Origin of the sequence: Microbacterium lacus, assembly GCF_044794305.1 — a bacterium.
Lineage (GTDB): Bacteria > Actinomycetota > Actinomycetes > Actinomycetales > Microbacteriaceae > Microbacterium > Microbacterium lacus_B.
This window is the reverse complement of record NZ_CP084996.1, coordinates 2,869,346-2,984,688: the sequence shown is the minus strand read 5'-3', so window position 1 is coordinate 2,984,688 and position 115,343 is coordinate 2,869,346. Positions and strand designations below refer to the sequence as shown.

Here is a 115,343-nt window from a genome sequence, read left to right as displayed (position 1 = left end):
CCCGCGTCTGCGCCGCGATCGCCCAGGGCGACAGCACGGGCATGGGCGCCCTGCTGGTCGCACAGCTCCGCAACGCCTGACCCGCCCGCACCCCACCCGTACCGCGAGAACCCAGTCCCTCGACGAAACCCCGGTCGTAGGCCGTGCTCTCGTCGGCGGACTGAGCTCTCGCGGAAAAGGAGACCCCGGGCGAGCTACTCCGAATCCGATTCGGTGTCGCGGTCCCGCCGGGCGCGGGTCTGCTCGGCGCGCTGCGCGAGCAGCTCATCGGACGGATACCCCACCTCGGTCAGCGTCAACCCGCGCGCGGCGAGCACCTTCACCTCGGGCACGCGTTCGAGCTCATCGCGGATCTCGACGACATGATCGGCCCTGAGCCGCCCCTCGCCGACCGCGACACACGCCCCGACGAGCGCCCGCACCATGCTGTGGCAGAAGGCATCCGCCCGCACGTGCGCGATCAGCACTCCACGCTCATCGCGGCGCCATTCGTATTCGAGCAGCGTGCGAATCGTGGATGCCTCCGCCCGAGGCTTGCAGTAGGCGGCAAAGTCGTGGAGTCCGATGAGAGAGCGGGCCGCAGCATCCATCGCCTTCTCATCCAGCGCGCCGCGCACGCTCGTCGTACGCAACCGCTCGAGGGGGTCGTAGCCGGTCGTCTGGTCGGCGAGGCGATACTCATACCGACGCCACACGGCCGAGAAGCGGGCGTCGAAGCCGTCGGGGGCGACCCCGGTGCGAAGCACAGCGACGTCGGAATACGCGCCACTCACCCCGGTCACCCGCGCCGCGAGCGCCGCCACCCTCTCTTCGACGCTCGATGCGGCGCCGCGCCGAACCATGAGCCGCGCAACCTGGTCGTCGTCGATGTCGAGGTGAGCGACCTGCCCGGACGCGTGCACGCCGGCGTCGGTGCGCCCGGCGACGACGAGCCGGGGATCTCCGCCGAGGATGCGGGTCAGGGCATCCTCGAGCGTGCCCTGCACGGTGCGGAGCCCTGGTTGCCGGGCCCACCCGCGAAAGTTCGTGCCGTCGTAGGCGAGGTCGAGGCGGATCCGCACGGGCTTCAGCCTAGCCGCGCGGCGGCCGAGGCATCCGTCGAAAGAAACTCACCCGAACGAGGTCCGGCTCGGGCTCAACGTCTCGCCGACTGTGGCGAGCGCCGTCCGGGCAAGGCGAATGCGGTTCTCTTGCTCGCGCACGATTTCGCGCGCCAGCACCGGATGCGCCCGCACGATGTCGTCGAGCACCAGCACAGGTACGGCCACGACTTCGACCTCGCTCATCGCCACCGCCCGCGAGATCGTCGGGGTGCGGGTCAACGCCGTCAGCCCGACCGCGTCGTCGCGCGACAACTCGCTCACCTGGATGAATCCGGCCTCGGTGGGGATCCCGAGCATCACCCGCCCCGACAGGATGAAGCGGGTCACGTTCGGGATGATCCCCGGACGCAGCAGCAACTCCCCCACGGCGTACCGCTCCAGCCGCGCCTCCGCGGCGAGCGCCTCGGCATCGACCGGGCGCAGACTCAGCATCGGCGCGATCTGGTGCAGGGCGTCCTGCATGCGGCCAGGGGTGTTCCAGTCATCGGTGAGGTCGCCGTCCAGGTGCAGGTCGGCGCGGCGCGCGGCGTACCAGACGCGTGTGGCGAAGGCATCCTTCACCGCCGACTCGTCACCGGCGTTCTGCAACGGAATCACGACCTGAAAGTTGGACCCGCCGAGCGACACCGTCGACGGCTCACGGTCGGGCGAGATGAGCGGAATGTCACGCGCGACATCGACCAGCAGCGACCGCACCTTCAGCGGGGCATCGTCGGTCGCGAACTTCACGTCGATCACGGCGGCATACGCCTCGGGCGCACGCGAGAAGTTGGTGAACGACCCCTCGGCCAGGTTCGAGGTCGGCATGATCACGATGCCGTTGCCGGTGTCGATGTGCACCGCCCGCCAGTTCACCTCGACGATCTGCCCGCGGGTATCACCGGTATCGATCCAGTCGCCGAGCTCGAACGGCGACTCGAAGATCAAGAACAGTCCCGACACGATCGACCCGACCGCGTTCTGCAGCGCCAGGCCGACGACGATCGAGGTCACGCCGAGGGCGGCGAAGATGCCGGCGACATCGGCGTTCCAGAGCCAGCCGAACAGCACTGCGATACCGACGACGATCAGGACGAACCGGATCAGGTCGCTGAAGATCGACGGAAAGCGATCGCGCCACGACCCCTTCTCGGCCCGGTGAAACACGAGGTGGTTCAGGGCGTTGATCGTCACGACGATGATCAACAGCCCGAAGATTGTCCAGATCACGCGCGGCCAGGTCGCCGCGCCCTCCCACGCGCCGGGCTGACTGATCAGCACCAGAACTCCCGCCACCGGCACGAGGTAGTTGCGGATCATCGCGATGATCGGAGCTGCCCGCGAGCCCCGCCGCGCGAGCGCGTTGTGCAGCTCGGTCAGACCGATGAGCGTGAGCGGAAGCCCGACCGACACGATGACGGCGGGCCAGAACCACGGCTGCGAGACGATGTCGGCCACGGATGCCTCAGCCTTCGACCACGCTGACCGGAGCCTCGACCCGCCACACGCGCTGCGTGCCGCTCTGGGTCTCGACGTCTCCGGCGGGGGTGATCGTCACGGTGTCGGGAATCCGGTCGGCCACGCGCTGCGTGATGTAGATGCCCGGCTCGGACGAGTCGCCCTGCACGCGGAATGCCAGGTTCACGGCATCCCCCCACATGTCATACACAACCCGCGCCCGCCCGATCAGGCCGCTCGTCACCTTGCCCGAGTCGAGCCCCGCACGCACTCCGAGTTGCACGCCCTGCTGCGCGGAGTAGCGCTCGAGGATCGCCTGCAGCTCCATCGCGAACTCGACCGCGCGGCGCGCGTTGTCGACCCGGGGCGTGCCGAGCCCGCAGCTGGCGAGGTAGCTCTGGCGGGTCGTGCGCACGCGCTCGACCCCGTGCCGCTCGGCGGCCTCATCGAACGTGCGGATCAGGTCGTTCAGCTTCGTGATCGACTCGGCCGAGGTCAGGGTGAGCGCGTACGACTCGAACCCGACGATGTCGGCGAAGATCACCGTCACGTCGTCGTTGTCTTGGGTGATCGCCTCGTCGCCGTGCTTGTAGCGATCGGCCATGCCCTCGGGCATGAACGAGAGGATCAACCGCTCGTTCGCCTTCTCGTGCTCGTCGATGAGGTTCGATTTCACCTGCAGGCTGCGGCTCATGTCGTTGAAGGCGGATGCGACGTCCGCCAACTCGTCCGAAGACCCGGCGTCGACCTGCACGCCCTCGTCGCCTGCGGCGATGCGCCGCGCGGCGGTCTTGAGGCGCCGCAGCGGCCGCACGAACACCTGCGCGAGCACGAGCGACAGCAGGCACACGAAGATGATCATCGCGGCCGTCGACAGAATCAGGTTGCGGGTGAAGTCCTCCACCGGCACGAGCGCCTCGGCCGAGGTCTCTTGCGCGATGATCGCCCAGTCGAGCCCGTCGATGCTCAGCGGCGCATACGCGACCATGCTGTCGCGCCCGAGGTAGTCGCGCTCGAGCAGCGTGCCCGCCTCGCCCGCGAATGCACGGGTGACCGCGTCGCCCGAGATGGTCTGCTGCAGCAGGGTGTTGCCGTTCTGCAGGCTGAGCGCCGCGGCCGCCGGAGAGAGCCCCGCCGATACGGCCTGCGCTTCGTACGCTTCAGGGTCGTCCTGCAGGGTGCGCGAGATCGACCGCATCGTGCGGTCGGAGCCCACCAAGAACGTCTCGCCCGTCGCGCCGAGACCGTTGAGCGCCCACTCGCCGCCCACGGTCATGACCTCGTTGATGCGCTCGATCGGCAGCTCGATCGCCAGTGCGCCGATCACGGTGCCGTCGGTGGCGATCGGGGTCACCGCCCACCCGGCGGGGTTGCCGAGGCTCGGGCTGTAGGCGGCGAAATCAGCGAGCACGACCTCGCCCACGATGTTGCGGCTCATCGCCTCGCGGTAGGCCACGGCAAGGTTCGACAGCCGGTACGGACCCTCGAGCAGGTTCGCGCCCAGGTCGACGCCCTTGAACGCGGTGTAGACGACATCGCCGTTCGTGTCGATCATCAGGACGTCTTCGAAGTCGTTCAGCTCCGTCATCGCGCGGAAGTACTGGTGGTACTTCGCGTGCGACGCCGACCACGCACTGCCGTCGCCGGCGTCGTCGTTCTGGATCGCTTCTTCCCACGACTCGTACGGAACCACGTAGTTCGCCTGCAGGTACTGCGCCGCGGGGTCCTGCGGAGCGAAGATCGCGCCGTCGACGTCCTCACCGGTGGCGGCGCTCAGGTCGGCAGCGAACGTGTCGGAATAGTAAGCGTCGACAGCGGCGGATGCCTCGGCATCCGCCCCCGCAGCGCGCAGCTCTGCAAAACCGGCCGTGAACTCGGCCGCCGCCTGGCGGCTCGTCTCGTTCATCGCGCCGAGCCGCACCGAGTTCTCGATCGTGGTGAAGAGCTGCGCGACCTCGCGTGAGCGGTTCTCGCGGATCTCGACGAGCTTCTCGTACGCGATCGCCCGGAGGGCCTCGGTGCCGTTGGCGTAGCCGATGATGCCGACGACGATGCTCGAGAGCACACTGACCGACAGGAGCATGATCAACAGGATCGAGTAGATCGACAGGCCGGCGCGCTTGCGTGCGCGTGGGGTTCCCACCCACTCTGTGGGCGGGACCGTCGATGTGCTCGACGGTGCCGCTGCAGCCGACTCTGACACGAGCGCTCCCATTGCGCAGTGAAACCCCATGAGGTCAGCGTTTTTCACCCAACGACCCCGCCCTCGGGCAGGCCGAGGGTGGCCCCACACTATCGGTCAGGCTCGCTCCGGGGCCAGAGGCATCCCGAACCCGCAAACTCGCGCACCAACCCACGCACTGCGCCGCACGAACGTGTGGGCCCCTGCGCCAACGTGTGGGCTCGTCCGCTGGGGACTCGCGGCGCGCCGACGTAGACTGGCTGGCATCCCCTCCCCTGAGAAAAAATGACGTTCATCGTGCCCGAAACCTCGCCCGCAACACCGACGCGGCCCGCGCGCTACGCCGGGCTCGACGGCATGCGTGCGCTCGCGGTGGCACTCGTCGTGGTCTACCACCTCTTTCCAACCGGACCGCTGCGCGGAGGGTTCATCGGGGTCGATGTCTTCTTCGTGATCAGCGGATTCCTCATCACGTCGCTGCTCCTGCGCGAGCACGCGGCGACCGGCCGCATCGGTATCACCGAGTTCTGGCGTCGCCGCGCCCGGCGCCTGCTGCCCGCGCTCGCCCTGGTCGTCTCGGTCTGCGCGACCGCCGCCTGGATCATCGGCGGAGACGTGCTCGTGCGCCTGGGCGCGCAGGTGTTCGGGGCCTTCACCTTCAGCTACAACTGGGTGTCGATCTCGGGTGACACCTCGTACTTCAGCGGCGCGACCCCGGAGCTCTTCCGCAACTTCTGGTCGCTCGCCGTCGAAGAGCAGTTCTACGTGCTGTGGCCGCTGCTTCTCCCGGTTCTGTTGTTGTTGCCGCGCGTCTGGGGACGAGTGGCCGCCGTCGTCGGGCTCGCTGCCGCCTCGGCGGTGTGGATGGCGGTGGTTGCGGCATCCGGAGACATCACCCGCGCGTACTTCGGGACCGACACCCACGCCTTCGGCATCCTGCTGGGCGTCGGCCTGGCCTTCGCGCTCGCGCGGGTTCTCGACCGCGCGCAGGTACCGACGGCGGCTGCTCTGCCCGTGCTCGCGGGCGGGTGGAAGGTCGTCGTTCCGCGGACCGGCTCGTTCTCGGCGCCGGTCGCTCTGCCGTCGTCGCGGGTCGCACGCGCGACCGCCATCGCGGGCTCGGCGGCCCTGCTCGGACTGCTCGTGATCGCGCTGATTGCGCCCACCGAGACGGCGGCGACCTTTCCGGGTGCGATCCTCGCGGCGAGCGTCCTCAGCGCCGTCGCGATCACCGCGGGAGTGTGGCCGGGTTCGGCCTTCGGCCGCGTGCTCGACCGCCAGCCGCTGCGGTGGATCGGCGATCGCTCGTACGGCATCTACCTGTGGCACTGGCCACTGCTCGTGCTCGCTGTCGCGGCCGTGCAGGGAACCGGACCCGAGGTCGGCTTCTCGCCCTGGCTCGGGGTGTTCGTCCTCGCCCTCACGCTCGTGGTCTCGGAGCTCTCGTACCGGCTGATCGAGATGCCAGTGCGACGCTTCGGGTTTCGCGGCGTGGCCTCGCGCGTCGGCGCGCGCCTGCGCGGCACACCCCAGGCCCGCCTGGGCGCACTGACCGGGGTGGCCGCGGTGCTGCTCGTCATCAGCGGGACCGGAGCCGCCATCGCCGCAGCCCCCGACGTGTCGAGCGCCCAGTCGGTCGTCGACGCGGGCGCTGAGGCGCTGGCTTCCTCGTCGCACGAGTCTGTGGTTCCGGATGCTTCGCCCACCACTTCTTCGCCGGCTTCGGTCGAGCCTTCTGCAGTTGCTTCACCCGACGAGCCGGAGCCGATCCCGTCCCCCACGCCGACCCCGATCACCGGCGACCAGATCTCGGCGATCGGCGATTCGGTCATGCTCGCCTCGGCGCCCGGCCTGCTCGAGCGCCTGCCCGGAATCGAGATCGACGCTGCCGTGTCACGTTCGAGCTGGGCTGGCCCCGGCATCGTGCAGGGTCTCGCCGATCGGTCGGCCCTGCGCCCCTACGTCGTGGTCGCCCTCGGAACGAACGGTGCCGTCAGTCTCGACGCCCTCACGCGCATGGTCGAGATCGCCGGTCCCGACCGCCGCGTCGTCCTGGTCAACGCATACGGCCCGCGCGACTGGATCCCCGGTGTCAACGCCGACCTCGAAGCCTTCGCCGACGCGCACCCCCGGGTCGTCGTGGCCGACTGGTCAGGCGCGATCGGCGACCGCACCGATCTGCTCGCCGGCGACCGCATCCACCCGAGCGGCAGTGGAGGTCGCGTCTTCGCCGACGTCGTCGCCAGCACCGTCGACCAGGTCGAGGCCGACCGCGTGCAGCGGCAGTACGAGGCCGACCTCCGCCGCTACGAGCACCAGCAACGCCTGTCGCAGTTCCGCGACGGCATGCCCGTCCCGCAGTAGCCCACCGTCCCGACCCCGGTTGAGTGTCCAAAACACGCGGGAGGCGACGGCCTTCTCTCGGCGTGTCTTGGACACTCAACAGCCTGCGACGATGCGGCGGCCGCAGCATCCGCCCGCGCTACAGGTGTGCGACCAGCGCCACCGTACGCTCGGTCGGCGTGAAGCCGAGGCCGCCGTAGAGCGTGTTCGCGCCCGTCGGGCTGTCGGTGTCGACGTCGAGCACGGCCTTGTCGAGCCCGGCGTCGCGGCCCGCGCGCAGGAGTGCGGTGATCACGGCCGGAGCCAGCCGCCGACCGCGGCGGTCGCGCGTCACGCCGATGAGGTCGACGTAGACGCTCGAGTATCCCTGGTGCTCCCAGTCCTCTTCGTTGACCGACCCGAGCGCGAGCGCCACGACCCGGTCACCCTCGACCGCGACCCACGACAGGTCAGGACGCAAGAACGGCCCCTCGACGAACTTGTCCCACCGCTCGGGCGGAGTCTCGAGGCTCCCCCAGTGATCGCGAAACGCGTCGTTGCGCGCCAGTCGCGTGGCCTCTTTGCGGCTCGCGTCGTACGCGACGATGTCGATGGCGGATGCCTCGTCCCCTGTCGGTACCACCTCGGGAATGTCGACCGACAGGTCGCGCACCATGCTGGTGAACCAACGCTCTTCGGCAAGACCCCGGCGCTCGGCCAGGTGGCGCGCGGCGGTGTTGGGCTCGTCGGCGTAGAAGAAGATCGCCGCCGGAAGTGGCGAGTCGAGTTCAGCCAGCGCCTGCAGCGCCCGCTCGTGCTGCCACCGGATCAGCTCGCGGCCGATTCCTCGCCCGCGCAACCCGGGGAGCACCCGGCCGTCGAGGTAGGCGTGCAGGTGGACGTCGCGCGATGGGTGCACGACCACCGTGCCGAGGGCCACGACTCGCCCGTCGGCGTCGAGCCCGATGATCGAGTCACGGGTCGGGTCGGTCCACGACGACTCGAACGTCTCGTCGATCTCTTCGCGCGGAGTCACCCACGCCGGGTGGTCAACGTTGTCGGCGGCTTGCACGAGCGGCATGATGGCGTCGACGTCATCCGCAGTCGCCGGGCGCCAAGATGCCACATCCGGATGCTGCGGCACCGTGATCTCGGGCACAGCGATTCGTTCGGCAGTGGTCTTTTCGCTCACCGGACTAGCCTACGGCTGCCCGCGCGCCCGGGTGAAGCATCCGCCCCCATACAAACAGCGAGACCCGCGTCCCAGGGGGACGCGGGTCTCGCGAATGCAACAGGTCAGGATGCCCCGACCAGAAGCGGGTTACTTCTCGACAGCGTCTTCCGCAGCAGCCTCGGCGGCGGCACCCTCTTCGGGTGACTCCGCACCGGCGTCGGCAGCGTCGTCCGAAGCAGCCTCGTCCGAAGCAGCCTCGTCCGAAGCGACCTCGGCCTCTTCGACGGGAGCCTCTTCAGCAGGAGCAGCCTTGGCGGCAGCCTTCTTCGCAGACGGCTTCTTCACGACGGGCTCGAGCACGAGCTCGATGCGTGCCATGGGCGCGTTGTCGCCCTTGCGGTTGCCGATCTTCGTGATGCGGGTGTAGCCGCCATCACGCTCAGCGACCAGCGGCGCGATCTCGGTGAAGAGCTCGTGCACGACGGCCTTGTCGCCGATGACCGACAGCACACGGCGACGCGCGTGCAGGTCGCCACGCTTGCCGAAGGTGACCAGACGCTCCGCGAAGGGACGCAGGCGCTTGGCCTTCGTCTCTGTCGTGGTGATGGCCTTGTGGGTGAACAGCGCAGCTGCGAGGTTCGCAAGCATGAGGCGCTCGTGGGCCGGACCGCCTCCGAGGCGGGGACCCTTCGTGGGCTTAGGCATTCTCAGTTACTCCAGTGTGTCTAAAGATTCGTAAAGCCGGAGGCTCAGACGGTCTCGTCGTCGTAGCCGCCGTAGAAGTGCGCACCGTCGAACCCGGGAACCGAGTCCTTCAGCGACAGACCGAGCGAGATGAGCTTGTCGCGCACCTCGTCGACCGACTTCTGACCGAAGTTGCGGATGTTCATAAGCTGCGTCTCAGAGAGAGCGACGAGCTCAGAAACCGTGTTGATGCCTTCACGCTTGAGGCAGTTGTACGAACGCACCGACAGGTCGAGGTCTTCGATCGGCATCGACAGCTCGTTGCTCAGGACGGTCTCGACCGGCGCGGGGCCGATCTCGATGCCCTCGGCCTCGACGTTCAGCTCGCGAGCGAGACCGAACAGCTCGGTGAGCGTACGACCGGCCGAAGCGACAGCGTCGCGGGGGCTGATGGACGACTTCGACTCGACGTCGAGGATCAGCTTGTCGAAGTCGGTACGCTCCCCGGCACGGGTGGCGTCGACGCGATAGCTGACCTTCAGCACGGGCGAGTAGATCGAGTCGATCGGAATCTGACCGGCCTCGGCGTACTCGTTGCGGTTCTGGGTCGCCGAGACGTAGCCACGGCCACGCTCGATCGTGAGCTCGAGCTCGAACTTCGCGGTGTCGTTCAGGGTCGCGATGACCAGCTCGGGGTTGTGCACCTCGACACCGGCCGGAGCCGAGATGTCAGCGGCGGTGACCTCGCCAGAACCCGTCTTACGCAGGTAGGCGGTGATCGGCTCATCGCGCTCGCTCGAGACAACGAGCTGCTTGATGTTCAGGATGATCTCGGTGACGTCTTCTTTCACACCGGGGATGGTGCTGAACTCGTGGAGGACGCCATCGATGCGAATCGAGGTGACGGCCGCACCGGGGATCGACGACAGCAGGCTGCGACGCAGCGCGTTGCCGATCGTGTAGCCGAAGCCGGGCTCCAGCGGCTCGATGATGAATCGGCTGCGGAACTCCCCGACCTTTTCCTCGGTCAGGGTGGGACGCTGTGCAATGAGCACTATGTGTTCCTTTCAATCACGTATCCGCTATATGACACGTGCAGTGGGTGAGGTGTTGAGTTTTACTCGAGGGATGCCTCGGCACGAGGCATCCGTTAGTTGGATGTCGACGCCCTCAGGAGTCGGGTGAATTCACCCGACTCCTGAGTCGTCAAAGTGTCAGACGCGGCGACGCTTCGGCGGGCGGCAACCGTTGTGCGCCTGCGGGGTGACGTCGGAGATCGAACCGACCTCGAGGCCGGCTGCGGTCAGCGAGCGGATCGCCGTCTCGCGACCCGAACCCGGACCCTTCACGAAGACGTCGACCTTCTTGACGCCGTGCTCCTGCGCCTGGCGGGCGGCCGACTCGGCTGCCATACCTGCGGCGTAGGGGGTCGACTTGCGCGAGCCCTTCATGCCGATGACACCCGAAGATGCCCAGCTGATGACAGCGCCGGTCGGGTCGGTGATCGACACGATCGTGTTGTTGAAGGTCGACTTGATGTGGGCGTGAGCCAGTGCGACGTTCTTCTTCTCTTTGCGGCGCGGCTTGCGCGCGGCGGACTTGGCCTGTGCCATGTGAGTGTTCTCCTAAACCCTGGGGCCGCGCCTTAGCGCGCCTTCTTCTTGCCGGCGACGGTGCGCTTGGGACCCTTGCGGGTACGCGCGTTGGTCTTGGTGCGCTGTCCGTGCACCGGGAGGCCGCGACGGTGGCGGATTCCCTGGTAGGAGCCGATCTCGACCTTGCGGCGGATGTCGGCTGCGACCTCACGGCGGAGGTCACCCTCCACCTTGAGGTTGGCTTCGATGTAGTCGCGGAGGGAGATGAGCTGTTCGTCGCTCAGGTCCTTCACGCGGATGCTCTGGTCGATCCCCGTTGCGGTGAGGATCTCGACGGAGCGCGTGCTGCCCACCCCGTAGATGTAGGTAAGGGCGATCACCACGCGCTTGTCGCGCGGGATGTCAACGCCGGCAAGACGTGCCATGCGGTTTCTCCTAGGAGTTGGTGGAGGTGTGGAGCAGGATCGGTGCCCGGGCCTCCAGCCCGAGGTGTCGCCTTCTTGCGAAGGTTCTTGTCCTGCCTTTGTGTGTATTCAGTTGTAAGAGCGGGGAGTCTCAGCCCTGGCGCTGCTTGTGGCGCGGGTTGGACTTGCAGATGACCATCACGACGCCGTGGCGACGAATCACCTTGCAGTGATCGCAGATGGGCTTGACGGAGGGGTTGACCTTCATGATTTTCCTGTTCGCTGTCTTCGTGCCCGTGGATCCGCGCGGCGCGGGGCCGCGGCATCCGGAATCGGGCCGTTACTTCTCGACCGGTCTAGCGGTAGCGGTAAACGATGCGACCGCGCGTCAGGTCGTAGGGCGAAAGCTCTACGACTACACGGTCTTCTGGAATGATGCGGATGTAGTTCTGCCGCATCTTGCCCGAGATCGTTGCGAGAACCTTGTGTCCGTTGCTCAGCTCAACACGAAACATCGCGTTGGGGAGAGCCTCAGAGATCACGCCCTCGATCTCGATGACACCGTCTTTCTTCGCCATACACTCGCTCACGCTTGTGCAGACCGGTCGGTCTGCGGTTTGTTTGGGGATCGGTGCCTGTGTATCCTGCCTGCGTATCGAGGACGACACGCCAAGGAAGGCGCAAGGCACCAAAGATCAAGCATACGTGATATCGGATGCCTCGGCAAACCAGGCTCAGGCGCTCCGACGACGGCTCGCCGTGTTCAGGGACGAGTAAGTCGCGCGGCTCCGCCGATGACCATGGCCGCGCCGGCGCCGACAAGTCCTACGCCCAGGACGATCGCCCACCACGGGACCGTCGTGCCCGTCGCCGGGAGATCGCCTCCACCGTCGTCGGTGTCGTCGGTGGTCAGGACATTCGTGACGGTCACCATCACCGGGGTATCGGCATCCGTCACGGTGAACGTCTCGGGAGTGACCTCCGGCGTCCCCCACGAGCCGCCGGCCGGATCGACGGGAGTCGTCTCGGTGACGGTGCACTCAGCGCCGATCGCGATGTCACTGACGGCAAAGGGCACCTCAGTGGTCGCCGTCCACGCCGCCCCGGCGATCTCGGATCCCTCTGCCGTGCACGACCAGGAGCCGCTGAATGAATCCGGGAACTCCACGCCGTCGGGGTTGGTCACCACCTTGACGATGTGGAACCCGCCTAGCTGCGAGTCGGGGATGAAGGTGTTCTCGACGACGAAGGCCAGGGGTGTTTGCGCCGAGTCGACGGTGATGATGACCGAGGACGGTTCGATGACCGCGAGGTCCCAGATCCCACCCTCGGGTTCTGCCGGCGTGAGCTCGACCACGCTGCAGGACATTCCGACGATGGCCGGGATCGGCTCGGTCGTCTCCCCCGCTGCCAGCGTCACGAGGCCCCCGCTGATCCCGTCGCCCAATGCGCACTGCCATTGCACCGTGAACTGCACGGCGGGAGCGGCATCGCCGTTCACGATCTTCTGGATGGTGAAGGCGCCGCGCGCGAGGGCGTTCGTGACGGTGAAGGTGAACTGGACCGGGTCAGCAGCGTCCGGGACGATGAACTCCGGCGGCGCGGGGTCCCACACCGGTGCATGCCAAGCAAGCTGGCTGGGAAGGAACACACCGCCACTGGGCGGCGCTGAGAAGGCGCGCGCTGCAGGGCCGATCGCCTCCTCGATCACGCACGACGCCCCCACCGGGAGGTCGTCCACGAGCACTGACTCACCTGGCGCGACGTACCACTCGGCCACGGTCTGGCCGATTTCGCCCGGCCCCTCGCATAGCACGACGCCGTGGAAGAGGACGTTCTCGGGCAGATACGCCTGGTCGATCGGCGAGATCTCCTTCGCGATGGTGACCGAGCCCGTGGCCACAGGCTCAACGGGTCCGGGGATGCACTCGAACGGTTCGGAGATCCACGGGTAGTTGTGGTGCTCGTTGCCGGTGCCGTCCATGACGATCGTGCCGTTGGTCAGCAGCCGACCATTGGTACTGGCGGTGACCCGCAAAGAGGGCTGGGCCGCATCGACCCCCGGAACGAGGAAGGTGCCGAGCACCTGCGAGGTGCCGGCAAGGTGCACTGCAGTGGCGTCCACGATGTTCCACAGTGTCCGCGACGACACATCGCCGAAGCGAGGCGAGGACGGGTCGTCGACCCGTCCACTCTCGTCGGCGATGAAGTTCGGCGCCCAGGTCAGTGTCGCACCACCTGTGACGTTGATGATGACCGGGACGTCATAGGCGACGTTGAGGAAAGTGATCGCGGGGTTGGCGGCGAGGACGCCGCCATCGACGGTGAACACCTGCGGGTTCGCTCCGGTGAGCCCCGTGAACTCCAAAGTTGTTGCACCTGGAGCGACAGTTCCGGTGGGAGCGAGCGCTGCGAATGCCGTCGACTGGTCGACCAGCAATGCCTCCCACGACGCCCAGGGCGCGGTGGCGTCTGCACCGAGACCCTGTCGGAGGACCCCATTGTTGAGGCGGTATCTTGTGCCGTCGGTCTCGTAGTCGGGGGTCGTAAGGCCTCCGACGTCGACGTTGCCGCCGAGGAGCACGCTCGACGCATCCCGCGCGTTCGCCCCGACATCCAACACCGTGTTCGGGGCAACAGTCACGTCGCCGCCCACAGCCAACATCACCGACCCGGGAGTGGGCACCACCCACGAGCCGACACCGATCCATCCGACGTTGAATGTGCCTGCGGGAGTGCGGGTGAAGGACGCATTGCCTTCGACCACCATCAAGCCCTCGGCTTCGGCCGCGCCTCCTTCGGCGCGAAAATCGCCTCCGGCGTATACCGAGACGTTGTCATCGGTCCAGATCGGATTAGACGGCCCCGGACCGGGAAGCGAGCCCTCCGGACACTGCCCGAGCACGGCAGCCGCGGGATCAGAGATCACTATTGTCGTCCACGCGGTGATACCGAGACCGGCGACCAAGCCGTACACGGTCAAGAGTGCGAGCCGGTTTCGCCAACGCCCTGCAGAAAGCACCGTGCTGCACCGCCCTTCCGGATACGGGCAGGGTACCGCGCTCAGCCCGCGTCAGGCCACCCTCTGACGCGCGCCGAGAGCAGGAACTAGTTCAGAGCACCGACGATGTCGAGCACGGGGTCGCCCGTGAGCTGCACGAACTCGTCGTTCAGCAGGACCGTGGGGGTGCCGATGCCGGCGGCGCCGGGCTGAACCGGCGTGGATTCGGTGATCGAGGTGACGTACCTGGAGTACTGGCCGTCGTTCACGCACGCGTCGATGCCGGTCACTCCGGCGGCAGCGGCGATCGCGAGGATCTCGTCATCGCTCAGACCGGACGTGCCTTCACCGGGTTGGTTCGCGAACATCGCCTTCATGAACGGCAGTGAGGCGTCAGCATCCGCCACCGCCACGCAGTACATGGCGTTCGCCGCGCGCGTCGAGAACTTCGTGCCCTGCGACGCGCGGTCGAGGATCGAGATCGGGTGGATGTTCAGGGTGATCGAGCCGTCGTCGACAAGGCCCTCGATGGTCGGGCCATAGGTCTCTTCGAATGTTCCGCAGATGGGGCACATGAAATCGATGTAGGTAGCGAGATCGTTCGATCCGTCACCGACGGCGATTGCGCCGGTTTCAGCGTTGATGTGGGATGCCTCGGGCGCAGTGCCGGGACCCGACTGAGCGTTGTTCATCCAGACCACGAGCCCCGCGACGAGCACGAGAGCCACAACCACTCCGGCGCTGATCCAGATCGCGAACCAGTTCATCTTGCGCTGTGCCATCGTCGTCGTTCCTTCGCGTGAGATCCGGGAAGCAGTCCGGGAAGTTGTTCGGTCTCAGCCGATGGGGGTCGGGGTGACGCCGAACGGCGCAAGCCCAGCCGCGCCACCGTCGGCGGCGGTGAGCACCCAGATGCCACCATCATGCACCGCGACGCTATGTTCCCAGTGTGAGCCGGCTGTGCCGTCGAGGGTCGAGACCGTCCAGTCGTCGTCCTCGATGAAAGTCGCCTGGTCGCCGATGACGACCATGGGCTCGATCGCGAGGACGAGGCCGGGTCGCACTTCGGGGCCTGGGTCGGCGACGCGGTAGTTGAAGACCGACGGCGACTCGTGCATCTTGCGGCCGATGCCATGACCGACGTACTCACGCAAGATGCCGTAGCCCTCGCCGGAAGCGTCGATGTAGCCCTGCACCGCAGTGCCGATCTCGCCGATATGGCGGGCCGAAGCCATCGCCGCGATGCCTGCCCAGAGCGAGCCCTCGGTGACATCCGAGAGGCGCTGCCGCTCGGCAACGACCTCGGGCCGCGCGGCATCGGGCAACACGACGGAGAACGCCGAGTCGCCGTTCCAGCCCTTGTACTGGGCACCGGCGTCGATCGAGAGGATGTCGCCAGGCTCCAGCACGCGATCGCCGGGAATCCCGTGCACGACCTGCTCGTTCACCGACGCGCAGATCGTGTGGCGGTAGCCGCGCACCATCTGGAAGTTCGAAACGGCACCCCGTGACGTGATGAGGGCGGATGCTGCGGCATCCAGCTCTCCAGTGGTCACACCGGGAGCGACCAACGCGCGAACAGCATCGAGCGCTGCGGCAGTGATGAGTCCCGGTTCGACCATCGCCCGCAACTGGGCGGGTGACTTGTAGATCGAACGGCGCAGAACCACGGGTCAGGCGACAGGAACGCGGGCGAGACCGCGGGCCTCGAGCGCTGCGATGATGCGGTCAGTGATCTCTTCGAGCGAGCCCACTCCGTTGATCTCGTCGACGGCGCCGCGTTCACGGTACACCTCGAGGATCGGAGCGGTCTCGCGCTCGTAGATCGCCAGGCGGTTCGCGATGACCTCTTCGGTGTCGTCGGTACGGCCCTGCTCGAACGCGCGACGGGTGAGACGGTCGATGCTCTCGTCTCGCGGAACCTGCAGCTCGATGACGGCGTCGATGGCCTCGCCGCGACCCGACAGGAACGCGTCGAGGTCAGCGACCTGACCGAGGTTGCGGGGGTAGCCGTCGAGCAGGAAGCCTTCCGAGGCATCCGCCTGAGCAAGTCGCTCCGCGACAACCGCGCTCGTCAACTCATCGGGAACGAGGTTGCCCGCCTGAATGATCTCGCTGACCTGCTCTCCGAGGTCCGAACCGCTCTTGACCGCGGCACGGAAGATGTCGCCGGTCGAGATGGCCGGAACACCGAAGGTATCGGCGACGAGCACGCCCTGCGTGCCCTTGCCCGAACCCTGGGGACCGACGATGAGGAGCCGGGTACCCGACCCAGAGGGGGAAAGGTGAGTACCGGTCATCGGAGAAGTCCTTCGTAGTGACGCTGCTGCAGCTGGGCATCGATCTGCTTCACGGTCTCAAGACCGACACCCACGATGATGAGGATCGACGCGCCACCGAACGGGAAGTTCTGGTTGGCACCGACCGTCGCGAGGGCGATGAGCGGAAGCAGAGCGATCAGACCGAGATAGATCGAGCCCGGCAGCGTGATGCGAGTGAGCACGTAATCGAGGTACTCGGCAGTCGGACGACCCGCACGGATGCCGGGAATGAACCCGCCGTACTTCTTCATGTTGTCGGCGACCTCAACCGGGTTGAAGGTGATCGCGACGTAGAAGTAGGTGAAGCCGACGATGAGGAAGAAGTACAGCGCCATGTAGAACGGGCTGTCACCCGTGACGAGGTACTGCTGAATGAAGGCCACCCAGCCCGGAACCTCTTCACCCGGCTGCGGCTGGTTGAACTGCGCGATGAGCGCAGGGATGTACAGCAGCGACGAGGCGAAGATGACCGGTACCACCCCGGCCATGTTGACCTTGATCGGGATGTAGGTGTTCGTACCGCCATACGTGCGGCGACCCACCATGCGCTTGGCATACTGCACCGGAACGCGCCGCTGCGATTGTTCGACGAACACCACCAGCGCGACAACCACGATTCCGACCGCCAGGACGAGGAGGAACGTCTCGAAGCCACGTGCCTGCCAGATCGACCACAGCGAACCGGGGAAGGCCGCAGCGATCGAGGTGAAGATCAGAAGCGACATGCCGTTGCCGATACCGCGCTCGGTGACGAGCTCGGCGAACCACATGATGAGGCCGGTACCGGCAGTCATCGTGATGATCATGAGCAACTGTGCCCACCACACATCGTTGGTCAGCAGCTGCTCGCACTCGGGAACACCCGTGGTCCCGAAGAGCTGGCCGCTGCGCGCAACGGTGACGAGGGTCGTCGACTGCAGGAGCGCGAGAGCGATCGTGAGGTAACGCGTGTACTGCGTGAGTCGCGCCTGCCCCGCCTGACCCTCTTTGTGGAGAGTCTCGAAGTGCGGAATGACCACGCGCAGCAACTGAACGATGATCGTCGCGGTGATGTACGGCATGACGCCGAGCGCGAAGATCGACAGCTGCAGAAGCGCGCCACCCGAGAACAGGTTGACCAACGACAGCAAACCCTCGGTGCCAGCGGACTGCCGAAGGCACTCCTGCACGTTGGGGAAGTCTACAAACGGCGCAGGAACGTGCGCGCCGAGTCGGTACAGGGCGATGATGAAGAGCGTAAAGCCGATCTTCCGCCGAAGGTCGGGGGTGCGGAAGACCCGCCCGATTGCGCTGAACAAGAGGATGCCTCCAGAAGGGGATGCTGCGCGCATACGGCGCCGCCATCCAGGGTAACCCAACGGGGACCGGAGAAATCCTCCGGTCCCCGTTGCGCAGTACTACTTGACGGAACCGCCCGCAGCGACGATCTTCTCCTGGGCAGAGCCCGAGACCTTATCGACCGCCACGGTGAGCTTCACCGCGATGTCTCCGGTGCCGAGCACCTTGACCTTTTCGTTCTTGCGAACCGCGCCCTTGGCCACGAGGTCGGTGATGGTGACATCGCCGCCCTTGGGGTAGAGCTCGGCGAGCTTGTCCAGGTTCACAACCTGGTACTCGACGCGGAACGGGTTCTTGAAGCCGCGGAGCTTCGGGGTGCGCATGTGCAGCGGCATCTGCCCACCCTCGAAGCCGGCCTTGACCTGGTAGCGGGCCTTCTGGCCCTTGGTGCCACGACCCGCGGTCTTACCCTTCGAGCCCTCACCGCGACCGACGCGCATCTTGGACTTGTTGGATCCGGGAACCGGACGAAGGTGGTGCACCTTGAGGACGCCGGGACGCGATGCCGGAGCATCCGTCTTGTCAGCAGCCTTCTTCGGAGCAGCCTTGTCAGCCGCCTTCTTGGGCGCAGCCTTCTCAGCAGCGGGCTTGGCTGCAGCCTTCTTGGGGGCAGCCTTCTCGGCGGCCGGCTTAGCGGCAGCCTTGGACGTCGAAGCCTTCGCAGCGGAAGCCTTGGGAGCCTTCGCCTCGACGGTCTCGTCCTTCTTCTCTGACTTCTCAGCCATTAGTCGATCTCCTCAACCTTCACGAGGTGCGCGACGGTCTTGACGTAACCGCGCGTCTGCGCGTCGTCGGGACGGACGACCGAGTCGCCAATCCGCTTCAGACCGAGCGAACGCAGCGTGTCACGCTGGTTCTGCTTCTCGCTCACCTTGGACTTGACCTGCGTAACCTTCAGGCGCTCAGCCATCAGACACCTGCCTTCGCAGCAGCCGCGGCCTCAGCCTCGGCACGGACGAGTCGAGCGGGGGCGACCTGATCGAACTCGAGGCCACGACGCGCGGCGACCGCACGGGGCTCCTCGAGCTGCTTCAGAGCAGCCACCGTCGCGTGCACGATGTTGATCGTGTTCGACGAACCGAGCGACTTCGAAAGGACATCGTGGATGCCGGCGCACTCGAGCACGGCGCGAACCGGACCACCGGCGATAACACCGGTACCCGACGACGCGGGGCGCAGGAGCACCACACCGGCCGCTGCCTCACCCTGGACGGGGTGGGGGATGGTTCCGCCGGTGCGGGGAACACGGAAGAAGTTGCGCTTGGCCTCTTCAACACCCTTCGAGATCGCGAGGGGAACCTCGCGAGCCTTGCCGTAGCCCACACCCACGACACCGTTGCCGTCACCGACGACGACGAGCGCGGTGAAGCTGAAGCGGCGTCCACCCTTGACGACCTTCGACACGCGGTTGATGGTGACGACACGCTCCAGGAACTGGCTCTTGTCGGCATCACGTGCACCGCGGTCACGCTGGTTCTGGTTGCGCTCGCGACCACCGCGACGCGGCTCGCGCTCGCGCTCGGCGGGCGCCTCGGTCGTGGCGGCAGCAGCCGTCTCGGTCACTTCGGTCTCCACGTTGTTGTTCACTGTTTCGCTCACAGGTTCAGACCCCCTTCGCGAGCGCCGTCGGCGATCGCCGCGACACGGCCCGCGTAGCGGTTGCCACCACGGTCGAAAACGACATCTTCGATGCCGGCGGCCTTTGCACGCTCAGCGACGAGCTCGCCGACCTTGCGGGCCTTGGCGGTCTTGTCACCCTCGAGCGAACGCAGGTCGACCTCGAGCGTCGAGGCCGACGCAAGGGTTACACCCTTGCTGTCGTCGACGAGCTGCACGAAGACGTGACGCGACGAACGGTTCACGACCAGGCGCGGACGCTCGGCGGTACCGACGACCTTCTTGCGAAGGCGGGCGTGACGACGCGCGCGGGCGTCGGACTTTGACTTCACAGCCATGGTTACTTACCACTCTTTCCGGCCTTGCGGCGAACGACCTCGCCGGCGTAGCGGACACCCTTGCCCTTGTAGGGCTCGGGCTTGCGAATCTTGCGGATGTTGGCAGCAGCCTCACCGACGGCCTGCTTGTCGATACCGCTGACGGTGACCTTGTTGTTGCCCTCGACCGTCAGGGTGATGCCCGCGGGCGGCTCAACCAGAACGGGGTGCGAGAAGCCGAGGGCGAACTCGATCGAGCTGCCCTTCTGCACAACGCGGTAACCGGTACCGACAACCTCGAGGCCCTTGGTGTAGCCCGTGGTGACGCCGACGATGTTGTTGCTGATAAGCGTGCGGGTCAGGCCGTGCAGCGAACGCGATGAGCGCTCGTCGTCGGGACGGGTCACAACGACCTGGCCCTCTTCGACCTTGACCTCGATGGGGCTTGCCACGGTGAGAGCAAGCTCACCCTTGGGTCCCTTGACTGCGACATCCTGGCCGTCGACCGAAATGGTCACGCCCGACGGGATGTCGATGGGGAGACGTCCAATACGCGACATGTCAGATCACCACACGTAGGCGAGAACTTCTCCGCCCACGCCCTTCTGCTCGGCCTGACGGTCAGTGAGAAGACCGGAGGAGGTGGACAGGATCGCGACGCCGAGGCCACCGAGAACGGTGGGGATCTCGGTCGACTTTGCGTAGACACGAAGGCCGGGCTTCGAGACACGCTTGATGCCGGCGATCGACCGCTCGCGGTTCGGGCCGTACTTCAGCGTCAGGGTGAGGGTCTGGCCGACGCGTGCGTCGCTGATCTCCCAGCCTGCGATGTATCCCTCCTGCTGGAGGATCTCGGCGATGTGCGTCTTGAGCTTCGAGCTCGGCAGCGACACGGAGTCGTGGTGCGCCGAGTTCGCGTTGCGCAGACGGGTCAGCATGTCTGCGACCGGGTCTGTCATTGTCATGGGTTGTTTCCTTTGTTCATTCGGTTTCGGTTGCCGTTACACGACAGCCGACCTGTGATGACGTGCTTAGGCCTGAGCGTTCTCGTCCTGGAAGGGGAAACCGAGACGACGCAGAAGCGCGCGACCCTCGGCATCCGTCTTCGCCGACGTCACGACCGTGATGTCGAAGCCACGAACGCGGTCGATCTTGTCCTGGTTGATCTCGTGGAACACGGACTGCTCCTGGAGACCGAAGGTGTAGTTGCCGTTTCCGTCGAACTGCTTGGGCGAGAGCCCACGGAAGTCGCGGATACGCGGCAGCGACAGGTTCACCAGACGGTCGACGAACTCCCACGCACGGTCGCCACGCAGGGTGACATGTGCGCCGATGGGCTGACCCTCGCGCAGCTTGAACTGGGCGATGGACTTGCGGGCCTTCGTGACGATCGGCTTCTGGCCGGTGATCTTGGTGAGGTCGTCGACCGCGCCATCGATCACCTTGCCGTCGCGAGCTGCCTCGCCGACACCGGTGTTGACGACGACCTTGACCAGTCCGGGGATCTGCATGACGTTGGCGTAGCCGAACTCTTCCTGCAGGGCCTTCTTGATCTCGTCGTTGTACTTCTGCTTCAGGCGCGGCTGGCTCTTACCAGTCTGCGCGGCAGTTGCGGTTGCCATTAGAGGTCCTTGCCTGACTTCTTCGCGTAGCGCACACGGACGGTGCGCTTGACGCCATCCTTGGTCTGCTCTTCGACACGGCGGCCGACACGGGTCGGCTTCTTGGTCGAGGGGTCGACGACGGCGACGTTGGAAATGTGGATGGGAGCCTCGAAGGTCTCGATGCCACCCGTCTTGGTGCCGCGCTGGGTCTGGCCCACGCGGTTGTGCTTGGTGACGTAGTTCACGCCCTCGACGATGACGCGGTTCTGCTCGGAAAGGACCTCGAGGACCTTGCCCTGCTTGCCACGGTCTCCGCCACGTTCGGGCTTGGCGCCACTGATGACCTGAACCAGGTCACCCTTCTTGATGTTCGCCATGATCAAATGACCTCCGGTGCCAGCGAGACGATCTTCATGAACTTCTTGTCACGAAGCTCGCGACCGACGGGTCCGAAGATGCGGGTGCCGCGGGGCTCCCCGTCGCTCTTCAGGATCACGGCGGCGTTCTCGTCGAACTTGATGTATGAACCATCGGGACGGCGCGTCGACTTCACGGTACGCACCACGACTGCCTTGACGACGTCGCCCTTCTTCACGTTGCCGCCCGGGATCGCGTCCTTGACCGTCGCGACGATGATGTCACCGAGTCCGGCGTACCGGCGGTGCGAGCCGCCCAGTACACGGATGGTGAGCAGCGTCTTCGCGCCGGTGTTGTCGGCGACCTTGATGCGGGATTCCTGCTGAATCACTTGTTACTCCTTGGGTTCCAAGTAAGCCGCGAGGGCCTACTTGGCCTTCTCGAGGATCTCGACCAGACGCCAGCGCTTGGTAGCGCTCAGCGGACGGGTCTCGTTGATGAGGACGAGGTCGCCGATGCCGGCGGTGTTCGCCTCGTCGTGCGCCTTGACCTTGGAGGTGCGGCGGATGATCTTGCCGTAGAGGGGGTGCTTTACGCGGTCCTCGACCTCGACGACGATCGTCTTGTCCATCTTGTCGCTGACGACATAGCCGCGGCGCACCTTGCGGTAACCACGGGCGTCGGCGTCGCGCACATCGTGCGCGGACGACTCGTGACCCTTGGCCTCGACAGGAGCTGCGACGACCTCGGCCTCAGCGGCCTTCTTCGCCGGAGCCTTGGTAGCAGTCCCCTTGGCGGCCGGAGCCTTCTTGGGCGTTGCGGGCTTCTTTTCAGCGCCCTGAACTTCAGTGGTCTCAGCCATTACTCGGCCTCTTCCTTCACGGCGTCGGAAGCTTCATCAGCTTTCTTCGCCTTCGTCTTCTTCGCCTTCGTCTGGGCCTCAACCGGCGCGGGAGTGGCACGAATGCCGAGCTCGCGCTCACGGATAACGGTGTAGAGCCGCGCGATGTCGCGCTTCACGGCGCGGATGCGGCCGTGGCTCTCGAGCTGGCCGGTGGCCGACTGGAAGCGCAGGTTGAACAGCTCTTCCTTGGCCTTGCGCAGCTCCTCGACGAGGCGCTGGTCTTCGAACGTGTCGAGCTCGCTCGGAGCGAGCTGCTTGGTGCCGATCGCCATTATGCGTCGCCCTCCTCGCGCTTGATGATGCGTGCCTTCAGGGGCAGCTTGTGGATAGCACGGGTCAGAGCCTCACGAGCGAGTTCCTCGTTGACGCCGGCGACCTCGAAGAGGACGCGACCCGGCTTGACGTTGGCAACCCACCACTCGGGCGAACCCTTACCGGAACCCATGCGGGTTTCGGCCGGCTTCTTGGTGAGCGGACGGTCGGGGTAGATGTTGATCCACACCTTTCCACCACGCTTGATGTGACGGGTCATCGCGATACGAGCGGACTCGATCTGACGGTTGGTCACGTAAGCGGGCGTGAGCGCCTGGATGCCGAACTCGCCGAACGACACCTTGGTGCCACCGGTAGCCTGTCCCGAACGACCGGGGTGGTGCTGCTTGCGGTACTTGACCTTGCGGGGAATAAGCATCAGGCAGACGCTCCTTCTGCGACGGGGGCCTCGGTGCGGGGGCCACGACGACGGTCGCCACCACGGTCATCGCGACCGCGGGGTGCCTTCGGAGCGTTGGCCTGCTCGCGAGCGAGTTCCTTGTTGGTGAGATCGCCCTTGTAGATCCAGACCTTCACGCCGATGCGGCCGAAGGTGGTCTTGGCCTCGTAGAAGCCGTAGTCGATGTTCGCGCGCAGGGTGTGCAGGGGCACACGGCCTTCGCGGTAGAACTCCGAACGGCTCATCTCGGCGCCGCCGAGACGACCGGAAACCTGGATGCGGACACCCTTGGCACCGGCACGCTGAGCGCCCTGCAGGCCCTTGCGCATCGCGCGACGGAACGCCACGCGAGCAGAAAGCTGCTCGGCGATGCCCTGCGCGACGAGCTGAGCGTCAGCCTCGGGGTTCTTGACCTCGAGGATGTTCAGCTGGATCTGCTTGTTGGTCAGCTTCTCGAGGTCGGTGCGAATCCGCTCGGCTTCGGCGCCGCGGCGACCGATGACGATGCCCGGACGGGCGGTGTGGATGTCGACACGAACGCGGTCACGCGTGCGCTCGATCTCGATGTTGCTGACGCCAGCACGGTCGAGGTTCTTCTGCAGGAGCTGACGGATCTTGATGTCCTCAGCTACGTAGTCGGCGTAACGCTGACCCGGCTTCGTCGAGTCCGAGAACCACCGCGACACGTGGTCGGTGGTGATTCCGAGGCGGAAGCCGTACGGGTTGACTTTCTGGCCCATTACTTGCTCGCCTTCTTCGTCTTGGCAGCCGGTGCAGCGTCGGCTGCGACCGGGGTTGCGAGCACGATCGTGATGTGGCTCGTGCGCTTCTTGATCTGGAAAGCGCGACCCTGGGCGCGAGGACGGAAACGCTTGAGCGTCGTCCCCTCGTCCACGTACGCGTTTGCCACGTACAGGTCCTGCTCGTCCAGGTACTCGCTGTCTTTGTCAGCCTTCACGCGAGCGTTCGCGATACCGGCTGCAACGAGCTTGTAGATCGGCTCGCTGGCGCTCTGGGGAGCGAACTTCAGGATGGCGAGTGCCTCCTGAGCCTGCTTTCCCTTGATGAGCGCGACGACACGACGAGCCTTCTGGGGGGTCACGCGGATGTGCTTCACGCGTGCGATGGATTCCACCATTTTCTCCTCCTATCTCTTTTCAGAGAGCACCACCGCGTTAGCGGCGGCGGCCCTTCTTGTCGTCCTTCACGTGGCCGCGGAAGGTTCGGGTGGGCGCGAACTCGCCCAGTTTGTGACCGACCATGGTCTCGGAGACAAACACGGGGATGTGCTTGCGTCCGTCGTGGACGGCGATCGTGTGGCCGAGCATGGCCGGCACGATCATCGAGCGACGTGACCAGGTCTTGATGACGTTTTTGGTACCGGCTTCGTTCTGAACGACGACCTTGCGGAGCAAGTGCTCGTCGACGAAGGGGCCCTTCTTAAGACTGCGTGGCATCTTCCTCTACTCCTACTTGCGCTTCTTGCCGGCGTTGCGACGGCGGACGATGTACTTGTCGCTCTCCTTGTTGGCGTGACGCGTGCGGCCTTCTTTCTGGCCCCACGGCGTCACCGGGTGACGTCCACCGGACGTCTTACCCTCGCCACCACCATGCGGGTGGTCGACCGGGTTCATCGCGACACCGCGGACGGTCGGGCGGATGCCCTTCCAGCGGTTGCGACCGGCCTTACCCCAGTTGATGTTCGACTGCTCGGCGTTGCCGACCTCGCCGATCGTCGCGCGGCAGCGGGCATCCACGTTGCGGATCTCGCCCGAGGGGAGACGCAGCTGCGCGTAGATGCCGTCCTTTGCGACCAGGCGTACCGAGACGCCGGCCGAGCGAGCAATCTTCGCGCCGCCACCGGGACGCAGTTCGATCGCGTGGATCACGGTACCGGTGGGGATGTTCTTGAGCGGGAGGTTGTTGCCCGGCTTGATGTCAGCCGATGCGCCCGACTCCACGATGTCGCCCTGTGCCAGCTTGTTCGGCGCGAGGATGTAACGCTTCTCGCCGTCGAAGTAGTGCAGGAGCGCAATGCGTGCCGTGCGGTTGGGGTCGTACTCGATGTGAGCGACCTTGGCGTTGACGCCATCCTTGTCATTACGACGGAAGTCGATGACGCGGTACTGGCGCTTGTGGCCACCACCGATGTGGCGGGTGGTGATGCGGCCCTGGTTGTTGCGGCCACCGGTCTTGGACAGCGGTCGGAGCAGCGACTTCTCAGGCGTCGATCGGGTGATCTCAGCGAAGTCCGACACCGACGAGCCGCGGCGACCAGGGGTCGTGGGCTTGTACTTGCGAATTGCCATGTTCTCTAGTCCTCTATCCCGACCGTCAGCCGACTGCCGTGAAGATGTCGATGGTGCCCGACTTCAGGCTCACGATGGCGCGCTTGGTGTCCTTGCGCTTACCGGCGCCGAAGCGGGTGCGACGGGCCTTGCCGACGCGGTTGATCGTGTTGACCGACGCAACCTTGACACCGAAGATCTTCTCGATGGCGAGCTTGATCTCGGTCTTGGTGGCGCGGGGGTCCACGAGGAAGGTGTACTTGCCCTCGTCGATGAGCCCGTAGCTCTTCTCGGAGACGACCGGCTTCAGGATGATGTCGCGCGGGTCCTTGTTGACGGTCATGCCGAGACCTCCTCGGTGGTGGCGCTCTTCGATGCGACGAACGCGTCGAAGGCAGCCTTGGTGAAGACGATGTCGTCAGAGACGAGCACGTCGTAGGCGTTCAGCTGGTCGAAGGTCAGCACGTGCACGTACGCGAGGTTGCGCACGCTCAGCGTGGTGAGTTCGTCCGAGCGGTCGATGACCACGAGCACGTTCTTGACAGCGCCGAAGGCGGTCAGAACGGTGGAAGCGGCCTTGGTCGAGGGGGTTCCTTCGATACCGAAGGTCTCCACGACGTGCAGTCGCTCGCCACGAGCACGGTCGCTCAGTGCGCCCAGGAGCGCGGCGGCGATCATCTTCTTGGGGGTCCGCTGCGCGTAGTCACGCGGCTTGGGACCGTGGACGATGCCACCACCGGTCATGTGCGGCGCGCGGATGGAACCCTGACGGGCGTTACCGGTGCCCTTCTGCTTGAAGGGCTTGCGACCGGCGCCCGAGACCTCACCGCGACGCTTGGTCGAGTGGGTGCCCTGGCGAGCCGCCGCGCGCTGCGCGACGACGACCTGGTGGATCAGCGGGATGTTCGTCTTGACGTCGAAGATCGCGGCGGGAAGCTCGACAGAGCCGGCCTTCTTGCCATCGGTCTTGCGTACGTCGAGCGCGAGAGTCGAGTCAGCCATGGTGATCAGGCTCCCTTCACTGCGTTGCGGACGTAGACGATGCGGCCACGTGCACCGGGGACGGCGCCCTTGACGAGCAGCAGACCCTTCTCGGCGTCGACGGCGTGCACCGTGAGGTTCATGACGGTTACGCGCTCGCCGCCCATACGGCCGGCCATGCGCATGCCCTTGAAGACGCGGCTCGGGGTCGACGATGCGCCGATCGAACCGGGCTTGCGGTGGTTGCGGTGAGCACCGTGCGATGCCGAGACACCCTTGAAGTTGTGGCGCTTCATCACACCGGCGAAGCCCTTGCCCTTGCTGGTGCCGACAACGTCGACCAGCTGGCCTGCTTCGAAGGTGCCGTCCACCGTCAGCTCTTGACCGAGCGAATACTCGGCGGCGTCAGCGGTGCGGACCTCGGTGAGGTGACGGCGCGGGGTGACCCCAGCGGCCTCGAAGTGAGCCGTCTGGGGCTTGTTCACCTTGCGGGGGTCGATCTGCCCGTAGGCGATCTGAACGGCCTTGTAGCCGTCGCGCTCAGGGGTGCGAACCTGGGTGACCACGTTCGGAGCGATCTCGATGACGGTAACGGGAACGAGCTTGCCGTTCGCGTCCCACACCTGAGTCATACCGAGCTTGGTGCCGAGGAGGCCCTTGGAAATCTTGTTGTTGATGTCAGCCATGTCGAACCTCAGAGCTTGATCTCGATGTTGACATCGGCCGGGAGGTCGAGGCGCATCAGCGAGTCGACCGCCTTGGGCGTCGGGTCGATGATGTCGATCAGACGCTTGTGGGTGCGCATCTCGAAGTGCTCGCGGCTGTCCTTGTACTTGTGGGGCGACCGGATGACGGCGATGACGTTCTTCTCGGTCGGCAGGGGCACCGGGCCCACAACCGTCGCGCCAGCGCGGGTCACGGTGTCGACGATCTTGCGAGCCGACGAGTCAAGCCCGGCGTGATCGTACGACTTCAGGCGAATGCGGATCTTCTGTCCCGCCATTGTCTGCTCTCTCTCTTTACGCGTCATACCGGCCCAGGATCTGGGGGCATTGGACGCACGGGGGCGCGGGAGGGATTTTCCCGGCCCTGGGCACTTCGCAGTCCGCATTTCTGCGGCGATGCTGCACCACTGTTCTGATGTCAAACCCGCACGCAAGCGCGCGGCACCCGCTTCACGAAGGGGGTGAGGTGTTCTGCTACCCGCGGCCTAGAACCCTGCGCCCGTATCTCTGGAGAATCTCCCGAGAGGCGCCGCCTATGCACTGCCCTGGCAGTGATCCTGCGCACGCGAAAGCGGGCGTCGGAATCTGGAACCTTATTAGTCTACGTGTCGCCCGGGCGTGTCGCAAACTCGGGCGTGTCACATGAGCGCGTCTACGGCGTGTTCACAGCCAGGAAACCGCACGGACGTGCGCGCAGGTCACGGAGTCATCACTGACGCACCCATTCGGCGGTTGTACGTGGCAGAATACAAGGGCCATCGTCTGGGGGGATGTGTGGCCGTGGCGCTTTGCGCCACCCGTAAGCGGCCGCGTGGCAAAGGGGGAGTCTTGGCGTCGAACGTTGTGCGCGCGACTCGGGAGCCTTCGCCCGGAGGTGAGTCACGCCGCCCCATCGGCTTGACCCGTTCGGGTCGTGCGCGTGCGCGTGCCACCGCGCCTCTCACCCAACAGGGCACGATCGATTGGCGCGGACGCTACGCACGGCGCCTCTGGTTGAGCGATCTGCTCGTGCTGGCCGTGGTCGTGTTCGGCACGCAGATCGCGTGGTTCGGCCTCGGCAGCGCCCAGGTGTCGATCCGCGAAGACAGTCGCCTGAGCGTCGTTTCTTACTGGTTCTTCTCTGCAGTGCTTCTCGTGCTGTGGATGTGGTCACTGAGCCTGGTCGATTCACGGAGCGATCGAGTGATTGGAACCGGGTCGGCCGAGTACGTCCGCATCCTCTCCGTCAGCACCCGCCTCTTCGGCATCATCGCGATCCTCGCCTTCCTGCTGCGCGTGGACGTCGCGCGCGGCTACCTTCTCATCGGCCTTCCGCTCGGGGTGCTCGCACTGCTGACCGAACGGTGGTTCTGGCGTAAGTGGCTCACCACCCGGCGCGCCCGGGGCGACTGGAGCGCCACTGTCCTGCTCGTCGGTTCCGAACAGTCTGTGGAACAGATCGCCGCAGCGCTCGCGCGCACACCCAGCGCGGGCTACCGCGTGATCGGCGCCTGCACGCCCGGAGGTCGGGCCGGCGCCAAGGTCCGTGGCACCGACATCCCGATCCTCGGCGACGTTCATGGTGTGCTCGGGGTACTTGAGACGATGGATGCTGACACCGTCGCGGTGACCAGCACCGACGAGTTGCCGCCATCCGGGGTCAAGCGGATCTCGTGGGCACTCGAGGCCGGGAGTCGCCACCTGGTACTCGCCCCGAACATCGCCGATATCGTCGGCCCCCGCATCCAGACCCGCCCGGTCGCCGGGCTTCCCCTCATTCACGTCGAGACTCCGCGGTACAGCAAAGGCCAGCGCGTTGTGAAGCGCGCGATGGACACCGTGCTGAGCGGTGTGGGCATCGTCGTTCTCAGCCCGATCCTCGCGATCATCGCACTGCGCATCGCCACGACGTCTGCCGGCCCTGTGCTGTTCCGGCAGCGGCGTATCGGTCTGGACGGCCGCGAATTCGGCATCCTGAAATTCCGCACCATGATCGACGGTGCCGAAGCGATGCTTCCTGACCTGCTCGGTCAGCGGGATTCGGGCAACGAGGTCTTGTTCAAGATGACCGAGGACCCGCGTACCACCTCTGTGGGCAGGTGGCTGCGCCGCTACAGCCTCGACGAGTTGCCCCAGTTGTTCAATGTCTTGGGCGGCTCGATGTCGCTCGTTGGCCCGCGCCCCTCGCTGCCCAGCGAAGTGGCGAAGTACGACGACCACGTGCACCGCCGGTTCTTGGTCAAGCCCGGGATCACCGGGATGTGGCAGATCAGTGGGCGCTCGGCGCTGTCGTGGGAGGAATCCGTACGCCTCGACCTCGCCTACGTCGAGAACTGGACCCTCTTCGGCGACATTGTGATTCTGTCAAAGACGCTGCGCGCGGCGATTCTGCCTGGATCGACGGCCGCCTGATGTCGGGACTTATCGTCAACGAATGGATCGAACCCGCCGGCGGCGCCGAGCGAGTGCTCGACCGCTTGGCTCTCCTGTTTCCCGACACCGACATGCTGTGCCTCTGGAACGATGCCCCCGAGCGCTTCGGTGATCGCACCGTGCGCGAAACCTGGCTCGCCCGCACACCGCTTCGTGGACGCAAGGCGCTCTCGCTTCCGTTCATGCCGATCACGTGGCGCATCCCCCGCCAGATCCACCACGACTGGGTGCTCGTGAGCTCGCACGCCTTCGCACACCACGTGCGGGTCGAGGGCGATGCTCCGAAGTACATCTACGCCCACACGCCGGCGCGCTACCTCTGGGCACCCGAACTCGATGCGCGCGGCGACAACCTCGCCGCCAAGATCGCCGGTCCGCCGTTGCGCGCGATCGATCGCGCGTCGGCCCAGAACGCGACCTCGATCGCCGCCAACAGCCGATTCGTCGCCGAGCGAATCGAGCGATCGTGGGGCCGCACCGCCACCGTCATCCACCCACCGGTGGATGTGACCGGTATCGCCAGCGGTGCCTGGCGCGACCTGCTCACCGATGACGAGAAGCGCACGCTCGATGCTCTGCCTGCTGACTTCGTGCTCGGCCTGTCACGCTTCATTCCGTACAAGCGCCTCGACACGGTCATCGAGATCGGGGAGCGACTCGGCCAGCCGATCGTGATCGGTGGCTTCGGACCGCTCGAGGGCGCCCTGCGTGCACAAGCCCACGACGCACGAGTACCGGTGACGTTCGTCGTGCGTCCCAGTGATGCCATGGTCGCGGCCCTGATGGATCGGGCGATGCTCTTCGTCTTTCCACCGGTCGAAGACTTCGGCATCGTCGCGGTGGAGGCGATGGCATCGGGAACGCCCGTGATGGCCAATAGGCAAGGCGGCGCCAGCGACTCGGTGGTGGACGGCGTGAGCGGAGCGCTCTTCGACCCGCACTCCGCCGCTGAAGCGGCCGCGGCGGCCGCGCTCTGCGCGAGCATTCCACCCGAAGGGATTGTCGCCCACGCTCGGCAGTTCGATGCGACGAAGTTCGATGCCGCCCTGACGAACTGGATGAGCCCGCACATCTCCCTCAGCGACTCACATTCGGCCTAACCCTGCCGCGCTCGCCGCGCCCCACCGGGGACAACCGAACGGGCGTGACGCAGGCCCTACAGTTGCCCGTCGCCGGTCAGTGCCACGCACTCAGGAGCGATGGTGACAGCTGTATCTGTCACCGTCGGGGAGTAGCGCACCGCGAGGGGACCGAGATCGCCTTCGGGTAGTTGGGAGACGTAGGTGACGGTGCGGGTCTCGCCTTGGTTGACGAGCACCGAAATGCTCTGCGCGGTCCGGCCCTCTTCGGTGCTGGTGCGCGAAAGGTCCGGCGCGTCACCGATGGCGGGATCCACACTCAGGATGCTGGCACCCGGCGGCGCGAAATAGAGCACATCGAGCAGCATCGAGGTGCCGGTTCCACCGTACGTGGGCGTGCGCCTGGACAGGATGTGGAACGTCAGGTCGTCGCGATCAACGGAGTTCGTCATCGTCACGCTCGTGGTGACTGTCCGAGCCGCTGGGTCGCAGGTCACTGCGACGGACGACGTGAGGTAGTACTCCATCTTGCTGACGCTCGCGTCGTTGAGGAAAATGCCGACCTGGGTCTGCTCGGTGTTGTCTTGAGCGAGTTCGCCGTCTATGCCCAACTCGCGCGCGACAGACTGCTCTTCTTCGCGACTGAACCAGCCGTACAAGCGTTGCTCGGAGTTGATCACCTCGATCGCCGCGAGCATGTTCATGAGGTCCCAGCGGCCGGTGGTGAGCTTTGCGAACACGGCTGCCGACGTTGCCTCGAAGAACGCGTCGGCCGGAGCCTGGTCGCCGGGGTTGCGCAGGTACGTCTCGCTCAACAGTTCGCGAACGACGTTCTCTGAGTTGATCTCGATGCCGTCGACGTTCACGGGGCCCGTGACCGCGAGCATGTGGGAGAGGGCGACGGGGTCCAGCGACAGCACGCCATCGAGGTTGTAGCCCATCTGAACGGTGATGGCGTTGAACAGCCGGGCGATGGTGGGGAAGTGTGGCGTGCGCGTGTAGTTCTGGGAGTTGATCGCGAACTCGGGGTCATACAGGGCGAGCGTCTCGGCGGGGAGGTCGAGGTGCTGGCGATAGCCGAAGAGGCTCTGGTACTGGGCAGATCCTGCAATCCCGATCAGTTCGATTCGCCCGGCGTCCACTCGGATGAACACCGAGGCCGCCGGGATACCGCCGGTCGCGCGGATCTCGGCGTTGTTCTGGAACAGCACGAGATACGTGCGCGGCTCGTCTTCGCCCAGCATCTTGAGCGCAGTCGGAAGGACCTCTGTCGCCGTGTGCGTCAGCGGGGCAGTCTGATCGATGACCTCGATGACCTGCCCGACCGCCTCATCGACGATCGGCAGGAGCGAGTCGCGATCGATCGTCGCGACCTTCGCTTGCGCGCTGGCGAACGCCGCATCGATCGGAGGAAGTTCGGCGAGGATCTGCCGGAACGGTTCGAGGTTGAAACCACCGCCTTCGAAGCGCAGCGTCTCGGGCTTCAGCGCGCTGAGCACGGCAAAGCTCGGGGGGAGCGCATCGCGAACGAGGATGTGCGTCGCCTCGGTCGTCGAGCGAACGGCCGCGACATTCTGACCGACCCAGGGAATCCAGGTGGCGAACTCCCACAGCGGACCCTGCACGGTCTGGTCGGCGCGGGTCGTCGCTTCGAGCACCTCGGCGGCGCGAGCATCGAAGGTCGCCGCGTCACCGGAGCTGACCAAGTCGGGCACCGTGGCGAGCTGACTCTGGGCGAGCTCGAGGTCGTCGCGCACCTCCATCGCTTCACTCGCGAGGGCGAGACCAGCGAAAAGGAGGCCCACGAGGACTGCCAACAGAACGCCCAACACGCCGACAACCCAGGGCCAGACACGGCGGCGCTTGCGCTCTTCGCGCACGCCGAGGTCGGCCATGTGATGGGACATACCTCATGGTATCGAGGGCCTTCCTGGGAGAACGTCCGGGGTGATGTGCGAAGGCGACACAGAACGGCCCGGGAGAATGACTCCCGGGCCGTGCCGTACGTATGGGCGAACTACTTCGGTTCGTTTCCGATCGCGCCATCGATGTGGCCGCGGACCTCGTCGATCTTCGCGTCGTGCTCGTCAGGGAGCACGCTCTTTGCGAAGTTGGACACACCGTCGAGAGCAGTATCACTGTGCGTCTCGACGTTGTCGGCCCCGAACGCGTCCGTGACTTTGTCTTTGGCGCCTTCGAAGAGCTCTTTGCCCTTGTTCATCATGTCGTCGATTCCCATAGAGGTCCCCCTTTCGTCGATGGCGCGGATATCACCGCACCCGATCATTCTGTCGGGGCGATGACCCCGCGTAAAGATGCATGCCGCTGTTCGCGTTGCCTGTTGCGCTATGCCGTGGGTGTCTCTTCGTTACGGCGACGCATCGTGGTGTACACGAGGAACAGAATGCCGGCAAGCACCGTACCGAGTCCGCCAAGGAGGGGACCGACAGGTAGCTCACCACCGGTGGCCGGTAGACCACCCAGAGTCACGGTGACCGCATCGTCGTCGCACGCTTGGAAGGGCAGGCCGGCCGTTGCCGGACCCCAGCAGACCTCGCCGACGTTCACGATCGACGTCGCCGTGGTCTTCGAATCGACCGTCACGTCGAGCGTGATCAGCGGTGCGGAAGAGCCCATCGGCAGCGGGCCGAGCAACTCGCACGCCAGAGTGCCGCCGTAGCCCGCGGCATCCTTTCCGGTGACCTCGCACGCACGCCAGCGCGGGAACGAGTTCTGATCGGTGATGATCTCGTCAACACGAATGTCGGCCGGAATGCGGTCGGTGACCACGACAGGATCAGCCACGGAATCGACCGCGAGGTTGGTCACCTTCAGTCCGTACTCGAACGAGTCACCGGCTGCGACACTCTGAACACTTGCAGTCTTGTCAATGATCAGATCTGCCGAGCGAGGAACCTCACAGTTGACACTCGCCGGCGGATACGCCGCCTGCACCGTCAAAGTCGGGTTGACGGACAGTGTGACCGTCGTACCGAAGCGCCACGGGTACGAGGGGTCCGAGTTGTCGAGAACGACACCGTTGTAGACCAACGAGGGATCCACGAGGAGTTCGCCGGTCACCTGGTTGTAGTCGTTGATCGTCAGCGGACGATACCCCGGCCACTGAATACTGACATCGTTCGGAGCCAGCAACACACCCGGCCACCCGATGGATCCCGAGTCGCCCGAAGCAAGCGTCCGCGTGATGCTGGGCGGCACGGGCGTCGGGTCATTCAGATCCGGCGCCCAGCTCAACGAGATCGGCTGACCCTGCAGGCTGGGACTCGTCGCGACGAAGTAGTTGAGCGACGCAGCATCCAGAACACACGACACATAGATGCTCGCAACGATCTCATCGACCGGCGTGGTCACCGTATCGCAGTCGTTCGTCGGATCGATATCGTTCAGCACATCCACACACGCGGTGTTGACGAGGTCACCGATGAATACCGGCGTGAACGACTCAGGAGTCGCACCCGGGCCGACCTGCGGAGCAGTCATGATGGGCTGCTCCGGCAGGAGGACGACAACCTCGATGATGCCGGACGCCCCGACCGCCAGAGACACGTCCTCAACCAGAACCGTGTTGTCCAACGGTGGGGTTCCCACCGGACTCACGACCGTCCACCCTTCCGGAACAATGACGTCCAGAACCTCGAGGTCAGCAGGAATCTCGTCGGTGACGACACCGTCCGTCACCGCAACCGTGCCGTTGTTCGTCACCTCAAGGAAGTACGAGAACTGGTCTCCGGGCTCGACCGCTCCACCTTCAAGCGGAGACGTCGTCTTCTCAATACCGAGATCAACGATCTGGATCAGCAGACACGCTTGGTCATCGACGATGATGCCATCGACGTCGATCTGCGCCAGGTTCGGGATGGAGTAGCCGACCCCGGGAACATCACTGCAATCAGCAGGGGGCGGTGTGGGCAGCAGAGGCAGGTTGACGTTCACCGTGATGGTGACGATGTACCCGTGGGTTGCCCCCTCGGCGATCGGTTCGTCGGTCTGGAGTGCCACAGGAACGTTCGTCTCCCACGAGGACTCGTCGGGAGCGGGTGTGCCAGGGAACCCCGGGTCAACTGCGGCCGCACCGCTGACGAACGTGACACCGGTCGGCAGCGTGCCGAGCGTGTCGGTCAGCGAGTACTCGGCAGAACCGGGGCCCGGGTTGGTCGCGGTGAGGCGATACGCGAGCGTCCAGGTGTCGGCATCCTGCTGCGTCGCGGCGAGCGACGTCTTTGCGAAGCCGACCTGTGGGGGCAGCGGCGCACACGCGTCCGCGTCGACGGGAACACCGTCCCACTCGAGCGTTGCTTCGTTGAAGAAGCCCCTGCCAGGCTGGCCATCGACGCAGTTCACGAGGTCCGGGGGCGTCCCTCCGGTGAGCGTCACGGAGAAGGTGACGAGGTACTCGTACACCGCTCCTGCAGCAATGATTCCCGAAGCGATCGGCGTGGTCGCCTGTCCATTCCACTCGATCTCGGTACCCGCAGTGACATCGAACACCGTGTTGCCCGTGATGGTCACTCCGTCAGCGAACGACGGTACATCAAAGAGCTCGAAGGCAGTCGCGCGCGGCTGATCGGAGTTGTCGACCGTCAGCGTGTAGCTGACCTCCCAATCAGCGCCCGGCCCGACATACACCAATTGATCGAAGGCCTTCCTCAACGTCGGCTCGCTGGGTTGGTCGTCGTTCGTGAACGTGCAGGTGACCTTCTCACCCTTCTTCACAGTGACCGTCGAATCATCAGACCCGCCAGACCCACCGCCGGAACCACGCGCCGACTTGTCGTAGTCGTGGTCATCGTCGTCCTCACAGACCAACGACACCAGGTCATAACCCTCGGGACCGGTCTCTTGCAGGTCATACTCACCCGCCGGAAGCGTCACGAACTGATCCTGCGGCAACGTCTGCCAATCATCCGTGCCCGCGACCGCGACCTGCAGATCCCACGCGCTCTCATCCTCGTCGCCGCCATCGTTGTTGACGACGACTTTGACGAGCTTCAACTCACCCTTCTTCGGCTGCTTCACATCATCATTCGTGAACGTGCAGACGACCCGGTCACCCTTGCCAATCGTCACCGACGAGACGGTTCCGCCCTGCTGACCACCGGACTTCGACGACTTGTCATCGTCCTTGTCATCGTCGTCGTCGCTCTTGTCGACACAACGGATCCCGGTCAGCTCATAGCCAGGCTCACCACCGACCTCGCGCAGGTTATACGTGCCCGCATCCACCTGCACGAACTGCTCATGCGTGAACGGCACCCACGCACCATTCGGCGCCTTCTGCGCCTCCAACTGCCAATCACTCTTCACCGCATCGCCGCCATCGTCGTTGACGACGACCTTGACGAGCTTCAACTCACCCTTCTTCGGCTGCTTCACATCATCATTCGTGAACGTGCAGACGACCCGGTCACCCTTGCCGATCGTCACCGACGAGACGGTTCCGCCCTGCTGACCACCGGACTTCGACGACTTGTCATCGTCCTTGTCATCGTCGTCGTCGCTCTTGTCGACACAACGGATCCCGGTCAGCTCATAGCCAGGCTCACCACCGACCTCGCGCAGGTTATACGTGCCCGCATCCACCTGCACGAACTGCTCCTGCGTGAACGGCACCCACGCACCATTCGGCGCCTTCTGCGCCTCCAACTGCCAATCACTCTTCACCGCATCGCCGCCATCGTCGTTGACGACGACTTTGACGAGCTTCAACTCACCCTTCTTCGGCTGCTTCACATCATCGTTCGTGAACGTACAGGTGACCTTGTCACCCTTCTCCACAGTGACAACCGGGGTTTCGACGCTGGTCTTCTTACTGTCGGTGCATTCGAGCTTGGTGAGGTCGTAGCCGGGGATGTCGCCGACCTCCTGGAGCTTGTACGTGCCGACCGGCACCTCGACCCACTTGTTCTGCTCGTAGGTGGCCCAGACCTTGCCATCCAGACGCGCCTGCAGCTTCCAGTCCTTCTCACGAGCTTCGCCGCCGTCGTTGTTCTTCACGACCTTCACGAGCTTGAGCTGGGCGGTCTTGTCCTTGTCGTCGTCGCCGTGGCCAGCACCGCGATCCGCTTCTTGCACCCGCAGCGTCTGTGCAGATGGGTCGACCGGTGCGACTTCAGCGGGGGCCGTCTCGGCCGATGAGCGTTCGCCACCTGTCAGTTCGGTCGGCCCGGGCTCGACCGGCGCGGGCTCGACCGGCGCGGGCTCGACGGGCGCGGGAGCGGGCTCGACCGGCGCGGGTTCCACGGGAGCGGGTTCCAACGGCGCGGGCGCCGGCTCGACGGGCGCAGGCACCTCGGGCGCGGGAGCCGGCTGCTCGGTGATTTCGGCGGAAGCTTCTACAGGAGGCTCTTCGACGTCAGCGACGGCTACTCCTGCCGGACCGATGATCAGCGCGATCGCGAGGATCGCCCCCAGTACCGCATTCTTTTGGCGTCGCACGGCTCCGTACACCCTTCCCCAGGCAAGGTAATTGGCTCGACAGGGGTGCGGCTACAGCGCGGTGACCCCAGGAAACCGCGCTCAAGTCAATCCGACCCCCATCGGACTCATTACACGGTAGCCCGTATCCACGCTCACCGCTAGGTTTCGCGACCCAGTCGACACGGTCGAAACCTGCCGAGAACACGAGAAGCGCCTCCCGGCCGAAGCCGGGAGGCGCTTATCAATGCTGGGTGAAGACTACTTGAGGATCTTCACAACCGTGCCGGCGCCGACGGTGCGGCCACCCTCACGGATCGCGTAGCCGAGGCCCTCTTCCATGGCGATGGGCTGAATGAGCTCAACGGTCATGTCGGTGGTGTCGCCGGGCATGACCATCTCGGTGCCCTCGGGCAGCGAGATGACGCCGGTGACGTCGGTGGTGCGGAAGTAGAACTGCGGGCGGTAGTTCGTGAAGAACGGGTTGTGACGGCCACCCTCCTCCTTGGACAGGATGTACGCCGTGCCCTCGAAGTTGGTGTGGGGCGTAACCGAACCCGGCTTGACGACGACCTGGCCGCGCTCAACGTCGTCACGCTTGGTGCCGCGAAGGAGCAGACCACAGTTCTCGCCGGCCCATGCCTCGTCGAGCTGCTTGTGGAACATCTCGATACCGGTGACGATCGTCTTCTGCGTCGGGCGCAGACCCACGATCTCGACCTCGGAGTTGATCGCGAGGGTACCGCGCTCGGCGCGACCCGTCACAACCGTGCCACGGCCGGTGATGGTGAAGACGTCCTCGACGGGCATGAGGAACGGCTTGTCCTTGTCACGCACCGGGTCGGGGATCGACTCGTCAACAGCTGCCATGAGCTCGACGATCTTCTCGGTCCACTCGGCGTCGCCCTCGAGCGCCTTGAGGCCCGAAACGCGAACGACGGGGGCGTTGTCGCCATCGAAGTCCTGCGACGAGAGAAGCTCGCGAACCTCGAGCTCGACGAGCTCGAGGATCTCTTCGTCGTCGACCATGTCGGACTTGTTCAGCGCGACGAGCAGGTAGGGAACGCCGACCTGCTTGGCAAGCAGAACGTGCTCACGGGTCTGAGCCATCGGGCCGTCGGTAGCGGCAACCACGAGGATCGCGCCGTCCATCTGAGCAGCACCGGTGATCATGTTCTTGATGTAGTCAGCGTGACCCGGGGCGTCGACGTGCGCGTAGTGGCGCTTCGGCGTCTCGTACTCGACGTGCGAGATATTGATCGTGATACCGCGCTGACGCTCTTCGGGAGCGGAGTCGATCGACGCGAAGTCGCGCTGCACGTTGGTGGCCGACGGGTACTTGTCGGCGAGCACCTTCGAGATGGCAGCGGTGAGCGTGGTCTTGCCGTGGTCGACGTGACCGATCGTTCCGATGTTTACGTGCGGCTTGGTCCGCTCGAACTTGGCCTTAGCCACTGGGTCCTCCTAGGACATTCGTGTAGATCCGCCGGGCGCTGGTTTGCGACCGGATCACTACGGGGATTGATTTCTACCTTAGTAGAGAGGGTATTGCTGAGTCTGTGAAGTTGTGGAGTTGTGGATGCTGCGGCCGGCGCCGGTGAGCGCTGGGGCCGCAGCATCCATCAAGGCTATTCGCCCTTGTTCTTCTGAACGATCTCGTCCGCGACGGCGCGCGGGACCTCGGCGTAGCTGTCGAACTCCATCGAGTAGACGGCCCGGCCGGAGGTCTTCGAACGCAGGTCACCGATGTAGCCGAACATCTCGGACAGCGGGACGAGTGCCCGCACGACCTTGACGCCCTGAGCATCTTCCATTGACTGGATCTGACCGCGACGCGAGTTCAGGTCACCGATGACGTCGCCCATGTACTCCTCGGGAGTACGCACCTCGACCGACATGAGCGGCTCGAGGATGACGGGGTTCGCCTTGCGGATCGCCTCTTTGAAGCCCATCGAGCCCGCGATCTTGAACGCCATTTCAGACGAGTCAACATCGTGCGAGGCACCATCGAGCAGGATCGCCTTGACACCCACCATGGGGTAGCCGGCGAGAACACCGACGTTCATGGCGTCCTGGAAGCCCTGGTCGACCGGCGCGATGTACTCGCGCGGGATACGACCACCGGTGACCTTGTTCTCGAACTCGTAGATCTTCTCGGCCGTGACCTCGAGGGGCTCGATCGCGAACTGGATCTTTGCGAACTGACCAGAACCACCGGTCTGCTTCTTGTGCGTGTAGTCGTGACGGTCGACGCTCTTCTTGATCGTCTCGCGGTACGCGACCTGGGGCTTGCCGACGTTGGCCTCAACCTTGAACTCCCGCTTCATGCGGTCGACCAGGATGTCGAGGTGCAGCTCGCCCATGCCCTTGATGACGGTCTGACCGGTGTCGGAGTTCTGCTCGACGCGGAACGTCGGGTCTTCCTCCGCGAGCTTCTGGATCGCGAGACCCAGCTTCTCCTGGTCAGCCTTGGTCTTGGGCTCGATCGCCACCTCGATGACCGGCTCGGGGAAGGTCATCGACTCGAGAACGACCTGGTTCTGCGAATCGCAGAGGGTGTCGCCCGTGGTCGTGTCCTTGAGACCGATAACGGCGTAGATGTGACCGGCGGTGACCGAAGGCACCGGGTTCTCCTTGTTGGCGTACATCTGGAAGATCTTCCCGATGCGCTCCTTCTTGGACTTCGTCGAGTTGACGATCTGCGCGCCGGAATCCAGGTGACCGGAGTACACGCGGATGTAGGTGAGACGACCGAAGAAGGGGTGCGTGACGATCTTGAACGCGAGAGCCGTGAAGGGCTCTTCGCGGTCAGCGTGACGCTCGATGATGATCTCTTCGTTCTTCGGGTCGTGCGCCTCGATGGCCGGCACGTCCAGCGGCGACGGGAGGTAGTCCACGACCGCGTCGAGCATCGGCTGCACACCGCGGTTCTTGAACGCCGAGCCACAGAGCACGGGGTAGATCTCGGAGTTGACGGTCAGCTTGCGGATCGCAGCCTTGATCTCGGCAACGGTGAGCTCTTCGCCGCCGAAGTGCTTCTCGAGAAGCTCTTCGTCGGTCTCGGCGACCGTCTCGAGCAGCTCGTCGCGGTACTTCGCAACGACCTCGGCCATGTCGGCCGGGATCTCCTGGATGTCGTACTTGGCACCCATGGTGACGTCACCCTTCGAGTCACCGGCCCAGACGAGGGCCCGCATCTCGACGAGGTCGACAACGCCGATGAAGTCGTTCTCGACGCCGATCGGAAGCTGGATGACGAGGGGCTTGGCCTTCAGCTTGTTGACGATCGTGTCAACGGTGAAGTAGAAGTCGGCACCCAGCTTGTCCATCTTGTTGACGAAGCAAATGCGGGGGACGTCGTACTTGTCGGCCTGGCGCCACACGGTCTCGGACTGGGGCTCGACGCCCTCCTTGCCGTCGAAGACGGCGACAGCGCCGTCGAGCACGCGCAGCGAACGCTCGACCTCGACCGTGAAGTCGACGTGGCCGGGGGTGTCGATGATGTTGATCTGGTTCTTGTCCCAGAAGCACGTCACAGCAGCAGAGGTGATCGTGATGCCACGCTCCTGCTCCTGCTCCATCCAGTCGGTCGTTGAGGCGCCATCGTGCGTCTCACCGATCTTGTGGTTGGTACCCGTGTAGTACAGGATGCGCTCGGTCGTCGTCGTCTTGCCGGCATCGATGTGCGCCATGATGCCGATGTTGCGGACCTTCGTGAGGTCGGTGAGCACTTCTTGTGCCACGGGATATTCCTTACTTGTGGTGACGGATGTCGCGGGTTCGTCGCTGCGGAGCGCACGTGGCGCTCCGCAGCGACGAAGGAGCTGTTACCAGCGGTAGTGCGCGAAGGCGCGGTTCGACTCGGCCATCTTGTGGGTGTCTTCGCGGCGCTTGACCGCGGCACCCAGGCCGTTCGAGGCATCCAGAATCTCGTTCTGCAAACGCTCGGTCATCGTCTTTTCACGACGGCCCTTCGCGTAGCTCACGAGCCAGCGGAGTGCCAGCGTGTTGGCACGGTGAGGCTTGACCTCAACGGGCACCTGGTAGGTCGAACCACCGACGCGGCGCGACTTGACCTCGAGGGTCGGGCGCACGTTGTCGAGGGCCTTCTTGAGCGTGGCGACGGCGTCCTGGCCGTTCTTGTCTTCCACACCCTTCAGGGCGGTGTAGACGATCGACTCGGCGATGGACTTCTTGCCATCCACGAGGATCTTGTTCACCAGCTGGCTGACGATCGGAGCACCGTATACGGGGTCGTTGACGACGGGGCGCTTCGGGGCCGGTCCTTTACGAGGCATCTAACTCAACCCTTCTTTGCGCCGTAGCGGCTACGAGCCTGCTTACGGTTCTTGACGGCCTGGGTGTCCAGGGCGCCACGGACGATCTTGTAACGAACACCGGGGAGGTCTTTCACACGACCGCCACGGACGAGCACGAGGGAGTGCTCCTGAAGGTTGTGACCCTCACCGGGGATGTACGCGGTGACCTCGGTGCCGTTGCGAAGCTTGACACGAGCGACCTTGCGCATAGCCGAGTTCGGCTTCTTGGGCGTGGTCGTGTACACGCGGGTGCAGACACCCGCCTGCTGGGGGTTCGACTTGAGCGCCGGCGCCTTGGTCTTGACGACCTTGGGCGAGCGACCCTTGCGAACCAACTGCTGAATGGTTGGCACGTTCTCTCCTTGTTGTGCTGCGCGAGATCTTGCTTCGCACAGGTGCTGCACGGTGACAGCGATGGTGTTTTCACCACAAACCCACCGGCACGCCAGAATGTGACGCGATTGTGTGTGGTGGGTATGCCGTGGGGGCGACCCGTTCGCGAGCCTCTCCCTGGAGTGTGAGGACGGCTACCATCGTCGATGCCGGGGCACGTCGGACGGCGCGCGCGAACGCACACCTCCCCATACTACGCGGGATCTGCTATGCGGGCAAAACGCGCCGGGGCGACCCCGACCGCCAGCGCATGGTGCTCATCACCAAGTCGCCGATGGTCGACAGTTGGTCGGCCGCCGCCTCGCCCTCGGGGGTCGGCGGGGTGAGGATCGTGTACTGAAATCGCAGGCCGCGGCGCTGGGGGGCCTCTTCGTGCACGGGGACGAGGAAGGTTCTCTCGCGCACGGCCACTTCGCGATCATCACCGAACCAGCTCTCGCGATTCCAGACCCACATCGGGGTCTCAGTGAAGTCCGCGTCCGATACTTCGATCCCCCGGCTCAACCGGACCAGCGCTGCATCCCAATCAACACCGGCCGGCAGAACAACGGGCGAGACCATCAGCGTCGCCGGCAGACGGACGTCATCGATCAACGGAGGCAGATAGACCTCGAAGACGTGGAGCTCGCGGATCGCCCGCCGATACTGAGAGATCAGCGCGCGAAACTGCAGCGTGAGGTCGGCCCGACCCGCACCCTTCATGGCGCCCAGAATCGGTTGCACGGCGGAATCGTCGAGCAGCGCCTCCGGAGGAATCCGTCGCCAGCCCGGTGGGCACAACAACGTGTACGGCGTGGGCGCCGGACGAGCAGCTTCGACCTTGGTCATCAACGGGCCCACAGGTCCCACGGTGGTGTCGTCGCTGCCGCGCGGGCTTGCTCGTCGGTGAGAGCGCCCCGAGCGACGAGTCCACTCAGCGCAAGAGGAAACCCCTCGCGCAGGGTCTTGCGCTCGGCGTCGGTGAGGCCCCGAGCGACGGTGGACCACCACTGATCGACGACGGCCTCGACACCCGCTTCGTCGGCAGGATCAGCGACCGCGCCGCTCCCCGTGGCGGTTCGCTCTGCACGGCGCAGCCGCCACCACAGCACGAGAGCCCCGACACCCGAGCCCGCCAGCAACGCCAGTCCGATCACCGGCACGACCGCTTGATTCACATCGATCTCATCCAGGCGGAAGACAAGGATGGATCCGGCCACCAACAGCCAGAGGATGCCGAAGAAGGCGTAGAGGCGCGAGGTGACGTTGACAATGGATGCTGCATCCGTCGGCCGATGGAACCGAGAGAGGTACCAGAATCCCGCGAGAGACACGGCAGCGAGCAGACCCGCCAGGAGCGCACCCTCCTGCACGCCGAACGCCGCAGCACGAATACCTGGGAGCTCGATAACGAGCGCAGGTGCGACGAACGCGAGGATCAACACCACGACCATGAGTACGCTGTGCGCACGCGTTGCGACCGGCGCCGGGCCCGCTGCGGTGCGTGCGCGATCGCTGTTGAGATCGCTGATGGCTTGACTCCGGGCTATCGAGTGCGCACGATCCGCGTCGGGTACCGCCGCGAGCAGGGTAACCCTGGCTGCATCACGGACCGCGGTCTCAGCATCCGGATAGCCTCCCGCAGGAAGTCGGGCGTCGATCCGCTTCGTGAGGTCATCCTGGTTCATGACAGACGCTCCGGGTCGAGGGTGCGAAAAAGTTCGTCGATGTCTTCGATGCGACTGCTCAAAGCGTTGGTGTCGTGGTCGAGAGAGACGAGGTAGCCGACCCATCCCTCGCGGATTCCCAGCCATTCCGCCTTCGGCATGAGCGTCGGTTCGGCGTCATCACTGGTCAGTACCGCGTTGACCGTCAGTCGGCGCACTGCACGCGGAAAGAAGTCGCCGACGACCTGCTCGACGACCGGCTCGAGAACGGTGAAGCCCACCTCGGGGAGCAGGTCGGCGGGGTCGATGCCGTCATCGGCGCGCGCCTCGACATAGACATCGACAAAGCCCGTGGGCACGCCCTCTGTGGGGAAGTGCCAGAACCTGGCGCCCACGTGTTCCGCCGGGTGAAGGGCGATGCTGAGCGCATGCTCTTCGATCGCGGCGGCGAGCTCGCGCTCACCGGGACGACCGCGCGATGCTTCTTCGGCGATCGATGCGGCCCACTCCCCCGCATTCGCCCATTCGGTGTCGAGGTAGTCCAGCGGGATCGGAATCCACTTCTCAGGATCGAACGGGGTCCGGATGCGCGTTGCAGTCATGGCGCTAGCCTCCGCGGATCGCGTCTCCGACGACGTCGATTCCGGCGTCGACGGCATCAGCCGGTCCGGGCAGGCCGAACGGGTTGGCGATGTTGTCGTACGCGGCGGATCCGAGCGCCCACACGTTCACGCCCTGCATGAAGCGACTCGGCGCGACGTTCTCGGCCACGAAACGTGCCGACCTCTCGCCGATCTGCCCGGCACCGGGCCACGCCGAAGCGAGGCGCTCAGACATCGTGATCGCGACTCCATCCATGCGGGTTCCGCCCGCACGAATGGCGTTCCAGCTGTTTCTCCCCCAGCTCGCGTCGACTCCGGAAAGGAAACGGTTCGCGATCCCAGGTGCTGCAAGTTCGCGAGCGCCACGATTACCCGCGAATCGACCAGCTCCGGTCACGCTGCTCAGGTCACGCACCAGGGCGTTACGGCCTGCGTTGATCGTTCCGCGCGTGGCCGCACCAGCACCGGCACCGATCCGCAAGGAACTCGCGACCCCCGCACCGCCGCGCATCGCCTTCGCGAACGAACCGGCGAACGGGATGAGACCGATCGCGTCGAACGCGATGTCACCCCAACTTGCCCGTCGCGACCCAGCCGCCATCATCGTGAGGTGCGCGACGAGCGCGACAACCGCAGCGACGGTCGCGATAACGAGGAGGACTGCCGCGATCGGCCCCGTGATGATGAGCGCTGCCACAACCGCGATGGCACCGACAATGCCGGCAACGGTCGCAAGTCCGTCAAGGGCGTCCTCCCACCACGAGTCATCGACCCCGGATGCGGAGATGGCGTCGCCCACGCCGTCCACGGCTGTCTCGTAGGCCGAATCCCAGTCCGCGTAGCCGGCCTCGAAGGACTCCCAGAGCCCCTCGAGCTTGCCGCGGGCTCCGCTGGCCGCAGTCGATGCGTCAGAGGCCGCGCGGTCGGCGGCTCGGGTCTCGGCCTCGCTGGGGTCGGACTCCCAGATCCACACGGTGCGTAGGTCGTCGACCTCGCGGTCGGCGGCTCGCTCAGCCGCTTCGGCATCGCGCATGTCTTGGTGCGCCTCGCGAATGAGTGGCACGTAGGGGTCGACGGTCGTGTCTTGCGCAGTACGCAGTGCTTCTGCGTAGGCAACGAGGACCGGACCGGTCTTCGTGTAGCGCTCGGCGACCTTGTCGAGATCGGCCTGGAGTTCGCCGGCCGACTCGCGGATCTTGTCGAGGCTGTCGGCCTTGTACTTCTCAGATCGGGAGAGCTTGCCGAGTTCCGCAGCGGTAGCGGTCATGCGGGCACCGATGTCGATGTAGTGATTTCCGGCGGTCTCGATGCCTGTCGGATTTCCCGTGATCTCACTGAGTCGGTAGCGAGCCTCGGGCGAGAAGAGTGGTCCGTTGAAGCTCATCCTTCATCTCCCTTGGCCAGCGATTGGTCGGTCGCGATGAAGTCATCGATCACCGAAGTGATGTGGTCGTGGATATTGTGCAATGACTCGAGAATGACCTCGCGGTTACCGTCCCACCCGGATTCGAAGTCGCCCACTCGACCGCGCAGTCGGGTGTCTCCAGTGGGCGTTCCGACGTCGTTCTGCACGTTGTCGGACGCTTCACCGATGCCCTCGAACTCGGTCACGAAAGAACCGAGGTCGGCATTCACCTCGCGGAGGTCCTCGAGATCAAGATCGACACCGTCACCGCCCATGACTACTCCTCAGAAGTCAGGTGTCGGCCGCCGCGGGCGGCCGACACCTGGATGATGAAATCGATCAGTTACCGGCGAGCGCCTGGTCAGTGTCCTTGATGGCCTGCTGCATCTTGCGCAGCGACTCACCCATGTCGGAGATGCCCTCGATGGCACGCTCCAGACCAGTGGTCAGCTCGGTGTAACCCTCACCGAACTTGCCCGACGCGTGCTGCGTCTTGAAGTCATCGCCGAGCAGACGGTCAACGTCGCTCTTCAGGCGACGCAGAACATCGCCGATCTCTTCACGGCCGCTGTCGAGCTTGCCCGACATGGCCTCCATCTCACCGTAAGAAGCCTTGAAATCTGCCATCGGTCTGTCCTCTCGTCATGGGTTCCTACACACCGCGATCTCATCCACACTAAGCGAGGCATTCCAATACCGCCATTCGAGCAGAACGGGGTTGCCGTCGCCCGACCTACGGTGCTACAACCAGCGGCATCTGCACCGTAACGATCTGCCCGTTCTCGACGAAGAGGCCTCGACCGGGCGGGAACTCGTGGCGTTGCACCTTCGGGAACGGCACCTTGAACAGCGAGTCACCATCGTACGTCTCGGGCCGCAGGGCGATGCCGTGGCGACCGGCCTTGAGTTCACCGATCAGGCCGTAGCCGCTGCTCAGTTGCGAGACATCGCCGTCGGCGATCAAGAAGTGGTCGCTGCGGTTGATGACCTGCATCAGCTCTTTCAGCGGGCGTTCGGCATCGGTATCGCCGAACTCGGCGATGTTCTCGACCACGATGACGATCCGTGTGGTCAGGGTCTCGTCGGCGACGACGTCTTTGAGGGACTTCGCGAGCGTGCGGACGTCGTCGACGGCGGATGCTGCCGCCGTCCACGTGCGGAACTCGCGCAGCACCGCCCGGCGCCCGCCGAAGTGGTACAGCTCGACGTTCGGATCGATGCGCTGGATCGCCGACACGATCGCCCGCACGGCGGTGGTCTTTCCGCTCTGCGGAGGACCCGCGACGACGAACGTGCCGACCGGCTCGAAGCCCTTCGGGCCGAGCGTGTCGTCGCCGATGCCGATGACCGGGTACTCCCCCACCCGCGCGGGCAGTTCCGACGGGTCGAGCTCGGTCGGCAACGAGCCGATGTTCTTCGCCTCGACGGCTCCGGCGGCGCGCAACTCGGCGGCGAAGGCCTCGGCCGCTGCGTTCTGCTCGGCGACGTTGGTCGTGCCTCCGATGACCGCGACCTGGGTCTCGAAGCCGTCCATGATCGCGCGGCCCGGGGCGCTGCGCTCGTTGAGCACGTCCTTGGGCACACCGAGAAGCGAGTACGCGCCCTCGTCGGACATGCGCAGCACGATGCGCTTCGTCACGTTCGCGCTGACTGCAGTCGGTACGGCGCCGTAGCGGTCGGCCGTGGCGACCACGTGCACGCCGAGCGGGCGACCTTCGCCGAGGAGCCGCATGAAGATGCCGTAGAACGCCGAGCGGTTGGACGAGGTCTCCCACTCCTGCTTGAACACGCCGAATCCGTCGAGCAGCACGATGATGCGCGGTTCGGCGAGATCGCCGGTGAGCTGGCGGTATTCGGTGAGAGTGGATGCCCCGGTCGCCGAGTAGCGCGTCGCCCGGTCATCGAGCAATCCGCGCAGAGTGCGCAAGAGGCGTTGCACACGCTCGACGTCGTCGCCCGAGACGACGGAACCGACGTGCGGCATGACCTCGAGCGAGCGCAGCGCGCCGGTGCCGAAGTCGATGCCGTAGACGGCCGCGCGCCCCAGATCGGGCCGGGCACCCGCGGCGATGCCGATCGTGCGGAGTGCCGCACTCTTGCCCGCGCCGCTCGTGCCGTAGACGAGCATGTGGCCATCGGTGTCGGGCTCGAAGAAGACTGCGTCCTGCAGCTGACGCTGCGGGATGTCGGCGAGACCGATCGGGATGCGACCGTCGCCGCCGTCGAACGGCAGGGCGCGGAGGTCGATCGTCGAGGCCAGATCATCGAGCCATGGACGACGGGGGGTGGGGATGCCGGCATCCGCCGCCGCGCGCACCAGGTTCGCGACGAGCCGCTTCTGGTCGGTAGGCCCGAGGTCTTCGTCGTGGGTGTCGGAGTCGGAGTCGGTCTCCTGCTCCCACAGCATGAGCGAACCGAAGCGCAGCTCAGCCACGCGGATCTCGGCCTGGTCGACGTCGTCGGTCGTCCAGCCGCCGGCGTAGCCGGACTGGAACTGGACGAGCCGTCCGGGGCCGGTCTTGGCGATGCCACGACCGGGCAACGAGGGGTCGAAGGTCGCGGCCACCGGGTCACCGACGACGTCGTTCGAGTCCGCAGCATCCGCCATCCTGAGCGCAACGCGCAGGTTCGTGTTGGCGCGCAGGTTGTCTTTGATGACCCCGGCGGGGCGCTGCGTGGCCATGATCAGGTGGATGCCGAGCGAACGGCCGCGCTGAGCGATATCGACGACGCCATCGACGAACTCGGGCACCTCGGTGGCGAGGGCGGCGAACTCGTCGATCACGAGGACGAGCGCCGGGGGCGTCTCGGGGTCTTGCCGTTTCTCGAGCTCGAGGAGGTCTTTGGCCTTCTTGCGGTTGAAGAGGTGCTCGCGGTGGTGCAGCTCGGCGCGCAGGCTCGTGAGCGCTCGGCGCACCAGGTGCGGGCTGAGGTCGGTGACGAGTCCGACCGTGTGGGGCAGGTCGACGCAGTCGGCGAACGCCGAGCCACCCTTGTAATCGACGAAGAGGAAGGTCACTCGGTCGGGGCTGTACTCGGCCGCCATACCGAGCACCCAGGCTTGGAGGAACTCGGACTTGCCCGAACCGGTCGTGCCACCCACGAGCGCGTGCGGGCCCTGGGTGCGCAGGTCGAGCGACATCGCGTCGGGGCTTCCTTGCCCGACGAAGGCCTTGAGTGTTCCGGCGCGTTTCAGCCGCGGACGCGGTCCGCGGCTGCGATCGAGGATCGAGTTGTTCTGCCGCCACCGCTCGATCACCGACTGCGGTTCGGTCGCGAGGTCGGTGCCGATCAGCCGCAGCATCGACACGTTCGCGGGGAGGTCGGACGAATCCGGAGCGACCGAACTCGAGTCGACCACCGGCGCGAGGCGCTTGGCGAAGATCTCGGCGTAGGTGCGCGAGACACCCTCGATCTGCACGCTGTGCGCGCGCTCGCCCGAGCGGACCCACCCGATGGTCGCGTCGTCGAGGCCCCGAGTGACGTCGATGAAGGTGCGGCACGAAGCGGGAAGCGATTCCACCGTGGGGGCGACGAAGATCGTGTAGACACCCGCATCCGGACCTCTCTCGATGACCTGCGTCAGACGCGGACGATCGACCGGAGCATCGTGGGTGACGAAGAGCACGAGCGAGACGTCTTCGGCGTCCGAGGACTTCTCGCCGCCCGCGCGCTCGCCCACGAACTTGCCGAGCGACATAGAGGCATCCTTCGAACCCAACGGACCGCGACGGGTCACCGAGCCCGACTGTCGGGCGAGGATCACTTCTTCGAGCGCGTTGAGCAGTGACGTACCCGCGGATTGGCTGTCGGCCAGGGCCATCTCGGCGAACGGTGAGCGAGGGCTGGTGGTGTGGGGCAGCCACTTCATCCACTCCATGTCGCCCGTCCACGCCGGGTCGACGATGGCCGCCGTGACGACCTCGTTCGGGGCGTGCAAGCCGAAGAGCTGCACACCGAGCCCGCGGATCACGTCGGCCGCGTACTCGCGCGACCCGGCGATGCCGATGGCACCCGCCGAGGGAAGAAGCTCGATGACCGGGACATCCTCGATGCGGGCGTACCGGTCGCGGACCGCTGCGACTTGCTGCGAGTACTGCGCGATACCGCGCTGGTCGTTCGGTTCTTGCACGGTGTTGCGGCTCTCGCCCTCACCCACACCGAGTCGGAGGCCCAGAAAGTTCCAGTGCTCGGGGCGCCGTGTCCACAGCAGCGGACCGAGAGCCATCGCGTTTTCATAGACCGTGGCCGTCGCAGGTGCCTCTGCGCGGCGGCGATCGCGCTCGACCGACTCTTCACCCTGCAGCGAGTCGTCGAGTTCTTCGAGCTGCTCTTCGAACGTCGCGATCTCGAGCTGGAGCTTTTTGCCCTGCTGAGTGCGCTGGCCGATGAAATTGCCCAGCATCATGAGGGGCGCCATCGCGACGATCAGCAGCGAGGTCGGCCGTTGGGTCAGAGCGAACATCGCAAGCCCGAGCAGCACCGGCGCCATGATCATCGGCCACGGAAAGATGCGCGGGTCGGCTTCGTTGGGAATGATCGGATGCCGGAACTCACGGCCGGCGTAGCGGTCTTCGACCCGCGGCGACCGGTTGAACATCAGTGCGCCACCGCGTTCGAGCACACGGGTCTCGTCGGTCGCAGACCGCGGCTCGAGCGCGAACGACACCTCGGTGGCGCCGATCGTGATGCGCTGCCCCGGAATCACGCGGACACGCTGAACGAGTCCGCCGTCGACGATGAGACCGTTCGCCGAGTTCAGGTCGACGAGTTCGATGCCCTGGTCGATGTCGACGCGGGCGTGACGCTTCGAGACGAGCGGGTCATCGAGCAGAACTTCGGAGGGAGCAGCACGCCCGATGACCATTGCGCCGGCCCGCAGGGGGATGCTGCGGCCGGCGTGCGGGCCGCTGTGTACGCGCATCACGGCAGCAACGGCTCCGGGCGCGTGGGCTTCGGCACCAGCGGCCGACGAGACGATCGCAGCATCGAACCCCGAGCCGATCGGCACGTCGGCGATGAGCGAACCCGGGTCCAACTGGACGGGCTGACCGGCGGGCGGAGTCACGACGAGCGTGGGAACCACTCCGGCCTTGCGGGTGCCGGGCTCTGCGGCGGCACCTTCGGCGAGCGCACGGGCGACGTCGTTCACGGTGGCCGTGGAGTCGGCAGTGACGAGGACGTCGACCGGCTGGTTGTCGCCGCGACGCAGGGCAAGTTTCAGTTTCACGACTGCGCGCCTCTCGCGACGACCTCGAAGGACCTACCGCCGACTTGGACGGTCCACCCCTGCGGAACCTGGGTGGATTCGCCGACCACGACATCGACGACATAGCCCTGGGGCGAGACCAAGCGGGTGCCGTTGCGCGACCCTCGGTCGGCGACCCACAGCCCTTCGGCATCCGCCCCGAAAGCGATGTGCGTCTTCGACATCAGTACCTGCGGGTCGTCCAGGCGGATCAGCGCATCAGCGTTCTCTCCCGGCGCGGCCTCGGGTTCGCGCCCCATGAGTCCGAGCGCGGGCACGCGGATGACCGAGCCGTCGTCGAACCGAATCATCTGCGCCGAGCGGCGCGTGGCCCCGGCGGGTGCGACCGAACTCGGAGCAGCCGCGATCGGACCCGCCGCGGGCGCTTCGACCCCGGCCGAAGCGGGAGCGGCAGCGATGGTGGTGCGTTCGTTTGGGGGGCCGGCGAGCGGGACGGCCGTACTGGGCGTGCCGGGGACCTCTTCGATCACCGAGACATCGATGGGCGCCTGAGGACCCGACCACTGCGCTCCGCTGCCCGAGCCCACGACACCCGCGCGCGAACGCGCTCCAGGAATCCGCAGTGCGACGGCCGGGTCTGCGCCCGTAGCCATCGAGGGCAGGTCTTCGCTGTCATCGGGCTTGTCACGCAGCGCCCGATGGGCGTGACGCAACGCCTTGGCATCGAAGGGGTCGAGCCCGGCGCGCGCATCGATGACCCAGCATCCGGCAACACGATCCAGGATGCTGCGCCCCCTGTGCTGCGGATCCCACAGGCTCGAAGAAAACAGCACTGCGGGGCCTACGATCGGCACGATGTTGCTCGCCCACAGCACGAGCACGCGCAGCACGATGCGCCAGAAGCCGGGGCGGCCGTAGTCTGCAGCCGAGATAGATCTCAGGCGCAGCGCGGCCTTGCCCGCGGTGACGCCGCGCCGGCCGTGCGTGATGAGCTGCACGAGCCCGAAGACGGTCGAGAGCACTACCCCCGAGATCAGCAGGATCGTCGCGAGCAGGGCCTCGGCGCCCGACACCAGCACGATCACACCCGCAGCCGCCGGAGCGACGAGGACGAGCCAGATCGTCAGGTCGATCGCAAAGGCCAACGAACGGAACCCGAGGCTTGCGGGCACCATACCGAGACTCTTCGCCATGTCGGGAGAAGCATCGCCTTCGGTATCGGTGATCGCGAGCGTGGGGTCGGTCATGTGTTCCTCAGGGTCGATCAGGTCAGCAAGAGCGCGAGGGTGACGATCGCCGCGATAAGAACGACGCTCGCGCTCACCGCGATCGCCCCGAGGCGCCGCCGCGCCCGTGAGCGGGTGTGACGTTCCACGCTCTCACGATCTGCAGGTGCGGGAGTAACGGACGACGGCTCCACGCGCGGCGCGCGAGCCACAGCGAGCGGAGCGGGCCGGGGCGGGGTCGGATCCCGCAGCGCGTCGGCGCTCGGCACCACTGCGGTGCGGCGACGGGGATACGGCTCGCCCTCGGGCTCATCGGTTGCGACCTCATTGCCGGCACGCGTGACGGAGCGCAGGATCGTTTCTTCGGCCGGAGTGTCGCGGGGCGCGCTGGTCGTGGATGCGACGGTCTGATCGCCGTCCGGTAGCGGCGAGTCGACGCGGCGCGCCGAGACGACCGTGGAATCGCCATCCGGGAGGGGCGGTGGCGGTGGGTCTACCCTGCGCGCCGAGACAACCGTGCGGGCGCTCTCCGGGACTCGAGGTGAGCGCCGCGAGGATGCCGCGGTCTGCTCCTGCGCGTCGCTCGCTCTCGATCGTCGCGAGAGCGCGGTGGTCTCGTCAATCGGATCCTGGTCCGTCATCCGTGTACGCGCTCCGTCGTCATCGCACTCACGAGAGCGCTCACGGGTCACTGCGTTGCAGGCGCACTTCGGCATCGCCGAGGAAGAACCGCTCCCCGGCGGCGAGCTCGACGCCCGGCTCGGCTTCGACCTCGGTACCCATGAGCGTGGCCAACAGCACACCGTTGGTCGAGCCGAGGTCGGTCACCATCCAGTTCTCGCCGTGCAGTTCGAGCCGCGCGTGGGTCTTCGACACCGTACGGGTGTCGTCGACGATCGGGATCAGCTGTGCGCGCGGGTAGGAACTGTCGGGGTCGGGCCGTCGACCGAGGATGACGACATCCTCGGTGATCTCGATGGGCGCGCCGATCGGAGGCACGAGCGACCAGATCGCGCGGCGCCGCCGGGTGATGACGGTGTCATCGAACGCGTCGTCATCGGCGGGCTCGGCCCGTGTGTAAAGCGCAGACACCGATGCGAGCGCCGATCGCGGGGCTCCCGCATCCGGAGCGCCCGCCACTGCCGACACCTCGCCCGACGTATCGGAGAAGGACTCGTCACTCAGGGGTTCGCTCGTGAGCGGCATCGCCGACCGGCGAGGAGCCCACGGCTCGTCGAGTGGTTCGGCAGCCGCCGCCGGGACCTGAGTGACCATCGGAGCGGTCTCGGGCGTCGGCGCGGGGGTGCCGGTCACGGGCGCCTGCGCGATCGGCGCGGCGACCTGCGTGGCCTCGACGATGGGCGTGGCGGGGGTGACCGGCGCCGGCTCGGCGGCAGGGGGCGCCGGGTGAACCGTCGGGGCGATGAGGTCGTCGATGCCGTCGGTCTCGTCGTCCTCGGCATACGAGCGGGCAAAGGCTGACGTGGGCGTGAACCCGACCGGGGCGATGGCTGACACTTCGAGTTCTTCGAGGTCAGCGTCGGAGGCCCAGGCCGGACGCGGTGGGCGCGGAGGAACCGGCGGCATCGGTGGGACGGGGGGAACTGCAGACGCGGATGCCGGAGGGCTCTGCACCGCCGACGTGGAGCGCGCGGGCGTCGCGGGGGCTGCCCAGTCAGTCCACGGGAGGGGCTCTTCGGCGTCGGCGCCCTGGGTCGTCGAGCGGCCGCGTGGGGTGGGGCTGGGCACGAACGTAGGCTCTGCGGAGTCGAGGTCGCCGGCCGGCGTGCCGGTGCGAACCGGCCCTGCACCCGTGCGGAGTTCCGCGCCGACCCATCGTGCCGACCCGAAGCCGAGGATGCTGGCCCACACGGGGAGGGCGATGGCCGACAGGATCGTCATGCCGACTCCGAACCCGAAGGCCTTGCTGATCCGGTAACACGCGATGACCGACACGACGAACAGCCCCGGTGGCACGAAGACCAACAGGTAGAACCACCCGCTCAAGCCGCCGATCTGCAGGAGGGTGATCTGATTGAGGACGGGAACCCACCCCTTCCAGCCCTCGACTCCGCACTTGCGGAACAGCGCGGCCAGCGCGAGCGACGTCCAGACGTACACCAGGATCAAGACGACGAAGGTCGCTATCCCCAGAGCGACCGCGGTGGATTCGCTCAACTCAGAGGTTCCGGTCATTTAGATCGGCCCGCATCCCGCGATGCGATGCCTCCCCCTCTCGATGATGATGGGCGACCCGCGCCGGCACGCGACGGGGTGAGAAGCCTGAGGAACGACCTCAACGATACGGCTGAGCGCAGACGATGCCACACCCCGCCCTCACGGGCGAAGCGGGCGCGCTCAGCGTCGACGATCTGCCAGAAGGCATCGGCATCGGAGGCCGTCGTGTCTTCGGCCGAGAACGACGCCCGATCGGCCTGGTCCGCCAGCATCCGACCGCCCTCGCTCTCTGGCGATGCGACCTCCGCGTCCCGCGCGGGCACCGCGTACGCGAGCGCGAGCTCGGTGCGCGTCAACGCCCACGGGTGCGACCTGCCGGTATCGACGGCCGCGTCGACGTATTCGTCCCAACCGCCGGCGATCCGCGTAGCCGGGTGACCTTCGCGACGACGGGCACGGCGGCGGGCTGCCTTTGCGGCGACGACCACCAGGAAAGGTCCGCAGAGGATCAGCAGCACCAGCACGGCGATCGCGGCGACCCTCAGGAGCGGCCAGAGCCACGCGAGATCGAGGCCCGACTCGTCGGCGGTGTCATCGTTGGGCGCGACATCTTCTTGCACGGGGTCGGGGGGAACGACCTCGCTGATCGTGTCGGGCAACACCTCGGTGACGTTCTCGGGGTCGCGTTGCTCGCTGAGGTCGAGGCTCGGCGACGCCGCGTACTGCGGAGTCACATCGACCGGCACCCACGCACCGTCGTCGGCGAGGACTTCGGTCCACACCGTGAGGTCTTGCGCGCGGCAGACACCGGCATCGCACGAGGCGAGCCCGGGTTCAGCGGATTCCAAACGAGCGCCGAGCACGACGCGCGACGGGAAGCCGAGCTGCTGAGCGATGAGCGAGACGGCCACCGCGAACTGCTCGTCGTCGCCGATCGCCGCGACATAGTTGCCGGATGCCTCGGCCCGAGGATCGTTCTCACGCTCGAGCAGGCGACCGAACAGGGTGTCGATGCGCGCGAGGGAGTGCCCCGCCGCGCTGGGCTGGAACGAGTAGTCCGCGAGCGAGGCCATCCACGCTGGGGGCTCCTCGGGGGTGATCGCCAGGGCATGACTCAGGTAGCCACGTTCGCGCAGAAGCGAGACCAAGCCATCCAGTGCCGCACCCCCGGAGCCCGTACGATGCTCGTCGATCCACGCTTCGAGATTCGGCGGAATGCTGACTGCGCTCCTTGTCGCCGCACCCCCCGGCGCGGCGATCGTGGCGAGCTCTACGGGCTCGGCTTCCACCCCGCGGAGAACATACTCATCGCCCGCGCGCAGTCCGCCCCGGGCAATCTGCACACCGGCTTCGGCATCGACGGAGTAGTAGAAGCCGTCCGAGAGTGCCGCGGCACGACCGCCCGAGAAAGAGACCTGCGAGAGGCTGCCGGCCGTCGGCATCCAGATGCCGGTCAGCTGATCGATGGACACGGTCGCTTCGACCTCGCGACCGTCACCAGCGTCCAAGGTCGACGGCACGCGCACGAAGCGCGAGGCGACGCCCGCGCCGGACGCACCGCTGCGATAGGTCTCGCCGTCGTACCCGTCGAGGGTCGCGATCCGCACACGCTCCGGCGCGTCCTCGCCGGTCGTCACCGTGAACAGCACGTCGTCTGAGCGGTCGAGGGCGAACAACCCTCGGTAGGCGGCCAGCGGGCTCACCGCGCGGGACATCTCGATTTCAGGCCCGGCGGTAGCGCGGAGGACGTCACGCTCGCGGTCCGCCGCGACGGCCGGAACGATCGCTACGGCGGTCACCACGGCGACCGCGACCATGCCCGCGCCCAGCGCGCGCCGGCGGCGGTCGGTCTGAGAGGGGCGCCGGCTCAGTCGCACCCCGCTCGAGGCCGTTGCGCGCTGGAGCGCACGTACCCGCTCTTCACGCGTGCGCCAGGCGAGCCAGAGCACACTTGCCACCAACCCACCGACACCCAGCGCGGTCTCGACGGGTGCGGCGAGCGTGAACGGACCCCACGACACGGGTGCCGAGACCGAGGTGCGGCCGAAGAACAGCCCGAACGACAGCATCCCGATCGCGACGGCGACAGCCGCATAGGCCAACCGTCCCGCGCGCCAAGCCAGCAGCAGAGCACCGCACGTGCCCACCAAGAAGACGACCAGCGCCGGTACGAGAAGGTTGCGATACGCGCCCACCGGAAGATCGACGGTCAGGAGATCTTTGAACCCAAGCACCACTCCCGTGGCGACATCCGCAAAGCCGCGAAGCACACCGGGAAGGCCTTCGGCGATCCGGCTCGGCACAGCGAAGGCAACCCCCAAGACGAACAGTGCGACGGCGAGGATGCCCGCCACCACCCAGCCGTTCCAGCGGCGCCAGTGTGCGACGCCAGCGATGGCCGTCGCGACGGCGACGGCGGCAGAGACGAGCACGATGAACGACCACCCGCGGTAGATCGGCCACGCGGCGACAGCGGCGAGTACGACCATAACGGCGACGTACAGCGAGCCCGCGACCACGCCGTGCGAGATCGTCGCCCACCGCGATCGGGTCGGGACAGAGCGGGGCGCCCGGGGGCGCACAGGCTCAGCGGCGCGCGCACTCATGTGGTCGCTCCTCGAACGAGGAGACCCGCGAGGTCATCGAGGGTGCCGACGGTCAAGACCTGAAGGCCACCGAGTTGTTGCACGCGCGGGTGTGCGCGCTCATCGCAGATGATGCCCACCACCACAGCGTCACCGGCGAACGCAAGCGCGGCCTGGCGCAGGCGGGTCAGATTCACCGTTGAGCCGACCACGATGTAGGCGATCGAGATGCGGTCGCTGGACTCCTCGGCGAGGCGGCACACGTCCTCGACGGGCATGGTGTTCTCGAGGCGTTCGACACCGCTGAAACCATCGAGCATCGCGCGGGGCGATATCGCAGGCACTTGCCGGATCGCCCGCAGACGACCCTTGACCACGCGGGGGATCTCGGCGCCGACGACGATGTCGAGTTCGCGTGAATCGCGCACGGCGCGCAGGCCCAACGACGCAGCACAGCTGACGGCGAGTTCGAACTCATCGGCATCCGCGTACTCCTGCTCGGCGAGGCCGAGGACGACGGCCATGCGTGAGCGGCGAGACTCTTCGTACTGGCGCACCATGAGCTGGCCGGTCTTCGCCGTCGACTTCCAGTGCACCTGCCGACGCGAATCGCCGGGTGCGTACTCGCGGATCGCGTGGAACGACATGTCGGAGTCGACCAGGCGGCGCGTCGGGTTGCCGTCGAGATCGCGGATAAGTCCCGCGCTCGTCGAGGGAAGGGCGACCGTCTGCGGATGGACATAGAGGTCGTGCACGTCTTCGAACGCGTGCTCGCGGCGCAAGAGCCCGATCGGGTCGCTGCGCACAGTCGTCGCGGGGCCCACGCGCACGATTCCGCGCCGCTGCGGCGGAATGTCCAACGGTTGGGCGATCGTGTGGTCGGGCCGCAGCAGCGGAACACCGAACTCGACCAACCCACTACCGACGGGGATGTCGATGCGTCCAGGGAGCGCGATGCTGTGACCGGAGTTGCGCACCACGATCTCGCCGGTCACGCCGTGGCCGGCGGTGATGCGCTCGTGCGCGAGCCCGAGGTCGACGTCGTACATGCGGGTGCCGAAGAGGAACGGGATGCTCATGAGCAGGAGCAACAGGGCGATGGCGCCCGCGACCGCCCATTCGACCCACCCGAAGACGAATCCCAGCGCGAGGCCCGCTGTCGCGGCGAGTGCAACCAAGACGCCTGCCGCCGACATCGTCCGGGCACACCAGCGCGCCGTCGCGATGACAGCGTCACGGACGGCCTGCCACGCCGCCGTCGTCCACAGGACGGCGCGGACGAGCCGCCCGTCTCGACTCGTCGCGGTGAGCTGGGTGTGGGTCTGCGTGCGCGTCGCCCCTGCTGTGCGGGCCGAGGTGCGGGTGAGGCGGGATTCGGTCAGGCTCATACGGCCTCGCGCCTACTGGGGGGTGCGACGTCAAGCAGCACCTGACCGACGACCGCCTCTTGCGTGACACCGTCGAACTCGGCCTCGGGCTGCAGGATCAACCGGTGCGAGAGAACCGAGACGGCGAGGGTCTTGACGTCATCCGGCGTGACATAGGTGCGCCCCTGCGCGGCGGCGCGTGTGCGCGACGCCCGCGTGAGAGCAATGGCACCGCGGATGCTGACACCCAGCCGCACCTCGTCGGCCGAGCGCGTAGCATCCACAATCCTGGCGATGTAGTCCAGCACGAGCGCGTCCACATAGACCGCAGCGGCCAAATCGGCCATGCCGACCATGGCCTGGGGTGTGATGATCGGCGCAAGCTCAGCAGTCGCCACAGCCGCACCGTCGAGGATCCGGACGGTTGCCGCGTGGTCGGGATAGCCCAACGAGGTCCGCATCATGAAGCGGTCGAGCTGCGCTTCGGGCAGACGGTAGGTTCCGGCCTGCTCGATCGGGTTCTGCGTGGCGAGAACGAGGAACGGCACGCCCACCGGGCGTGTCACACCGTCGATCGTGACGTGACCTTCTTCCATGACCTCGAGAAGCGCCGACTGCGTCTTGGGGCTCGCGCGGTTGATCTCGTCCGCGAGGACGATGTTGGCGAAGATCGGGCCCGCATGGAACTCGAACGTGCCGACCTTCTGGTCGTACACGGTGATGCCGGTGATGTCGCCGGGCAGCAGATCCGGAGTGAACTGGATACGGGTGTTCGTGCCCTGCACCGACTGAGCGAGAGCACGCGCAACAGAGGTCTTTCCCGTCCCGGGAACGTCTTCGAGGAGCACGTGACCGTCGCTGAGCATCGCGGTGAGCACCAGTTCGACGACATGCCGCTTACCCAGCACCGACCGCTCGACGTTGTCGGCCAGCTGACTGAAGGTCTGGGCGAACCACGTGGCCTGCTCTGCGGTGATCGTCATGTCTCGTTCTCCATTGTGAAAGTCAGCGTGAAAGTCAGCGTGAGGGTGTCGGCGTACGCCGTGATCACGGCGTCGGCGTCGGAGTCGGGGGCGGTTCGGGGTCGGGCGGTCCGGGGTTGTTCGGATCGCACGTGCCCGAGAACGTCGCGTTCGCGGCCTGGAGCCCCCAGCCCTGCGCAGTCCACGACACCGACACGGTGACGCCCTCGACGCGCACGGCACCGACCGGTACCTGCCACGTGTCAACCGTGTGCGGGATGACCCTGTTTCCGTCGTCGAAGTAGCGCAACCCTGCGTTGCCGAAGGTGATCGCGGGCCTGCTCCCGCCCGGAGCCGCGGACGAATCCGCCACCGCACTCAGCGCCGAGCCACCCACGCACGAGGCCACCCGCCACGAGGCCTGCACTTGGTAGGGCGCGGTGCCTGCTCGCGGTGTGACGGTCGCCCATGACGTGGCGGTGCCCCACAGGCGGTGCACGTAGCGCACCTGCATGACCGGGTCGCGGCCGAACACACCCGTCGGAGGCCCGCCCGAGAACTCGACATTGTTGTTGTTCGGGATGCGGTCGCTCGAGGTGGGTTGCTCGCGGATGATCCACTCGGCGCGGTTCTGCGACACGTTGGGCGAAGCATCCACCACGAACGTCCAGCCCTGCGGTGTCCTGCCCGACTGTTGCGCACGCACCGAAGCGGAGGTCTCGGCTCGACCGAAGGACGTGTCGATCGCCCACGACTCGACGCACATTGTGAAGCGGTACTCGTTGCCGTCCGACAGGCTCGGGAAGGTCGCGGTTTCGCCGTCGGCTGCGGTCTCGCAGCGCTGACCTTCCTGAACGATCCCGTACCGCAGTGTCGACCCATCCCCGTTCGGTGTTGCAGAGGCGCGGGCTGTCACGGTGGACGTGCCGTCGCCGTTGGAGGCCGAACTCAAGGTCAACTGCGGGTCGCGGGGTGCGCCGACGCCGTTGGCTGTGACCGTTGCGGAGGCGCCGGAAGGGCTCCCGCCGATACCGGGCGGCAGATCGAATCTCGAGAACGGAGTAACCGTCACTGTGGTGGCACTGTTCGTCCCGACCCGGTATGACCGAACCTCGATGCGGTTCTCGTTGCGACCAACCGGCACGGTCGTTCGCTCCCCGGTGGCACTGGTGATCTCGAGATAGCCGGTCTCGTCGGAGTTGATTCCGTCGATCGTCAGCGCGATGACTCCCCCGTCGCCGCCGGTGGGCACCGGACGCGCGGTGACGCTCGAGGGGCTCGGCGGCGCGTCATAGGCCCACGCGATCGTGCGCACGCTCGATCGCGATTCGCCTACCGAGTTGACCGCGAACGCCTCGTATGTGCGCTGTTCGCCGTTGGGCGCCTCGATGGGGCTGCACTGGCCGTCCGTGCTGCACTGGGCGACCACGACACCGTTGCTGCGGATGACGAAGCCGGTCAGCGATGGGTAGGCCTGGCGCGATGCACCGGGGTCGACACGCAGCGTGGCCGTGCCGTTCGCGAACGCCGTCTGGCTCACACTCGCCGGCGCCTTCGGGTAGCCCAACAGGTCGAACAGAATGCGACCGTCGCGCTCGGCGTTGGTCGTGCGTCCCTGCGCGTCGCGCACCGAGAAGCTGGCAGAGCAGGTCGCGCCCGGTGCGTCACCCGTCCAGGATGCGATGACGGTGGATGCCGATGCCACCGAGAAGCTGACGCCCACGCAGGTACCGGCCGGGCGCACTGCGGTGAGCTCGAGAGGTGTCCGCGGAAGCGGATTGACCTCGCCGGAGGCGCCGATGACCGAGATCGAGCACGACGAACCCGAGGACTGCGTGCACTGCTGGGTGAGGGATCCTCCCTGCGGGAGCACCGAGGGCGCGGCTCCGACCCGCAGGATGAGCCGGACAGGCGCGACGGCGGTGTGGCTGCTCACCGAGACCGTGGCGGCTTCTTCCGAGCCGGGGGCGGCGCGGTCACGACCGGTGACGGTCACGATCGTGCCGGCGAGAGAAACGTCGAAGTTCGCGCCCCCGTAGTCGAGGGCGTACTGGATGCCGTCCCAGTCCTCGCGTAGCTGCCAGGTCGTCATGTCGGTGAGGTCGAAGGTCGCTGTTTCGCCGGGCCCGACGGTCATTGAGCCTGCTCGCAGCTCGGGCTGGGGGTCGAGGGCCTGCACCGTGATCGGAACCGACAGCGATGTCCACTCGTCCGACCCTTCGAGTCGGACGGGCACTTGACAGGCGTCCACCCAGGGCGCTCCCGAGCCAGCGGTGTAGCGAACCGTCGTACCGGATTCGACCTGACACGTCGCTTCGGTCCGCGCCCCAGACGGTGCGACATCGGTGCCCACTTCGATCCCGCGCCCGCGAGGAGCCGCGACCAGATCGGCGAGGTCGAAGGTGACCGATTCCAGCTCGACGACCTCGGGCGTTTGCACGCCTGCCCGCAGTGCCAGTGTGAGGTCGTCGTCGCCGGGCACGCGAAGGAAGGCGTAAGTCGTGACCTCTCCGGCCGGTCCCTCGCCGGTTACGGCGAAGGGGATCACGCGCGTCGTCGCGGGCAGTTCGCCTTGCAGAGTGCGGCCGTTGACCGACACGTCGTCGGGCTCGCCCCACAGCGCCAGATCGAGGTCGCGCACGTCACCCCCCGACCAGGTCGCCTTGCCCGCGATCACCTCGACACCCGACGGGAACTGTTCACGGGTCTCGGCGGTCAAGGTGGTGTCGTCGACGATGGGGTAGTCCGGCACAGATTCGCGCACGACCTTGACGACGATCAATCCCCGGCCGGTGTTGCCCGAGCTGGATTCGACGTCGTAGAGGAACGCCATCGTGCCCGGCTCCATCCCGGCATCGATCACGACCGTCGAGTCATCGACGGTGCGGAGGCGTTCGTTCAAGCGCGTGAACTCGGGGTTGACCGAGCCGTCGGTCAACGAGGCCGTCGCATCCGGGCGCACGCCGGTGAGCGTCAGTTTGCCCGCCAGCGGGTCGACGTCGTTCGCGAGCGGGCTCACGCGGATCGTGCTGTCTTCGCCGACCTGCACCTGGACGTAATCGGTGTATGTCACCGGACTCGGGTTGGACTGCGCGTCAAGGACGCCGATACGCACGCGTCCGATACCGGTCTCGCCCGAGGCATCCACCACCTGGTACGCGAAAGTGACCTGTCCGCGGTCACCCGGAAGACTCGAGTACACCAGCGACGTGCCATCGGCAGAGACGGCCGCCGATCCACGCTCAGGCTGGGTCGCGATGCGGTCGAGGGTGACGACGTCGCCGTCGGGGTCCATCCCGAACCCGTCGAACTCGATCGTTGTGGATTGACCGCTGAGCACGCGGCCCTCGAGGGTTTCGGGTGATGGTGACCGGTTCGCGTCGTCGCCGAGCACGCGAATGCGCACGGTCGCGCTGTCGCCGAGCGACGGTGCACCGGTCGTGAAGACCGAGTAGTCGACGGTCATCTCACCCGGTTCGGTGGGGGCGAGCAGTCGCAGGACCTCGCCCGAGGCGAATGCGAGCGCGTCGGGCGACGACGAGACGACCGAGGCCGGGTTGAGTGTCGGGCGACCCCCGGCCGGCGAAATGTCATTCTCGAGGATCGGGATGTCGACCTGGGCGCCCGCGCGCACGACGATCGCATCGTCCACGGCGATCGGGGCGACCTCGGGTGCCGGCGGCAGCAGGTAGACCGTAGCCTCACCCTCGACCGAGGCTCCGGCATCTTCGGTGCCATCGCTCACGATGTAGCGCACCGTACCGAGACGCCCCGCAGCGCCGGTGGCGGTCGTACCCGAGACCCGCAGGTAGTTCTGCCCGACCGCGTCGACCGAGAGAGTGGCGCCGGGGTCGGCGGTGGCCTCGACATCGCTCAGCAGCAGCACCCGACGCGTGGGGTTGGCCACGGCCGCGAACACATCGATCGTGGCGTCCTCCTGCGGGTGCACGAAGGCCACGACCGGTGCGGTCGCCAACTGCGGCGGTGCGTCGGCCGGAAGAACAGTGATGCGTGCCGTGCCGTTCGCCGTGGTGGCGCCGTCCGTCACCGTGAAGTCGACGCGATACACGCCGGCGACCTGCGGCGAGAAGTCGAACGACGTCGTGCCGTCGACGATCGTCGCCGACGCCGCCGCATCATCGAGCACGCGCACCGACTCGAGCGAGAGCAGTCCCGTGGTGCCGGTGACGTGCGGGGCGACATCGATCGTCGAGCCTTCGGCGAGCACATCGACGACGGCGAAGGACTGCACCGTGGGCGCAGGCTCGGGAGACACGCGAAGGACGAGCGAACGGGTGGATGCCTGGCCGCGAGTGTCGGCGACTGTCACGGCGAGTTCGACCAGACTCTCGCCGCCCGTTCCGTCGTCGCTGTGCTGATAGATGACCTCGCCCGCGGGGGTCGCGGCAACGCTGCCGATGCCGCTGGGGTTCTCGACCGAGAGAAGGAGGAACGGGTCGCCGTCGGGATCGACCCAGCCGGGCAGTACGGGGACGGTAACCGTCCCTCCGCTCGCGACCTCGGGCTCGGGCCATTCGAGCAGACAGTCCTGCACTCCGCACCACTCGGGCGCAGAGTTGACCTCGTCGCCCTGGACCGTGAGCTGAACAGTCGTCGGCTCCGAGAGCAAACCACCCTCGGCCGTGCCATCGGTCACCGCGTAGGTGAAGGTTGCGGTCCCGGTCGCTCCCGGGGCGACCCGCACCGCAAGCCGCTGCCCGCTGTCGGTGATCGCAACGCTGCCGAAGCCGGGATCGAGCCCTGACACCGAGGTCGGATCGATGCTGAGCACGTCCTCGTTGGGGTCGTGATCGTTCATCAGCACCGACAGGCTCGACAGTGCGCCCGCGCGCACACCGAACGCGTCGGGCTCGGCGACGGGCGGCTTGGGGTCGAGCTGAACGGGGAGTTGCTCTTCGCTGGCGACAGCGTCGGGGTCGGTACGGTCATCGAGCGACCAGTTCTGGCTCGACGGAACGAGGTCGCCATCGGGGATCGTCCACACCCACCCTGAGCGGGTGTCGTTGAGGATCATCGACGATCCACCGGCAACGAAGGCAGGGCGTCGTTGGTCGGGCAGCGTGCCTTCCCCGTAGTCGAGCACGACGGGCCCGGCGCCGGGGCTCCACAGTGTGCCGCCGATTCCGCCCTGGGCGAGCCATGCGGCGTACACCTCGCCCTCGTGCCACACGGGGGTCGCGGGGGTTCCGAGCACCGTCGTGCCGGTGCCGTAAGCCAGAGCAATGGCCGATCCATCGGCGGGCACGCGAATCAGTCCCACCTCATCGGCCAGGTAGATCGCATCGGCCTCGGCCGAAGCCGCCCCCACGACGACCGCGCCCGGTGTCGGCGCGGATGCCGAGGCATCCGCCCCACGAAGCCAGACATCGCCGTCGTCGATGTCGACAACGGCCCACGTGTCACCGGCCGCAGTGATTGCGGGGGTGGTGATGTTCTCGGCGACCAGCTCATCGCGGCCGCGCACTTCGCGCGTGGCGATGTCGAGTCGGAGGACCGAGGCATCCTCCCGTGAGTACGCGAACAGGATGCCGCGATCATCGACCGAGATCGCATCAGCGGTGTACTGCGGAGCGTCTTCGTCGCCGCCTGCAAACGGGTCGATCTGCGGCGCGTCGCTGTCGGAGAGCACGCCGGCGTACACGGCGCCCGCATCGGTGAGGTAGGCGACGTAATCTCCGGATGCCGCGACCGTGGTGGTGCCGGCGGGCGTCGAGTCGGATTCGCGCAGCGCTTCATCGTCGAGGTCGATCGGCAGGGTCTCGTCGATGCGCGTGTAGGTGCTGAAGCTGTCGCTGAAGACGAACGCAGAATCTGTGGTCTGCACGACCTGATCGGGGTTGCTGATGCCGCGGACGGTATCGAGTTCACCGATCGTGGTGTTCACGCGCGCGTAGCGTCGCCCCTCACCCGTCTGCAGCGCCCAGATCGAGGTGTCTACCTCGGGGGTCTCTTGCGCGTCGAGCCCCGGCCAGACGACGCTGATTCCGGCGATGAGTCCGATCGCGGCGACGGTCGAGGCGATGCCGGCAATGGTTCTGCGTCGCATCACAGCACCCCCGTTGCCATCAGAACGGCCACGACGGCGCCGGCGGCGATCACCGCGGAACCCACCGAAGCGGCGACGATCACTGCGGTGCGGCGCCCGCGGGGCGAGGCCGGCGCACGGTCAGAGATGTCAGTGTCTTCATCGCGCGCCATGCTGGTCACGCCCGCGGGCTCGCGAGACTTGCGGCGGTCTTCGCGTTCGATGCGGCTGCGCGCGGGCCCGCGCAGTTGCTCGTCCGAGAAATCGACGGGTCCGGATGCCGCGGTCCACTCCTGCTCGGGCACCTCGAGCGGCGTCAGCGAAACATCGAGTTCGCCCTGCACCTCGTGCAGAGCCTCGGCGAAGGCCAACGCTGTGGCATACCGGCGGTCAGGGTCACGGCTCATCGCCTTCGCCAGCACGGCCTGGAGCGACGCCGGAACGTCGGTCCGCGCGATCTCGGTATACGAGGCGCGGCCAATGCGCCTGCGCAACTGCTCTTTGGCGTTCTGCCCCGACTCGCGGCGTTCGAAGGGGCTGTGCCCGGCCAGCAGTGAGTACACGGTGGCACCGAGGCTCCAGACTTCGCTCGCGATGGTGCCCGGAGTCTGCTCGGCGATCACCTCGGGCGCACTCCACGGGATCGACATCGCCAGCACTTCATCGGGGCCGACCCGCAGCAGGGAAGACGAGATGCCGAAGTCGGCGAGCACCGGAGTGCCGAACGCGGTGATGAGGATGTTGCTGGGCTTGACGTCTCTGTGCACGAGGCCCGCGCGGTGAGCGGACTCAAGGGCGCTCGCCATCCGAACCCCGACCGCCAGCACCTCGGGTACGGGAATCCGCTCCCGGCGATAGCGCTGCGCGAGCGAACCAGGGCAGTACTCCATCACGATGTAGGGGCGACCGTCGGCCGAGATTCCGGCCTGGTACACGGTGACGATCGCCGGGTGCGCAGAGAGGTGCGCCAGCACGTCGGCTTCGGCGTTGAACATGCGGCGCAGATCCGGGTCGCGCACATCGCTCGGCAGCACTTTTACGGCGACGTTGCGTCGCGGCATGTCTTGTTCGTAGAGAAAGACATCCGCGAACCCACCCGAGCCCAGGGGCCGGATGTATGCCAGACCAGGAAGGATCGGTGGTGCGGACGGGAGACGTGCGGCCACCGCATCCACCCCCGATCCCCTCGCCGCCGATCGGCGGGCGCGCCCGACGGCGCGTGCAAACTCGGCAATGCTAACAAACCGGTCTGAGTGAGCCTGTACGGACCCCGAATCGATACGAGACGGGCTTCGCGAATCAGCTCGTGCGGGGATCGTTCGGGTCGAACGGTGCATCGAGCGACCTCGTCAGCTCTTCGAGCATCGCCTCGATCTGCGGCTCGACGTACTGCGTGATGGCAGCCTGAATCCGCAGTCGGTGGTGCAGCAGGACGGTGCACACCTCGCGGCCGATCATGTTCGCGTAATCGTCGGCGAGCCCTACCTCTTGCCGGAGGGCGGCCTTCGCCTCGTCGCTCAGCGGGGGCAGGTCGGGGAGCGAGGCGGCCGCATCATCGGCGAGCCCAGAAATCGTGAACAGGAAGGGCGAACCGGGCACCGGGTCGGGATCCAGCGGGAGCCCCTCGAACTCAGGGTCCAATCCTTCGCTGGGGCGATAGCTGCGAGCGCGATTGCGCGCGGCCTGGTGGTCGAGCTCAGCCTGCAGCATCGGCAGATTCAGCGCCGTGTACTCGGCCACGCCATGATCGACGATCGTCTTGATGCGGGTCGACAGTCCGTGCTGCACGCCGTGCGGCACATCGGCCCCGAGACCGGCCGCTGAGAGCACCGGTGACCCGAAGCACCGACGACACGGAGCGACCCGACCTCGGTGCGTGGCTGGCTCCCACCGAGGTAGCCAAGCGAGCCAGGCGTCCACCGCCTGGCTGACCTGCGTCTCGAGCGAGCGCTCCACGGGTCAACGGTAGCCGCTACGGCGCATATTCACGGGAGATCGGGTCACGGATCACTCTTCGTCTTCGCGCTCCCACGGCCATTCAGGCCTGCGCGCGCGGGTGCGGACGAGCGCGATTGCCGCCCAACCCGACACCGCAGCCGAGGCGACGATCGCCACGCCGAACCAGCCGGTGGCGATGCGCCCGACCACCCCCGTAGCGACCCCGAGGTCCGTGCCGGTGATGACTGCGGCGAGCCACAGTCCGGCGAGATACGCGAGAACAGTTGCCGCAGAGATCCAGATCACGCCGATGAACGACGGATGCGGCATCCGCACGCTCGCCCACAGCCCCAGCGCGAACGCCGCTGTCGAAAAGACGACCGCCGTGATTCCGGGCACCTGGCCGAGACCGGGCGCCTCGATCACGTCCTGTTCGAGGAACAGCGAGAGCATTCCCAACCCGAAGATCAGGAGCGCGATGTATCCGACGGTGGCGAAGGCGAGCGCGACGGGCGGCGATACCTGGCTGCCCGCGCCCTCACCGGACGACATCTAGACCCTGACGAGCTGGGGGCCCGCCTCGAGCGTCCGCTCGTATTCGCGCTGCGCTTCGGTGTTCAGCTCGGTGACGCGCTTGCCGCGCGAAGCCACCCATGCGCCGAACCAGATGGTGAGCTCACGGCCGAGGATGAAGGCGACCACGGCGAGCGGAGCCAGCAGCTGGCTCTCAACCAGGTCGGCGCCTTCGCGTGCGGTGAGGCTCCAGAACGGCGCCTGGAAGAGCTGGCCGAGGATGTGCCCGCCGTACGAGGCTGCACCCACGAGCAGTCCGAAGATCACCCAGCTGCCCCAGCGACCACGGTTGATGATGGCGCCGAGCAGGAAGAACGCGACGTAGAACGTCACGACCGGAACCCACAGCGACCAGGTTCCCAGCGCGTTGAGCGCCGTCTGGCCGACGTTTGCCGTCGTGACCTCGCCGTCGATCGCGCCGAAACCGAGCCACGCACCGAGATACAGCACGGCGAACGACAGCGCGGCGAGAAGACCGATGGCGCCGGCCGCACCTCGGTTGCCGCGGGGACGCGGCGACTCGGGCGCCTGAACGAAGATGGGTTGCGCGGCCGGAGCCACGGCGGCCGCACCGGCGACACCGGCACCGGCAACGCCCGCACCGGCAACAGCGGCAGGTGCGACGGGCTCGCTCGGAGTCACGGCGGTGTCGTACTCCGCCGGCGGCACGTAGGCGGTGGTCGCGGCCTCGGGCTCGACGGTGTCGTCCTGCCACTTCGAATAGTCGATCGGCTCTTCGTCCGGAGCGGCAGCCATCACGACGGGCTCGTCGTAGGACGAGTCAGGCGTCGTGTCGTGGGCGGTGTCGGGGACCGTCTCGACGGGAGCATCCGCAGAATCGACGTGCGTGTCGGATGCCACGGCCTCGCGAGCGGCGTCGGCATCGGCCAGGCTGTCCTCGGCACGGACGACGACGTCATCCTCGACACGGGGCTCTTCTACGGGCTCGCCGTAGGACGACTTGGGGTCACTCATCGGGGGCACTCCTCACGCGGGGCACGTCCCCGCAGTGCGAGGGTATCCCGCAGGGTGCGCAGGATCGCGTAGGCGTGCCGCACGTTTCACTGCGCGTACGCGATCCGCGTGCCTCGATCGCCGAAGGTCGCGGGCTATGGTGATCGCATGGCAACGCTGCTCCCCCGTCGCACCGCTGGACTTCTCGCCTCCGCCGCGATTTCTGTGTTGCTGCTCAGCGCGTGCGCACCCGAGACCCCGAGCGGATCACCCGGCGACAGCCCGGCGCCCTCAGGCTCGGCGAGCGGGACACCCACACCGAACGAAACGAATGGTGTGGATGCTTCGCCCACCCCTTCTCCGTCTTCCACGACCGTGGCGCTCCCCACCGACTGCCGCGCCATCCTCAACGCGTCGGTGTTGGCGCAACTCGAGGAAGTCCCGCTGAACGACCCCGCCTTCGGCGCATCAGGCGCTCAAGCCGACGGCAGTCTCATCTGCGTGTGGGGAGACCCCGGCGCCGACACCACGAGCCTGGTCACCACGATCGAGTACGTGAACAGGGGTCCGGCGCTCGACATGCTCAATGCTCTGGCGAACGACGAGGGCTTCACGTGCTTCACACCCGACGGTGGCACGCGGTGCGAGAAGACCTGGCAGAACGAGACCTACCCCGTCACCGACGGTCGCACCCTGTTCTGGCGTGACGATGTGCTCATCGACACGAGGTACTCGAACCTCGCGCCGTCGGGCTACACCTCCGCGATCATCGTGAGCATGTGGGGCTGATTCACCGCGGCTGATTCACTCCCACACGTGTTGGGCCATCCGGGCGCCGTAGGCATCGAGATGCAGTCCGTCCTCGATGCTCGCCAGCCACAGGCCATCCCGAAACGCGTGCTCTTCGAAGACATCGCCCTGGAGCCGGCTGCAGGCGAGGGTCGCAGCATCCGTCGTGCACGTGAATCCCTGCCCGCGCAACGCTATCTCGGCGATCGGCACTGCTCCCTCGGGGATGGCCGACAGCGTCGTGGAGACGGACCGATCGCCGTCGAAGACCCATGAGCAGCTGATCTGCACCGTCGGGGTGACCGCATCGATGAGGGCGGTCTCTGACGTGGCCGGCGCCGTGTATCCCTGCGAAAGGAGCGCGCCCGATGTCCAGGTGAGTTCCGTCCACACCGTGGTGGGGTAGAGACTCCGGCAATCCTCCGCGCGGGATCCCACACCGACAGGCTCTGCCGCCTCGACTTCCGGGTTGAAGGCCGATCGAAGGGTGTTTCCGGCCCAGTCGGTAACCACGGGTCCCATCGGCAGCGCGTACCAGACGAGGACTCCGACGACAGCCGCACACAGCAGGCCCACGGGCACGGCGATGAAACTGTTGCGACCGCCGATTCGCGCCATGCTCACCTCCCCTCGACAACGGTAGGCACCGGATGCCGCGGCCGCCGCTCGGCGCGCTGGACACGCGGGTTAACGCACGAACGGCCCTGGACAACCAGGGCCGTTCGTGCGTGTGACCTGCCGAGATCTCGATACGGCGCTGGCGCGCCTACTTGATCTGGACCCGAGTCACGTCTCGCGTCTAGTTATATGACGTGAAGTCGCCGTCGGTGGAGAAGCTGTCGAAATCGACGTAGCTCAGGTCGGCGTCGTTGAACGCACCGTCCGAGGCGAAGATGCGGTTGGGGTACCGCTCGCTCTTTGCCTCTTCCGTCGCCTCGACCACGACATCGCGGTACTTCGCGAGTCCGGTTCCGGCGGGGATGAGCTTTCCGATGATGACGTTCTCCTTGAGGCCGACCAGCGGGTCGCTCTTTCCGTCCATGGCCGCCTGCGTCAGAACGCGGGTGGTCTCCTGGAAGGAAGCAGCCGACAGCCACGACTCGGTCGCGAGCGACGCCTTCGTGATACCCATGAGCTCGGGACGACCGGACGCGGGGCGCTTGCCCTCGGCCACAGCCGCACGGTTCACGTTCTGGTACTTCTTGAAGTCGACCAGCTCACCCGGAAGCAGCGTTGTCTCACCGTGGTCGACCACGGTGACCTTACGCAGCATCTGACGGACGATGACCTCGATGTGCTTGTCGTGAATCGGCACACCCTGCGAGCGGTACACGCCCTGGACGCCGTTCACGAGGTAACGCTGCACCTCGCGGGCACCCATGACACGCATGACCTCCTTGGGGTCGAGCGTGCCCACCAGGATCGGCTGACCGACCGTGACGTGCTGGCCGTCTTCGACAAGAAGCGTCGCACGACGCAGAACCGGGTAGACGTGCGGCTCGTCGCCGTTGTCGGGCGTGAGGATGACCTTCTTCGCGCGGTCGGTCTCTTCGATCGTGATGCGACCGTCGGACTCGGCGATCGGCGATGCGCCCTTGGGGGTACGCGCCTCGAAGAGCTCCTGCACACGGGGCAGACCCTGCGTGATGTCATCCGCCGAAGCCGAACCACCGGTGTGGAAGGTACGCATCGTCAGCTGGGTACCGGGCTCACCGATCGACTGGGCCGCGATGATACCGACGGCCTCGCCGATGTCGACGAGCTTGCCGGTGGCGAGCGAACGGCCGTAGCAGTTCTGGCACACACCGACAGCCGACTCGCACGTGAGCACCGAGCGCACCTTGATGGTCTCGACACCCGCCTCGACCAGCTTGTCGATGAGCACATCACCGATGTCGTCGCCGGCCTCGGCCAGTACCTCGCCCGAGGGCGAGACGACCTGCTCGGCAAGGCTGCGCGCGAACACCGAGTTCTCGACGTTCGCATCCTTGACCAGCACACCATCGGTGCCCGCAGTAGCGATCGGCAGCTCGAGACCCTTGTTGGTGCCACAGTCCTCTTCGCGGATGATGACATCCTGCGAGACATCGACGAGTCGACGCGTGAGGTAGCCCGAGTCAGCCGTACGGAGGGCCGTGTCGGCCAGACCCTTGCGGGCACCGTGCGTCGCGATGAAGTACTCCGCCACCGAAAGACCCTCGCGGTACGAGGAGATGATCGGACGGGGGATGATCTCACCCTTGGGGTTGTTCACCAGGCCTCGCATACCCGCAATGTTGCGGATCTGCAGCCAGTTACCACGAGCACCCGACGACACCATGCGGTTGATGGTGTTGTCTTCGGGGAAGTTGTCGCGCATCGCCTTCTGGACCTCGTCGGTCGCTTCGGTCCAGATCTTGATGAGCTCCTGGCGACGCTCGGCGTCGGTGGTGAGACCCTTCTCGAACTGGCCCTGAACCTTTGCGGCCTTCTTCTCGTAGCCCGCGACGATCGCGCCCTTGTTGGGGGGCGTGAGGATGTCGGAGAGAGCAACGGTGACACCCGAACGCGTGGCCCAGTAGAAGCCGGCGTCCTTGATGCGGTCGAGGCTGGCTGCCACTTCCACCTTCGGGTACTCCTCGGCGAGCTTGTTCACGATCTCGGACAGCTTGCCCTTGTCTGCCTGCTCGCGCACGAACGGGTAGCCCTTGGGGAGCGTGTCGTTGAAGATCGCCTGACCGAGCGAGGCGTTGAGCAGACCGTGGCGCTCGTAACCCTCGGGCGCTTCCCCCTCGAGGAACGTCAGCCCCGGGATGCGGATGCGCACCTGGTCCTGCAGGTCGAGGGTGCCCTCGTCCTTGGCCATGATCGCCTCTGCGACCGAACCGAAAGCACGGCGCTCGGCAACGGACTTATCGGTCGCCTTGACCGTGGTCAGGTGGTGCAGGCCGATGATCATGTCCTGCGAAGGCAGGGTCACGGGGCGACCGTCGGACGGCTTCAGGATGTTGTTCGATGCGAGCATCAAGACGCGAGCCTCGGCCTGGGCCTCGACCGACAGCGGGAGGTGCACAGCCATCTGGTCACCGTCGAAGTCGGCGTTGAACGCCGCGCAGACGAGCGGGTGCAGCTGGATGGCCTTACCCTCGACGAGCTGAGGCTCGAAGGCCTGGATACCCAGGCGGTGCAGGGTGGGCGCACGGTTGAGCAGCACAGGGCGCTCGCGGATGATCTCTTCGAGAACGTCCCACACCTCGGGGCGTGCGCGCTCGACCGAGCGCTTGGCCGCCTTGATGTTCTGCGAGTGACCGAGGTCGATCAGGCGCTTGATGACGAACGGCTTGAACAGCTCGAGGGCCATCTGCTTGGGCAGACCACACTGGTGGAGCTTGAGCTGGGGTCCGACGATGATGACCGAACGACCCGAGTAGTCCACGCGCTTGCCGAGCAGGTTCTGGCGGAAACGACCCTGCTTTCCCTTGAGCATGTCGCTCAGGGACTTGAGGGCACGGTTACCGGTACCGGTGACGGGGCGACCACGGCGACCGTTGTCGAACAGTGCGTCGACGGCCTCCTGGAGCATGCGCTTCTCGTTGTTGACGATGATCTCGGGGGCACCGAGGTCGATCAGGCGACGGAGGCGGTTGTTGCGGTTGATCACACGGCGGTACAGGTCGTTGAGGTCGGAGGTCGCGAAGCGGCCACCGTCCAGCTGAACCATCGGGCGAAGCTCCGGCGGGATCACCGGAACGACGTCGAGAACCATGGATGCCGGGCTCATGCCCGTCTGCAGGAACGAGTTGACGACCTTCAGTCGCTTGATCGCACGGATCTTGCGCTGGCCCTTGCCCTCAGAGATCTGCAGACGCAGCGACTCGGACTCTTCGGCCAGGTTGAAGGCCTCGAGGCGACGCTTGATCGACTCGGCGCCCATGTAGGCCTCGAAGTACTGGCCGAAGCGGTCCTGGAGCTCGTGGAAGATCTCGTCTTCGCCCTTGAGGTTGCCCACCTCGAGGGTGCGGAAATCTTCCCACACCTTCTCGAGACGAACGATCTGGTCGTCCGAAGACTTGCGGGTCTGGGCCATCTCCTTTTCGGCGGCGTCCTTGACCTTCTTCTTCTGGTCGGCCTTCGCGCCTTCCTCTTCGAGAGCGGCGAGCTCCTCCTCCAGCTTCTGGAGGCGAGCCGCGATCTTCGCGTCGCGACGGTCGGCGATCGTCTTGAGCTCAAGACGGATGTTGTTCTCCTGCGTCGCGAGGTCGCGGTGACGCGCCTCGTCGTCGACCGAGATCACCATGTAGGCGGCGAAGTAGATGACCTTCTCGAGGTCCTTCGGTGCCATGTCGAGCAGGTAGCCCAAGCGCGAGGGGACGCCCTTGAAGTACCAGATGTGGGTGACGGGTGCGGCGAGCTCGATGTGACCCATGCGCTCACGACGAACCGAGGACTTGGTGACCTCGACGCCGCAGCGCTCGCAGACTATTCCCTTGAAGCGGACGCGCTTGTACTTGCCACACGCGCACTCCCAGTCACGGCTCGGTCCGAAGATCTGCTCTCCGAAGAGGCCATCCTTCTCGGGCTTGAGCGTGCGGTAGTTGATGGTTTCGGGCTTCTTGACCTCACCGTAAGACCAACGACGGATGTCGTCGGCGGTGGCCAGGCCAATACGCAGCTGGTCGAAAGTTGTTGACTCGAGCACTAGTTCTCCTGTGTGCCTAATAAATCTCGGTGTCGAATACGTGCCGGATCAGATCTCGTCGATGGACGAAGATTCGAAGCGGCTGGAGATGTTGATGCCGAGCTCTTCCGCAGCGCGGAAGGCGTCATCGTCGGTGTCGCGGAGGTTGACCGGGTTACCCTCTGCGTTGAGCACCTCAACGTTCAGGCAGAGCGACTGCATTTCCTTCATGAGCACCTTGAACGACTCGGGGATGCCGGGCTCTTGGATGTTCTCGCCCTTGACGATCGCCTCGTACACCTTGACGCGGCCAAGGATGTCGTCGGACTTGATCGTGAGGAGCTCCTGGAGCGCGTATGCGGCGCCGTAGGCCTCGAGTGCCCACACCTCCATCTCACCGAAGCGCTGTCCACCGAACTGCGCCTTACCACCCAGCGGCTGCTGCGTGATCATCGAGTAGGGGCCCGTGGAACGTGCGTGGATCTTGTCGTCGACAAGGTGGTGCAGCTTCAGGATGTACATGTAGCCGACTGAGACGGGAGCCGGGAACGGATCGCCGGAGCGACCGTCGAACAGCAGCGTCTTTCCGCTGGAACCGATCAGACGCTCACCGTCGCGGGTGACGTTGGTCGAATCCAGCAGACCCTCGATCTCCGACTCGAACGCGCCGTCGAACACCGGGGTCGCGACCTTCGTGCCGGGCGCTGCTTCGAGCGCCTCGGTCGGGAGGTTCTTGGCCCACGCCGGCTTGCCCTCGACCTTCCACCCCTGCTGAGCGATCCAGCCGAGGTGGAGTTCGAGAACCTGACCGAAGTTCATTCGACCGGGGATACCGAGCGGGTTCAGGATGACCTGGACCGGCGTGCCGTCCGCAAGGAAGGGCATGTCCTCGACGGGGAGGATCTTCGCGATGACACCCTTGTTGCCGTGACGGCCGGCAAGCTTGTCGCCCTCGGTGATCTTGCGCTTCTGAGCGATGTAGACCACAACGCGGCGGTTGACGCCCGAGCCGAGCTCGTCGTCGCCATCCTCAGCGTTGAATTCCTTGACCGCGATGATCGTGCCCTGCTCACCGTGGGGAACCTTCAGCGAGGTGTCACGGACTTCGCGGCTCTTCTCGTTGAAGATCGCGCGGAGCAGGCGCTCCTCGGCCGAGAGCTCGGTCTCGCCCTTGGGCGTGACCTTGCCGACGAGGATGTCACCGGGACGAACCTCGGCGCCGATGCGGATGATGCCGCGCTCGTCGAGGTCCTTCAGCAGGTCGGGGCTGACGTTGGGGAGATCACGGGTGATCTCTTCCTTGCCGAGCTTGGTGTCGCGCGAGTCGACCTCGTACTCCTCAATGTGAATCGAGGAGAGCGTGTCGTCCTTCACGAGGTCCTGGCTCAGGATGATCGCGTCTTCGAAGTTGTGACCCTCCCACGTCATGAACGCCACGAGGAGGTTCTTACCGAGGGCGAGCTCGCCGTTCTCGGTGGCGGGACCATCAGCGATGACCTCGCCCTTCTCGATGCGGTCGCCCGCAGAGACGATGACGCGCTGGTTGTACGACGTGCCCTGGTTGGAGCGGTCGAACTTGCGCAGGAAGTAGTCCTGGGTGCCACCCTCGTCGAGCTGGATGGTCACGACGTCAGCCGAAACCTCCATCACGACACCGGCCTTCTCGGCGGTGACGACGTCGCCGGCGTCGATGGCTGCGTAGCCCTCCATACCGGTTCCGACCACGGGCGACTCGCTGCGCAGCAGCGGGACGGCCTGACGCTGCATGTTCGCACCCATGAGGGCACGGTTGGCATCGTCATGCTCGAGGAAGGGGATGAGCGAGGTCGCGACCGACACCATCTGGCGCGGCGAGACATCCATGTAGCCGATCTCTTCTGCGTGGAAGAGGTCGACCTCTCCACCCTTACCGCGACGTGCAAGCACGCGGTCCTGGGCGAAGTGTCCATCAGCCTTGAGCTCGGCCCCTGCCTGGGCGACGATGAAGTCGTCCTCTTCGGATGCGGTGAGGTAGTCGATCTGCTCGGTGACCTTGCCGGCGACAACCTTGCGGTACGGCGTCTCGATGAAGCCGAACGCGTTGATGCGCGCGAACGATGCGAGCGAACCGATCAGACCGATGTTCGGGCCTTCCGGGGTCTCGATCGGGCACATGCGACCGTAGTGCGACGGGTGGACGTCACGGACCTCGACACCTGCGCGCTCACGCGAAAGACCACCGGGGCCGAGGGCCGAAAGGCGACGCTTGTGGGTCAGACCCGCGAGCGGGTTGTTCTGGTCCATGAACTGCGAGAGCTGCGACGTACCGAAGAACTCCTTGATCGCGGCGACGACGGGGCGCACGTTGATCAGGGTCTGCGGGGTGATCGCCTCGATGTCCTGCGTGGTCATGCGCTCGCGAACGACGCGCTCCATGCGGGACAGACCGGTGCGGACCTGGTTCTGGATGAGCTCGCCGACGGCGCGAATACGGCGGTTGCCGAAGTTGTCGATGTCGTCGGTGTCGAGGCGGATCTCGGCGGACTTGCCACCGCGCAGGCCGTCGAACGTCGTGTCACCACGGTGCAGACGCGTCAGGTACTTGATCGTGGCGACGATGTCAGCCACGGTCAGCACCGAATCGCTCAGCGGCTGGTCGAGACCGAGCTTCTGGTTGATCTTGTAGCGACCGACCTTCGCGAGGTCGTAGCGCTTGTGGTTGAAGTAGAAGTTGTCGAGCAGAGCGCGGGCAGCCTCAGCGGCGACCTGCTCGCCCGGACGGAGCTTGCGGTAGATGTCGCGAAGCGCGTCTTCTTTGGTGACGATCGTGTCTTTCGACAGTGTCTCTTCGATCGAGTCGAAGCCGGCGAACTCGGCGAGGATGTCTTCGCTGGTCAGGCCCAGGGCCTTGAGGAAGACGGTGACCGACTGCTTGCGCTTGCGGTCGATGCGCACGCCGACCTGATCGCGCTTGTCGATCTCGAACTCGAGCCATGCGCCACGGCTGGGGATGATGCGCGCCGAGACGATGTCCTTGTCGGAGGTCTTGTCAGGCGTCTTGTCGAAGTACACACCGGGCGAACGCACGAGCTGCGACACCACGACACGCTCGGTGCCGTTGATGATGAACGTGCCCTTGCCGGTCTGCAGGGGGAAGTCGCCCATGAAGACGGTCTGCGTCTTGATCTCACCGGTCTGGTGGTTCATGAACTCGGCCTCGACGTACAGCGGGGCGGCGTAGGTCTTGCCGCGCTCCTTGCACTCGTCGATCGAGTACTTCTCAGGCTCGAGGTACGGGTTGGTGAAGCTCAGCTGCATCGTCTCGCTGAGGTCTTCGATCGGCGAAATCTCTTCGAAGATCTCTTCAAGGCCGCTGATCTCGGGGACATCGGTGCGACCGGCGGTCTTCGCCTCTGCAACACGAGCCTTCCAGGCGTCGTTGCCGACGAGCCAGTCGAAGGACTCCGTCTGCAGCGCCAGGAGGTCGGGGACCTCCAGCGTGTCGGAGATCTTGGCGAACGAGAGGCGGGATGCTCCGCGGCCGTTCTTGTTGGTGGTGGTGGATGCGTTGCGCGCAGCAGCCAAGGGGATAACCTCCGTGGGCCCGTATCCGGGCTCGTTTCCTTGTCGTCAGGTGGAGTGCTCCGTCATTCCCCGAAAACCTGGCGCCGCGCACGCCAGAAGCCGTGAGGCAAAAAGCGGGGGCACGCAAGCACAGCCGACCACCATATGAGGGCAGGGGGAACTAGAGCGCAACTACCAACTATACGGCGCATGCCACGCCATGGCAAGCCGGGTTCTTGAATTTCTTGCGAAGGTGGGGTATAACTCCACTCTCACGCGGATCGTGCGTGCCGAAAACGGATGCGGGTACCCGGCCGCGTCTGCGCGAGGAGGTCGAGCGAAGCATCCGTCGCCACCGCGATTACGGGATAACCGCCGGTGACCGGACAGTCGGCGAGCAGGATCGTCGGGCGACCGCTGGGCGGTACCTGCAGGGCTCCGGCGACCATGCCTTCGCTCGGCAGCTCTCCGTCGCGCACGCGGGCGAGTTCGGGCCCATCGAGGCGCATCCCGATTCGGTCGGTGTCGTTCGTCACGGTCCAGATGCTCTCGAAAAGAAGGGCGTGGGCGGATGCTGCGAACCAGTCCGCGCGCGGGCCGGGAGCGAGCTCCACCACGATTTCGTCGTCGTGCGGCGCGCCCCACGGCGCGACTCCGGCCGCGGGGATTTCGCCGACGGTGTCAGCCCCGACCGCGAGGGCGTCGCCGGTGCGCAACCGGTCAGGACCGAGACCTGCCATCACGTCGGTGCTGCGCGAGCCGAGCGCGCGCAGCGCGTCGATGCCTCCGCGGACGGCGAGGTAGGCACGGGTGCCGTGGTCGAACCAGTCCAACGCGAGCTCGGCGTCTGCCGGCCACAGGTGGGCCTCGAACGGGTCGACGGTCGCGCCGTCGACGGTGATCGACCCCCAGGCACCGGTGACGGCGAACCACAGGTCGCCGGCGGCGACCGCGCGGAAACCGCCCATCGTCACCTCGATCGCCGCTGCCCCCTCGGCGTTGCCCAGGAGACGGTTCGCCAGGCGCAACGCGCCGCGGTCGAGGGCGCCCGAGGGCGCGACCCCGAGCGCGGCGGAGCCGGGGCGGCCGAGATCTTGCACCGTGGCGAGCAGCCCGGGCTCGAGCACGCGGAGGGCAGCAGCATCCGTCGTCTCGTTCCGCGCGAGATCAGGCGAACGCACCGAAGGAGGAGAAGGATCGCGGCGGACGACCGCACGAAAGCGCACCCGGGTTCCCGGTGCGAGCAGGGCGGGGCGTTCGGCAACCGGGTCGAACAGCACGGCGTCGGTCGTGCCGATCAGACGCCACCCACCGGGAGTTTCGCGGGGGTAGGCGCCGGTGAATCCTGCGGCCAGGCCCACCGCTCCACGCGGCACGCGCGTGCGGGGAGCCTCGAGTCGCGGCACGTCGACGTTCCAGTCCGGGCTCACGAGGTAGCCGAAACCCGGCGCAAAGCCGGTGAACGCCACCGTCCACGCTGCGGAGGAATGGCGGCGGACGAGCCCATCGGGTGTCATGCCGAGCAGCGCCGCCGTGTCGTCGAGGTCGGCACCGTCGTACGTGACCTCGAGGTCGACGACGCGGGTGTCGCGTGCGGGGGTGGATGCGGCATCCGCCCCCGCACGCACGACCCACGCCCGCGCCGCTTCAAGCGACAACACCGCCGGGTCGACGCGCACGAGGACGGTCCGGGCGGCCGGGACGAGATCGATGACGCCAGCGGGGCGGGATGCCTCGAGTCGGCCGTGCAGCGCGAGCACATCGTCGAGCGACTCGGTCTGAACAAGAATCGCCCGGTCCCCCATCGGGAGGATCACCGGCTCGACGGGCGAACTCACCACGGCGCACGCACCGAGATGCCGTGCGCGTCGAGCGCTGCGCGCACCGCGCAGGCCATCGCGAGCGCGTCGGGTGAGTCACCGTGGACGCAGAGGGATGCGGCATCGACCACCACAAGCGACCCGTCGATCGCCTTCACCACGCCGTCATCGACGAGCCGCACCGCTCGCGCGGCGACCACCTCGGGGTCGTGCAGCAAGGCGCCGGGCTCGCCTCGCGGGACAAGGGTTCCGTCCGGCCGGTAGCCACGATCGAGGAACGCCTCGCGCACGAACGGGATGCCCCGGGTCGAGGCGGCGCGCTCGATCGCGGAATCCGCGAGACCGAGCAGAGCAACAGGGCGGCCGAGCACTTCGGACAGCATCGACACCGTGTGCGCGACGGCATCGGCCTGCTCGGGGTCGGTCGACACCGCGTGATACAGCGCGCCGTGCGGCTTCACGTACCGCACGTCGGCACCCGCCTCGACGAGAGCGGCGAGCTGCGCGGCGACCGACGCCGCGAGATCCTCCCGGCGCATCGACATCGGCAGACGGCCGAAGTTCGCGGTGTCGGGATAGGACGGATGTGCACCCACCGCCACCCCGAGGTGCGCCGCCCGGGCTGACGCTGCGCGCATGGTCGCCGCATCCCCCGCGTGACCGCCGCAGGCGATGCTCGCGCTCGAAATCACCGCGAACATCGCTCCGTCGTCGGCCGTCGGCACGCCGTCGACCGTTTCGCCGAGGTCGGCGTTGAGGTCGATGTGCGCCATGCGCCCACGGTACCGGGGTGGCGATCGCCTCACACCGCGTTACGACTGAGTAAAGGGTGGCGGCCTGCGGGTGCAGTTCCGCGACCCGCGGGGCAGGATGGGGGAATGGCCCGCTCCACCGAACGTCCCGCTGCCGGCACGCCTCTTCTGCAGGTGCGCGATGTCGCTGTGCAGTTTCAGACCATGGACGGGCCGGTGCACGCGGTCGAGGCCGTCGATTTCGACCTGAACGCGGGCGAGACTCTCGCCATCGTGGGTGAGTCAGGCTCGGGCAAGTCCACCACCGCGATGGCGACGATCGGGCTGTTGCCCGGCAACGGCATCGTCACCTCGGGCACCATCATGTTTGAGGGGCAGAACATCGTCGGCGCGCCCGAGAGCATCATGCGCACGATTCGTGGACGCTCTATCGGGCTGGTCCCACAAGACCCGATGTCGAATCTCAACCCGGTTTCGAAGGTCGGCACGCAGATCGCCGAGACCCTTCTCGCTCACGGCCTGGCGACCCGCAAGACCGTCGATCAGAAGGTCATCGAGACACTCGAGGCCGCGGGCCTGCCCAACGCCGCGGAGCGCGCGAAGCAGTACCCCCACGAGTTCTCGGGCGGCATGCGCCAACGCGCGCTCATCGCGATCGGGCTCGCGTGCAACCCCAAGCTGCTCATCGCCGATGAGCCCACGAGCGCCCTCGACGTCACCGTTCAGAAGACCATCCTCGATCAACTGCAGCGGATGACCAGCGAGCTCGGCACCGCGCTCATGCTGATCACGCACGACCTCGGCCTCGCCGCCGAGCGCGCGTCACGCGTCATCGTGATGCACCGCGGACGCATCGTCGAGCAGGGTTCCGCGCGGCAGATCCTCGAGGATCCTCAGCAGCCCTATACCCAAGCCCTTGTCAGGGCTGCGCCGTCGGTGGCGGCGGTGCGGTTGCGCCCCGAGGCTTTCAAGAGGCCGGATGCTGCGGCCCTCACACCTGTGGCGGTCACAGAGCGCGAGGTCGAGGCATCCCCTGTCGACATAGCCGCCGACGCCGCCGCGAAGCCCGTCGACAACATCGTCGAGATCGAGAACCTGACCAAGACGTTCAAGGTGCGCGGCAAGAAAGAAGACTTCGCCGCCGTGCAGGATGTCTCGCTGTCGATCCCGCGCGGCGAGACGGTCGCGATCGTGGGCGAGTCGGGCTCGGGCAAGACGACGACCGCGCGGATGCTGCTCAAGGTCATCGAGCCCTCCAGCGGAACGATCCGCTACGAGGGGCAGGATGTCACCGCGCTTAAGGGCGCAGAGCTCAAGGACTTCCGCCAGAAGGTGCAGCCGATCTTCCAAGATCCGTACTCATCGCTGAACCCGATGTTCACGATCGGGAAACTGATCGAAGAGCCCTTGTCGTTCTACAAGCGCGGCTCGGCAAAGGAGCGCACTGCGCGGGTGCGGAAGCTGCTGGATGACGTCGCTCTGCCCTCGTCGATGATGTCGCGGTACCCGGCTGAGCTCTCGGGTGGTCAGCGCCAGCGCGTCGCGATCGCGCGCGCGCTGGCTCTCGAGCCCGAGCTGATCGTCTGCGACGAACCGGTCTCGGCACTGGACGTTCTCGTGCAAGAACAGATCCTCACGCTGCTGCGCGACCTGCAGAGAGAGTACGGACTGAGCTACCTCTTCATCTCGCACGACCTGGCGGTCGTCCGACTGATCAGCGACTACGTGTGCGTCATGAAAGACGGGCAGCTGGTCGAGGCCGCGACCTCAGAAGAGATCTTCACGAACCCGCGCGACCCCTACACCCGGCGCCTGCTGGCCTCGATCCCCGGCAACGAGCTCGACATCGCGGTTTGAGGGGTGCGGCGCCGCTCGTATGCGGTGCCGTCATCGCGCGATCGCGTGGGCGGGGCAGATGGGCGTCGGTGGATGCTTCGGCGGTATCAGCTCGTGTGTTGTTGCTGCCTGCACGCTCGAGGATCGACTTCCGCGTGACTCAACACGCGTCGCGGGGTCAAGGTTCATGTGGGTCAGGCCGTTACCGCGAGCTTCCGGGATAGAGTGCCGCGCAGGAGGATGCCCATGCTCGCTGGAGGTACGGCTGTGCACGGTTGAGTGTCGCGGAGATCGCCGCCGTCACGGCGCTCATCGCCGGCGGGATCACGGTGGGGCTCATAGCCATCCTTCACGTCCTCAAGCCCGAATACGACCCGTCCTGGCGGATGATCAGCGAGTACTCCCTCGGGCGACACGGGTGGGTCATGCGCCTCGCCTTCATCACGATGGCCATAGCGCTTGGGGCGACGTGCCTCGCATTGTGGCCGTTCGCCGGCGCGTGGACCATCGGTCTTGCCGTCATCGCACTCGGCGCACTCGGTGCCGCATTCATCGATGCCGATCCGATCATCACTCCGCGCGCCCATGCCACGCCCGTCGGCAGGGCGCACACGGTGCTGGGCGCTGTGCTGCTCGCCGGCTATCCCCCTGCCGCGCTGTTAGCGGGGGTCGGGGCGGCACCCGCGCTCGGCTGGACGCTGGCGACGGCATCCGTTGTTCCATTTGCCGGTCTGGTGTGGTTCCTCATCGCTGCTGCCCCTGCCCACGGGCAGGGCGGCTCCCCTGAGATTCGAATCGGATGGCCGGACAGGTTCTGCGTCCTCGCATACCTGGCATGGGTCGTGCTCGCCAGTGTCGGCGTACTGTCCGTGATGTGACGCAAGAGCGCCGCGTCATTGCGGATGACTCACCCGCCGCCGCCTACTGCGGCTCGGGGCTGACCGCTGCGCACCTCGCGCTCGCCGGCGCGCGAGGTGGCCGGGTAAGTCTCGAAGCGCTCGCGGTGCTCCGCCGTCACACTTCGCTTCAGGCTCCGACAGGGTGTGACAGCCCAGCGACACGCCGGCTCGTTCGGCTGTCGCAAACGGTCGCGCGGGAGCGCAGTCTGCGACAGCGGGAACGGGAGGGCGGATGCCTCAGCGCTTGCGAGTGCGGGGGTCCATCGCCTCGCGCAGAGCCTCACCGAGCAGCGTGAAGCCGAGTGCAGTGACGGTGATGCAGATGCCGGGAAGGAAGGCGAGCCACGGCGAGACCGCCAACTCGAGCTGGGCATAGGTGAGCATGCGCCCCCACTCGGCCGTGGTCGGGAGACCACCGCCGAGACCGAGGAACGACAGCGCGGCCGCTTCGATCACGGCGGTCGCCAGCGACAGGGTGCCTTGCACGATGACCGGCCCGACCGAGTTGGGCAGAACGTGGCTCATCGTGATCTTGCCACGTCCCAGCCCGAGGGTCTGAGCCGAGAGCACATAGTCCGAGTTGCGCTGCTGCAACATCGAGGCGCGCAGAAGCCGCGCGAAGATCGGCACCTGAGACACACCGATCGCGATCATGATCGATTGCTGGTTCTGCCCGAGGACCGCGGCAATCGAGACCGCGAGGAGCAGGCTCGGGATCGAGAGCATGATGTCGACGACGCGCATGATGAAGGTGTCGACCCAGCCGCCGAACATGCCACACAAGAAGCCGAGGATGATGCCGCCGAGGAGGCCGATCGCGGTCGAGATGACGCCGATCAGCAGGGAGGCGCGCGCGCCCCAGATGAGCTTCGACAGCACGTCGCCGCCGAAGCGGTCCAGGCCCAGCGGAAACTCGGGAATCTCTCCGGGCCCGGGAATGTAGGTCGGGGTGATGTATTTCTGACCCGGCAACTCGTTGGGCCCGTAGGGCGCCAACCACGGCGCCAACAGTGCGACGAGGACGAACAGGAAGATGATGACCGCGCCGACCCACGCGCTCGGGTTCTTCAGCAACCGGCGAAAGACGCCCTGCCAGAACCCTCCGCCGCCGGACCCGACGGCCAGGAGCTCGCGGTCATCGACCGCCGTGTCATCGACCGGCCCGCCGGAGGGGGCGGGGGGAAGCATCGCCGAAGTCATAGGGCACCTCTGGTGGTGGTAGGCGCTCGCATCACTGCACCCTCACTCTCGGGTCGATGAAGCTGTACGACACGTCGACGATCAGGTTGATCAGGGCGTAGCCGATGGCGATGAAGATGATGAAGCCCTGGAGTACAGGGAAGTCTCTCGTGAAGATCGCGCGATACATGAACGATCCGATGCCGGGGAAGGCGAACACCGTCTCGGTGAGCACGGCACCCGAGATGAGCAGACCTACCTGCAGACCGATCGTGGTGATCACCGGGAGGAGCGAGTTGCGCAGGATGAAGCGGTTGCGGATCGTTCCGCGTGAGATGCCCTTCGCCATTCCGGTGCGGACATAGTCCGAACCCTGCACCTCGAGGACCGACGCGCGCGTGATGCGCACGATGATGGCGAGAGGGATGGATGCCAGGGCCAGGCCGGGAAGGATCAGGTGGGTGAACGCATCCCACGCCGCATCCCACTCCCCCGTGATGATGCCGTCCAGCACATAAAAGCCCGTGTAATGGGTGGCGTCCATTCGGGGATCTTGACGACCCTCAGATGGGAGCCAGCCGAGCTGCACGGCGAAGATCCACTTGAGGATGAACGCAAGGAAGAACACGGGGATCGTGATGCCGAGGAGGCTCGCGCCGACCAGCACGTGATCGGCGGCCTTGCCGTGGCGGCGGGCCGCGTAGTAGCCCACGGGAATACCGACACCCACCGCGACGATGATCGCGAACAGACTCAGCTCGATCGTGGCCGGCAGCCGTCGGGCGAACTCTTCGATCACCGGCGCGCGGGTCTGGATCGAATTGCCGAAGTCGCCCTGTAGAAGTCGTCCGAGCCAGACGAAGTACTGCTCATAGAGCGGTCGATCGAAGCCGTAGAGCTCATTGATCTGCGCGATGGCCTCGGGGGTGGCACGCTCGCCGAGCAGGGCGACGGCGGGGCCGCCCGGCAGGGCGCGCACCCAGAAGAACAGCAGAACGCTCAGCCCGAGCATTGTCGGGATCAGCAGGAGCAGCCGCTTGCCGATGGTGGCTAGCACGTGGTGGTCTCCAAATTGCGAGCTTCAGCTCTGGAAAAACAAGGACAGGGACGGATGATCTCGATACGCGGTGGGCGCCGCTGGCGCGGCGCCCACCACTACTCGATCCAGCGGCCGCGACCCGGCGCTCTCGCCAGGCCGCGGCATCCGAAACCGCCTGATTACTCGGTCAGCTCGATCAGGTTGTAGACCTCATCCTGAACAGGGCTTGCCGGGTAGAACGCGACGCGAGCGTCGAACGCCAGCGTCGGCACCGGGTGGGCCAGCGGGATTCCCGGCAGGAACTCCATGATCTGCTCGTTGATGGCCTGGTAAGCCGCCGACTGCTCTTCTTCGGTGGCGATACCGCGCGCCTCGGTCAGCGCGTCGAACAGCTCGGGGTTGTCGAAGCCCCACTCGTTGGTCGGCAGACCGAAGAACGTCCCCACGAAGTTGTCGGGGTCGTTGTAGTCACCGGTCCAGCCGAGCAGGTGGATGCCGTGGTCACGGCTTCCCTGCATCTCGTCGAGGTATTCGCCCCATTCGCTCGATACCGGGGTGAGCACGATGCCCACAGCCTCGAGCTGAGAGCTCAGGTTCGTGAAGATCTGCTCGGGGTTCGGCATGTACGGGCGCGAGATGTTGACGGGATAGTTGAACGTGATGTTCAGCGGGTTCGCCTCTGTGTAGCCGGCCTCGGCCAGCAGTGCGATCGCGCCCTCGGGGTCGTATTCATACTCGGTGACCGCGTCGTTCCAGCCGATGACGCTGTCGGGCATGAACTGCGTCGCCGTCTCGGTGCCCTCGGGCAGCACCTGCGTGATGAGCTGCTCCTTGTCGATTGCGTGAGCAATCGCCTGGCGCACCTTGATGTCGGCGAGGTTCGACGGCGTCGGCTCCTCGACTGTTCCGGTGGACTGGTTCATCGCGAGGTAGAGCACGTTGAACGGGTCACGGTTGTACAGCTGGAAGCCGGCGTCCTCGAGCGCGCCGAGGTCGGCGGGGGCTGCGAGGTCGTAGCCGTCGATCGAGCCGGACTCGAGGGCCTGACGGCGCGCGGTGGTTTCGCCGATGACCTGGAAGATGACTTCCTGCACCTGACCCTGCTCGCCCCAGTACTCGGGGTACGCGCTCAGCGTGGTCGACTCGCCCGGCGCCCACTCGTCGAAGACGAACGGGCCGGTGCCGGTCGGGTGCGCCTGGCCGTACTCGCTCTGCACGGGCGCGTCGGCTGTGCCGCCGACCTCGTCGGCGCCGTACTCCTCGAGGGCCGTCGGGCTCTGGATGGCGAACGCGGGGAGCGAGAGTGCGGGAATGAAGCCGGCGAAGGGAGCGGTCAGGCTGATCGTCACTTCGGTCGGGCTGGATGCCTCGCAGCCGCCGTAGATCGAGGTGCCGGTCTCTTCGAAGCCGCGCATGATGACGCCCCAGTAGTACGCCATGCTCTGGCTGGCGGCGACTCCGGTGAAGGCGTTCTGACGGTCGAAGTTGAAGCAGACCGCGTCGGCGTTGAACTCGGTGCCGTCGTGGAAGGTCACGCCCTCTTTCAGCTGGAAGGTGTACTCCAGTCCGTCTTCGGACTGCTCCCAGCTCTCGGCGAGCAACGGGGCGGGGTCGGCGGTCCCGGCCTCGACGCCGACGAGGCCCTCGAAGATCTGACGCGAGACGCGGAACGACTCGCCGTCGCTCGCGAACGCGGGGTCGAGGCTCGAGATGTCGCCTGATGAGCCGAAGACGAACGTCGAGTCGACGTCGCTCGCGGCCTCGCTTTCGCCGCCTTCTTCGCGCTGGCTGGCGCAGGCAGAGAGCACCATCGCGCCGATCGCGAGGGTGGCAGCGCCGGCGAGCCAGCGCTTTTTCGAAGTGGAGAGCATGTGCTGTGCACCTTCCATGAGAATGCGGAGCCGCCCTGGTGTGGCGTCGCCCCGCGGGGGTGTGATGCTTCGACGCTAACCTCTCGCGGCTCAACGGCGCGTTGCACCTCGGTATCGATTGTGTTTCGGACTGACACGGAGTCTCACGTGCGGCCGGATACGGTGGGCGCATGGGTCGCACGCGGAACGAAGCATCCGACGCCCCGCAGGTGCGGCTCTCGGACGCAACTATCGCGACCGTCGTGCCCTCTCGGTTCGGCGGCGGGTTCGAACTCGTCGTCGACGGCACCCCCCAATCGCACGTCGATCTAGACGACCCCACCCACCTGCACTTCGAATACATCGCGCGCATGGGCGCGGTGATCGACAGGCTCCGGATGCCGCGGCAACCGCTGACCGCCGTGCACCTGGGTGCGGGGGCCTTGACGATTCCGCGCTACGTCGAGGCGACCCGGCCGGGTTCGCGTCAACAGGTGATCGAGCTCGAACCGGCACTCGTGGACCTCGTACGGGAACATCTTCCGCTGCCGAAGGGTGCGGCGATCCGGATGCGGATCGGTGATGCCCGCGCGGGCTTGTCGCGACTACCCCCGGCGCTGGTCGGGTCGGTCGACCTGCTCGTCTCAGACGTGTACTCGGGCGCGCAGACCCCGGCGCACCTGACCACGGTCGAGTTCTACAGCGAAGCCGCCGCTTTGCTCGCACCCGACGGAGTGTTGATGATCAACGTCGCCGACGGCGCCGGGCTTGCGTTCGCCCGCCGTCAGGTGGCCACCGTCCGCGCCGTGCTCGAGCACGTCATCGTGCTCGCCGAAGTGCAGACCCTCAAGGGCAGGCGGTTCGGCAACCTCGTTGTCGCCGCGTCCGCCTCGCCGTTGCCCGTTGAGTGGCTGCCGCGCCTCATGGCGGCAGGGCCGCACCCCGCGAAGGTCGCGCAGGGCGCCGAGATCGACGAGTTCGTGCGTGGCGCCTCGGTGGTCACCGACACCGACGCTGTGCCGTCACCGAAGCCCGCGGCATCCGTCTTCGACCGCTGATTCGGCGCGTCCCACGCGTGCGCATGCAATCACATTGCACACTGGACTGACGGCGGCAGAAAGGGGCCCTCATGAGCTTCATCAAGGGTTACGACCCCGACACGTTGCGAGAGATTGTTGACGCGCGTGCGTGCAAGGACCGCCTTGACGAGATCGGCGAGCAGCGGAGTCTGCCAGCACTTCTGGAGCGCGTGTGGCTGCTGAAGGTGCTCGGCCGCCTGGAGGACTCCCTCGTGCTGTCCGAAGAGTCTGTGCGCGTCGCGCGCATGGCCGGGACCCGCAAAGACCTGCTTCGCGCGAGAATTCTGCATGCCTCGGTCGAGCAGTTCCGCGGTGCGTACGCTGCCGCGGAGAACGAGTTGGCGACCTGCGCAGCCGAAGCCGAAGGCCAGGGCTGGAACGCCATTGCGGCCTTCGCCTACCAGCACCGCGGCAAGGTCTACTTCGACGCCGAAGACTTCGTCTCTGCGCGTGCCGACTTCAAGCGGGCGCTCTTCCTCCGCCAAGAAGCCGGAGCCCCGGACGACCAGCTCGAGTCGACGCTGCTCGCGATCGATGCCGCAGACCGTCGCCGCACCGGTTCGTCAGCTCTCGTCGGCTGAGTGTCGTAACTCTGTTCTACTCTCGCCGACATGTCGGAACTCCATCGCGTACGTGTGTGGGCGGATGCCCTCATTCAGACCCATCTCGACCCGTCGTGGTCGTTCGGCTTCGATAACGCCAAGCGGCGGGCGGGCCTGTGCGACTACAGCAAGAAGCGCATCAGCGTCTCGCGGTATCTCGCCGCCCGCTACGAGGACGACGAGAACCATCAGACCCTCCTGCACGAGGTCGCCCATGCTCTGGCGGGCCCCAGCGCGGGACACGGCGCCGCGTGGAAGCGGGTCGCGCGCGAGCTGGGGTACGTCGGCGGCACGACCCACAACGGCGAGACCGCGGTCGAACTCGCTCCGTGGGTGGGTGTGTGCCCGGCGGGCCACATCGCCTACCGGCACCGTCGCCCGGCGCGAGCGACATCGTGCGCGAAGTGCGCGCCACGCTACGACGAGCGCTATGTGATCGGGTGGACCCGGCGCGAGATCACTCCGGCGGCTCGCCTCGCGGCAATCACCCCGCGCTGAAGACTCCGCCGCGAAGAACGGGAACGAAGGATGCTGCATCCACCGTCGCGGCCGAGAGCACCTCTTCGCGCAGGCCGCGGTCGATGAGTTCCTGGCCGGATCCGCTGGCGGTGAGAAGGTGCCGCACCGCACCACGCAGACCCCGAAATGCCTCTGCGGCCGCGGCGGCATCGGGCGAGGTGTGATCGACCCCGAGCGCGCCGAGGGCATCGACGATGGCTCCGGCACCGAGGTGATCCTCGACCGCGAAGCGCAGGGGTTCGCCGGCGCCGGCGCGCTCTCCGGCGGCGAGTATCGATACGCTCGTGCGCACGCCGCGGCGCTGCTGCTCGGCGAGAATCGCAGCGGCGGCCGCCGAGGCGTTTCGGAGGCACCCGAGCATCACGATCGCGCCATTGGCTTCGGCCGCTTGGGCGACCGCGGCACCGTTGAGTGACACGGCGTGGGCGCGCTCGTCGAGGGGGACGGACTCACCGCGGGCCGCGGCATCCGTCACCGTCGATGAGAATCTCAGCACATCGACCACGACGACGACATCGGCCGGGGCAAGCCGAGCAAGGCCCTCGGTGCCCCAGTCCAACCGGACCTGGTAGCGATGTTGATCGAAGGGCGAAGTGCTTTCGGGCATCGAACCAGCGTACGACGGCGGGTAGGCTCTCCGCGTCCGCGGGGGCAGAGCGGGTGCGAGGATGGGCAGATGCGCATCCTCCTCAAGTTCGTCATCGATTGTGATCCGGATGCCGCGTGGCGGGCGATCCACTCACCCCGGGCGGTGGCCGAATTGTACGGCCCATTCGTCGACCTCGAGCCGATGGACCCGGCGGGGTTGCCCACGGCGTGGACACCCGGCCTCGACGTGCCCGTCCAGATGTCGGCGCTCGGCCTCGTGCCCATGGGGCAGCAGCTCATCCACACGAGCGAGAGGTTCGTGGACGAGCCCGCCGGGCGAGTGCGCATCTTCCGCGACAGCGGGATTCCGCTGACCGGCCCGCTGTCGACGCTCGACGTGTGGGACCACCAGATGGCGATCTCGCCCGTGCCGGGGCAACCCGAGCAGACTCTCTGGCGCGAGCGCCTGACGATCGCGGGCCCCTCGGCGTTTGCGCTCTGGCCTGTGCTGTGGGGCGTGTGGCAGTGGCGCAGCGCGCGCATCAAGGCGCTCGCGCCGACCTGGGCGCACGACCCCGAACTCGCCGCACCGTAGGGGGAGTCCCATTTTCTGCTCGGTGGTGCCCGCGTACCACCGTAGGTGGGACACGGCCGTCGCGCGCCAGGCTACTCGGCCAGCGCCTCGACCGGACTCACCCGAGTGGCGAGCCGGGTGGGCACCACCGCAGCGACCAGGGTCAGCACTGTCGTGGCGACGATGATCGCCACGACCGGCCAGAGCGGGACAGCGGGAAGCACCAAAGTCGGCTGAAGCCACAGCGGCGGAACCGACACCGAGCCCAACAGTGACTGGGCTCCCGCCCAGCCGTAGGCGACGCCCAAGGCCAAGCCGGTCGCCGTCGCGGCGATCGTGATGTGCGCGGCCTCGAGCAGCACCATCCGACGCACCTGACCGTTCGAGACTCCGAGTGCCCGCAGCAGGCCGAGTTCGCGCCGGCGCTGGACGACCCCGATCGTGAGCAGGTTCACCAATCCCACGCCGGCGATCACCGCTGACACAGCGACGAGACCCATCATGATCGCCGAGAACGTGTCGATGATCGTGATCATCTCGGTGGGTGGCTCTCCTCCCGCCGAAGCGACGAGTACTGCTTTGACCGACTCGAGGGCGACCGCGAACATCGTCACGAGCGTGACGCCCATGACAACGCCGATGGCCATGCGACTCGAGCGCTCGGGGTAGCGCAGGGCATTCTCGGCCGCGAGGCGTGCCGTAGCGGACTTGCCGAACAGCCGTCCCACGAGCCGCAGGACCGGAGGCATGACGAGCGTCGCTCCGAGGGCGAGGCCGGTGAACGACAGGAGGCCGCCGACGAACGCGACGACAACCCCCAGGGGTGAGACGAGCCCGATGGCGATGCCCAGGGCGAGCAGGCCAGCACCGCACACGAACAGGGTGATCGCGGTACCGTTGCGTCCGCGTCGGCGGACGGTGTCGTCGTGGGATGCCTCGACCGAACCGCCGAGAGCCGCCAGCGGCGTGACGGTCAGAACGCGCCGCGACCCCGCCCAGGCCGCGGCCCACGTGGTGAGCGCCACGATGACCGCCGGCACCAACAGGATCGGCTGAACCACCTCGAAGTCGACGTTCTCGATGCCGAGCAGGCGGTTGCCGAGAGCGATGCCGGCGGCGGCGATCGCTGTTCCGGCGACGAGACCGACGACCGCGCCGATCAGTCCGACGACGAGCCCCTGCCGGGCGATCTCGGTGCGCTGCGAGCGCGCAGATGCGCCGATCAGGCGCAGAAGCGCGATGCGCCGGGTGCGCCCGGCCACCACGGCCGAGAAGGTGTTGGCCGTCACGATCGCCGCAACGTAGACGGCGACGCCCACCAGCAGAACGGTCATGATCGACAGCACTGCGGCGAGCATCTCGCTGTCGCCGATGTAGGGGTCGGCGCTCAGGATGGCCGCGATGTACGCCGTCGCGCTGATCAGGACGACGCCGAAGGCGCTCGAGATTGCCGAGACGAGCACGCTTGCGCCCATCCCGCGCTCGCGGAGCCACGGGAGAGGTGCAGTTGCGGCTCGGCCACGATCGGCCGCGGGACGCGGCATCCGTGCCTGCGTCATCGACACGCTCACGAAGCCACCGCCCGCGTGTCGGCCGCAACGAGTTCGGACGCCAGCATGTACGCCGAGATCTCTTCGGCGCTCTGGCGCGGCTTGTCGGCGACCACGCGTCCGTCGCCGAGGAACAACACACGATCGGCGTGCGAGGCGGCGATCGGGTCGTGGGTCACCATGGCGATCGACTGGCCGTGCTCGCGACTCGCGATGGTGAGCAGCGAGAGAACTTCGCGCCCGCTGCGGGAGTCGAGGTTGCCGGTCGGCTCGTCGGCGAAGACGAGATCGGGCGCGGTCGCGAGGGCTCGGGCGATCGCGACGCGCTGCTGCTGGCCGCCGCTGAGTTCGTGCGGACGATGGCGCAGACGCCCGGTGAGCCCGAGGGTGTCGATCAGTCCGTCGATGCGGGCGCGTTCGAGCGCCGAAGGACGGCGGCCGTCGAGGTCGAACGGAAGAAGGATGTTGGCGAGGGCGTCGAGCGTCGGCACGAGGTTGAACGCCTGAAAGACGAAGCCGACGCGGCGCCTGCGCAGCAGGGTCAGTTCGAGGTCGGAGAGACCGGTGATGTCGGTGTCGCCGATCCATGCCGTTCCGGTCGTGGGTGAGTCGAGACCGGCCATCACGTGCATGAGGGTGGACTTTCCTGAGCCGGACGGGCCCATGATCGCCGTGAATTCGCCGCGGCGAATTCCGACGCTCACCCCATCGAGGGCACGCACCGCGCTTTCGCCCGCGCCGAAGGTCTTGGTGAGTTGATGTACGCGGGCTGCGAGCCCGAGTTCTGTCGAGGTGATCTGCATGCTTCGACGCTATGAAGCATCCGGGGTCCGGCGCATCGGCCGAGCGAGGCATCCGTCTACATCGCAAGGATGACGGCAGACAGGTCAGTCAGTGGTGTTGTGGCGTACATCCTGCTCGCGCGAAGGCGCGGGGGCATAGACGCGCAGCGCCCTCGGCACGATGCGGCAAGTGAGGGTGTAGCGGCCGTCCTCGCCCACGGCGGGCCGCCGTTCGAGCTCGCCGTCGTGCGCGTAGAAAGTCGCCTCGCCCGAGCGGGGCTCGACAGAGATCGCGATGTCGGTCGCCGTGATGTGTTCGATGTCGGATGCCGGGGGCAGAAGTCGCAGACCGCGCAAGACGGCCCTCGTCGCCGAACCGAACGACAGGGCGGCCACAGCCTGCACGCGCGAACCGCGGGCGTACAGCACCCGCACGTCGAGCACGTCGTCCGAGAGCGTCTGCCGCTGGAACGTCGTGACCTGGCCGGGGGTGTTGCGTCCCACACTCGCGAAGACCGACCACACACGCGCGCGGCGACCCGCGATCACGATGTCGATCGGCTCGGCTTCGCGCAGGGCACGCCAGGTGGCGACGACTCCGCCGATCCACTTTCCGAGCCTCGCCTTCCGCTTCGTGCGCTCGGCGACGAACTCCGGGTAGATGCCGATGGATGCCGAATTGAGCACAGTCGTCGTGCGTCCGCCAGCGGCCAATTCGCCCACGCTGGCAGCGATGCCCGATCCCGCCTGCAGGGCGTCGATCGCGAGGTCGACCGTCTCGATGCCCGCCGTTCGTGAGAAGTGGTTGAAGGTGCCGCCGGGAAGAGGCATGAGCGGTACGTCGAACTCGAGGGCGAGTTGCGCCATGCGCGAGACCGACCCGTCGCCGCCGTACACGCTGAGGACGCGAGGCGGATCCTCGCCCGCCATGATGTCGCGGACCACGTCGGCCATGCCCTCGTCGGGTTCGAGTTCGCGCACGAGCGCCGACGGCAGGCGCTCGCCGATCGACCGGTGCGGATCGAGGTGGATCACCGCGGTTCCGGCGTCCTTGTTCATCACGATCAGCACGCCGGCGCCGTCGGGTGACGGCCGCAGATCGATCATCTCGACGACCTGTTCGACCTCCGGCGTCGAGCGACGGGCGTCCGAAAGAGGGTTCCGCGTGTTCCGGCGCATCTCCTGAGGGTAGTTCGCTCCGGCCTGATCGCACGTGCCACCGAGACAGTCCCGGTCTTCCGCCGGGTGGCCTCGGGGGTCTATCGTCTCGACCAGCACCGACGGAAGGGGGCTCGCATGACGGCCACACCACTGCCGCACAGCGGCGACGTTCCGACCGCGAAGACCTGCGACGCGAGTGGCATGATCGACATCCATCGCATGTTCCGCCGCAGCTTCGGCGAAGGACCCGCGCTCGTCCGAGGCGTGGCCGCGGGCGATGTCGCTCACGCAGAGGTCGTGGCGGTGCAGCTGTCGACGACCTCGTCGGGGCTGCACGCCCACCACGAGGGCGAAGACGAGCGTCTGTGGGACGCGCTCGAGGATCGAGCACCGAAGTGCGCGGTCCACGTCGCGCGCATGAAAGAGCAGCACGCCGTGATGCTCGTCCACCTCACGGAACTGGATGACGCGTTGCCCGCGTGGCGCACGAACGCATCCGCGCAGGATGCCGCGCCCGTGCTGGCAGCCCTCGACGGCATCAACGCAGCACTCGCGGTGCACCTCCCCGATGAGGAGACGAACATCGTGCCGGTCATGGAGAAGACGATCACTCAGAACGAGATCGACTGGGCCGCCGAGCACGGCCGCCGCTCTGTGCCGAAGGGTCAGACCTGGAACCAGCTGGGCGCGATTCTCGCCGCACAGCCCGACGGCGGAGACGAGTGGATGCACAAGAATCTGCCCACCCCCGTACGGCTGCTCTGGCGCTGGGTGGGGAAGTCGAAGTACGCGAAGCACCGGGCGGCGCTCGAGGGCAGGTGACCTGCTCAGGCGAGCCCGTGGTCAAAGGCGAAGACGACGAGCTGCACGCGATCGCGCAGGCTGAGTTTCGCCAGGATCCGGCTGATGTGGGTCTTCACCGTTGCCTCCGACAGGTACTCACGACCGGCGATCTCGGCGTTCGAGAGTCCGCGCGCGGCCAGCGCGAAGATCTCGCGCTCACGCTCGGTGAGCTGCTGATACTCCACGGGAACAGGGCGGGTGGCAGCATCCGTCACGTGCGCGAAGAGATCTCTGGTGGCGGATGCTGCGATCACCTGCGAACCCGCATGCACCGTGCGGATCGCCGCGAGTAGGAAGTCGGGGTCGGCGTCCTTGAGCAGAAATCCGCTCGCCCCGCCGCGGATCGCACGAGCCGCGGCCTCATCGAGGTCGAACGTCGTGAGCATGACGACCCGCGGTGGAGCGGCGTCGGTGAGCAGTTCGGCCGTCGCTTCGAGGCCATCCATGACGGGCATGCGGATGTCCATCAGCACGACGTCGGGACGTGCGGCGCGCACGACATCGAGCGCCTCGCGGCCGTTGGCAGCCTCACCCACGACCTCGAGGTCGGCCTGCGAGTCGATCATCATGCGGATTCCCGCGCGGAAGAGTGACTGATCATCGACCAGGACAACGCGGATCGGCTTCATGCGGCGCCGCCGACCGGGAGGACTCCGTTTACGACGAATGCTCCGTCGCGGTCGGCGGAGTTGAGCCAGCCTCCGACCAAGCTCGCGCGCTCACCCATGCCGATCATCCCGTGCCCCGTGTCCGTCGGTCGGTGACCGGGCTTCAGCCCGTTGCGCACCTCGAACTCGACCCCGGCCGCGCCGCGCGCGACCGTCGGGAGCCAGGCCAGCCGGACCGCGACCGGAGCGGTCGAGTCACCGTGGCGCAGCGCGTTGGTCAGGGCCTCTTGCACGATGCGGAACAGCGCGAGCTGCACCGCCGCCGGCGGCTCTGCGGGCGGAGCGGGGTCCACATCGACGATCAGGTCCACGCCGGCGACGCGCACTTGGGCGTAGAGCTCGTCGAGATCGGCGAGCGTCGGCTGAGGGCCGTCGGTCTGGCTGTGCCGAAGCTGCGTGAGCAGCAGGCGCACATCGGCGAGCGCGGCACGCGCGGTGGTCGAGATGGTGGCGAGGGCGTCGGTCGCAGCATCCGGATTCGACGCCGCCGCGTAGCGCGCGCCGTCCGCCTGCGCGATCACGACGGTCAGGGAGTGCGCGACCACATCGTGCATGTCGCGGGCGATGCGCACCCGCTCTTGCTCGGCCGTCGCCTCGGCCTCGGCGCGGGCCGCCGCGGCGCGGCTCTCGCGGGCTCGGATCGCGGTGCGCACGAGAGCCCCGACCGTCCACGAGAGGAGGAGCGCGAAACCCGCCGCGACGAGGACGGCCAGCGCGAGCGGGAGGCTGGCCAGCGACAGCCGGCCGCCGGCGAAATCGGGAATGAGAAAGAGGTACGACGTGATGACGACCGCACCGAGGATGCTCGACGCGAACCCTGCCCAGAAGACGAACCTCGAGCCGTACGCGGCCGCGGTGTAGAGCACGGCGAAGATCGCGACGTCGGCGAAGATTGGCGGGCGACCGAAGGTCATCTGCACGATCGCGCCGACCCACGCCAGCGCGAGCGCGAGCCCCGGCGACAGGCGCCGGACCGCCAACGCGATGGCGAGAAGCACACAGGTCAACACGCTGGCGAGGACGCCCGTGGGGCCATCGACGGCTCCGCCCTGCAGCTCCGACCACAGCGCCACGAGCGCGAAGGCGGCCGCCACCGAGACATCGACGACCAGCTGGTACGGCTTCATGGGGCGGAACACGCTCTCACGCTACGTGAGACGCGGATTCACGGCATCCGTCTGCGGATGTATCTGGAGGCGTGAATGTGCGTCCGAATGCAACACCGGGGCTATGGTCGGCTGGGCCAACCATTGACCCACCCGGAGCTCAGGCTTTACTGTCACGTGACAGGCCGAAACCGACCGGAAACGTCGGATCGACATGATCAAGAGGAGGGCTACGGCTCTCGGACGGAGGCACGATGACGACCGTACGCGCGGCAATCACCCAGACCACCTGGACCGGCGACAAAGAGTCGATGCTCGATAAGCACGAGGGTTTCGCGCGGGATGCCGCAGCCCAAGGTGCTCAGGTGGTGTGCTTTCAGGAGCTTTTCTACGGCCCGTACTTCGGCATCACCGAAGATAAGAAGTACTACCGCTACGCGGAACCCGCCGACGGCCCGATCGTGCAGCGATTCGCGGCGCTGGCCGCAGAACTCAACGTCGTGATGATCCTGCCGATCTACGAAGAAGACATCACCGGCGTCTACTACAACACCGCCGTCGTGGTCGATGCCGACGGGACGATCCTCGGCAAGTACCGCAAGCACCACCTCCCCCACCTCGACCGGTTCTGGGAGAAGTTCTACTTCCGCCCCGGCAACCTCGGCTACCCCGTCTTCGACACCGCGGTCGGCAAGATCGGCGTGTACATCTGCTACGACCGGCACTTCCCCGAGGGATGGCGTGAACTCGGCCTGAACGGCGCGCACATGGTGTTCAACCCCAACGCCACCAAGCCCGGCCTCTCGAACCGTCTCTGGGAGGTCGAAGGCCCCTGCGCAGCCGTCGCGAACGGATACTTCGTGCTGCAGCCGAATCGCGTCGGCCGCGAAGACAACGAGTACGGCGAGCTGGCGGTCGACTTCTACGGCACCAGCCAGGTCATCGACCCGCGTGGCAACTTCGTCGGCGAGCGCGGCTCGAGCGAGCACGAAGAAGTCCTGATTCGCGACCTCGACCTGGACATGGTGCAGCAGATGCGCGACGACTGGCAGTTCTACCGGGATCGTCGGCCGGACAGCTACACGATGATTTCGAAGCCGTGAGGACCTGAACCATGACCACGACACTCATCACCGGCGGAACGGTCGTCTCGGCGACCGGGCGCGGCAAGGCCGACGTCCTCATCGACGATGAGACGATCGTCGCCGTTCTGCAGCCAGGGTCTGAACTTCTCGGGACGGATGTCGCGGCATCCGTCGACCGTGTGATCGACGCGACCGGAAAGTACGTGATTCCCGGCGGGATCGACGCGCACACCCACATGCAGCTGCCGTTCGGCGGCACGTCGGCAAGCGACACGTTCGAAACCGGAACGCGGGCTGCGGCATGGGGCGGCACGACGACGATCATCGACTTCGCCGTGCAGACGTACGGCGGCGACGTGTTCGAGGGCCTCGGCAAGTGGCACGACCTCGCCGCGGGCAACTGCGCGATTGACTACGGCTTTCACCAGATCATCGGCGGCATCGACGAGGCCTCGCTCGCGGCGATGCCGAAGCTGATCGATGAGGGCATCTCGAGCTTCAAGCTGTTCATGGCCTACCCCGGTGTCTTCTACTCGGACGACGCTCAGATTCTCAGGGCCATGCAGGTCAGCCGCGACACGGGGCTGCTCACGATGATGCACGCCGAGAACGGCCCTGCGATCGACGTGCTCGCCGCACAGCTGGTCGAACAGGGCAAGACCGACCCGTTCTACCACGGCATCGCCCGGGCCTGGCAGATGGAAGAAGAGGCGACGCACCGAGCGATCATGCTCGCGAACCTCACCGGCGCTCCGCTGTACGTCGTGCATGTGAGTGCGAAACAGGCCGTGAAGCAACTCGCCTGGGCCCGCGACAAGGGTCAGAACGTCTTCGGTGAGACCTGCCCTCAGTACCTGTACCTGTCGCTCGAAGAGCAACTCGGAGCGAAGAGCGACGAGTGGGGCGCGTTCGAGGGCGCGAAGTGGGTGTGCTCCACGCCGATTCGCTCCCGCGAAGACGGCCACCAGGACTACATGTGGCAGGCATTGCGCACGAACGACCTGCAGATGGTCTCGACCGACCACTGCCCGTTCTGCATGAAGGATCAGAAAGAGTTGGGCCTCGGCGACTTCCGCAAGATTCCGAACGGCATCGGCTCGGTAGAGCACCGGATGGACCTGATGTACCAGGGCGTCGTGACGGGCAAGCTGACCCTCGAGCGGTGGGTCGAGCTCACCTCGACCACACCGGCCCGAATGTTCGGGCTCTACGGCCGCAAGGGTGTGATCCAGCCGGGCGCCGACGGTGACGTCGTCATCTACGACCCGAACGGTCACACGTCGATCGGCGTCAACAACACGCACCACATGAACATGGATCACTCCGCGTGGGAGGGCTACGAGATCGACGGGCACGTCGACACCGTGCTTTCACGCGGCAAGGTCATCGTCGACGGCGGCCAGTACCTCGGATCGAAGGGCGACGGGCGCTACCTCAAGCGCGGTCTGTCGCAGTACCTGACATGAGGGGCATCTGATGGACTTCGGAGTCGTTCTCCAGACCAACCCGCCCGCCGCACGCACCGTGCAGTTGGCGAAACTCGCCGAGGCGCACGGCTTCAGCCACGTGTGGACCTTCGATTCGCACCTGTTGTGGCAAGAGCCGTATGTGATCCACTCGGCGATTCTCGCCGAGACGAAGAAGATCGTCGTCGGGCCTTTTGTGACGAACCCCGCGACGCGGGATTGGACGGTGACAGCATCCGTCTTCGCCACTCTCAACGAGATGTACGGCAACCGCACGATCTGCGGCATCGGCCGCGGAGACTCGGCCGTGCGGGTGACCAACGGCAAGCCCGTGAGCATGAGCGAGCTGCGCGAGTCGATCCATGTGATCCGCGAGCTCGCGAACTCGCGGCCGGTCGAGTACCACGGGGCGACGCTGCAATTTCCTTGGAGCCGGGGTTCCGAGCTCGATGTCTGGGTCGCCGCGTACGGTCCGCTCGCATTGAAGCTCACCGGCGAGGTGGGTGACGGGTTCATCCTGCAGCTGGCAGACCTCGACATCGCCGCGTGGATGATCAAGACGGTACGGGATGCTGCGGCAAACGTCGGCCGTGACCCCGACTCGATCGCCTTCTGCGTCGCGGCCCCGATGTACATCGGCACCGATAGCGAGCACATGCGCGACCAGTGCCGCTGGTTCGGCGGAATGGTCGGCAATCACGTGGCCGACATCGTGGCGAAGTACGGCACGGACGGCTCGGTGCCGAAGGCGCTGACCGACTACATCGCGGGGCGCCAGGGCTACGACTACAACTCGCACGGCAAGGCCGGCAACGACCACGTTGACTTCGTGCCGGATGAGATCGTCGACCGGTTCTGCATTCTCGGGACCGCCGAAGAGCACATCGAGAAGCTCAAGAAACTGAAAGACATCGGGGTCACCCAGTTCGCCGGTTACCTCCAGCACGACAACAAAGAAGAGACGATGCGCGTCTACGGCGAGACCGTGATCCCGGCGCTGGCAGAACACGTGACGGCCAAGGCGTGACGCTCACCCCCGACCCCGCCGCGGCCGCACCTCTCACTGAGCCCGCGAGAACCCAGTCCGCCGACGAGAACCCCGACGTAGCCAGTGTTCTCGTCGGGGGGATGGGTTCTCGCGGTCAAAAGCGTGGCGGCCAGAGCGCGGGCGGGGGTACGTCGGCGGCGATGTGGGGTGTGCTCGGGGTCGTAGCCATCATCGTGCTCTGGGAGCTGTACAAGTTTCTCGGACCGGCCGAAGGCGTGACGATCGGCGCGGTCGAGGGCGAATCCGGGTCGGGCGTGATGATCCTGCCTCGCACGCACGACCGCGCGATGCCCCACGTGTGGGACATGGTCGCGCGACTCTTTCAACCGACAAGCGGCGGCGACACCCCGCCACTGTTCGTCTCGGTCATCTCTGCAGCCCTCATCACCCTGGGCATCGCGGCGGTCGGATGGTTCATCGGAGTCACCGTCGGGGCGATCCTCGGTCTGCTGATGCAGCGGTGGAAGCTCGTCGAATGGGGGCTCCTCCCCTGGATCGTCGTCAGCCAGATCGTTCCGCTCATCGCCTTCGCGCCGGTGGTGAACGCGCTCGGCAATCAGATCGATCGTGGCGGGACGCCCTGGCCGCAGTGGCTCTCGGTCGCGGTCATCGCGTCGTACCTCGCGTTCTTCCCGGTGGCCATCGGCGTGCTCAAGGGCCTCGCCGCCCCCGACCAGATCCACCTCGACCTCATGCGCACGTATGCGGCGGGGTACTGGCCGACGCTCCTGCGGCTTCGACTCCCGGCATCCGTTCCCTATCTCTTGCCCGCGCTCCGGCTCGCCGCCGCGAACGCCGTGCTCGGCGCGGTCGTGGCCGAGGTCTCGATCGGTATGCGCGGAGGAATCGGCCGGATGCTGATTCAGCTCGCCGGCCAGGCTTCGAGCGACCCCGCCGCACCGTGGGGTCCGACCTTCGGGTCGATCGCCCTCGGACTCATCGCCGCCGCCTCTGTCGCCCTGCTCGGGCTCGGGCTGCGCAACTACCGCAGAGGAGAAGCCGTCGCATGACCGCTCCACAGATCGACACAACGGCCACCCCTGCGGACGTGGCCGTCTCTGCGGCGGGCGTCGGCAAGGTCTTCCCGGCGAAGGGCGCCGATGTCATTGCGCTCACCGAGGTCGATCTCACGGTCGGTGCGGGCGAGTTCGTCTCGCTGATCGGACCGTCGGGCTGCGGCAAGTCGACGCTCCTTCGGCTGATCGCCGACCTTGATCAGGCCACGAGCGGAGCGCTGTCGATCTTCGGCAAGCCCGCGCGCGCGGCGCGCCTCGACCAGGACTACGGCATCGCGTTCCAGCAGGCGGGCCTCCTGCCGTGGCGCACGGTCGCGGCGAACATCTCGCTCCCGCTCGAACTGAACGGCACCTCGCGCGCGGCACGCAACGCTCGGGTGGCGGAGCTCGCCGAACTCGTCGGACTCACCGATTTCATCGACCGCTACCCCGACCAGCTCTCGGGCGGAATGCAGCAGCGCGTCGCGATCGCACGGGCTCTGGCGACGAGCCCGAAGCTGCTCCTCATGGACGAGCCCTTCGGCGCGCTCGACGAAATGACCCGCGAGTACCTGCAGTCCGAGCTCACGCGCATCGCGGGCGAGACGGGCGCTGCCGTGGTCTTCGTCACCCACTCCATCCCCGAGGCGGTGTTCCTCTCTGACCGCGTCGTCGTGATGAGCCCGCGCCCCGGTCGCATCACCGACGTCATCGAGACGGCTCTGGGCGATGAGCGCGGCGAAGCTCTGCGCGAAGCGCCCGAGTACTTCGACCGGGTCACCGCTGTCCGCGAAGCGCTGCACGGCACGCGCATCGAGAGGGCGAACGAGCGATGACCCTCCCGCAGACGAAGATTCCGGATGCCTCGGCCCGAGGCATCCGTCCTCGCACATCGTCGCCGCGGGCGCTGCCCGAATGGCTGCGCTTCGTCGCCCCGGTCGTTGTCGGCGTCGCGATCCTGGCGGTGTGGGCGATCTACGTCGCCTCGGGCGCCGCACCGCGGATGCTCCCCGGACCCGTCGCCATCGCCGAGGAGTTCGTCCTGCGATGGGACATCATCTGGGAAGACATGATGATCACGGCGACCAACGCACTCGTCGGACTCATCTTCGGCTCACTGCTCGCCATTCTTCTCGCGGGCCTCGCGGCCGCGGCACGACCAATCGACGGGATGCTGGCACCCCTGATCGCTGCTCTCGCCGTGATCCCGATCGTAGCGATCACCCCGATCCTCAACACGATGTTCGGCGCGTCCAGTCAGTTCGGCAGGCAGGCCGTCGCCATGATCGCGGCGTTCATCCCGGTCTTCATCAATGTGCTGCGGGGTCTGCGTCAAACCCGAGCCGTGCACCGAGACGTCCTCCGCGCGTCGGCCGCGACATCCGGCCAGACCTTCCGTTACCTGACGATGCCCACCGCGCTGCCATACCTGATGACCGGCCTGCGGATCGCGAGCTCGCTCGCGGTGATCGCGGCCCTCGTCGCGGAGTACTTCGGCGGGCCCGCCGACGGCATCGGCACCGCGATCGCCACCTACGCCAAATCCGGACGCGCCGAACTCGCCTGGGCGTATGTCTTCGGCGGAATACTCATCGGCCTCGTGTTCTACCTCGTCACCTCGCTCCTCGAGCGCCTCGCGACGAGGGGAAGGCCGGTCTGACCGGCACCTGCGCGCCTCTATAGACACCCGAACAAGCACCACCCACCGAAAGGAACAGCAGCATGAGATACAGCACCAGACGCGGACTCACTCTCGCGTCCACCGCGGCGATCGCCGCCCTCGCGCTCGCGGCATGCTCGTCGCCCGCGCCCGAGGCCTCCGCAGACCCCGCCGAATCCGGCGACTTCGAGCCGCTCACCGAGATCAGCCTGCAGCTGCAGTGGTTGCCGCAGGCCCAGTTCGCCGGGTACTACGTGGCGCTGGACCAGGGCTACTTCGAAGAGGAAGGCTTCGACGACGTCGAGATCATCCCGTCCGGCGGCGACATCGTGCCGCAGGATGCGCTGGTCGCCGGGGACGTCGACTTCGCCATCGCCTGGGTTCCGAAGGTGCTCGGCACGATGGAGGGCACCGGCGTCGAGCTCACCGATATCGCGCAGGTGTACCAGAAGTCGGGCACCCTGCAGGTCTCGTGGGCCGGTGACGGCATCGAGTCGGTCGCCGACTTCGAGGGCAAGCGCATCGGTTCGTGGGGCTTCGGCAACGAGTGGGAGATCTTCGCCGCCATGGCGGACGAAGGCCTTGACTCGTCGAGCGTCTCGATCACCACTCAGGACTTCAGCATGAACGCCCTGCTCGACCGTGACGTCGACGCCGCCCAGGCGATGACCTACAACGAGTGGGCGCAGATTCTCGAGGTCGTCAACCCCGAGACCGGCGAGCTGTACCAGCCCGAAGACTTCGACGTCATCTCGTACGAAGACACCGCGGGCGCAATGCTCCAGGACGCTATCTGGGCCGACACCGCCCGGCTCGCCGACGACCCGGCCTACGCCGATGCCGCAGTGCGCTTCCTCAAGGCCATCACCAAGGGCTGGGTCTTCTCGCGCGACAACCCCGAAGAGGCAGCCGCCATCGTCTATGACGCCGCGATCAACGCCGAAGCTGCCTTCCCGGTCGGTCCGGTGCACCAGCTATGGCAGATGAACGAGGTCAACAAGCTCATCTGGGCCGGTGGCGACTTCGGTCTCATCGAGCAGGCCGCGTGGGACCAGACGGTCACGGCGGCCCTGTCTTCGCTCAACCAGGACGGCCTCGAGCTGATCACGACAGAGCCCGCAGCATCCGCCTTCTCGAACGAATACATCGAGCAGGCACTCGCGGAACTCGCCGATGAGGGTGTCGAAGTCGGCGGCGAATACACGCCGATCGACGTCGTCCTCACAGAGGGCGGTCAATAAGCACCGGGCGATCAGTAACCCGGCAGATCGTCGGGCGGATGGGGCATCTTGCGATGCTCCGTCCGCCCGACGTCTCTGTTTTGGGCGATACCCGCGATCTACGATGAAAAGGACGAGCGCCGACGCTGGTCCCGGGACCCCCCGAGGGCGGAGTGGCGCAGAGACGCCCGCCCACGAGGCCGGTGTAAAGCGAAGGGCAGATGACATGACCGAGATTCTCGACCACTGGGTAGGCGGAACGACCTGGGCAGGAACGTCCGAACGCACCTCTCCCGTCTTCAACCCGGCGCTGGGCACCGTGCAGAAAGAGGTGCGGCTCGCGTCGACGGCGGATGTCGCAGCCGCAGTCGATGTCGCCTCTGACGCGCTCGTGGCCTGGCGCGATTCCTCGATCTCCAAGCGCACCGCAGTCATGTTCGCGTTCCGCGAACTGCTGAACGCGCGCAAGCAGGAACTCGCCGAGATCCTCACCTCCGAGCACGGCAAGGTGATCTCCGACGCCCTCGGCGAGATCGCCCGCGGCATGGAGGTCGTCGAATTCGCGTGCGGCCTCGGTCACCTCACCAAGGGTGCGTACTCCGAGAACGTCTCGACCGGCATCGATGTCTACTCGCTCAAGCAGCCCGTCGGCGTCGTGGGCATCATCAGCCCCTTCAACTTCCCCGCGATGGTTCCGCTGTGGTTCTTCTCCATCGCGATCGCGGCCGGCAACGCCGTGATCCTCAAGCCGTCGGAGAAGGACCCGACCGCCGCGAACTGGATGGCCGCACTGATGAAGGAGGCAGGCCTTCCCGATGGCGTGCTCAACGTCGTGCACGGCGACAAGGAATCCGTCGACGCACTGCTTCAGCACCCCGACGTCCGGGCGATCTCGTTCGTCGGCTCGACGCCGATCGCCAAGTACGTGTACGAGACCGCGACATCGCACGGCAAGCGCGTGCAGGCTCTCGGCGGCGCGAAGAACCACATGCTGGTGCTTCCGGATGCTGATCTCGATCTCGCTGCGGACGCCGCCGTCAACGCGGGCTTCGGCTCAGCGGGCGAGCGCTGCATGGCGATCTCGGTGGTCCTCGCGGTCGACTCCGTCGCCGACACTCTGGTCGAGAAGGTCTCCGAGCGCATGGCGACCCTCCGCACCGGTGACGGCACACGCGGCTGCGACATGGGCCCGCTCATCACGAAGGTGCACCGCGACAAGGTTGCGTCGTACCTCGACGTTGCAGCATCCGACGGCGCAACGGTCGTGGTCGACGGCCGCGACGTCGAGGTCGACGGCGACCCCAACGGGTTCTGGCTCGGCCCGACGCTGATCGACGACGTGCCGGTGACCTCGAGCGTCTACACCGACGAGATCTTCGGCCCGGTGCTCTCCATCGTGCGCATCGAAGGGTACGAGCAGGGCCTCGACATCATCAACTCGAGCCTGTACGGCAACGGCACCGCGATCTTCACGAACGACGGCGGCGCCGCACGGCGGTTCCAGCACGAGGTGCAGGTCGGCATGATCGGCATCAACGTGCCGATCCCCGTACCGGTCGCGTACCACTCGTTCGGAGGGTGGAAGGCTTCACTCTTCGGCGACGCCAAGGCTTACGGCCCGCACGGGTTCGACTTCTTCACCGCCGAGAAGGCCGTCACCTCGCGGTGGCTCGACCCCTCACACGGCGGGCTGAACCTGGGCTTCCCCCAGCACGACTAGCCCGGCGAGGGTCTTCGCTGGGCCGAGCCCACACATGTGGGCGTGAAACCACTCTGACTCGACACCAGAGTGTGGGTTCATGCGCGGATGTGTGGGTTCACCTGTGAGTTGCTGATCCTTGACCTCGGTCAGGGGACGAGCGTGCTCTCGCGCGCGGACACCGCTGCTGCACGGTGCCGTCGAGCGTGCCGAATGTGCTGGGTGACGCTCAGTGCGACGGTCAGCGCGAGCAGTGTATAGAGGATGATCGGGACCGGCCCTGCGACCAGAATCGACGGGTCACCCTCCGAGACCGCGAGCGCGCGACGCAGTTGCGTCTCGGCGACGGGACCGAGGATCGCCGCGATCAGCACCGGCGCCAAGGGAATCGAGAAGTGGCGCATCGCGAACCCGAGAATGCCGATCCCGAGCGCCATCCAGAGGTCGACCACGCGCGAGGCGATGGCGTAGACGCCGAGCATGGCGACGACGGTGATACCGGCGTAGAGGTAGTGGCGGGGCACGAGCAGGAGCTTGGCCCAGACGCTGGCGAACGGGAGGTTGATGATCAGCAGGATCACGAGCCCGATGAAGAAGCTCGCCATCAGAGGCCAGACGAGATCGGCGCTGCGTTCGAACAGGAGGGGCCCTGGCTGCATGCCGTACTGCTGGAAAGCGGCGATCATCATTGCGGCCGTCGCCGAGGTCGGAAGCCCCAGGGCAAGGAGAGCACCCATCGCGGTGCCCGCGGTGGCGTTGCCCGCGGCCTCGGGCCCTGCGACTCCTTGAATCGCGCCTCGGCTGCCGAAGTCGGGATCGCGACGGCGCTTGGCGAGCCGCTTCTCGGTGCCGTACGCCAGGAAGGTCGGCACTTCGGACCCACCGACCGGAATCGCGCCGAACGGAATGCCGTACGCAGTTCCGCGGAGGAACGCCGGCAGTGCCTTGCGCCAATCAGCGCGTGTCAGGTACGGCGAGCCCTGGTGATTGAGGGGCCGCACTCGAGCATCGACGCGACGAGCGTGCGAGGCCACGTGCAGCACCTCCCCGACCGCGAGCAGCCCGACGGTGATGACGATGATCGAGATGCCGTCGAACAGGATCGGCGACCCGAGCGTGAACCGTTCGGCGCCGCTCATACCGTCGATGCCGACGAGGGCGAGCGCGAACCCGAGACCGAGCGCGACGAGGCCGCGCACAATGGAATCGGCCACAACGGCCGAGATCGCAACGAAGGCGAATACGGCGAGTGCGAAGTACTCGGCCGGGCCGAAGACCTTGGCAAGCTCCACGATGTACGGCGAGAAGAACACCACGAGGATGCAGGCGATCGTCCCGCCGATGAAGGCGCCGATCGCCGAGGTTCCCAGCGCTTTGGCTGCGCGACCGTCCTTGGCCATTCGATGACCCTCGAAGGTCGTGGCGATCGCCGAAGAGTTTCCCGGGGTATTCAGGAGAATGCCTGAGGTGGAGTCCCCGAAGAGCCCGCCGAAGTAGATGCTCGCGAACATGATGAACGCACCGGTCGGGTCAAGGCTGAAGGTCACCGGCAGAAGCAGGGCCACAGCCATCGCGGAACCCAGACCGGGCAAGACGCCGACCGCGGTGCCCAGGACCGCCCCGATCACGAGGAACAGCAGGTTCGAGGGGGTGAACGCGACCGCGAACCCCTCCATCAGGTTGCTCAGCTGATCCATGAGAAGACTCCTTCGAGGATGCCGGCGGGCAGGGTCAGTCCGAGACCTGCCGAGAAGGCGAGTTGGACGAGGGATGCCGTGAGCACAGCCACAGCGATGTCGAAGAGGGGACGCTTGCTGCCGAACGCCCAGGAGATGACCCAGAACAGGGCAGCAGAGGAAAGAAGCCATCCGAGGAAGGGAAGAACGAGGATGAAGAGAGCCAGTGTGCCCACGACGATTCCGAGCGTCTTCCAGTCGATCGGTGCGGCGTTGCGGTCCTCTTCGGCGATGACGATGTCTTCGGGAGATACGACCCGAATCTCTGAGGTCTGGTCGAGCCCCCCGAGGTCTTCGAGCATTTCGTTGGACACCTCGGTGGGGTCATCGACGACGTGTGCGCGTTTCGGCTTGCGGATCACATCGATACCCAACGCGATGCCGACGGCATAGAGGAAGACGGTCACGATTGCCGGGAAGAACTGTGGCCCGGGAGCGGCGACGCCGTCCGGCACCTCCATCTGCACGGTCCCGATCGCCAGCAGGGTGGCCAAGATCAACACACCTGCGACCATGATCAATTCGCTGCGGCCGGTGTACCAGCGCGGTGTGAGCTGCGCGCGCAGCGCCCCCGTGGTCGGCGGATCGGTGAGAGTCATAGTCCCAGCTCCTTCACGATGGCTGCGGTGCGTTCAGTTTCGGAGGCGATGAAGTCGGCGAACTCTTCGCCCACCATGAAGCTGTCGACCCAGTTGTTGCGGTCAAGGGTGTCGGCCCAGTCCTCGGTGTCGCGCAATTCGCTCACCATCGCCACCAGCTCGTCGCGCACGTCGTCCGAGATTCCAGGGGGCGCGACGTAGCCGCGCCAGTTCGACATCGACACCTCCACACCCTGCTCCCGGAACGTCGACACCTCGATGCCGTCGACCGGATCGTGGGCTGACACCGCGAGCGCCTTGAGGTTGCCGGAGTCGATCTGGTCGCGGAACTCGTTGTAGCCCGAGAGTCCCGCCTGGGCAGTGCTCGAGAGGATCGAGGTCACGACCTCTCCGCCGCCCGGGTACGCGATGTAGTTGACTTCGCGCGGGTCGACGCCCACGGCCTGAGCGAGAAGTCCGGCAAGCAGGTGATCGATGCCACCGAGCGAGCCGCCAGCGATTGCGGTGCCACCCGGGTCGGCGGCGAGAGCGGCCGTGAAGTCCTGGAGCGTGTCAAAAGGCGAGTCCGCGGGGACGACGAGAACGTTGAAGTCATCTGCCAGTCGCGCGATGGGCACGGTGTCGTCGAGGGTGACGGCGGAGTCGTTCAGCAGGATACCGCCCAGCATCACTCCGCCGGTGACCATCATCAGGTCATGTCGATCGCCCATTTCGACGACTTGACCGAGCCCGATCGTGCCGGAGGCACCGGGCACATTCACGACTTGAACACCACCGGCGATCCCGTTGGCGCGCATCGCCTGCTGAGCTTCGCGAGCGAACGCGTCCCAGCCGCCGCCGGGAGCCGCGGGCGCGACGAGCGTGAGCTTCGTGCGCGGACTCTGCGCCCCTCCACTGGCGCTGGCGTTGGCGGCAGCCGCGACGAACGCTATCGCTGCGACGATGCTGACTGCTATCGCCGTGACTTTTCGACGCTTCATGGTCTCCTCCTGGCGGACTCCGTTGTGGCCCTGGATGTGGGAAGTAGGATGACACCCCAGAGCTACGGACGACCGTCTGAGCGGGATTGCGCTCTTTGATTCACATGGCGGGTGGAGGTGCAACGATGCGCATGCGACGGGTACCCACCAGCCGCACTCGTCGTTTGGCGATCCTGGTCATGCAGTGCGTCGTTGTCTTGGCGTGCGTCGCGGTGACCGGCGGAATCGCCACGCTGGTGCAAGAGCGCAGCATCCGGACCGCGACCGAAGAGCGCGTCTTGGATGTCGCGCAGAGCTTGGCCGAACTCAGCCAGGTGCAGACGGCGGTCACCGGCGATCGCGCGATGGCCACGGCCGAACTGCAACCGGTGGCTGACCTCATCGAGGCGGCATCCGGTGTCGACTACGTCGTGATCACGGATGCCGCGGGCATAAGAGTCACGCACCCCACACCGTCTGAGCGTGGCCTGCCGGTTTCGACCGACCTGGGCTCGGTGCTCGACGGCGAGACATTTCTCGGGACGGAGTCGGGAACGATCGGCCCTACCCTCCGCGCCAAAGTGCCGATCATCGTCGACGGCGAGATCGTCGGCGCCACCTCGGTGGGAATCCTCGAGAGCACCATCGCTGCCGACTTCGACGAAGCTGTCGCCAGCCTCGTCCCCTGGATGCTCGGGGCAGTCCTCCTCGGTTGTCTCGCCAGTGCCCTCCTCACGAGTGTGCTCAACCGACGCCTGCGGCGGCTCGAAGTCGACGCCCTCGAACTCGACACCCAGCGGCGCATCGCCGCGGCGCTCCGCGATCAGACGCACGAGTTTCGCACGCGCATGCACGTGGTGCACGGTCTGATCGCCCGCGACGAGAACGCCGAAGCGCTCACTTATATTCGTGGAGTGGTTCCCGTCTCGGACGGCCCCGGAGCCGGGGCTGACATCGACGACCCGACGCTGCGCGCCCTGCTGGCCGCTCTGTCGGCCGACCTCGACGCACTCGGCGCGGCACTCACCGTCGACGAGTTGAGCACGGTCGAGAGAGGGTCTGTGCACGATGATGACCTGGTCGTGGTCTCGAACCTCTGCCGCAACGCCGGCGAGGCGGGCGCGCGAGCCGTCGGAGTGATGGTGCGCTCTGATCACGAGAATGTCGTCGTCGTCGTCGAGGATGACGGTCCGGGAATCCTGCCCGCCGACGTCGCGCGGGTCTTCGAGCGCGGTGTAACGAGTAAGAGCGACGAGTCCGGCACCGGCCGCGGCGTGGGGCTGGATGTGGTTCGGCGGATCGTCAATCGGCGCAAGGGCACGGTCGAGGTCGGCCGCTCAGCATCAGGTGGTGCCCGCTTCATCGTCGACATGCCGGCGGCCAGCGCGACGCGGGTGCAGCGATGACTGCTGTGAGCGCCGACCTTATCCGCACCCTTGTCGTCGACGACGATGAGTCAGTCCGGCGGCTACACGAGGCGTACCTGGTGGACGTCCCGGGGTTCGTCGTGGTCGGCTCGATCGGCCACGGTGCGGGTGCTGCCGAGATCGCCGGACGGTCAGACATCGACCTCGTGCTGTTGGACATGAACCTGCCCGATTTCAGCGGCATCGAAGTATTGCACCGCATTCGCGCCGCCCGCGGAAGCGCCGTCGACGTGCTCGTGATCAGCTCAGCGCGCGATCGGGTGACCGTCCGGCAGGCACTCTCGGCGCGTATCGTCGGCTACCTCGTCAAGCCGTTCACCCAGGAGGCTTTCACGGGGCGGCTCACGCAGTACCGCGATGCGCGTGCCGCCGCACACGCCGAAGCCGACCTCCCCCTCGGGCAGGGAGAGATTGACCGGATGCTGCAGCCGAGCGCACCCGCATCCCCCGCGGCACCACCCCCCGTTTCGCTGGCCAAGGGCTTGAGCGCCTCGACCCTGGATCTCGTGCGCGCCCAGCTCGACCCGGTACGAGCGACCACGGCCGCCGAGATCGCCGACGCCGTGGGTACCTCTCGCGCGACGGCGCGCCGCTATCTCGACCATCTGCAGAGGACAGGTGAAGTCGACGTCGCTCACCGCTACGGGCAGCGCGGCCGCCCTGAGCTGCTCTACCGGTTCAGCCCGTCGGTGTAGCACTTCAGCCTGGCGCCGACCCGGGTGCAAGGGCCATCGGACGGTTCTCGTAGAACGTCTGCAGGACGACAGTGGTGCGCGTCGACACGGAGGCTGCAAGCCGGATGTCGCGGATCAACGCTTCGAGATCGCGCGGTGTCGCCACCCGCACGAAAAGAATGTAGGCCGCGTCGCCCGCGATCGAATGGCACGCCTCGATCGCGTCGAGGTGCTCGAGCAACTCGGGGGCGACGTCGGGCTGACGCGGGTCGAGCGGTGTGATCTCGATGAACGCTGACAGTGTTCTGCCGACTGCTTGTGGGTCGATGATCGCGCGGTAGCCGGTGATGACGCCGGTACTCTCGAGCCGGCGTAGCCGTGCCTGAACCGCTGAGACACCGAGTCCGACGCGTTCGGAGAGTTGAGCGAGCGTCGCGCGCGGATCACGCGAGACCTCGGCAACGATCGACAAGTCGACAGAATCATCCATACATGGAAGAATATCGGTTGATCCGGCAATTCGCCGGAATGTTTCCGTCTCATCCTCAGGATCGGAGGTTCTCATGCTCAACACTCCTCTCGCAAACGCGCAGGTCATCGTCGGCGAACCCGAGGTCGTAGAGGACACCCGCGTCGAGACCGTCGAAGACTCTGAGGCATGGCTGAGCCTGAAGGCCGCCGCCACGGCGATGCAGAGCCTCCAGGTCAAGGACGGCTCGGTGCCCGAGGCATCCGACCACGACACCGCCCGTTCGCACGTCGCGACCATCATCGAGGGCGTCCGCGAGCTGGCTCCCGTCTTTCCGCACGACGCCGAGTACTTGACGGCCCTCGTCGCCGACTTCGAGAAGTGGCAGGCGGACGGCTTCGGCGTGCCCGACTTCCTCGACTCTCTCGTCGCCTTCCAGCCGCAGCTGAACCGGGTCGACGGCATGCGTCATCTCGTGGTGTTTCCGATGTACACGCAGAACGGCTCGAGCAACCGCTTCGTCGAGGCGCTCCTGGTCGAGGTGATCTGGCCCGAGTTCATCGCCGAGCTCGAGACCCAGTACACGAACAAGCTGTTCCTGTCGCTGCGCCTGGTGGACTTCACGCCCGGCTACGACACGAACTCAGCCGTGCTCTTTCCTGAGACCGTCGCGATGCGCGAGATCCCGACGTTCACGTGGGGGGCGATCTTCCAGGACCGTGAGGCCGCGCGCTACCGCCGGGTCGTGCGGGCTGCCGCCGAGATCACCAAACTCCAGCTTCCTGAGTGGGCAGCCGAGATGCTCGATGATCAAGAGCTGACCGAGAAGACGTTCGTGATGTGGGACATCATTCACGACCGCACCCACATGCGCGGCGACCTTCCGTTCGACCCGTTCATGATCAAACAGCGCATGCCCTACTTCTTGTACTCGCTCGAAGAGTTGCGCTGCGACCTGACCGCGTTCCGCGAGTGCGTGGCAATTGAGCGCGACCTGATGGAGCCGTTCGCGATCGGTCAACCGATCGATGCGATCCAGTCCGAGACGCTCAAACAGGCGCAGCTCGTACAGTTCGCGGTCATCTTCGACCGGATCTTCCGCTTCGCGATCACCGGAACCCGCGTGCGCAACTACGACGCCGTCGGCGGTCAGTTGCTGTTCGCGTGGCTGCACCAGCGCGGCGTGCTGCACTGGACCGACACCGCGCTCACCTTCGACTGGCCGAACGTTCCGGCGGCGGTTGTCGAGCTCAGCGATGCGATCGACGAGCTCTACTGGCGCTCGATCGACCGCCCGAAGGTCGCGCACTGGCTCGCCGCGTATGAGCTCGTGCGCTCGACGCTGACGCCGAACCCGGCGTCGCAATGGGCGCGGGGTCTGCCCGATGAGATACTCGCCGGGATCCCGAAGGGGTATACCGATCAGGTGATGGACGACGAGTTCCCCCTGTCGATGTTCTTCGAGGCGCTCGAGAAGAAGATGCGTCCGGTGATCGAGTCGACCGCGGGTATTCGGGCGACGGATGCCTGAGCCCGTTGCTGGTCGCACGGTTGCTGGTCGTACCGTCCTGATCGCCGGCGCCACCAGCGCCGCGGGCCATACCGCGGCGCGCACGTTCGCACTCGCCGGAGCCCGCGTCGTCGCCGTCGGCCGTGACCCCGAACGCCTGGCCGCTCTCAGCGAGTGGGCAATGGGGATATCCGGCGACCTCACGGACGAAGCATCCGTCGCCCGCATTGCCGACGAGGTTCACTCAGCCGCTGGCCCGGTCGATGGAGTGCTTCACCTCGTCGGCGGCTGGCGCGGCGGCGGCGGACTCGCCGGGCAGAGCGAGGCAGACTACCGCTTTCTCGAGCAGTCCTTCACCGCGCTGCGGCTGGTTTCGCGCGCCTTCGACCGTGACCTTCGGGCGTCGGATGCAGGGCGCCTTGCGATCGTCTCGTCCACAGCGGTCGCCCGCCCCTTGGCCGGGGCCGCCAACTACGCCGCGGTGAAGGCCGCGAGCGAAGCGTGGACACGTGCGGTCGCACAGGGCTTCGCCAAGAGCGCTCGGGACGCGGGCGAACCGCTGCGCGCAGCATCCGTCATCTATCGCGTGAAAGCGTTGGACGGGCTCGAACAGACCCTCGCCGACGCGTACGCGGGGCTCTGGGGTCAAGATGCGGCCGAAATCAACGACACCGCGATCACACTGAGCGGCGCGTGACTCCTGCACGATGATCGGCCCTTAGTCAAGGGGGTACGGCCGTTCTTCCGGGCGATTACGCTTCGCGTATGACCTCCCCGACCGGAGCCGCACGCGCGGCTCAAGACTCCACTGCCTTCCGCGTGACCGCACGGGTCGGCTACGTCGTGCTCGGCATCCTGCACATACTCATCGGTGCGATCGCGATCTCGATCGCCACCGGCGGCGGCGGCGACGCCGACCAGGGTGGTGCGCTCGCTGCGATCGAGCAAACGCCGGCCGGAGTGTTCCTGCTCTGGGCGATCGTGGTGGGTCTTGCGGCCCTGGCGATCTGGCAGATCGCCGAGGTCTTTCTCGAGCGCGACCCCGACACCAAGAAGAAGTGGGGTCACCGCCTCAAGTACGCCGGCACCGCGGCGGCATACATCGCGATCGCCGTCACCGCGCTCGTCTACGCCCTGGGTGGCCGCTCCGACTCGGCCGAGTCGTCACAGTCGTTCAGTGCCCAGCTTCTCGCGACTCCCGGCGGGGTCATCCTGCTCGTGCTCGTCGGGCTCATCGTCGCCGGAATCGGCATTGCGTTCATCGTGCGCGGAATCACGAAGGCGTTCGAGAAGAACCTCGACCTGCCCGAGGGCAAGGCGCGCCAGGGCATTCTGACGTTCGGCCTGATCGGTTACATCGCCAAGGGCGTCGCTATCGGCGTCGCCGGAGTTCTGTTCATCGTGGCCGCGTTCACGAGCGACCCTGAAAGCGCCGGCGGATTGGATGCTGCTCTCCGCGCGCTCGCCGATCTCCCCTTCGGCCCGATCATTCTCTGGATCGTCGGCGCCGGCCTGATCATTTACGGCCTGTTCTGTTTCGCCCGCGCGCGCTACGCAAAGATGTGACCATGCCCGAGATTCTCAGTACCGATGGCGTCCGCCTGAACTATCTCGAGTCAGGCGACCCTGCGGGCCGACCGGTGATCCTCGTCGCGGGCTTCAAAGCTCCGGCGACCTCCTGGAAGCCGCAGCTCGGCGCACTGGAGAAAGCCGGGTACCGGGTCATCGCGCTCGATCGCCGCGGTCACGGCGCCTCAGAGGTCGGGCGCGATGGTGCGCACGACATGGACCGCCACGGAGCCGACATCGGCGACGCGATCGCCGCACTCGAGCTCGAGAACACGACGGTCGTCGGCCAATCGATGGGCGGCAACTCGATCTGGGCGCTGCTTTCCGCCGGCCGCGCGGCAGGCATCCGCGACATCGTCATCGTCGACCAGACGCCGAAGATGCTGAACTCCGAGGATTGGCCGTACGGCTTCTACGACTACGACTCTTCGAACATCGACACGCTCTTCGCGAGCGGCGTACCCGATCCAGGTCGACACTCGTTGGTGTCGAAGGGGCCGGTGCGCGTAGCGCGGCTGCTGAAGGCGATCGATCTGAAGGCTGCGAAGGCCGGCTTCACCCCGGCTGAACTCGAACTGCTGAACGACCATGCGAAGCGCGACTGGCGCCCGACGATCGCCGCGACCGCCGTACCTGTGCTCTTCGTTGCCGGGCGCGAGAGCGACTTCTGGCCGTGCGAGCATGCGGTTGCTTCCGCTGCGCTCGCGCCGCTCGGGCATTCGGCCGTCATCCAGAAGGCCGGGCACGCCACCAACATCGAGCAGCCGAAGGCGTTCACTGTCGGCCTGCTGAAGTGGCTGGCCCGCTAGAAGGCCTTTCCCGGGTTGAGTGTTCCGCGCGGATCGAGCGCGGCCTTGATGTCACGGTGCATCGCGAGCACCCTCTCGCCCAGCTCTGCGCGGGCGCCGGGCAGCTTGAGCAGTCCGACGCCGTGCTCGCCGGTGACCGTGCCGCCCAGCTCTCGGCAGTCCTCGACGATGCGATCGAACGCGAGCT

At 66.5% G+C, this 115,343-nt stretch carries 105 protein-coding genes (2 of these 105 running past the window's edge); 26 read left to right on the top strand and 79 right to left on the bottom strand.

Translation table 11 applies throughout. The annotated features are described in order from the left end of the window. On the top strand, nucleotides 1-80 hold the 3' end of the coding sequence (locus tag LG299_RS14105) for a hypothetical protein (RefSeq protein ID WP_404431306.1). 400 nt of this gene lie to the left of the window's left edge; only the last 80 of its 480 coding nucleotides appear in the window; its start codon lies beyond the left edge, outside the window; it ends in the stop codon at nucleotides 78-80. A 114-nt stretch (nucleotides 81-194) separates the two neighbouring features. On the opposite strand, the gene truA is transcribed toward LG299_RS14105, so the two are convergent. Genes truA through LG299_RS14090 form a run of 3 tightly spaced genes read right to left on the bottom strand, consistent with a single transcriptional unit; the run spans nucleotide 195 to nucleotide 4,743 of the window. Beyond that, complete coding sequence (gene truA / locus LG299_RS14100; protein WP_404431304.1) at nucleotides 195-1,061, bottom strand: tRNA pseudouridine(38-40) synthase TruA; 867 nt, start codon at nucleotides 1,059-1,061, stop codon at nucleotides 195-197. A 48-nt stretch (nucleotides 1,062-1,109) separates the two neighbouring features. Further along, on the bottom strand, nucleotides 1,110-2,540 hold the full coding sequence (locus LG299_RS14095) for a mechanosensitive ion channel domain-containing protein (RefSeq protein ID WP_404431302.1): 1,431 nt from the start codon (nucleotides 2,538-2,540) through the stop codon (nucleotides 1,110-1,112). Between the two features lie 7 nt (nucleotides 2,541-2,547). Further along, a complete protein-coding gene (locus LG299_RS14090) occupies nucleotides 2,548-4,743 on the bottom strand; it encodes an adenylate/guanylate cyclase domain-containing protein (RefSeq protein ID WP_404431300.1) in 2,196 nt (731 codons plus the stop codon). Between the two features lie 264 nt (nucleotides 4,744-5,007). Here LG299_RS14090 and LG299_RS14085 point away from each other — a divergent pair, with 264 nt between their 5' ends. Continuing rightward, nucleotides 5,008-7,086 (top strand): acyltransferase family protein, encoded by a 2,079-nt coding sequence (locus tag LG299_RS14085; RefSeq protein ID WP_404431298.1) that lies wholly within the window; start codon nucleotides 5,008-5,010, stop codon nucleotides 7,084-7,086. Between the two features lie 118 nt (nucleotides 7,087-7,204). Here LG299_RS14085 and LG299_RS14080 read toward each other — a convergent pair whose 3' ends face one another. The 32 genes from LG299_RS14080 to rpsJ form a co-directional block, all read right to left on the bottom strand. Then, complete coding sequence (locus LG299_RS14080) at nucleotides 7,205-8,236, bottom strand: GNAT family N-acetyltransferase (RefSeq protein WP_404431295.1); 1,032 nt, start codon at nucleotides 8,234-8,236, stop codon at nucleotides 7,205-7,207. Nucleotides 8,237-8,365: 129 nt separating this feature from the next. Further along, on the bottom strand, nucleotides 8,366-8,923 hold the full coding sequence (rplQ, locus tag LG299_RS14075) for a 50S ribosomal protein L17 (RefSeq protein ID WP_404431293.1): 558 nt from the start codon (nucleotides 8,921-8,923) through the stop codon (nucleotides 8,366-8,368). A gap of 44 nt (nucleotides 8,924-8,967) precedes the next feature. Then, on the bottom strand, nucleotides 8,968-9,957 hold the full coding sequence (locus tag LG299_RS14070; RefSeq protein WP_404431291.1) for a DNA-directed RNA polymerase subunit alpha: 990 nt from the start codon (nucleotides 9,955-9,957) through the stop codon (nucleotides 8,968-8,970). A 159-nt stretch (nucleotides 9,958-10,116) separates the two neighbouring features. After that, complete coding sequence (gene rpsK / locus LG299_RS14065) at nucleotides 10,117-10,515, bottom strand: 30S ribosomal protein S11 (RefSeq protein ID WP_404431289.1); 399 nt, start codon at nucleotides 10,513-10,515, stop codon at nucleotides 10,117-10,119. A gap of 32 nt (nucleotides 10,516-10,547) precedes the next feature. Then, a complete protein-coding gene (rpsM, locus tag LG299_RS14060) occupies nucleotides 10,548-10,922 on the bottom strand; it encodes a 30S ribosomal protein S13 (protein WP_404431287.1) in 375 nt (124 codons plus the stop codon). Nucleotides 10,923-11,052: 130 nt separating this feature from the next. Further along, nucleotides 11,053-11,169 carry a 50S ribosomal protein L36 gene (gene rpmJ, locus LG299_RS14055; protein ID WP_056224002.1) on the bottom strand — a complete coding sequence of 39 codons (117 nt, stop codon included), beginning with the start codon at nucleotides 11,167-11,169 and terminating at the stop codon, nucleotides 11,053-11,055. 88 nt (nucleotides 11,170-11,257) lie between these two features. Then, on the bottom strand, nucleotides 11,258-11,479 hold the full coding sequence (infA, locus tag LG299_RS14050) for a translation initiation factor IF-1 (RefSeq protein ID WP_017201569.1): 222 nt from the start codon (nucleotides 11,477-11,479) through the stop codon (nucleotides 11,258-11,260). 185 nt (nucleotides 11,480-11,664) lie between these two features. Continuing rightward, on the bottom strand, nucleotides 11,665-13,878 hold the full coding sequence (locus tag LG299_RS14045) for a choice-of-anchor A family protein (RefSeq protein WP_404434898.1): 2,214 nt from the start codon (nucleotides 13,876-13,878) through the stop codon (nucleotides 11,665-11,667). A gap of 131 nt (nucleotides 13,879-14,009) precedes the next feature. Further along, nucleotides 14,010-14,684, bottom strand: coding sequence for a DsbA family protein (locus tag LG299_RS14040; RefSeq protein WP_404431284.1), 675 nt, complete (start codon nucleotides 14,682-14,684; stop codon nucleotides 14,010-14,012). 54 nt (nucleotides 14,685-14,738) lie between these two features. Then, nucleotides 14,739-15,572, bottom strand: coding sequence for a type I methionyl aminopeptidase (gene map, locus LG299_RS14035; protein WP_404431282.1), 834 nt, complete (start codon nucleotides 15,570-15,572; stop codon nucleotides 14,739-14,741). Nucleotides 15,573-15,575: 3 nt separating this feature from the next. Next, nucleotides 15,576-16,202 carry an adenylate kinase gene (locus LG299_RS14030; RefSeq protein WP_404431280.1) on the bottom strand — a complete coding sequence of 209 codons (627 nt, stop codon included), beginning with the start codon at nucleotides 16,200-16,202 and terminating at the stop codon, nucleotides 15,576-15,578. Then, nucleotides 16,199-17,521: a preprotein translocase subunit SecY gene (gene secY / locus LG299_RS14025; protein ID WP_404434896.1), complete on the bottom strand. Its 1,323-nt coding sequence runs from the start codon at nucleotides 17,519-17,521 to the stop codon at nucleotides 16,199-16,201. Before secY ends, LG299_RS14030 begins: the two co-directional genes overlap by 4 nt. Before the next feature lie 99 nt (nucleotides 17,522-17,620). Beyond that, a complete protein-coding gene (rplO, locus tag LG299_RS14020) occupies nucleotides 17,621-18,286 on the bottom strand; it encodes a 50S ribosomal protein L15 (RefSeq protein ID WP_404431278.1) in 666 nt (221 codons plus the stop codon). Continuing rightward, complete coding sequence (gene rpmD / locus LG299_RS14015; protein WP_045275468.1) at nucleotides 18,286-18,471, bottom strand: 50S ribosomal protein L30; 186 nt, start codon at nucleotides 18,469-18,471, stop codon at nucleotides 18,286-18,288. The genes rplO and rpmD overlap by 1 nt, the downstream gene beginning before the upstream one ends. After that, nucleotides 18,471-19,136, bottom strand: a complete 666-nt coding sequence (gene rpsE / locus LG299_RS14010) for a 30S ribosomal protein S5 (RefSeq protein WP_404434895.1) — start codon at nucleotides 19,134-19,136, stop codon at nucleotides 18,471-18,473. Before rpsE ends, rpmD begins: the two co-directional genes overlap by 1 nt. Nucleotides 19,137-19,156: 20 nt before the next feature. Then, a complete protein-coding gene (gene rplR / locus LG299_RS14005) occupies nucleotides 19,157-19,516 on the bottom strand; it encodes a 50S ribosomal protein L18 (protein WP_404431276.1) in 360 nt (119 codons plus the stop codon). Nucleotides 19,517-19,518: 2 nt separating this feature from the next. Then, on the bottom strand, nucleotides 19,519-20,055 hold the full coding sequence (gene rplF, locus LG299_RS14000) for a 50S ribosomal protein L6 (protein WP_404431274.1): 537 nt from the start codon (nucleotides 20,053-20,055) through the stop codon (nucleotides 19,519-19,521). A 6-nt stretch (nucleotides 20,056-20,061) separates the two neighbouring features. Continuing rightward, nucleotides 20,062-20,460: a 30S ribosomal protein S8 gene (gene rpsH / locus LG299_RS13995; protein ID WP_404431272.1), complete on the bottom strand. Its 399-nt coding sequence runs from the start codon at nucleotides 20,458-20,460 to the stop codon at nucleotides 20,062-20,064. A gap of 66 nt (nucleotides 20,461-20,526) precedes the next feature. Then, a complete protein-coding gene (gene rplE, locus LG299_RS13990; protein ID WP_404431270.1) occupies nucleotides 20,527-21,117 on the bottom strand; it encodes a 50S ribosomal protein L5 in 591 nt (196 codons plus the stop codon). Next, entirely contained in the window at nucleotides 21,117-21,476 is a 360-nt protein-coding gene (rplX, locus tag LG299_RS13985; RefSeq protein WP_404431268.1) for a 50S ribosomal protein L24, read from the bottom strand. The genes rplE and rplX overlap by 1 nt, the downstream gene beginning before the upstream one ends. 2 nt (nucleotides 21,477-21,478) lie before the next feature. Then, a complete protein-coding gene (rplN, locus tag LG299_RS13980) occupies nucleotides 21,479-21,847 on the bottom strand; it encodes a 50S ribosomal protein L14 (protein ID WP_404431266.1) in 369 nt (122 codons plus the stop codon). 36 nt (nucleotides 21,848-21,883) lie between these two features. Further along, complete coding sequence (gene rpsQ / locus LG299_RS13975; protein ID WP_404434894.1) at nucleotides 21,884-22,150, bottom strand: 30S ribosomal protein S17; 267 nt, start codon at nucleotides 22,148-22,150, stop codon at nucleotides 21,884-21,886. A 167-nt stretch (nucleotides 22,151-22,317) separates the two neighbouring features. Further along, the gene (gene rpmC, locus LG299_RS13970) at nucleotides 22,318-22,632 is read right to left on the bottom strand and encodes a 50S ribosomal protein L29 (protein ID WP_404431264.1); all 315 of its coding nucleotides are present in this window, start codon (nucleotides 22,630-22,632) and stop codon (nucleotides 22,318-22,320) included. Further along, nucleotides 22,632-23,051, bottom strand: coding sequence for a 50S ribosomal protein L16 (rplP, locus tag LG299_RS13965; RefSeq protein WP_018171451.1), 420 nt, complete (start codon nucleotides 23,049-23,051; stop codon nucleotides 22,632-22,634). The genes rpmC and rplP overlap by 1 nt, the downstream gene beginning before the upstream one ends. Beyond that, nucleotides 23,051-23,812: a 30S ribosomal protein S3 gene (gene rpsC, locus LG299_RS13960; RefSeq protein WP_404431261.1), complete on the bottom strand. Its 762-nt coding sequence runs from the start codon at nucleotides 23,810-23,812 to the stop codon at nucleotides 23,051-23,053. The genes rplP and rpsC overlap by 1 nt, the downstream gene beginning before the upstream one ends. Then, a complete protein-coding gene (gene rplV / locus LG299_RS13955; RefSeq protein ID WP_404431259.1) occupies nucleotides 23,812-24,210 on the bottom strand; it encodes a 50S ribosomal protein L22 in 399 nt (132 codons plus the stop codon). Before rplV ends, rpsC begins: the two co-directional genes overlap by 1 nt. A gap of 37 nt (nucleotides 24,211-24,247) precedes the next feature. After that, nucleotides 24,248-24,529, bottom strand: coding sequence for a 30S ribosomal protein S19 (rpsS, locus tag LG299_RS13950; RefSeq protein WP_056117683.1), 282 nt, complete (start codon nucleotides 24,527-24,529; stop codon nucleotides 24,248-24,250). A 12-nt stretch (nucleotides 24,530-24,541) separates the two neighbouring features. Next, nucleotides 24,542-25,381, bottom strand: coding sequence for a 50S ribosomal protein L2 (gene rplB, locus LG299_RS13945; RefSeq protein ID WP_404431257.1), 840 nt, complete (start codon nucleotides 25,379-25,381; stop codon nucleotides 24,542-24,544). 25 nt (nucleotides 25,382-25,406) lie between these two features. Continuing rightward, nucleotides 25,407-25,703, bottom strand: coding sequence for a 50S ribosomal protein L23 (rplW, locus tag LG299_RS13940; RefSeq protein ID WP_404431255.1), 297 nt, complete (start codon nucleotides 25,701-25,703; stop codon nucleotides 25,407-25,409). Further along, a complete protein-coding gene (rplD, locus tag LG299_RS13935; protein WP_404431253.1) occupies nucleotides 25,700-26,362 on the bottom strand; it encodes a 50S ribosomal protein L4 in 663 nt (220 codons plus the stop codon). Before rplD ends, rplW begins: the two co-directional genes overlap by 4 nt. Nucleotides 26,363-26,367: 5 nt before the next feature. Further along, nucleotides 26,368-27,027: a 50S ribosomal protein L3 gene (gene rplC / locus LG299_RS13930; RefSeq protein ID WP_404431251.1), complete on the bottom strand. Its 660-nt coding sequence runs from the start codon at nucleotides 27,025-27,027 to the stop codon at nucleotides 26,368-26,370. Between the two features lie 8 nt (nucleotides 27,028-27,035). Then, on the bottom strand, nucleotides 27,036-27,344 hold the full coding sequence (gene rpsJ / locus LG299_RS13925; RefSeq protein ID WP_116648288.1) for a 30S ribosomal protein S10: 309 nt from the start codon (nucleotides 27,342-27,344) through the stop codon (nucleotides 27,036-27,038). Between the two features lie 550 nt (nucleotides 27,345-27,894). Between rpsJ and LG299_RS13920 the strand changes: the two genes are divergently transcribed. Both LG299_RS13920 and LG299_RS13915 read left to right on the top strand, forming a co-directional pair. After that, on the top strand, nucleotides 27,895-29,457 hold the full coding sequence (locus LG299_RS13920; protein ID WP_404431248.1) for a sugar transferase: 1,563 nt from the start codon (nucleotides 27,895-27,897) through the stop codon (nucleotides 29,455-29,457). Next, entirely contained in the window at nucleotides 29,457-30,578 is a 1,122-nt protein-coding gene (locus tag LG299_RS13915; protein WP_404431246.1) for a glycosyltransferase, read from the top strand. The genes LG299_RS13920 and LG299_RS13915 overlap by 1 nt, the downstream gene beginning before the upstream one ends. 56 nt (nucleotides 30,579-30,634) lie before the next feature. Here the strand turns inward: LG299_RS13915 and LG299_RS13910 are convergent, their stop codons facing one another. The 25 genes from LG299_RS13910 to LG299_RS13790 form a co-directional block, all read right to left on the bottom strand. Beyond that, nucleotides 30,635-32,464, bottom strand: coding sequence for a DUF4012 domain-containing protein (locus LG299_RS13910; protein ID WP_404431244.1), 1,830 nt, complete (start codon nucleotides 32,462-32,464; stop codon nucleotides 30,635-30,637). A 110-nt stretch (nucleotides 32,465-32,574) separates the two neighbouring features. After that, nucleotides 32,575-32,796, bottom strand: a complete 222-nt coding sequence (locus LG299_RS13905; protein WP_404431242.1) for a hypothetical protein — start codon at nucleotides 32,794-32,796, stop codon at nucleotides 32,575-32,577. A gap of 107 nt (nucleotides 32,797-32,903) precedes the next feature. Further along, entirely contained in the window at nucleotides 32,904-37,013 is a 4,110-nt protein-coding gene (locus LG299_RS13900; RefSeq protein WP_404431240.1) for a hypothetical protein, read from the bottom strand. A gap of 240 nt (nucleotides 37,014-37,253) precedes the next feature. Next, nucleotides 37,254-38,447, bottom strand: a complete 1,194-nt coding sequence (gene tuf, locus LG299_RS13895) for an elongation factor Tu (protein ID WP_404431238.1) — start codon at nucleotides 38,445-38,447, stop codon at nucleotides 37,254-37,256. 173 nt (nucleotides 38,448-38,620) lie between these two features. Beyond that, on the bottom strand, nucleotides 38,621-40,735 hold the full coding sequence (gene fusA / locus LG299_RS13890) for an elongation factor G (protein ID WP_404431236.1): 2,115 nt from the start codon (nucleotides 40,733-40,735) through the stop codon (nucleotides 38,621-38,623). A gap of 84 nt (nucleotides 40,736-40,819) precedes the next feature. Beyond that, nucleotides 40,820-41,290 (bottom strand): 30S ribosomal protein S7, encoded by a 471-nt coding sequence (gene rpsG / locus LG299_RS13885; protein ID WP_404431234.1) that lies wholly within the window; start codon nucleotides 41,288-41,290, stop codon nucleotides 40,820-40,822. Nucleotides 41,291-41,295: 5 nt separating this feature from the next. Beyond that, entirely contained in the window at nucleotides 41,296-41,664 is a 369-nt protein-coding gene (gene rpsL, locus LG299_RS13880) for a 30S ribosomal protein S12 (RefSeq protein WP_257495790.1), read from the bottom strand. 247 nt (nucleotides 41,665-41,911) lie between these two features. Beyond that, the gene (locus tag LG299_RS13875) at nucleotides 41,912-42,532 is read right to left on the bottom strand and encodes a hypothetical protein (RefSeq protein WP_404431231.1); all 621 of its coding nucleotides are present in this window, start codon (nucleotides 42,530-42,532) and stop codon (nucleotides 41,912-41,914) included. Next, entirely contained in the window at nucleotides 42,532-43,371 is an 840-nt protein-coding gene (locus tag LG299_RS13870) for a hypothetical protein (protein WP_404431229.1), read from the bottom strand. The genes LG299_RS13875 and LG299_RS13870 overlap by 1 nt, the downstream gene beginning before the upstream one ends. Continuing rightward, complete coding sequence (locus tag LG299_RS13865) at nucleotides 43,368-43,952, bottom strand: hypothetical protein (protein WP_404431227.1); 585 nt, start codon at nucleotides 43,950-43,952, stop codon at nucleotides 43,368-43,370. The genes LG299_RS13870 and LG299_RS13865 overlap by 4 nt, the downstream gene beginning before the upstream one ends. Before the next feature lie 4 nt (nucleotides 43,953-43,956). Beyond that, complete coding sequence (locus LG299_RS13860; protein ID WP_404431225.1) at nucleotides 43,957-45,336, bottom strand: hypothetical protein; 1,380 nt, start codon at nucleotides 45,334-45,336, stop codon at nucleotides 43,957-43,959. Then, a complete protein-coding gene (locus tag LG299_RS13855; protein WP_404431223.1) occupies nucleotides 45,333-45,632 on the bottom strand; it encodes a hypothetical protein in 300 nt (99 codons plus the stop codon). Before LG299_RS13855 ends, LG299_RS13860 begins: the two co-directional genes overlap by 4 nt. A gap of 64 nt (nucleotides 45,633-45,696) precedes the next feature. Further along, the gene (locus LG299_RS13850) at nucleotides 45,697-45,984 is read right to left on the bottom strand and encodes a WXG100 family type VII secretion target (RefSeq protein ID WP_404431221.1); all 288 of its coding nucleotides are present in this window, start codon (nucleotides 45,982-45,984) and stop codon (nucleotides 45,697-45,699) included. A 106-nt stretch (nucleotides 45,985-46,090) separates the two neighbouring features. Next, on the bottom strand, nucleotides 46,091-50,587 hold the full coding sequence (locus tag LG299_RS13845) for an FtsK/SpoIIIE domain-containing protein (protein ID WP_404431219.1): 4,497 nt from the start codon (nucleotides 50,585-50,587) through the stop codon (nucleotides 46,091-46,093). Then, the gene (locus LG299_RS13840; protein WP_404431217.1) at nucleotides 50,584-51,813 is read right to left on the bottom strand and encodes an RDD family protein; all 1,230 of its coding nucleotides are present in this window, start codon (nucleotides 51,811-51,813) and stop codon (nucleotides 50,584-50,586) included. Before LG299_RS13840 ends, LG299_RS13845 begins: the two co-directional genes overlap by 4 nt. A 17-nt stretch (nucleotides 51,814-51,830) precedes the next feature. Beyond that, nucleotides 51,831-52,433 (bottom strand): hypothetical protein, encoded by a 603-nt coding sequence (locus LG299_RS13835; protein ID WP_404431215.1) that lies wholly within the window; start codon nucleotides 52,431-52,433, stop codon nucleotides 51,831-51,833. Between the two features lie 40 nt (nucleotides 52,434-52,473). Beyond that, complete coding sequence (locus LG299_RS13830) at nucleotides 52,474-53,988, bottom strand: DUF5684 domain-containing protein (RefSeq protein WP_404431213.1); 1,515 nt, start codon at nucleotides 53,986-53,988, stop codon at nucleotides 52,474-52,476. Continuing rightward, nucleotides 53,985-56,576 carry a transglutaminaseTgpA domain-containing protein gene (locus LG299_RS13825; protein ID WP_404431211.1) on the bottom strand — a complete coding sequence of 864 codons (2,592 nt, stop codon included), beginning with the start codon at nucleotides 56,574-56,576 and terminating at the stop codon, nucleotides 53,985-53,987. Before LG299_RS13825 ends, LG299_RS13830 begins: the two co-directional genes overlap by 4 nt. Then, nucleotides 56,573-57,943: a DUF58 domain-containing protein gene (locus tag LG299_RS13820; RefSeq protein WP_404431209.1), complete on the bottom strand. Its 1,371-nt coding sequence runs from the start codon at nucleotides 57,941-57,943 to the stop codon at nucleotides 56,573-56,575. The genes LG299_RS13825 and LG299_RS13820 overlap by 4 nt, the downstream gene beginning before the upstream one ends. Continuing rightward, nucleotides 57,940-58,905 (bottom strand): AAA family ATPase, encoded by a 966-nt coding sequence (locus tag LG299_RS13815; protein ID WP_404431207.1) that lies wholly within the window; start codon nucleotides 58,903-58,905, stop codon nucleotides 57,940-57,942. The genes LG299_RS13820 and LG299_RS13815 overlap by 4 nt, the downstream gene beginning before the upstream one ends. Before the next feature lie 64 nt (nucleotides 58,906-58,969). Next, on the bottom strand, nucleotides 58,970-64,951 hold the full coding sequence (locus LG299_RS13810) for an Ig-like domain-containing protein (protein WP_404431205.1): 5,982 nt from the start codon (nucleotides 64,949-64,951) through the stop codon (nucleotides 58,970-58,972). After that, nucleotides 64,951-66,096 (bottom strand): serine/threonine-protein kinase, encoded by a 1,146-nt coding sequence (locus LG299_RS13805; RefSeq protein ID WP_404431203.1) that lies wholly within the window; start codon nucleotides 66,094-66,096, stop codon nucleotides 64,951-64,953. The genes LG299_RS13810 and LG299_RS13805 overlap by 1 nt, the downstream gene beginning before the upstream one ends. Before the next feature lie 133 nt (nucleotides 66,097-66,229). Further along, complete coding sequence (locus LG299_RS13800; RefSeq protein ID WP_404431201.1) at nucleotides 66,230-66,886, bottom strand: spermidine/putrescine ABC transporter substrate-binding protein; 657 nt, start codon at nucleotides 66,884-66,886, stop codon at nucleotides 66,230-66,232. A 51-nt stretch (nucleotides 66,887-66,937) separates the two neighbouring features. Then, entirely contained in the window at nucleotides 66,938-67,420 is a 483-nt protein-coding gene (locus tag LG299_RS13795; protein ID WP_404431199.1) for a hypothetical protein, read from the bottom strand. Continuing rightward, nucleotides 67,421-68,416 carry an ABC transporter gene (locus LG299_RS13790; RefSeq protein ID WP_404431197.1) on the bottom strand — a complete coding sequence of 332 codons (996 nt, stop codon included), beginning with the start codon at nucleotides 68,414-68,416 and terminating at the stop codon, nucleotides 67,421-67,423. A gap of 147 nt (nucleotides 68,417-68,563) precedes the next feature. Between LG299_RS13790 and LG299_RS13785 the strand changes: the two genes are divergently transcribed. Beyond that, entirely contained in the window at nucleotides 68,564-69,184 is a 621-nt protein-coding gene (locus LG299_RS13785; protein WP_404431195.1) for a hypothetical protein, read from the top strand. 15 nt (nucleotides 69,185-69,199) lie between these two features. On the opposite strand, the gene LG299_RS13780 is transcribed toward LG299_RS13785, so the two are convergent. From LG299_RS13780 to LG299_RS13760, 5 genes are all read right to left on the bottom strand, one after another. Next, nucleotides 69,200-69,802: a hypothetical protein gene (locus tag LG299_RS13780; protein ID WP_404431193.1), complete on the bottom strand. Its 603-nt coding sequence runs from the start codon at nucleotides 69,800-69,802 to the stop codon at nucleotides 69,200-69,202. A 181-nt stretch (nucleotides 69,803-69,983) separates the two neighbouring features. After that, entirely contained in the window at nucleotides 69,984-73,862 is a 3,879-nt protein-coding gene (gene rpoC / locus LG299_RS13775) for a DNA-directed RNA polymerase subunit beta' (protein ID WP_404431191.1), read from the bottom strand. A 48-nt stretch (nucleotides 73,863-73,910) separates the two neighbouring features. Continuing rightward, a complete protein-coding gene (locus LG299_RS13770) occupies nucleotides 73,911-77,405 on the bottom strand; it encodes a DNA-directed RNA polymerase subunit beta (protein WP_404431189.1) in 3,495 nt (1,164 codons plus the stop codon). Between the two features lie 251 nt (nucleotides 77,406-77,656). Next, a complete protein-coding gene (locus LG299_RS13765; protein WP_404431187.1) occupies nucleotides 77,657-79,222 on the bottom strand; it encodes a 5-oxoprolinase/urea amidolyase family protein in 1,566 nt (521 codons plus the stop codon). Continuing rightward, nucleotides 79,219-79,977 (bottom strand): LamB/YcsF family protein, encoded by a 759-nt coding sequence (locus LG299_RS13760; RefSeq protein WP_404431185.1) that lies wholly within the window; start codon nucleotides 79,975-79,977, stop codon nucleotides 79,219-79,221. The genes LG299_RS13765 and LG299_RS13760 overlap by 4 nt, the downstream gene beginning before the upstream one ends. Before the next feature lie 105 nt (nucleotides 79,978-80,082). On the opposite strand from LG299_RS13760, the gene LG299_RS13755 reads away from it, so the two are divergent. Next, nucleotides 80,083-81,813: an ABC transporter ATP-binding protein gene (locus LG299_RS13755; RefSeq protein WP_404431183.1), complete on the top strand. Its 1,731-nt coding sequence runs from the start codon at nucleotides 80,083-80,085 to the stop codon at nucleotides 81,811-81,813. A gap of 254 nt (nucleotides 81,814-82,067) precedes the next feature. Beyond that, nucleotides 82,068-82,670 (top strand): DUF998 domain-containing protein, encoded by a 603-nt coding sequence (locus tag LG299_RS13750; protein ID WP_404431181.1) that lies wholly within the window; start codon nucleotides 82,068-82,070, stop codon nucleotides 82,668-82,670. 258 nt (nucleotides 82,671-82,928) lie between these two features. Here LG299_RS13750 and LG299_RS13745 read toward each other — a convergent pair whose 3' ends face one another. The 3 genes from LG299_RS13745 to LG299_RS13735 all read right to left on the bottom strand — a co-directional run bounded on the left by LG299_RS13745 (nucleotide 82,929) and on the right by LG299_RS13735 (nucleotide 86,780). Continuing rightward, nucleotides 82,929-83,891: an ABC transporter permease gene (locus LG299_RS13745; RefSeq protein WP_404431179.1), complete on the bottom strand. Its 963-nt coding sequence runs from the start codon at nucleotides 83,889-83,891 to the stop codon at nucleotides 82,929-82,931. A 31-nt stretch (nucleotides 83,892-83,922) separates the two neighbouring features. Continuing rightward, the gene (locus LG299_RS13740) at nucleotides 83,923-84,927 is read right to left on the bottom strand and encodes an ABC transporter permease (RefSeq protein WP_404431177.1); all 1,005 of its coding nucleotides are present in this window, start codon (nucleotides 84,925-84,927) and stop codon (nucleotides 83,923-83,925) included. Nucleotides 84,928-85,088: 161 nt separating this feature from the next. Beyond that, complete coding sequence (locus LG299_RS13735) at nucleotides 85,089-86,780, bottom strand: ABC transporter substrate-binding protein (RefSeq protein ID WP_404431175.1); 1,692 nt, start codon at nucleotides 86,778-86,780, stop codon at nucleotides 85,089-85,091. Between the two features lie 170 nt (nucleotides 86,781-86,950). Between LG299_RS13735 and LG299_RS13730 the strand changes: the two genes are divergently transcribed. From LG299_RS13730 to LG299_RS13720, 3 genes are all read left to right on the top strand, one after another. Then, nucleotides 86,951-87,817 (top strand): spermidine synthase, encoded by an 867-nt coding sequence (locus LG299_RS13730; RefSeq protein WP_404431173.1) that lies wholly within the window; start codon nucleotides 86,951-86,953, stop codon nucleotides 87,815-87,817. A 71-nt stretch (nucleotides 87,818-87,888) separates the two neighbouring features. Continuing rightward, the gene (locus LG299_RS13725) at nucleotides 87,889-88,419 is read left to right on the top strand and encodes a hypothetical protein (protein ID WP_404431171.1); all 531 of its coding nucleotides are present in this window, start codon (nucleotides 87,889-87,891) and stop codon (nucleotides 88,417-88,419) included. A gap of 30 nt (nucleotides 88,420-88,449) precedes the next feature. Further along, nucleotides 88,450-88,938, top strand: coding sequence for a SprT-like domain-containing protein (locus LG299_RS13720; protein WP_404431169.1), 489 nt, complete (start codon nucleotides 88,450-88,452; stop codon nucleotides 88,936-88,938). Here the strand turns inward: LG299_RS13720 and LG299_RS13715 are convergent. After that, nucleotides 88,925-89,566 (bottom strand): 2-phosphosulfolactate phosphatase, encoded by a 642-nt coding sequence (locus LG299_RS13715; RefSeq protein WP_404431167.1) that lies wholly within the window; start codon nucleotides 89,564-89,566, stop codon nucleotides 88,925-88,927. The two genes, LG299_RS13720 and LG299_RS13715, sit on opposite strands and share 14 nt — an antisense overlap. A 69-nt stretch (nucleotides 89,567-89,635) precedes the next feature. Between LG299_RS13715 and LG299_RS13710 the strand changes: the two genes are divergently transcribed. Then, nucleotides 89,636-90,142, top strand: coding sequence for a hypothetical protein (locus tag LG299_RS13710; protein WP_404431165.1), 507 nt, complete (start codon nucleotides 89,636-89,638; stop codon nucleotides 90,140-90,142). A gap of 71 nt (nucleotides 90,143-90,213) precedes the next feature. Here the strand turns inward: LG299_RS13710 and LG299_RS13705 are convergent, their stop codons facing one another. From LG299_RS13705 to LG299_RS13695, 3 genes are all read right to left on the bottom strand, one after another. Beyond that, on the bottom strand, nucleotides 90,214-91,680 hold the full coding sequence (locus LG299_RS13705; RefSeq protein ID WP_404431163.1) for an FtsX-like permease family protein: 1,467 nt from the start codon (nucleotides 91,678-91,680) through the stop codon (nucleotides 90,214-90,216). Nucleotides 91,681-91,688: 8 nt separating this feature from the next. After that, on the bottom strand, nucleotides 91,689-92,474 hold the full coding sequence (locus tag LG299_RS13700; protein ID WP_404431161.1) for an ABC transporter ATP-binding protein: 786 nt from the start codon (nucleotides 92,472-92,474) through the stop codon (nucleotides 91,689-91,691). An 84-nt stretch (nucleotides 92,475-92,558) separates the two neighbouring features. Next, nucleotides 92,559-93,632 carry a diacylglycerol/lipid kinase family protein gene (locus LG299_RS13695; protein ID WP_404431159.1) on the bottom strand — a complete coding sequence of 358 codons (1,074 nt, stop codon included), beginning with the start codon at nucleotides 93,630-93,632 and terminating at the stop codon, nucleotides 92,559-92,561. Between the two features lie 117 nt (nucleotides 93,633-93,749). Here LG299_RS13695 and LG299_RS13690 point away from each other — a divergent pair, with 117 nt between their 5' ends. Continuing rightward, nucleotides 93,750-94,436, top strand: a complete 687-nt coding sequence (locus LG299_RS13690; RefSeq protein WP_404431157.1) for a hemerythrin domain-containing protein — start codon at nucleotides 93,750-93,752, stop codon at nucleotides 94,434-94,436. 5 nt (nucleotides 94,437-94,441) lie between these two features. On the opposite strand, the gene LG299_RS13685 is transcribed toward LG299_RS13690, so the two are convergent. After that, nucleotides 94,442-95,086: a response regulator gene (locus LG299_RS13685; RefSeq protein ID WP_404431155.1), complete on the bottom strand. Its 645-nt coding sequence runs from the start codon at nucleotides 95,084-95,086 to the stop codon at nucleotides 94,442-94,444. Further along, on the bottom strand, nucleotides 95,083-96,264 hold the full coding sequence (locus tag LG299_RS13680; protein ID WP_404431153.1) for a sensor histidine kinase: 1,182 nt from the start codon (nucleotides 96,262-96,264) through the stop codon (nucleotides 95,083-95,085). The genes LG299_RS13685 and LG299_RS13680 overlap by 4 nt, the downstream gene beginning before the upstream one ends. A gap of 221 nt (nucleotides 96,265-96,485) precedes the next feature. Here LG299_RS13680 and LG299_RS13675 point away from each other — a divergent pair, with 221 nt between their 5' ends. From LG299_RS13675 to LG299_RS13640, 8 genes are all read left to right on the top strand, one after another. Then, nucleotides 96,486-97,334, top strand: a complete 849-nt coding sequence (locus LG299_RS13675; protein WP_404431151.1) for a nitrilase-related carbon-nitrogen hydrolase — start codon at nucleotides 96,486-96,488, stop codon at nucleotides 97,332-97,334. Nucleotides 97,335-97,345: 11 nt separating this feature from the next. Beyond that, nucleotides 97,346-98,782 (top strand): dihydropyrimidinase, encoded by a 1,437-nt coding sequence (gene hydA / locus LG299_RS13670; RefSeq protein WP_404431149.1) that lies wholly within the window; start codon nucleotides 97,346-97,348, stop codon nucleotides 98,780-98,782. A gap of 10 nt (nucleotides 98,783-98,792) precedes the next feature. Next, complete coding sequence (locus LG299_RS13665) at nucleotides 98,793-99,809, top strand: TIGR03842 family LLM class F420-dependent oxidoreductase (protein ID WP_404431147.1); 1,017 nt, start codon at nucleotides 98,793-98,795, stop codon at nucleotides 99,807-99,809. Between the two features lie 101 nt (nucleotides 99,810-99,910). Beyond that, nucleotides 99,911-100,840, top strand: coding sequence for an ABC transporter permease (locus LG299_RS13660; protein WP_404434893.1), 930 nt, complete (start codon nucleotides 99,911-99,913; stop codon nucleotides 100,838-100,840). Further along, a complete protein-coding gene (locus tag LG299_RS13655) occupies nucleotides 100,837-101,661 on the top strand; it encodes an ABC transporter ATP-binding protein (RefSeq protein WP_404431145.1) in 825 nt (274 codons plus the stop codon). The genes LG299_RS13660 and LG299_RS13655 overlap by 4 nt, the downstream gene beginning before the upstream one ends. Further along, a complete protein-coding gene (locus LG299_RS13650) occupies nucleotides 101,658-102,485 on the top strand; it encodes an ABC transporter permease (protein WP_404431143.1) in 828 nt (275 codons plus the stop codon). Before LG299_RS13655 ends, LG299_RS13650 begins: the two co-directional genes overlap by 4 nt. 62 nt (nucleotides 102,486-102,547) lie before the next feature. After that, a complete protein-coding gene (locus tag LG299_RS13645) occupies nucleotides 102,548-103,726 on the top strand; it encodes an ABC transporter substrate-binding protein (protein ID WP_404431141.1) in 1,179 nt (392 codons plus the stop codon). 205 nt (nucleotides 103,727-103,931) lie between these two features. Continuing rightward, on the top strand, nucleotides 103,932-105,425 hold the full coding sequence (locus tag LG299_RS13640) for a CoA-acylating methylmalonate-semialdehyde dehydrogenase (RefSeq protein WP_404431139.1): 1,494 nt from the start codon (nucleotides 103,932-103,934) through the stop codon (nucleotides 105,423-105,425). 128 nt (nucleotides 105,426-105,553) lie between these two features. On the opposite strand, the gene LG299_RS13635 is transcribed toward LG299_RS13640, so the two are convergent. The 3 genes from LG299_RS13635 to LG299_RS13625 are packed head-to-tail and all read right to left on the bottom strand — an operon-like array spanning nucleotide 105,554 to nucleotide 108,719. Continuing rightward, a complete protein-coding gene (locus LG299_RS13635; protein ID WP_404431137.1) occupies nucleotides 105,554-107,101 on the bottom strand; it encodes a tripartite tricarboxylate transporter permease in 1,548 nt (515 codons plus the stop codon). Further along, complete coding sequence (locus LG299_RS13630) at nucleotides 107,089-107,739, bottom strand: tripartite tricarboxylate transporter TctB family protein (RefSeq protein WP_404431135.1); 651 nt, start codon at nucleotides 107,737-107,739, stop codon at nucleotides 107,089-107,091. Before LG299_RS13630 ends, LG299_RS13635 begins: the two co-directional genes overlap by 13 nt. Beyond that, nucleotides 107,736-108,719, bottom strand: a complete 984-nt coding sequence (locus LG299_RS13625; protein WP_404431133.1) for a Bug family tripartite tricarboxylate transporter substrate binding protein — start codon at nucleotides 108,717-108,719, stop codon at nucleotides 107,736-107,738. The genes LG299_RS13630 and LG299_RS13625 overlap by 4 nt, the downstream gene beginning before the upstream one ends. A gap of 131 nt (nucleotides 108,720-108,850) precedes the next feature. On the opposite strand from LG299_RS13625, the gene LG299_RS13620 reads away from it, so the two are divergent. Both LG299_RS13620 and LG299_RS13615 read left to right on the top strand, forming a co-directional pair. Then, on the top strand, nucleotides 108,851-110,104 hold the full coding sequence (locus tag LG299_RS13620; RefSeq protein ID WP_404431131.1) for an ATP-binding protein: 1,254 nt from the start codon (nucleotides 108,851-108,853) through the stop codon (nucleotides 110,102-110,104). Continuing rightward, nucleotides 110,101-110,820 carry a response regulator gene (locus tag LG299_RS13615; RefSeq protein WP_404431129.1) on the top strand — a complete coding sequence of 240 codons (720 nt, stop codon included), beginning with the start codon at nucleotides 110,101-110,103 and terminating at the stop codon, nucleotides 110,818-110,820. Before LG299_RS13620 ends, LG299_RS13615 begins: the two co-directional genes overlap by 4 nt. 4 nt (nucleotides 110,821-110,824) lie before the next feature. Here the strand turns inward: LG299_RS13615 and LG299_RS13610 are convergent, their stop codons facing one another. Further along, nucleotides 110,825-111,289, bottom strand: coding sequence for an Lrp/AsnC family transcriptional regulator (locus tag LG299_RS13610; protein ID WP_404431127.1), 465 nt, complete (start codon nucleotides 111,287-111,289; stop codon nucleotides 110,825-110,827). A 73-nt stretch (nucleotides 111,290-111,362) separates the two neighbouring features. Here LG299_RS13610 and LG299_RS13605 point away from each other — a divergent pair, with 73 nt between their 5' ends. The 4 genes from LG299_RS13605 (at nucleotide 111,363) to LG299_RS13590 (ending at nucleotide 115,156) form a co-directional block, all read left to right on the top strand. Next, the gene (locus LG299_RS13605; RefSeq protein WP_404431125.1) at nucleotides 111,363-112,799 is read left to right on the top strand and encodes a DUF6421 family protein; all 1,437 of its coding nucleotides are present in this window, start codon (nucleotides 111,363-111,365) and stop codon (nucleotides 112,797-112,799) included. After that, nucleotides 112,792-113,475: an SDR family NAD(P)-dependent oxidoreductase gene (locus tag LG299_RS13600; RefSeq protein WP_404431123.1), complete on the top strand. Its 684-nt coding sequence runs from the start codon at nucleotides 112,792-112,794 to the stop codon at nucleotides 113,473-113,475. Before LG299_RS13605 ends, LG299_RS13600 begins: the two co-directional genes overlap by 8 nt. Nucleotides 113,476-113,543: 68 nt before the next feature. Beyond that, nucleotides 113,544-114,344 (top strand): DUF1206 domain-containing protein, encoded by an 801-nt coding sequence (locus tag LG299_RS13595; protein ID WP_404431121.1) that lies wholly within the window; start codon nucleotides 113,544-113,546, stop codon nucleotides 114,342-114,344. A 2-nt stretch (nucleotides 114,345-114,346) separates the two neighbouring features. After that, the gene (locus tag LG299_RS13590) at nucleotides 114,347-115,156 is read left to right on the top strand and encodes an alpha/beta fold hydrolase (RefSeq protein WP_404431119.1); all 810 of its coding nucleotides are present in this window, start codon (nucleotides 114,347-114,349) and stop codon (nucleotides 115,154-115,156) included. Here the strand turns inward: LG299_RS13590 and LG299_RS13585 are convergent. Further along, on the bottom strand, nucleotides 115,153-115,343 hold the end of the coding sequence (locus tag LG299_RS13585; RefSeq protein WP_404431117.1) for an FAD-binding oxidoreductase. 1,189 nt of this gene lie beyond the right edge of the window; the window shows 191 of its 1,380 coding nt (coding positions 1,190-1,380); its start codon lies off the right edge, out of view; the stop codon is at nucleotides 115,153-115,155. The two genes, LG299_RS13590 and LG299_RS13585, sit on opposite strands and share 4 nt — an antisense overlap.

Coding starts and splice junctions, on each gene's coding strand:
- LG299_RS14085 (WP_404431298.1), top strand. CDS start 5,008: ATGACGTTCATCGTGCCCGAAACCTCGCCCGCAACACCGACGCGGCCC.
- rplQ (WP_404431293.1), bottom strand. CDS start 8,923: ATGCCTAAGCCCACGAAGGGTCCCCGCCTCGGAGGCGGTCCGGCCCAC.
- rpsK (WP_404431289.1), bottom strand. CDS start 10,515: ATGGCACAGGCCAAGTCCGCCGCGCGCAAGCCGCGCCGCAAAGAGAAG.
- rpsM (WP_404431287.1), bottom strand. CDS start 10,922: ATGGCACGTCTTGCCGGCGTTGACATCCCGCGCGACAAGCGCGTGGTG.
- rpmJ (WP_056224002.1), bottom strand. CDS start 11,169: ATGAAGGTCAACCCCTCCGTCAAGCCCATCTGCGATCACTGCAAGGTG.
- infA (WP_017201569.1), bottom strand. CDS start 11,479: ATGGCGAAGAAAGACGGTGTCATCGAGATCGAGGGCGTGATCTCTGAG.
- LG299_RS14040 (WP_404431284.1), bottom strand. CDS start 14,684: ATGGCACAGCGCAAGATGAACTGGTTCGCGATCTGGATCAGCGCCGGA.
- LG299_RS14030 (WP_404431280.1), bottom strand. CDS start 16,202: ATGACCGGTACTCACCTTTCCCCCTCTGGGTCGGGTACCCGGCTCCTC.
- rplO (WP_404431278.1), bottom strand. CDS start 18,286: ATGGCTGAGAAGTCAGAGAAGAAGGACGAGACCGTCGAGGCGAAGGCT.
- rpmD (WP_045275468.1), bottom strand. CDS start 18,471: ATGGCTGAGCGCCTGAAGGTTACGCAGGTCAAGTCCAAGGTGAGCGAG.
- rplR (WP_404431276.1), bottom strand. CDS start 19,516: ATGGCTGTGAAGTCAAAGTCCGACGCCCGCGCGCGTCGTCACGCCCGC.
- rplF (WP_404431274.1), bottom strand. CDS start 20,055: ATGTCGCGTATTGGACGTCTCCCCATCGACATCCCGTCGGGCGTGACC.
- rpsH (WP_404431272.1), bottom strand. CDS start 20,460: ATGACAATGACAGACCCGGTCGCAGACATGCTGACCCGTCTGCGCAAC.
- rplE (WP_404431270.1), bottom strand. CDS start 21,117: ATGGCAACCGCAACTGCCGCGCAGACTGGTAAGAGCCAGCCGCGCCTG.
- rplX (WP_404431268.1), bottom strand. CDS start 21,476: ATGGCGAACATCAAGAAGGGTGACCTGGTTCAGGTCATCAGTGGCGCC.
- rpmC (WP_404431264.1), bottom strand. CDS start 22,632: ATGGCGATCGGCACCAAGCAGCTCGCTCCGAGCGAGCTCGACACGTTC.
- rplP (WP_018171451.1), bottom strand. CDS start 23,051: ATGCTTATTCCCCGCAAGGTCAAGTACCGCAAGCAGCACCACCCCGGT.
- rpsC (WP_404431261.1), bottom strand. CDS start 23,812: ATGGGCCAGAAAGTCAACCCGTACGGCTTCCGCCTCGGAATCACCACC.
- rplV (WP_404431259.1), bottom strand. CDS start 24,210: ATGGTGGAATCCATCGCACGCGTGAAGCACATCCGCGTGACCCCCCAG.
- rpsS (WP_056117683.1), bottom strand. CDS start 24,529: ATGCCACGCAGTCTTAAGAAGGGCCCCTTCGTCGACGAGCACTTGCTC.
- rplB (WP_404431257.1), bottom strand. CDS start 25,381: ATGGCAATTCGCAAGTACAAGCCCACGACCCCTGGTCGCCGCGGCTCG.
- rplW (WP_404431255.1), bottom strand. CDS start 25,703: ATGACCGTCAACAAGGACCCGCGCGACATCATCCTGAAGCCGGTCGTC.
- rplD (WP_404431253.1), bottom strand. CDS start 26,362: ATGGCTGACTCGACTCTCGCGCTCGACGTACGCAAGACCGATGGCAAG.
- rplC (WP_404431251.1), bottom strand. CDS start 27,027: ATGGCTGACATCAACAACAAGATTTCCAAGGGCCTCCTCGGCACCAAG.
- rpsJ (WP_116648288.1), bottom strand. CDS start 27,344: ATGGCGGGACAGAAGATCCGCATTCGCCTGAAGTCGTACGATCACGCC.
- LG299_RS13915 (WP_404431246.1), top strand. CDS start 29,457: ATGTCGGGACTTATCGTCAACGAATGGATCGAACCCGCCGGCGGCGCC.
- LG299_RS13910 (WP_404431244.1), bottom strand. CDS start 32,464: ATGTCCCATCACATGGCCGACCTCGGCGTGCGCGAAGAGCGCAAGCGC.
- LG299_RS13905 (WP_404431242.1), bottom strand. CDS start 32,796: ATGGGAATCGACGACATGATGAACAAGGGCAAAGAGCTCTTCGAAGGC.
- rpsG (WP_404431234.1), bottom strand. CDS start 41,290: ATGCCTCGTAAAGGACCGGCCCCGAAGCGCCCCGTCGTCAACGACCCC.
- LG299_RS13875 (WP_404431231.1), bottom strand. CDS start 42,532: ATGACCAAGGTCGAAGCTGCTCGTCCGGCGCCCACGCCGTACACGTTG.
- LG299_RS13870 (WP_404431229.1), bottom strand. CDS start 43,371: ATGAACCAGGATGACCTCACGAAGCGGATCGACGCCCGACTTCCTGCG.
- LG299_RS13865 (WP_404431227.1), bottom strand. CDS start 43,952: ATGACTGCAACGCGCATCCGGACCCCGTTCGATCCTGAGAAGTGGATT.
- LG299_RS13860 (WP_404431225.1), bottom strand. CDS start 45,336: ATGAGCTTCAACGGACCACTCTTCTCGCCCGAGGCTCGCTACCGACTC.
- LG299_RS13855 (WP_404431223.1), bottom strand. CDS start 45,632: ATGGGCGGTGACGGTGTCGATCTTGATCTCGAGGACCTCCGCGAGGTG.
- LG299_RS13850 (WP_404431221.1), bottom strand. CDS start 45,984: ATGGCAGATTTCAAGGCTTCTTACGGTGAGATGGAGGCCATGTCGGGC.
- LG299_RS13840 (WP_404431217.1), bottom strand. CDS start 51,813: ATGACCGACCCCACGCTCGCGATCACCGATACCGAAGGCGATGCTTCT.
- LG299_RS13835 (WP_404431215.1), bottom strand. CDS start 52,433: ATGACGGACCAGGATCCGATTGACGAGACCACCGCGCTCTCGCGACGA.
- LG299_RS13830 (WP_404431213.1), bottom strand. CDS start 53,988: ATGACCGGAACCTCTGAGTTGAGCGAATCCACCGCGGTCGCTCTGGGG.
- LG299_RS13825 (WP_404431211.1), bottom strand. CDS start 56,576: ATGAGTGCGCGCGCCGCTGAGCCTGTGCGCCCCCGGGCGCCCCGCTCT.
- LG299_RS13820 (WP_404431209.1), bottom strand. CDS start 57,943: ATGAGCCTGACCGAATCCCGCCTCACCCGCACCTCGGCCCGCACAGCA.
- LG299_RS13815 (WP_404431207.1), bottom strand. CDS start 58,905: ATGACGATCACCGCAGAGCAGGCCACGTGGTTCGCCCAGACCTTCAGT.
- LG299_RS13810 (WP_404431205.1), bottom strand. CDS start 64,951: ATGCGACGCAGAACCATTGCCGGCATCGCCTCGACCGTCGCCGCGATC.
- LG299_RS13795 (WP_404431199.1), bottom strand. CDS start 67,420: ATGTCGTCCGGTGAGGGCGCGGGCAGCCAGGTATCGCCGCCCGTCGCG.
- LG299_RS13790 (WP_404431197.1), bottom strand. CDS start 68,416: ATGAGTGACCCCAAGTCGTCCTACGGCGAGCCCGTAGAAGAGCCCCGT.
- LG299_RS13785 (WP_404431195.1), top strand. CDS start 68,564: ATGGCAACGCTGCTCCCCCGTCGCACCGCTGGACTTCTCGCCTCCGCC.
- LG299_RS13780 (WP_404431193.1), bottom strand. CDS start 69,802: ATGGCGCGAATCGGCGGTCGCAACAGTTTCATCGCCGTGCCCGTGGGC.
- LG299_RS13760 (WP_404431185.1), bottom strand. CDS start 79,977: ATGGCGCACATCGACCTCAACGCCGACCTCGGCGAAACGGTCGACGGC.
- LG299_RS13755 (WP_404431183.1), top strand. CDS start 80,083: ATGGCCCGCTCCACCGAACGTCCCGCTGCCGGCACGCCTCTTCTGCAG.
- LG299_RS13745 (WP_404431179.1), bottom strand. CDS start 83,891: ATGACTTCGGCGATGCTTCCCCCCGCCCCCTCCGGCGGGCCGGTCGAT.
- LG299_RS13735 (WP_404431175.1), bottom strand. CDS start 86,780: ATGCTCTCCACTTCGAAAAAGCGCTGGCTCGCCGGCGCTGCCACCCTC.
- LG299_RS13730 (WP_404431173.1), top strand. CDS start 86,951: ATGGGTCGCACGCGGAACGAAGCATCCGACGCCCCGCAGGTGCGGCTC.
- LG299_RS13725 (WP_404431171.1), top strand. CDS start 87,889: ATGAGCTTCATCAAGGGTTACGACCCCGACACGTTGCGAGAGATTGTT.
- LG299_RS13720 (WP_404431169.1), top strand. CDS start 88,450: ATGTCGGAACTCCATCGCGTACGTGTGTGGGCGGATGCCCTCATTCAG.
- LG299_RS13715 (WP_404431167.1), bottom strand. CDS start 89,566: ATGCCCGAAAGCACTTCGCCCTTCGATCAACATCGCTACCAGGTCCGG.
- LG299_RS13710 (WP_404431165.1), top strand. CDS start 89,636: ATGCGCATCCTCCTCAAGTTCGTCATCGATTGTGATCCGGATGCCGCG.
- LG299_RS13705 (WP_404431163.1), bottom strand. CDS start 91,680: ATGACGCAGGCACGGATGCCGCGTCCCGCGGCCGATCGTGGCCGAGCC.
- LG299_RS13700 (WP_404431161.1), bottom strand. CDS start 92,474: ATGCAGATCACCTCGACAGAACTCGGGCTCGCAGCCCGCGTACATCAA.
- LG299_RS13695 (WP_404431159.1), bottom strand. CDS start 93,632: ATGCGCCGGAACACGCGGAACCCTCTTTCGGACGCCCGTCGCTCGACG.
- LG299_RS13690 (WP_404431157.1), top strand. CDS start 93,750: ATGACGGCCACACCACTGCCGCACAGCGGCGACGTTCCGACCGCGAAG.
- LG299_RS13685 (WP_404431155.1), bottom strand. CDS start 95,086: ATGAAGCCGATCCGCGTTGTCCTGGTCGATGATCAGTCACTCTTCCGC.
- LG299_RS13675 (WP_404431151.1), top strand. CDS start 96,486: ATGACGACCGTACGCGCGGCAATCACCCAGACCACCTGGACCGGCGAC.
- hydA (WP_404431149.1), top strand. CDS start 97,346: ATGACCACGACACTCATCACCGGCGGAACGGTCGTCTCGGCGACCGGG.
- LG299_RS13665 (WP_404431147.1), top strand. CDS start 98,793: ATGGACTTCGGAGTCGTTCTCCAGACCAACCCGCCCGCCGCACGCACC.
- LG299_RS13660 (WP_404434893.1), top strand. CDS start 99,911: ATGGGTTCTCGCGGTCAAAAGCGTGGCGGCCAGAGCGCGGGCGGGGGT.
- LG299_RS13655 (WP_404431145.1), top strand. CDS start 100,837: ATGACCGCTCCACAGATCGACACAACGGCCACCCCTGCGGACGTGGCC.
- LG299_RS13650 (WP_404431143.1), top strand. CDS start 101,658: ATGACCCTCCCGCAGACGAAGATTCCGGATGCCTCGGCCCGAGGCATC.
- LG299_RS13645 (WP_404431141.1), top strand. CDS start 102,548: ATGAGATACAGCACCAGACGCGGACTCACTCTCGCGTCCACCGCGGCG.
- LG299_RS13640 (WP_404431139.1), top strand. CDS start 103,932: ATGACCGAGATTCTCGACCACTGGGTAGGCGGAACGACCTGGGCAGGA.
- LG299_RS13635 (WP_404431137.1), bottom strand. CDS start 107,101: ATGGATCAGCTGAGCAACCTGATGGAGGGGTTCGCGGTCGCGTTCACC.
- LG299_RS13630 (WP_404431135.1), bottom strand. CDS start 107,739: ATGACTCTCACCGATCCGCCGACCACGGGGGCGCTGCGCGCGCAGCTC.
- LG299_RS13625 (WP_404431133.1), bottom strand. CDS start 108,719: ATGAAGCGTCGAAAAGTCACGGCGATAGCAGTCAGCATCGTCGCAGCG.
- LG299_RS13620 (WP_404431131.1), top strand. CDS start 108,851: ATGCGACGGGTACCCACCAGCCGCACTCGTCGTTTGGCGATCCTGGTC.
- LG299_RS13615 (WP_404431129.1), top strand. CDS start 110,101: ATGACTGCTGTGAGCGCCGACCTTATCCGCACCCTTGTCGTCGACGAC.
- LG299_RS13610 (WP_404431127.1), bottom strand. CDS start 111,289: ATGGATGATTCTGTCGACTTGTCGATCGTTGCCGAGGTCTCGCGTGAT.
- LG299_RS13605 (WP_404431125.1), top strand. CDS start 111,363: ATGCTCAACACTCCTCTCGCAAACGCGCAGGTCATCGTCGGCGAACCC.
- LG299_RS13600 (WP_404431123.1), top strand. CDS start 112,792: ATGCCTGAGCCCGTTGCTGGTCGCACGGTTGCTGGTCGTACCGTCCTG.
- LG299_RS13595 (WP_404431121.1), top strand. CDS start 113,544: ATGACCTCCCCGACCGGAGCCGCACGCGCGGCTCAAGACTCCACTGCC.
- LG299_RS13590 (WP_404431119.1), top strand. CDS start 114,347: ATGCCCGAGATTCTCAGTACCGATGGCGTCCGCCTGAACTATCTCGAG.